This window comes from Microbacterium telephonicum, assembly GCF_003651225.1.
In the GTDB taxonomy this organism is placed as follows: Bacteria; Actinomycetota; Actinomycetes; order Actinomycetales; family Microbacteriaceae; genus Microbacterium; species Microbacterium telephonicum.
Map to the genome: position 1 here is coordinate 397,729 of NZ_RCDB01000001.1, position 112,728 is coordinate 510,456.

109 protein-coding genes, 3 tRNA genes and 2 pseudogenes (1 of these 114 only partly in view) are annotated in these 112,728 nt (G+C 68.3%); 56 read left to right on the plus strand and 58 right to left on the minus strand.

Annotated features, from left to right (window positions below; translation table 11 throughout):
• On the plus strand, nt 1–346 hold the end of the coding sequence (locus tag C7474_RS01935; protein WP_121057855.1) for a LacI family DNA-binding transcriptional regulator. 605 nt of this gene lie to the left of the window's left edge; 346 of the gene's 951 nt are visible here — the last part of the coding sequence; the start codon falls outside the window, past its left edge; it ends in the stop codon at nt 344–346.
• A 94-nt stretch (nt 347–440) separates the two neighbouring features.
• Here the strand turns inward: C7474_RS01935 and galE are convergent, their stop codons facing one another.
• Both galE and C7474_RS01945 read right to left on the minus strand, forming a co-directional pair.
• Nucleotides 441–1,418, minus strand: coding sequence for a UDP-glucose 4-epimerase GalE (galE, locus tag C7474_RS01940; protein ID WP_121057856.1), 978 nt, complete (start codon nt 1,416–1,418; stop codon nt 441–443).
• Between the two features lie 110 nt (nt 1,419–1,528).
• The gene (locus C7474_RS01945; protein ID WP_121057144.1) at nt 1,529–2,173 is read right to left on the minus strand and encodes an amino acid deaminase; all 645 of its coding nucleotides are present in this window, start codon (nt 2,171–2,173) and stop codon (nt 1,529–1,531) included.
• 189 nt (nt 2,174–2,362) lie between these two features.
• On the opposite strand from C7474_RS01945, the gene C7474_RS01950 reads away from it, so the two are divergent.
• Genes C7474_RS01950 through C7474_RS01975 form a run of 6 tightly spaced genes read left to right on the plus strand, consistent with a single transcriptional unit; the run spans nt 2,363 to nt 7,515 of the window.
• Complete coding sequence (locus tag C7474_RS01950; protein ID WP_121057146.1) at nt 2,363–3,043, plus strand: HAD family hydrolase; 681 nt, start codon at nt 2,363–2,365, stop codon at nt 3,041–3,043.
• A gap of 53 nt (nt 3,044–3,096) precedes the next feature.
• On the plus strand, nt 3,097–4,113 hold the full coding sequence (phnD, locus tag C7474_RS01955) for a phosphate/phosphite/phosphonate ABC transporter substrate-binding protein (protein ID WP_121057148.1): 1,017 nt from the start codon (nt 3,097–3,099) through the stop codon (nt 4,111–4,113).
• Between the two features lie 18 nt (nt 4,114–4,131).
• Complete coding sequence (phnC, locus tag C7474_RS01960) at nt 4,132–4,953, plus strand: phosphonate ABC transporter ATP-binding protein (RefSeq protein ID WP_121057150.1); 822 nt, start codon at nt 4,132–4,134, stop codon at nt 4,951–4,953.
• 3 nt (nt 4,954–4,956) lie between these two features.
• On the plus strand, nt 4,957–5,772 hold the full coding sequence (gene phnE / locus C7474_RS01965; RefSeq protein ID WP_121057152.1) for a phosphonate ABC transporter, permease protein PhnE: 816 nt from the start codon (nt 4,957–4,959) through the stop codon (nt 5,770–5,772).
• Nucleotides 5,769–6,671: a phosphonate ABC transporter, permease protein PhnE gene (gene phnE / locus C7474_RS01970; protein ID WP_121057154.1), complete on the plus strand. Its 903-nt coding sequence runs from the start codon at nt 5,769–5,771 to the stop codon at nt 6,669–6,671. Before phnE (C7474_RS01965) ends, phnE (C7474_RS01970) begins: the two co-directional genes overlap by 4 nt.
• Complete coding sequence (locus C7474_RS01975) at nt 6,652–7,515, plus strand: MurR/RpiR family transcriptional regulator (protein WP_121057156.1); 864 nt, start codon at nt 6,652–6,654, stop codon at nt 7,513–7,515. Before phnE (C7474_RS01970) ends, C7474_RS01975 begins: the two co-directional genes overlap by 20 nt.
• A gap of 175 nt (nt 7,516–7,690) precedes the next feature.
• Here the strand turns inward: C7474_RS01975 and C7474_RS01980 are convergent, their stop codons facing one another.
• The 6 genes from C7474_RS01980 to C7474_RS02005 all read right to left on the minus strand — a co-directional run bounded on the left by C7474_RS01980 (nt 7,691) and on the right by C7474_RS02005 (nt 14,809).
• Nucleotides 7,691–9,127: an aldehyde dehydrogenase (NADP(+)) gene (locus C7474_RS01980; RefSeq protein WP_121057159.1), complete on the minus strand. Its 1,437-nt coding sequence runs from the start codon at nt 9,125–9,127 to the stop codon at nt 7,691–7,693.
• Complete coding sequence (locus C7474_RS01985; protein WP_121057161.1) at nt 9,124–10,272, minus strand: mandelate racemase/muconate lactonizing enzyme family protein; 1,149 nt, start codon at nt 10,270–10,272, stop codon at nt 9,124–9,126. The genes C7474_RS01980 and C7474_RS01985 overlap by 4 nt, the downstream gene beginning before the upstream one ends.
• Entirely contained in the window at nt 10,269–11,168 is a 900-nt protein-coding gene (locus tag C7474_RS01990; RefSeq protein WP_121057163.1) for a 5-dehydro-4-deoxyglucarate dehydratase, read from the minus strand. Before C7474_RS01990 ends, C7474_RS01985 begins: the two co-directional genes overlap by 4 nt.
• Nucleotides 11,165–12,124, minus strand: a complete 960-nt coding sequence (locus C7474_RS01995) for an NAD-dependent epimerase/dehydratase family protein (RefSeq protein ID WP_121057164.1) — start codon at nt 12,122–12,124, stop codon at nt 11,165–11,167. Before C7474_RS01995 ends, C7474_RS01990 begins: the two co-directional genes overlap by 4 nt.
• Nucleotides 12,121–13,467, minus strand: a complete 1,347-nt coding sequence (locus C7474_RS02000; RefSeq protein WP_121057166.1) for a Gfo/Idh/MocA family protein — start codon at nt 13,465–13,467, stop codon at nt 12,121–12,123. The genes C7474_RS01995 and C7474_RS02000 overlap by 4 nt, the downstream gene beginning before the upstream one ends.
• Before the next feature lie 340 nt (nt 13,468–13,807).
• Nucleotides 13,808–14,809, minus strand: a complete 1,002-nt coding sequence (locus C7474_RS02005) for a LacI family DNA-binding transcriptional regulator (protein WP_121057168.1) — start codon at nt 14,807–14,809, stop codon at nt 13,808–13,810.
• A gap of 180 nt (nt 14,810–14,989) precedes the next feature.
• On the opposite strand from C7474_RS02005, the gene C7474_RS02010 reads away from it, so the two are divergent.
• The 6 genes from C7474_RS02010 to C7474_RS02040 all read left to right on the plus strand — a co-directional run bounded on the left by C7474_RS02010 (nt 14,990) and on the right by C7474_RS02040 (nt 21,878).
• Nucleotides 14,990–15,955: a M24 family metallopeptidase gene (locus tag C7474_RS02010; RefSeq protein WP_121057857.1), complete on the plus strand. Its 966-nt coding sequence runs from the start codon at nt 14,990–14,992 to the stop codon at nt 15,953–15,955.
• A 267-nt stretch (nt 15,956–16,222) separates the two neighbouring features.
• Nucleotides 16,223–17,359, plus strand: a complete 1,137-nt coding sequence (locus C7474_RS02020; protein ID WP_121057858.1) for a Gfo/Idh/MocA family protein — start codon at nt 16,223–16,225, stop codon at nt 17,357–17,359.
• 11 nt (nt 17,360–17,370) lie between these two features.
• Nucleotides 17,371–18,573: a dihydrodipicolinate synthase family protein gene (locus C7474_RS02025; protein WP_121057170.1), complete on the plus strand. Its 1,203-nt coding sequence runs from the start codon at nt 17,371–17,373 to the stop codon at nt 18,571–18,573.
• On the plus strand, nt 18,570–19,466 hold the full coding sequence (locus tag C7474_RS02030; protein ID WP_121057172.1) for a sugar phosphate isomerase/epimerase family protein: 897 nt from the start codon (nt 18,570–18,572) through the stop codon (nt 19,464–19,466). The genes C7474_RS02025 and C7474_RS02030 overlap by 4 nt, the downstream gene beginning before the upstream one ends.
• A 47-nt stretch (nt 19,467–19,513) precedes the next feature.
• The gene (locus tag C7474_RS02035) at nt 19,514–20,542 is read left to right on the plus strand and encodes a LacI family DNA-binding transcriptional regulator (protein ID WP_121057174.1); all 1,029 of its coding nucleotides are present in this window, start codon (nt 19,514–19,516) and stop codon (nt 20,540–20,542) included.
• Nucleotides 20,543–20,687: 145 nt separating this feature from the next.
• Nucleotides 20,688–21,878, plus strand: coding sequence for a glycerate kinase (locus C7474_RS02040; RefSeq protein ID WP_121057176.1), 1,191 nt, complete (start codon nt 20,688–20,690; stop codon nt 21,876–21,878).
• Nucleotides 21,879–21,990: 112 nt separating this feature from the next.
• Here the strand turns inward: C7474_RS02040 and C7474_RS02045 are convergent, their stop codons facing one another.
• Together C7474_RS02045 and pgm are read right to left on the minus strand one after the other, a co-directional pair.
• Complete coding sequence (locus C7474_RS02045; RefSeq protein ID WP_121057178.1) at nt 21,991–22,677, minus strand: ThuA domain-containing protein; 687 nt, start codon at nt 22,675–22,677, stop codon at nt 21,991–21,993.
• 167 nt (nt 22,678–22,844) lie between these two features.
• The gene (pgm, locus tag C7474_RS02050; protein WP_121057180.1) at nt 22,845–24,485 is read right to left on the minus strand and encodes a phosphoglucomutase (alpha-D-glucose-1,6-bisphosphate-dependent); all 1,641 of its coding nucleotides are present in this window, start codon (nt 24,483–24,485) and stop codon (nt 22,845–22,847) included.
• Between the two features lie 169 nt (nt 24,486–24,654).
• Here pgm and C7474_RS02055 point away from each other — a divergent pair, with 169 nt between their 5' ends.
• Complete coding sequence (locus C7474_RS02055; RefSeq protein ID WP_121057182.1) at nt 24,655–25,299, plus strand: hypothetical protein; 645 nt, start codon at nt 24,655–24,657, stop codon at nt 25,297–25,299.
• A 70-nt stretch (nt 25,300–25,369) separates the two neighbouring features.
• Here the strand turns inward: C7474_RS02055 and C7474_RS02060 are convergent, their stop codons facing one another.
• Entirely contained in the window at nt 25,370–26,014 is a 645-nt protein-coding gene (locus tag C7474_RS02060) for a hypothetical protein (RefSeq protein WP_121057184.1), read from the minus strand.
• 99 nt (nt 26,015–26,113) lie between these two features.
• Here C7474_RS02060 and pheA point away from each other — a divergent pair, with 99 nt between their 5' ends.
• A complete protein-coding gene (pheA, locus tag C7474_RS02065; protein ID WP_121057186.1) occupies nt 26,114–27,076 on the plus strand; it encodes a prephenate dehydratase in 963 nt (320 codons plus the stop codon).
• A 231-nt stretch (nt 27,077–27,307) separates the two neighbouring features.
• On the plus strand, nt 27,308–27,490 hold the full coding sequence (locus tag C7474_RS02070; protein WP_121057187.1) for a hypothetical protein: 183 nt from the start codon (nt 27,308–27,310) through the stop codon (nt 27,488–27,490).
• 375 nt (nt 27,491–27,865) lie between these two features.
• Here the strand turns inward: C7474_RS02070 and C7474_RS02075 are convergent, their stop codons facing one another.
• The 3 genes from C7474_RS02075 to C7474_RS02085 form a co-directional block, all read right to left on the minus strand.
• A complete protein-coding gene (locus C7474_RS02075) occupies nt 27,866–28,906 on the minus strand; it encodes an LLM class flavin-dependent oxidoreductase (protein ID WP_199692343.1) in 1,041 nt (346 codons plus the stop codon).
• Between the two features lie 74 nt (nt 28,907–28,980).
• Entirely contained in the window at nt 28,981–30,342 is a 1,362-nt protein-coding gene (locus C7474_RS02080; protein WP_121057191.1) for a cryptochrome/photolyase family protein, read from the minus strand.
• Between the two features lie 75 nt (nt 30,343–30,417).
• Nucleotides 30,418–31,596: a diacylglycerol/lipid kinase family protein gene (locus C7474_RS02085; protein WP_121057193.1), complete on the minus strand. Its 1,179-nt coding sequence runs from the start codon at nt 31,594–31,596 to the stop codon at nt 30,418–30,420.
• A 65-nt stretch (nt 31,597–31,661) separates the two neighbouring features.
• On the opposite strand from C7474_RS02085, the gene serS reads away from it, so the two are divergent.
• The 5 genes from serS (at nt 31,662) to C7474_RS02110 (ending at nt 35,590) form a co-directional block, all read left to right on the plus strand.
• Complete coding sequence (serS, locus tag C7474_RS02090; protein WP_121057195.1) at nt 31,662–32,942, plus strand: serine--tRNA ligase; 1,281 nt, start codon at nt 31,662–31,664, stop codon at nt 32,940–32,942.
• Nucleotides 32,939–33,856 carry an HAD family hydrolase gene (locus tag C7474_RS02095; RefSeq protein WP_121057197.1) on the plus strand — a complete coding sequence of 306 codons (918 nt, stop codon included), beginning with the start codon at nt 32,939–32,941 and terminating at the stop codon, nt 33,854–33,856. The genes serS and C7474_RS02095 overlap by 4 nt, the downstream gene beginning before the upstream one ends.
• Before the next feature lie 120 nt (nt 33,857–33,976).
• Nucleotides 33,977–34,061, plus strand: a tRNA-Ser gene (locus tag C7474_RS02100).
• A 15-nt stretch (nt 34,062–34,076) separates the two neighbouring features.
• Nucleotides 34,077–35,387: an LCP family protein gene (locus C7474_RS02105; RefSeq protein ID WP_241965055.1), complete on the plus strand. Its 1,311-nt coding sequence runs from the start codon at nt 34,077–34,079 to the stop codon at nt 35,385–35,387.
• Nucleotides 35,388–35,498: 111 nt separating this feature from the next.
• Nucleotides 35,499–35,590, plus strand: a tRNA-Ser gene (locus C7474_RS02110).
• Nucleotides 35,591–35,871: 281 nt separating this feature from the next.
• On the opposite strand, the gene C7474_RS02115 is transcribed toward C7474_RS02110, so the two are convergent.
• Nucleotides 35,872–36,987 carry a tyrosine-type recombinase/integrase gene (locus C7474_RS02115; protein ID WP_121057199.1) on the minus strand — a complete coding sequence of 372 codons (1,116 nt, stop codon included), beginning with the start codon at nt 36,985–36,987 and terminating at the stop codon, nt 35,872–35,874.
• Nucleotides 36,980–37,564, minus strand: a complete 585-nt coding sequence (locus tag C7474_RS02120; RefSeq protein WP_121057201.1) for a helix-turn-helix domain-containing protein — start codon at nt 37,562–37,564, stop codon at nt 36,980–36,982. The genes C7474_RS02115 and C7474_RS02120 overlap by 8 nt, the downstream gene beginning before the upstream one ends.
• 114 nt (nt 37,565–37,678) lie before the next feature.
• Between C7474_RS02120 and C7474_RS02125 the strand changes: the two genes are divergently transcribed.
• Genes C7474_RS02125 through C7474_RS02145 form a run of 5 tightly spaced genes read left to right on the plus strand, consistent with a single transcriptional unit; the run spans nt 37,679 to nt 39,936 of the window.
• Complete coding sequence (locus C7474_RS02125; protein ID WP_158597285.1) at nt 37,679–37,924, plus strand: helix-turn-helix transcriptional regulator; 246 nt, start codon at nt 37,679–37,681, stop codon at nt 37,922–37,924.
• Nucleotides 37,921–38,181 carry a glutaredoxin family protein gene (locus C7474_RS02130; protein WP_121057860.1) on the plus strand — a complete coding sequence of 87 codons (261 nt, stop codon included), beginning with the start codon at nt 37,921–37,923 and terminating at the stop codon, nt 38,179–38,181. Before C7474_RS02125 ends, C7474_RS02130 begins: the two co-directional genes overlap by 4 nt.
• The gene (locus C7474_RS02135; protein WP_147436659.1) at nt 38,178–38,654 is read left to right on the plus strand and encodes a hypothetical protein; all 477 of its coding nucleotides are present in this window, start codon (nt 38,178–38,180) and stop codon (nt 38,652–38,654) included. The genes C7474_RS02130 and C7474_RS02135 overlap by 4 nt, the downstream gene beginning before the upstream one ends.
• Nucleotides 38,651–39,670: a hypothetical protein gene (locus C7474_RS02140; protein WP_121057207.1), complete on the plus strand. Its 1,020-nt coding sequence runs from the start codon at nt 38,651–38,653 to the stop codon at nt 39,668–39,670. Before C7474_RS02135 ends, C7474_RS02140 begins: the two co-directional genes overlap by 4 nt.
• Before the next feature lie 26 nt (nt 39,671–39,696).
• Entirely contained in the window at nt 39,697–39,936 is a 240-nt protein-coding gene (locus tag C7474_RS02145) for a hypothetical protein (protein ID WP_121057209.1), read from the plus strand.
• Nucleotides 39,937–40,118: 182 nt separating this feature from the next.
• Here C7474_RS02145 and C7474_RS02150 read toward each other — a convergent pair whose 3' ends face one another.
• Together C7474_RS02150 and C7474_RS15210 are read right to left on the minus strand one after the other, a co-directional pair.
• Nucleotides 40,119–41,111 carry a zeta toxin family protein gene (locus tag C7474_RS02150; protein ID WP_121057211.1) on the minus strand — a complete coding sequence of 331 codons (993 nt, stop codon included), beginning with the start codon at nt 41,109–41,111 and terminating at the stop codon, nt 40,119–40,121.
• Between the two features lie 296 nt (nt 41,112–41,407).
• Complete coding sequence (locus C7474_RS15210) at nt 41,408–41,740, minus strand: YegP family protein (protein ID WP_241965056.1); 333 nt, start codon at nt 41,738–41,740, stop codon at nt 41,408–41,410.
• Between the two features lie 57 nt (nt 41,741–41,797).
• Here C7474_RS15210 and C7474_RS02160 point away from each other — a divergent pair, with 57 nt between their 5' ends.
• Complete coding sequence (locus tag C7474_RS02160) at nt 41,798–42,151, plus strand: HNH endonuclease (protein WP_121057213.1); 354 nt, start codon at nt 41,798–41,800, stop codon at nt 42,149–42,151.
• Between the two features lie 173 nt (nt 42,152–42,324).
• Here the strand turns inward: C7474_RS02160 and C7474_RS02165 are convergent, their stop codons facing one another.
• The 8 genes from C7474_RS02165 to C7474_RS02205 form a co-directional block, all read right to left on the minus strand.
• The gene (locus C7474_RS02165; protein ID WP_121057215.1) at nt 42,325–43,545 is read right to left on the minus strand and encodes a phage integrase N-terminal SAM-like domain-containing protein; all 1,221 of its coding nucleotides are present in this window, start codon (nt 43,543–43,545) and stop codon (nt 42,325–42,327) included.
• A 192-nt stretch (nt 43,546–43,737) separates the two neighbouring features.
• Nucleotides 43,738–44,622 (minus strand): hypothetical protein, encoded by an 885-nt coding sequence (locus C7474_RS02170; protein WP_121057217.1) that lies wholly within the window; start codon nt 44,620–44,622, stop codon nt 43,738–43,740.
• Nucleotides 44,623–44,711: 89 nt separating this feature from the next.
• Nucleotides 44,712–46,184 (minus strand): hypothetical protein, encoded by a 1,473-nt coding sequence (locus C7474_RS02175; RefSeq protein WP_147436660.1) that lies wholly within the window; start codon nt 46,182–46,184, stop codon nt 44,712–44,714.
• Between the two features lie 301 nt (nt 46,185–46,485).
• Nucleotides 46,486–46,767, minus strand: coding sequence for a hypothetical protein (locus tag C7474_RS02180; RefSeq protein WP_121057221.1), 282 nt, complete (start codon nt 46,765–46,767; stop codon nt 46,486–46,488).
• 75 nt (nt 46,768–46,842) lie between these two features.
• Nucleotides 46,843–47,175, minus strand: coding sequence for a hypothetical protein (locus tag C7474_RS02185; protein WP_147436661.1), 333 nt, complete (start codon nt 47,173–47,175; stop codon nt 46,843–46,845).
• Between the two features lie 252 nt (nt 47,176–47,427).
• Nucleotides 47,428–48,585 (minus strand): hypothetical protein, encoded by a 1,158-nt coding sequence (locus C7474_RS02190; RefSeq protein ID WP_121057225.1) that lies wholly within the window; start codon nt 48,583–48,585, stop codon nt 47,428–47,430.
• Between the two features lie 1,135 nt (nt 48,586–49,720).
• The gene (locus C7474_RS02200) at nt 49,721–50,584 is read right to left on the minus strand and encodes a GIY-YIG nuclease family protein (protein WP_241965057.1); all 864 of its coding nucleotides are present in this window, start codon (nt 50,582–50,584) and stop codon (nt 49,721–49,723) included.
• The gene (locus tag C7474_RS02205; RefSeq protein WP_121057229.1) at nt 50,574–51,737 is read right to left on the minus strand and encodes a DNA cytosine methyltransferase; all 1,164 of its coding nucleotides are present in this window, start codon (nt 51,735–51,737) and stop codon (nt 50,574–50,576) included. Before C7474_RS02205 ends, C7474_RS02200 begins: the two co-directional genes overlap by 11 nt.
• Nucleotides 51,738–51,909: 172 nt before the next feature.
• On the opposite strand from C7474_RS02205, the gene C7474_RS02210 reads away from it, so the two are divergent.
• Nucleotides 51,910–52,203 (plus strand): PDDEXK family nuclease, encoded by a 294-nt coding sequence (locus C7474_RS02210; protein ID WP_241965058.1) that lies wholly within the window; start codon nt 51,910–51,912, stop codon nt 52,201–52,203.
• Nucleotides 52,204–52,309: 106 nt separating this feature from the next.
• Here C7474_RS02210 and C7474_RS02215 read toward each other — a convergent pair whose 3' ends face one another.
• From C7474_RS02215 to C7474_RS02235, 5 genes are all read right to left on the minus strand, one after another.
• Nucleotides 52,310–53,344, minus strand: coding sequence for a DNA sulfur modification protein DndB (locus C7474_RS02215; protein ID WP_158597286.1), 1,035 nt, complete (start codon nt 53,342–53,344; stop codon nt 52,310–52,312).
• Between the two features lie 358 nt (nt 53,345–53,702).
• Nucleotides 53,703–53,777 (minus strand) — tRNA-Arg (locus C7474_RS02220).
• A 13-nt stretch (nt 53,778–53,790) separates the two neighbouring features.
• Nucleotides 53,791–54,171, minus strand: a complete 381-nt coding sequence (locus C7474_RS02225; RefSeq protein ID WP_158597287.1) for a helix-turn-helix domain-containing protein — start codon at nt 54,169–54,171, stop codon at nt 53,791–53,793.
• Nucleotides 54,172–54,428: 257 nt separating this feature from the next.
• Nucleotides 54,429–56,036, minus strand: a complete 1,608-nt coding sequence (locus C7474_RS02230; protein ID WP_121057234.1) for a sensor histidine kinase — start codon at nt 56,034–56,036, stop codon at nt 54,429–54,431.
• Entirely contained in the window at nt 56,033–56,677 is a 645-nt protein-coding gene (locus C7474_RS02235) for a response regulator (protein WP_199692344.1), read from the minus strand. The genes C7474_RS02230 and C7474_RS02235 overlap by 4 nt, the downstream gene beginning before the upstream one ends.
• 178 nt (nt 56,678–56,855) lie before the next feature.
• Between C7474_RS02235 and C7474_RS02240 the strand changes: the two genes are divergently transcribed.
• Entirely contained in the window at nt 56,856–57,254 is a 399-nt protein-coding gene (locus C7474_RS02240) for a hypothetical protein (protein ID WP_121057236.1), read from the plus strand.
• A gap of 268 nt (nt 57,255–57,522) precedes the next feature.
• On the opposite strand, the gene C7474_RS02245 is transcribed toward C7474_RS02240, so the two are convergent.
• Nucleotides 57,523–57,972, minus strand: a complete 450-nt coding sequence (locus C7474_RS02245; RefSeq protein ID WP_121057238.1) for a VOC family protein — start codon at nt 57,970–57,972, stop codon at nt 57,523–57,525.
• A 102-nt stretch (nt 57,973–58,074) separates the two neighbouring features.
• Here C7474_RS02245 and C7474_RS02250 point away from each other — a divergent pair, with 102 nt between their 5' ends.
• Complete coding sequence (locus C7474_RS02250) at nt 58,075–59,052, plus strand: helix-turn-helix transcriptional regulator (protein ID WP_121057240.1); 978 nt, start codon at nt 58,075–58,077, stop codon at nt 59,050–59,052.
• 88 nt (nt 59,053–59,140) lie between these two features.
• Here the strand turns inward: C7474_RS02250 and C7474_RS02255 are convergent, their stop codons facing one another.
• Entirely contained in the window at nt 59,141–59,491 is a 351-nt protein-coding gene (locus C7474_RS02255) for a hypothetical protein (RefSeq protein ID WP_121057242.1), read from the minus strand.
• Nucleotides 59,492–59,530: 39 nt separating this feature from the next.
• Between C7474_RS02255 and C7474_RS02260 the strand changes: the two genes are divergently transcribed.
• Complete coding sequence (locus C7474_RS02260) at nt 59,531–59,959, plus strand: hypothetical protein (RefSeq protein WP_147436663.1); 429 nt, start codon at nt 59,531–59,533, stop codon at nt 59,957–59,959.
• A 182-nt stretch (nt 59,960–60,141) separates the two neighbouring features.
• Here C7474_RS02260 and C7474_RS02265 read toward each other — a convergent pair whose 3' ends face one another.
• Both C7474_RS02265 and C7474_RS14870 read right to left on the minus strand, forming a co-directional pair.
• Nucleotides 60,142–60,711 (minus strand): CueP family metal-binding protein, encoded by a 570-nt coding sequence (locus tag C7474_RS02265; RefSeq protein ID WP_121057246.1) that lies wholly within the window; start codon nt 60,709–60,711, stop codon nt 60,142–60,144.
• 85 nt (nt 60,712–60,796) lie between these two features.
• The gene (locus tag C7474_RS14870; RefSeq protein WP_147436664.1) at nt 60,797–61,201 is read right to left on the minus strand and encodes a hypothetical protein; all 405 of its coding nucleotides are present in this window, start codon (nt 61,199–61,201) and stop codon (nt 60,797–60,799) included.
• Between the two features lie 121 nt (nt 61,202–61,322).
• Here C7474_RS14870 and C7474_RS02270 point away from each other — a divergent pair, with 121 nt between their 5' ends.
• The 4 genes from C7474_RS02270 to C7474_RS02285 all read left to right on the plus strand — a co-directional run bounded on the left by C7474_RS02270 (nt 61,323) and on the right by C7474_RS02285 (nt 66,527).
• Nucleotides 61,323–61,754: a DUF6153 family protein gene (locus tag C7474_RS02270; RefSeq protein ID WP_147436665.1), complete on the plus strand. Its 432-nt coding sequence runs from the start codon at nt 61,323–61,325 to the stop codon at nt 61,752–61,754.
• A gap of 81 nt (nt 61,755–61,835) precedes the next feature.
• Nucleotides 61,836–62,441 carry a DUF305 domain-containing protein gene (locus C7474_RS02275; RefSeq protein WP_121057250.1) on the plus strand — a complete coding sequence of 202 codons (606 nt, stop codon included), beginning with the start codon at nt 61,836–61,838 and terminating at the stop codon, nt 62,439–62,441.
• A gap of 156 nt (nt 62,442–62,597) precedes the next feature.
• Nucleotides 62,598–64,748 (plus strand): heavy metal translocating P-type ATPase, encoded by a 2,151-nt coding sequence (locus tag C7474_RS02280; protein WP_121057252.1) that lies wholly within the window; start codon nt 62,598–62,600, stop codon nt 64,746–64,748.
• A 213-nt stretch (nt 64,749–64,961) separates the two neighbouring features.
• Nucleotides 64,962–66,527: a hypothetical protein gene (locus tag C7474_RS02285; protein ID WP_121057254.1), complete on the plus strand. Its 1,566-nt coding sequence runs from the start codon at nt 64,962–64,964 to the stop codon at nt 66,525–66,527.
• Nucleotides 66,528–66,642: 115 nt separating this feature from the next.
• Here the strand turns inward: C7474_RS02285 and C7474_RS02290 are convergent, their stop codons facing one another.
• Together C7474_RS02290 and C7474_RS02295 are read right to left on the minus strand one after the other, a co-directional pair.
• Nucleotides 66,643–67,251, minus strand: a complete 609-nt coding sequence (locus tag C7474_RS02290; protein ID WP_121057256.1) for a recombinase family protein — start codon at nt 67,249–67,251, stop codon at nt 66,643–66,645.
• A gap of 340 nt (nt 67,252–67,591) precedes the next feature.
• On the minus strand, nt 67,592–69,352 hold the full coding sequence (locus tag C7474_RS02295; RefSeq protein ID WP_121057258.1) for an AIPR family protein: 1,761 nt from the start codon (nt 69,350–69,352) through the stop codon (nt 67,592–67,594).
• Between the two features lie 208 nt (nt 69,353–69,560).
• Between C7474_RS02295 and C7474_RS02300 the strand changes: the two genes are divergently transcribed.
• Both C7474_RS02300 and C7474_RS02305 read left to right on the plus strand, forming a co-directional pair.
• A complete protein-coding gene (locus C7474_RS02300) occupies nt 69,561–70,304 on the plus strand; it encodes a TIGR02391 family protein (RefSeq protein WP_158597288.1) in 744 nt (247 codons plus the stop codon).
• A gap of 330 nt (nt 70,305–70,634) precedes the next feature.
• Complete coding sequence (locus tag C7474_RS02305; RefSeq protein ID WP_241965059.1) at nt 70,635–73,604, plus strand: AAA family ATPase; 2,970 nt, start codon at nt 70,635–70,637, stop codon at nt 73,602–73,604.
• Here the strand turns inward: C7474_RS02305 and C7474_RS02310 are convergent.
• Nucleotides 73,594–73,866 carry a hypothetical protein gene (locus C7474_RS02310; RefSeq protein WP_241965060.1) on the minus strand — a complete coding sequence of 91 codons (273 nt, stop codon included), beginning with the start codon at nt 73,864–73,866 and terminating at the stop codon, nt 73,594–73,596. The genes C7474_RS02305 and C7474_RS02310 overlap by 11 nt on opposite strands.
• 162 nt (nt 73,867–74,028) lie before the next feature.
• Between C7474_RS02310 and C7474_RS02315 the strand changes: the two genes are divergently transcribed.
• Nucleotides 74,029–74,250 (plus strand): hypothetical protein, encoded by a 222-nt coding sequence (locus C7474_RS02315; protein WP_241965061.1) that lies wholly within the window; start codon nt 74,029–74,031, stop codon nt 74,248–74,250.
• 219 nt (nt 74,251–74,469) lie between these two features.
• Nucleotides 74,470–74,784 (plus strand): hypothetical protein, encoded by a 315-nt coding sequence (locus tag C7474_RS02320; RefSeq protein ID WP_147436666.1) that lies wholly within the window; start codon nt 74,470–74,472, stop codon nt 74,782–74,784.
• 24 nt (nt 74,785–74,808) lie between these two features.
• On the opposite strand, the gene C7474_RS02325 is transcribed toward C7474_RS02320, so the two are convergent.
• From C7474_RS02325 to C7474_RS02380, 12 genes and pseudogenes are all read right to left on the minus strand, one after another.
• Nucleotides 74,809–75,024 (minus strand): hypothetical protein, encoded by a 216-nt coding sequence (locus tag C7474_RS02325; protein ID WP_121057268.1) that lies wholly within the window; start codon nt 75,022–75,024, stop codon nt 74,809–74,811.
• Nucleotides 75,025–75,140: 116 nt separating this feature from the next.
• Entirely contained in the window at nt 75,141–75,578 is a 438-nt protein-coding gene (locus C7474_RS02330; RefSeq protein ID WP_121057270.1) for a single-stranded DNA-binding protein, read from the minus strand.
• Between the two features lie 3 nt (nt 75,579–75,581).
• On the minus strand, nt 75,582–76,100 hold the full coding sequence (locus C7474_RS02335; RefSeq protein ID WP_121057272.1) for a hypothetical protein: 519 nt from the start codon (nt 76,098–76,100) through the stop codon (nt 75,582–75,584).
• Nucleotides 76,097–76,603 carry a TraM recognition domain-containing protein gene (locus C7474_RS15425; protein WP_121057274.1) on the minus strand — a complete coding sequence of 169 codons (507 nt, stop codon included), beginning with the start codon at nt 76,601–76,603 and terminating at the stop codon, nt 76,097–76,099. The genes C7474_RS02335 and C7474_RS15425 overlap by 4 nt, the downstream gene beginning before the upstream one ends.
• A gap of 668 nt (nt 76,604–77,271) precedes the next feature.
• A pseudogene (locus tag C7474_RS15430) lies at nt 77,272–77,895 on the minus strand (type IV secretory system conjugative DNA transfer family protein); the annotation flags it as partial.
• Nucleotides 77,896–77,910: 15 nt separating this feature from the next.
• Nucleotides 77,911–79,284 carry a ParA family protein gene (locus C7474_RS02350; RefSeq protein WP_121057278.1) on the minus strand — a complete coding sequence of 458 codons (1,374 nt, stop codon included), beginning with the start codon at nt 79,282–79,284 and terminating at the stop codon, nt 77,911–77,913.
• Nucleotides 79,281–80,885, minus strand: a complete 1,605-nt coding sequence (locus C7474_RS02355; protein ID WP_121057280.1) for a hypothetical protein — start codon at nt 80,883–80,885, stop codon at nt 79,281–79,283. Before C7474_RS02355 ends, C7474_RS02350 begins: the two co-directional genes overlap by 4 nt.
• On the minus strand, nt 80,885–82,387 hold the full coding sequence (locus C7474_RS02360; protein WP_121057282.1) for an SCO6880 family protein: 1,503 nt from the start codon (nt 82,385–82,387) through the stop codon (nt 80,885–80,887). Before C7474_RS02360 ends, C7474_RS02355 begins: the two co-directional genes overlap by 1 nt.
• Nucleotides 82,384–83,883, minus strand: a complete 1,500-nt coding sequence (locus tag C7474_RS02365; protein ID WP_121057284.1) for a hypothetical protein — start codon at nt 83,881–83,883, stop codon at nt 82,384–82,386. The genes C7474_RS02360 and C7474_RS02365 overlap by 4 nt, the downstream gene beginning before the upstream one ends.
• Nucleotides 83,883–84,179, minus strand: a complete 297-nt coding sequence (locus C7474_RS02370; RefSeq protein ID WP_121057286.1) for a hypothetical protein — start codon at nt 84,177–84,179, stop codon at nt 83,883–83,885. Before C7474_RS02370 ends, C7474_RS02365 begins: the two co-directional genes overlap by 1 nt.
• 8 nt (nt 84,180–84,187) lie before the next feature.
• Nucleotides 84,188–84,745, minus strand: a complete 558-nt coding sequence (locus tag C7474_RS02375; RefSeq protein WP_158597290.1) for a M23 family metallopeptidase — start codon at nt 84,743–84,745, stop codon at nt 84,188–84,190.
• 67 nt (nt 84,746–84,812) lie between these two features.
• The gene (locus C7474_RS02380) at nt 84,813–85,559 is read right to left on the minus strand and encodes a hypothetical protein (protein WP_147436667.1); all 747 of its coding nucleotides are present in this window, start codon (nt 85,557–85,559) and stop codon (nt 84,813–84,815) included.
• A gap of 358 nt (nt 85,560–85,917) precedes the next feature.
• Here C7474_RS02380 and C7474_RS02385 point away from each other — a divergent pair, with 358 nt between their 5' ends.
• From C7474_RS02385 to C7474_RS02415, 7 genes and pseudogenes are all read left to right on the plus strand, one after another.
• Complete coding sequence (locus C7474_RS02385; protein WP_121057292.1) at nt 85,918–86,214, plus strand: helix-turn-helix domain-containing protein; 297 nt, start codon at nt 85,918–85,920, stop codon at nt 86,212–86,214.
• Nucleotides 86,215–86,488: 274 nt separating this feature from the next.
• Nucleotides 86,489–86,881 (plus strand): annotated as a pseudogene (locus tag C7474_RS02390) (SDR family NAD(P)-dependent oxidoreductase); the annotation flags it as partial.
• A gap of 183 nt (nt 86,882–87,064) precedes the next feature.
• Nucleotides 87,065–87,883, plus strand: coding sequence for a class II aldolase/adducin family protein (locus tag C7474_RS02395; RefSeq protein ID WP_121057296.1), 819 nt, complete (start codon nt 87,065–87,067; stop codon nt 87,881–87,883).
• Nucleotide 87,884: 1 nt separating this feature from the next.
• Nucleotides 87,885–89,339 (plus strand): rhamnulokinase, encoded by a 1,455-nt coding sequence (locus C7474_RS02400; RefSeq protein ID WP_121057298.1) that lies wholly within the window; start codon nt 87,885–87,887, stop codon nt 89,337–89,339.
• Between the two features lie 58 nt (nt 89,340–89,397).
• A complete protein-coding gene (gene fucO, locus C7474_RS02405; protein ID WP_241965062.1) occupies nt 89,398–90,537 on the plus strand; it encodes a lactaldehyde reductase in 1,140 nt (379 codons plus the stop codon).
• Between the two features lie 719 nt (nt 90,538–91,256).
• Nucleotides 91,257–91,835, plus strand: coding sequence for a hypothetical protein (locus tag C7474_RS02410; RefSeq protein ID WP_121057302.1), 579 nt, complete (start codon nt 91,257–91,259; stop codon nt 91,833–91,835).
• Nucleotides 91,832–93,223 (plus strand): hypothetical protein, encoded by a 1,392-nt coding sequence (locus tag C7474_RS02415; RefSeq protein ID WP_147436668.1) that lies wholly within the window; start codon nt 91,832–91,834, stop codon nt 93,221–93,223. Before C7474_RS02410 ends, C7474_RS02415 begins: the two co-directional genes overlap by 4 nt.
• Nucleotides 93,224–93,336: 113 nt before the next feature.
• On the opposite strand, the gene C7474_RS02420 is transcribed toward C7474_RS02415, so the two are convergent.
• The gene (locus C7474_RS02420) at nt 93,337–94,608 is read right to left on the minus strand and encodes an AlbA family DNA-binding domain-containing protein (RefSeq protein WP_121057306.1); all 1,272 of its coding nucleotides are present in this window, start codon (nt 94,606–94,608) and stop codon (nt 93,337–93,339) included.
• Between the two features lie 510 nt (nt 94,609–95,118).
• Between C7474_RS02420 and C7474_RS02425 the strand changes: the two genes are divergently transcribed.
• Both C7474_RS02425 and C7474_RS14965 read left to right on the plus strand, forming a co-directional pair.
• Nucleotides 95,119–97,533, plus strand: coding sequence for a hypothetical protein (locus tag C7474_RS02425; RefSeq protein ID WP_147436669.1), 2,415 nt, complete (start codon nt 95,119–95,121; stop codon nt 97,531–97,533).
• Between the two features lie 443 nt (nt 97,534–97,976).
• Nucleotides 97,977–98,435: an MmyB family transcriptional regulator gene (locus C7474_RS14965; RefSeq protein WP_241965108.1), complete on the plus strand. Its 459-nt coding sequence runs from the start codon at nt 97,977–97,979 to the stop codon at nt 98,433–98,435.
• Nucleotides 98,436–98,575: 140 nt separating this feature from the next.
• On the opposite strand, the gene C7474_RS02435 is transcribed toward C7474_RS14965, so the two are convergent.
• A complete protein-coding gene (locus tag C7474_RS02435; RefSeq protein ID WP_241965109.1) occupies nt 98,576–99,601 on the minus strand; it encodes a DUF3500 domain-containing protein in 1,026 nt (341 codons plus the stop codon).
• On the opposite strand from C7474_RS02435, the gene C7474_RS15225 reads away from it, so the two are divergent.
• On the plus strand, nt 99,591–99,878 hold the full coding sequence (locus tag C7474_RS15225) for a hypothetical protein (RefSeq protein ID WP_241965120.1): 288 nt from the start codon (nt 99,591–99,593) through the stop codon (nt 99,876–99,878). The genes C7474_RS02435 and C7474_RS15225 overlap by 11 nt on opposite strands.
• A gap of 271 nt (nt 99,879–100,149) precedes the next feature.
• Here the strand turns inward: C7474_RS15225 and C7474_RS02440 are convergent, their stop codons facing one another.
• Genes C7474_RS02440 through C7474_RS02460 form a run of 5 tightly spaced genes read right to left on the minus strand, consistent with a single transcriptional unit; the run spans nt 100,150 to nt 105,563 of the window.
• Nucleotides 100,150–101,892: a carbohydrate-binding domain-containing protein gene (locus C7474_RS02440; RefSeq protein ID WP_121057313.1), complete on the minus strand. Its 1,743-nt coding sequence runs from the start codon at nt 101,890–101,892 to the stop codon at nt 100,150–100,152.
• Nucleotides 101,874–102,755 (minus strand): polyphosphate polymerase domain-containing protein, encoded by an 882-nt coding sequence (locus C7474_RS02445; protein ID WP_121057315.1) that lies wholly within the window; start codon nt 102,753–102,755, stop codon nt 101,874–101,876. Before C7474_RS02445 ends, C7474_RS02440 begins: the two co-directional genes overlap by 19 nt.
• Nucleotides 102,752–103,441, minus strand: coding sequence for a DUF4956 domain-containing protein (locus C7474_RS02450; protein WP_121057317.1), 690 nt, complete (start codon nt 103,439–103,441; stop codon nt 102,752–102,754). The genes C7474_RS02445 and C7474_RS02450 overlap by 4 nt, the downstream gene beginning before the upstream one ends.
• Nucleotides 103,438–104,595 carry a bifunctional glycosyltransferase family 2/GtrA family protein gene (locus C7474_RS02455; RefSeq protein ID WP_121057318.1) on the minus strand — a complete coding sequence of 386 codons (1,158 nt, stop codon included), beginning with the start codon at nt 104,593–104,595 and terminating at the stop codon, nt 103,438–103,440. The genes C7474_RS02450 and C7474_RS02455 overlap by 4 nt, the downstream gene beginning before the upstream one ends.
• A complete protein-coding gene (locus tag C7474_RS02460) occupies nt 104,595–105,563 on the minus strand; it encodes a phosphodiester glycosidase family protein (protein WP_121057320.1) in 969 nt (322 codons plus the stop codon). The genes C7474_RS02455 and C7474_RS02460 overlap by 1 nt, the downstream gene beginning before the upstream one ends.
• Before the next feature lie 319 nt (nt 105,564–105,882).
• On the opposite strand from C7474_RS02460, the gene C7474_RS02465 reads away from it, so the two are divergent.
• The 7 genes from C7474_RS02465 (at nt 105,883) to C7474_RS02495 (ending at nt 111,468) form a co-directional block, all read left to right on the plus strand.
• Entirely contained in the window at nt 105,883–106,617 is a 735-nt protein-coding gene (locus tag C7474_RS02465; protein WP_121057328.1) for a response regulator transcription factor, read from the plus strand.
• Nucleotides 106,614–108,071, plus strand: coding sequence for a sensor histidine kinase (locus tag C7474_RS02470; RefSeq protein ID WP_121057330.1), 1,458 nt, complete (start codon nt 106,614–106,616; stop codon nt 108,069–108,071). The genes C7474_RS02465 and C7474_RS02470 overlap by 4 nt, the downstream gene beginning before the upstream one ends.
• Before the next feature lie 117 nt (nt 108,072–108,188).
• Nucleotides 108,189–108,536: a hypothetical protein gene (locus tag C7474_RS14880; RefSeq protein ID WP_147436671.1), complete on the plus strand. Its 348-nt coding sequence runs from the start codon at nt 108,189–108,191 to the stop codon at nt 108,534–108,536.
• Nucleotides 108,533–109,471, plus strand: a complete 939-nt coding sequence (locus tag C7474_RS02480) for an FAD:protein FMN transferase (protein ID WP_121057334.1) — start codon at nt 108,533–108,535, stop codon at nt 109,469–109,471. The genes C7474_RS14880 and C7474_RS02480 overlap by 4 nt, the downstream gene beginning before the upstream one ends.
• On the plus strand, nt 109,464–110,063 hold the full coding sequence (locus C7474_RS02485) for a ferric reductase-like transmembrane domain-containing protein (protein WP_121057336.1): 600 nt from the start codon (nt 109,464–109,466) through the stop codon (nt 110,061–110,063). Before C7474_RS02480 ends, C7474_RS02485 begins: the two co-directional genes overlap by 8 nt.
• Nucleotides 110,060–111,256 (plus strand): NADH-ubiquinone oxidoreductase-F iron-sulfur binding region domain-containing protein, encoded by a 1,197-nt coding sequence (locus C7474_RS02490; RefSeq protein WP_121057337.1) that lies wholly within the window; start codon nt 110,060–110,062, stop codon nt 111,254–111,256. Before C7474_RS02485 ends, C7474_RS02490 begins: the two co-directional genes overlap by 4 nt.
• On the plus strand, nt 111,253–111,468 hold the full coding sequence (locus tag C7474_RS02495) for a ferredoxin (protein ID WP_121057339.1): 216 nt from the start codon (nt 111,253–111,255) through the stop codon (nt 111,466–111,468). The genes C7474_RS02490 and C7474_RS02495 overlap by 4 nt, the downstream gene beginning before the upstream one ends.
• A 379-nt stretch (nt 111,469–111,847) precedes the next feature.
• On the opposite strand, the gene C7474_RS02500 is transcribed toward C7474_RS02495, so the two are convergent.
• Nucleotides 111,848–112,723 carry an NAD(P)-dependent oxidoreductase gene (locus C7474_RS02500; RefSeq protein ID WP_121057341.1) on the minus strand — a complete coding sequence of 292 codons (876 nt, stop codon included), beginning with the start codon at nt 112,721–112,723 and terminating at the stop codon, nt 111,848–111,850.
• Nucleotides 112,724–112,728: the final 5 nt, after the last annotated feature.

The window sequence follows — 112,728 nt, forward strand, 5'->3', positions numbered from 1 at the left end:
CGTCCCCGAGTCGCTCCGCGGTGACTGGACCGCCGCATCCGGCCACACGGCGGGCCTCGACCTGCCCGCCGAGGCGCGCGCGGTGTTCGCCGCGAACGACCAGATGGCGCTCGGTCTGCTGCGCGCTCTCGCCGAGACGGGGCGCGCCGTGCCCGACGACGTCGCGGTCGTCGGCTTCGACGACGTGACCGACGCGGCCGACTATCGCCCGCCGTTGACGACGGTGCGCCAGGACTTCGACGCGCTCGGGGCCGCCGCCGTCGCGGCACTGGCCGACGCGATCGCCGGCGCGCCGTCGGCCGGGGTGGTGCTCACACCCGAACTCGTCGCGCGGGCGTCGGCCTGACGCGCGGCGTCGGCCGCGTCCACTGCCCCGCGCTCCACGCTCATCGCCGCCGTGTCGTGGGGAGGGTCGCGACGAGGGTGAGCCGCGCCGACGGTCAGTGCGCCGTGCGGCGGGCTTCCCAGCCGGAGCGCACCATCTCGTCGACGGTGTACCGGTTGCGCCAGTCGAGGTCGCGCGCGGCGAGCTCGCCGGTGGCGACGATGCGGTCGGGGTCGCCCGGGCGGCGCGGCCCGATCTTCGGTGTGAAATCGATGCCCGTCACGCGCGCCATGGCGTCCATGATCTGCTTGACCGACAGGCCGTTCTGCGACCCGAGGTTGTAGGCGGGCTCGATCGGCTCGCCGCCGGCGAGGCGCTGCGCGGCGACGACGTGGGCTGCCGCGATGTCGGCGACGTGCACGTAGTCGCGCACGTTGGTGCCGTCTTCGGTGTCGTAGTCGTCGCCGTTGGTCTGGGGGGTCTCGCCGGCGAGCAGCCGTTCGAAGACGATGGGGAACAGATTGTGGGGGCTCGTGTCGTACACCGACGGGTCGCCCGAGCCGACGACGTTGAAGTAGCGCAGCGAGGTGTGCCGCAGCGGGCTGTCGGATGCCGCGGTCGCGACGCCCTGGTCACGCAGCAGCCATTCGCCGATGAGCTTGGACTCGCCGTAGGGCGAGGTGGGCCGCTTGGGGAGGTCCTCGACGACGAGCGGCACGTCGGGGGTGCCGAACACGGCCGCGCTGGAGGAGAACACGATGTTGTGCACACCGGCATCCGCCATCGCCGCGAGCACGATTCGGGTGCCGTCGACGTTCTGCTCGTAGGTGTGCAGGGGGCGCTGCACCGAGACGCCGGCGTACTTGAATCCGGCGACGTGGATGACGCCTTCGACGCCGTGCTCGCGCATCGTGCTGACGAGCAGGTCTTTGTCGAGGATCGTGCCCTGCACGAACGGCACGCCCTCCGGAACGAAGCCGGCGTGACCGCTGGAGAGGTCGTCGACGACGACGGGGTCGATGCCCGCCGCGGCGAGGGCCCGCACGACGTGCGCTCCGATGTATCCCGCTCCGCCCGTGACCAGCCAGCTCATTCCGTCTCCCGTCGTCGGCATGTTGACGTCAACACGCTGTCGTCCTCGATGCTACCAGTCTCGCCCACGACGTCGGAGGCCCGTGCGGGGCCGGTCGGATGCGGCCGGCCTCAGCGCGCGGCGTTCCATCGCAGGCGGGGCGCACCGGTCGTCAGCTCGTGCACGACGGCGGACGGGTCGGCCACGGGGAACATCGTCACGAACCGACGCTGCGGATTCTGCTGCGCGGTGCCCTCGAGCGCGTAGCCCAGGGGTGCCGGGCCGGGGGAGGGTGCCGTGCCGAGGGCCGTCACGCCGGTGACACCGTCGATGCGCTCGCGGATGAGCGGCGCGCGGTCGAAGAGGATCTCGAGCGCCGCCGACACGCGCTCGAGCGGTGTGCGCTCGGACGCCCACGGGACGAAGGAGTCGTCCGGGAGTCCGCACGCGCGGGCGAGGTCGCCGTCGAGCCAGCGCTCGCGCTTGAGGCCGTAGGGGGTGGGCGTCGTCGACAGCAGATAGCCGTAGACGTGCAGCAGGCCGGCGTTGCCGATCGGCCACCGCGCGGCGATCCCGGCCCGTGCGTGCAGCGCCGCGAACACTGCGGGCGGCAGCACCGGTGCGCCGGTGTTCTCGTCGACGACGCTCGAACGCGCCCAATGGCCGAAGCGCCCGGCGGCGGCATCCGCATCGATCGCCGGTCCCAGCCAGGGAGTCGATGCCAGGGTGGCGGCGGCGCCGTCCCGCTGCAGGGCGGCGTCCACCTGTTCGATCACCGCGACAGCGTACCCGGCGGGCCTGACGGCCGACGGCGGCGATGGCCGGCGGAATTCACGCGCCGTTCACACAAGGTGGCCTTTCCGTCCACAATCGGATGCCACTGTGGACGCAACGTCCGGCCGGCGAGAGACCGTCGAACAGGCGACGAGCCGCCGGACACCCCAGCCCCCTCGAAAGCAGGCGCAGTGACCCCCACGATCATCCTCGATTTCGACGGCACCGTGGCGCTCGGCCTCGGACCCATCGAGGCCTTCGCCCGCGCCGTCGGCGCGGCGGCGGCCGACGCCGGGTTCGCGCCGCGTGCGATGACGGCGATCGCGGAGTTCGAGGACGGCCGGGGGGCGGGGCGCGACGGCTACGACGTCGTGAGCACGCTCGCCGCAGCCCAGGGCGTGTCGCCCGAAGCGCTCGAGGCCGCCTACCAGTCCTCCCGAGCCCTGCTCGGCAGCGCGGACGCGCCCGTCTCGCCGCCAGACCGGCTCGCCGCGTTCCTCACCCGCGTCGGCGCGCACGCCGACGTCGTGCTCGCCACCAACGCACCGGGCGCCGGCATCCGCTCGCTCCTCGACGCGTGGGGCGTCGCCGATGCGTTCACCGCGATGCACTTCACGGTCGGCAAACCCGCCGGCCTCACCGCCATCGTGCGCGACGCGCTGCAGCGCGGCCCGGTGCTGTCGGTCGGCGACATCGAGGAGTTCGACCTGCGCCCCGCCGCCGCCCTCGGCGCCGACACCGCGCTCGTCGGCGCGACGGCGGCCCGGTCGACCGCCGAGGTGACGCTGCGCGGCCGCACCCTCGCCGACCTCTACGACCGCATCGAGGCCTGGGCCGCCGCCGCCCACGCCGCCGCGTCCCCCGCATCCTGACCCCGTCCGATCTCCCGACACCACCGCACCACCCGAACCGAAAGGCATCCCCGATGCGCAAACCCCTCCTCACCACCGGCCTCGCGGCCCTGGCCGTCGTCGCGCTCGCCGGCTGCGGCGCGAGCTCGACGCCCGCCGCAGACAGCACCGACGCGGCGACCGAATGGCCCGAGTCGATCACGATCTCCCTCGTGCCGTCCGTCGAGGGCGAAGACCTCGCCGAGGCGCTGGACCCGCTGACCACCTACCTGTCGGAGAACCTCGGCATCGAGGTGAACGGCGTGGTCGCCTCCGACTACGCCGCCACCGTCGAGGCCCTCGGCACCGATCAGGCGCAGGTCATCATCACCGACGCCGGCTCGCTCTACAATGCGACCGAGCGTTACGACGCCCAGCTGATCCTGCGCGACGTGCGCTTCGGTGCCACCTCGTACGCGTCCGTCGCGTTCACCAACAACCCCGACAAGTACTGCGACGAGGCCCCCGCGATGTCGACGTATGCCGCCAGCGGCATCCAGCTGTCGTACTGCAACGGCATCGAAGAGGCGGGTGCGGATGCCGTCGGCTCCGGCCCGGCCGCGCTCGACGCCCTCGAGAAGATCACCGACGGCACGAAGGTCGCCCTCCAGGCGGCCACCTCGCCCGCCGGCTACCAGTACCCCGTCGTCGCGATGCGCGAAGCGGGCATCGACACCGACGCCGGCATCACGCAGGTGCCCGTCGAGGGCAACAACAACGCCGTGCTCGCCGTGGCCAACGGCGACGCCGAGGTGAGCTTCGGCTACTGGGACGCGCGCACCACCGTCACCGAAGAGGCGCCCGACGTGGCCGAGAAGGTCGTCGCGTTCGCCTACACCGACCTGATCCCCAACGGCGGCGTCGCAGTGTCCAAGAGCCTCCCCGCCGACCTGGTCGAGAAGCTCACGACCCTCATGGACGAGTACGCGGACTCGTCCGAGGAGGCCGCCACCGTCATGTTCGACCTCGTCGGGCTGTCGGACTGGACCAGCGAGACTGCCGACGAGGAGATCACCCGCTACGGCGAGATCCTCGCGCAGTTCTCGAACTGACCCCACAGGAATCGGTGCATGCACACGCAACCGCAACTCGCGGAGGCCGGGATCACCCCGGCCTCCGCGTCGTGGGCGATCACCCTCGACGACGTCTCCGTCACCTACGCCAACGGAACCCGCGCCCTCTCCGGCGTCTCGCTGTCGATCGCCGCGGGGGAGATGGTCGCGATCGTCGGGCTGTCCGGCTCGGGCAAGTCGACGCTCATCCGCACGATCAACGGACTCGTCCCCGCGACGTCGGGCACCGTCACGGTGGGTCCCCACGTCGTCACGGGGCTGCGGGGCCGCCACCTGCGCCGCCTCCGCGGACACATCGGCATGATCTTCCAGGGGTTCAACCTCGCCGATCGCGCGAACGTGTACCGCAACGTGCTCGTCGGGCGCTTCGCGCACACGCCGACGCTGAAGACGCTCCTCGGTCTCACGACCGCGCGTGATCGCGACCTCGCCCTGCACGCGCTCGACAAGGTCGGGATGCTCGAGAAGGTGTGGATCCGCGCGGGGCAGCTCTCCGGCGGGCAGAAGCAGCGCGTCGCGATCGCCCGCGCGCTCACCCAGCAGCCGAGCGTCATGCTCGCCGACGAGCCGGTCGCGAGCCTCGACCCGCCCACCGCCCACGCGGTGATGGACGACCTGCGCCGCGTCAACCGCGACGAGGGACTCACGGTGCTCGTCAACATCCACCTGATGGACCTCGCACGCCAGTACGCCGACCGGATGATCGGGCTGCGCGGCGGAGAGGTGGTCTACGACGGTCCGGCGGCGGATGCCACCGACGCCGACTTCGAGCAGATCTACGGCCGCGCCATCCGGCCGGCCGACCGGCTGGGCGAGTAGAACGTGTCCGCACCGGCATCCGCACCCCCGCTCGTCGTCCCGCCCAAGCCCACGCACCGCGCGCGGACCGCGCTCATCGCCCTCGCGGTGACGGCGTTCACCGTCCTGACCTGCCTGCCGGCGATCGGCGGGATCGACCTCGACCTCGGTGCGCTCGTGCGCAACTGGGACAACGGTGCGGGACTGCTCGCGCAGTTCCTACAGCCCGACTTCTCGTTCTTCCCGCGCACGGTCGGACCCATGCTCGAGACGCTGCAGATGGCCGTCGTCGGCGCCGCCGCGGCGGCGGTCGTCTCGGTGCCGCTCACGCTGTGGGCCGCGTCGCCGACCAACCCGAACGCCCCGAGCCGCGTCGCGCTGCGCGCCGTCGTCAACGTCGTGCGCTCGGTGCCCGACCTCGTCTACGCGACACTTCTGGTCGCGATGCTGGGCGTCGGGGCGCTCCCCGGTGTGCTCACCCTGTTCCTGTTCGACCTCGGCATCATCGTCAAGCTCGTCTCGGAGGCGATCGACTCCGCCGACCACGCGTACATGGAGGCCGGCCGCGCCGCCGGCGGCACCCAGACGCAGATCAACCGGACGACCGCGCTGCCGCAGACCTGGCCGCTGTTCGCGAACCAGTGGCTGTACACGCTCGAACTCAACGTGCGCATCTCGGCGATCCTCGGCATCGTCGGCGCCGGCGGCATCGGCCGACTGCTCGACGAGCGTCGCGCCTTCTACGCCTACGACGACGTCGCGATGATCGTGCTCGAGATCCTCGTGGTCGTCATCCTCATCGAAGTCTTCTCGCACTTTCTCCGGAGGCGACTGGTATGACCGTCCTGGCTCCTTCCCGCCCCGTCGACCTGATGCTCCCGCCGCGACCCTCGCGCCTGGTCCCCACCCTCACGGCGATCGCCGTCGGCGCTGTCGTGCTGGCCGCCGCGGCGGGCCTGCCGATCCGCTGGACCGACCTCGCCTCGCTCCCCGCGCAACTGCTGCACTACGGCGCGCTGATGTTCGAGAGCCCGAACTGGGAGAAGCTGCCGCGCGCGCTGTTCGAGACGTGGCGGTCGATCTCGATGGCGTGGATCGGCGCCATCCTGTGCGTGCTCGTCTCCATCCCGCTCGGGATGCTGGCCGCCGGCAACGTCGGACCGGTCTGGCTGCGGCTGCCGCTGCGCGGGCTGTTCGCCGTCATCCGCGCCGTCCCCGAGGTGATCATCGCGCTGCTGCTGCTGACGATCACCGGCCTCACGCCGTTCACGGGTGCACTCGCCCTCGGCATCGCCGGCATCGGCACGCAGGGCAAGTGGGTGTACGAGACGATCGAGTCGCAGCAGGAGGGCGCGTCCGAGGCGGTGCGCGCCGCCGGCGGCGGCACCGCCGAGGTGACGCGCTGGGCGCTGTGGCCGGCGGCGGCGCCCGCGCTGCTGTCGTTCGCGCTCTACCGGTTCGAGATCAACATCCGCACCTCCGCCGTGCTCGGCCTCGTCGGGGCTGGAGGCATCGGCAGCATGCTGGCGAACTACACCAACTTCCGCGAGTGGGATACGGTCGGGATGCTCCTGATCGTCGTCGTCGCCGCGACCATGCTGATGGATGCCGTGTCCGGCGCGATCCGTCGACGGATCATGCGTGGTCCCGGCGTCCGCCGCCCGGACCGCGGGCTCGGTGCAGGCGCCGCGGGTGAGAAGGGCGCGAAGGGGGGACGCGATGTGGCAGGGATCCGCTGACGCACCGCCGACCGCGCGCATCGCGATGCTCGCGCCGTCGCTGCAGCCCAGCGAGCGCCGCGTCGCCGACGCGATCGCCGCCGACGTCGAGGGCACCATCGAGCGCACGGCGCAGGAGGTGGCCGAGGTGGTCGGCGTCGGTCGGGCGAGCGTCATCCGCACCGCCCAGACCCTCGGCTACGACGGCTACCCCCAGCTGCGCGTCGCCCTGGCACGCGAGGTGGCGTCGATCGCGGTCACTCCCTCCGACGCGGATGCCGACCGCACCGAGCTCGGCGCGCTGCGCGCCGCGGTCGACCGCTTCGCCGCGCGCGTGGGGCGGACGGTGTCGGCGGTGACGGCCGACAGCCTCGAACGGCTCGTGGCCGAACTCGACGGCGCGACGCGGCTGCTGGTCGCCGCCAACGGTCTGTCGATGCCCGTCGGCGTCGACCTCGCGATGCGGCTGACCTCGGCCGGTCGCCCCGCCGAGTACGTCGTCGACACCCTCGGCCAGCAGATCACCGCGAAGCAGCTCGGTCCCGGATCGGCGTGCCTCGTCGTCTCGGGCTCGGGCGTCAACCGCGCGTCGATCGATGTCATGGTCGCGGCGCGCGAGAGCGGTGCGGCGGTGCTCGCGATCACGTCGTTCCCGCGGTCGGCGGTGGCGGACCTCGCCGACGTGACCCTCGTCGTCGCACCCGTCGACGACTCGTTCCGCGACGAGCTGCTGCACACCTCGCGCGCCGGTCTCATGCTCGTGACGGAGTCGCTCGTCGGCCTCCTCGTCGCCCGCCGCGGCGCGTCGGCCGCCGCCGCCCAGGCCGCGACCCTCTCGGTGCTCAGCCACTCACTGTCGGAGTAACCGCGCACCGTCGGTCGGCCTCGCGCCGGCGGCGTTCACAATTCCGGATGATCGGGGACCTGCCGCCGCCGCGCCCGCGGAAACGCGCGGCCGTCGGCCGGTGCAGGGGCCGGATCTCCGGAGTTGTGAACACCGAAGCCGCGACCCGACCGCCTCGGAGCCCGGCGCGCCGGGGTCAGGGGATGACGAGGGCGCCGTTGCGTCGGTGGGGGAGGCGGGCGAGGGCTTCGTCGCGCAGCGGCGCGGGCAGCAGGGCGGCGGGGGCGTCCTGGTAGGCGACCGGCCGCAGGAAGCGGCGGACGGCGCTCGCCCCGACCGACGTGTGCAGCGACGTCGTCGCCGGCCACGGTCCGCCGTGCTGCTGCGACCAGGTGACGGCGACGCCGGTCGGCCAGCCCGCGAACAGCACGCGTCCCGCCCGCTGCTGCAGCAGCTCGAGGGTCTCGGCCACCTCCTCGCCGGGTTCGGCGTGCAGCGTCGCCGTGAGCGATCCCGGGACGGCCTCCATCGCCGCGCGCAGGTCGTCGGCGCCCGTGTACCGCACGAGCAGCGTGACCGGGCCGAACACCTCCTCGAGCAGCACGTCGGCGCGCGCGGCGACCGCCGCCGCATCCGTCGTGAGCACGACCGGGCGCGCTCCGTCGGGGGTCTCCGCGCCGTGTCCGGCGACGGCCACAGACGGGTCGGCGAGCAGATGCGCGATGCCGTCGGGGAACGCCGCCGTGATGCGGTCGGTCAGCAGCGCCCCGCCGGCGGCCCCCGCGGCATGGGTGACGACGGCGTCGTCGAACCCGGCACCGGCGGGCACGAACACCACGCCCGGCTTGGTGCAGAACTGCCCCGCCCCCAGCGTGAACGAGCCGACGAGTCCCTGCGCGAGGGCGTCGCCGCGGGCCGCGGCTGCGCCCGGGGTCACCACGACGGGATTGACGGAGCCGAGCTCGCCGTAGAACGGGATCGGGTCGGGCCTGCCGCTCGCGAGGTCGAAGAGCGCGCGTCCGCCCGACAGCGAACCCGTGAACCCGGCGGCGGCGATCGACGGATGCTGCACGAGCGCGTTGCCCGCCTCCCGGCCCTCGACGAGGGCGAGCGAGCCTTCCGGGGCACCGGCCTCCTGGAGCGCCGCGACGGCGACCTCGGCGGTGCGCCGCGAGAGCTCCGGGTGACCGGAGTGCGCCTTGACGATGACGGGGTTGCCGGCCGCCCACGCCGAGGCGGTGTCGCCCCCGCACACCGAGAAGGCGAACGGGAAGTTCGAGGCCGAGAACACCGCGACCGGGCCGACGCCGACCAGCAGGCGCCGCAGCTCGGGGCGGGGCGGGGTGGCGCCGGCATCCGCGTCGTCGACGGTGAGCTCGAGGTACGAGCCCTCCCGCACGACGGCGGCGAACAGGCGCAGCTGCCCACTGGTGCGGGCGACCTCTCCGCGCAGTCGTGCCGCGCCCAGACGGGTCTCGCGGTCGGCGATCTCGACGAGCTCGTCGACGTGCGCGTCGAGGGCGCTCGCGACGGCGTCGAGCCAGCGGGCGCGGGTGTCGGCGTCGGACGTGCGCCAGACGGATGCCGCCGCGGCGGCGCGTGCGGCGAGTTCGTCGATGAGGTCGGTGCTCATGCGGGGGTCCTCTCGGAGGTCGACGGGGTGGGGGAGCCCGGGAGCAGGCGGGAGCCCGGGAGCAGGCCCGAGCCGGCGAAGCGCAGCCCGAGCCCGGCGTGGGGCAGTTCGGTCACCGTGCCGGCGGCGATCCGCACCGGCGACGGGTCGGCGAGTGCGCCGAGGTCGCCGAAGCCGGCATCCTCCACATCCTCGACCATCACCTCCTGGTCGAGGGTGAGCGCGAGCTGTCCCGACAGCTCGGGCAGCAGGTGCGGGTGCAGCGCCGCACCCTCGTCGGCCGCGAGGGCGGCGATGCGCCGGAACGGGGTGATGCCGCCGACGCGCACGATGTTCGGCTGCACGATCTGCGCGGCGCCGGCGCGCAGGAAGTCCGCGAGCCGGTGGATCGTGTGCACGTTCTCGCCGAGCGCGATCGGCACTCGCGAGGATGCGGCGAGCCGCCGTGCGAGCTCGGTGTGACCGGCGAGGTCGTCGGCGCGCAGCGGCTCTTCGATCCACGCGAGGTCGAAGTCGGCGAGGGCCTCGAGGGAGCGGGTCGCGCGGTCGAGGTCCCAGCGTTGGTTGGCGTCGATCATGAGGGCGCGGTCGGGACCGAGCGCCTCGCGCACGGCGGCCAGACGGTCGGCGTCTTCGGCGACGTCGGGCTTGCCGACCTTGACCTTGACGGCGTCGAAGCCGGCATCCACCCACCGGCGCACCTGCGCGGCGAGCTCGTCGGTCGGGTAGTGCAGGTTCACGCCGCTGCCGTAGGCGCGCACGCGGTCGCGGCGTCGCCCGAGCAGCCCCGACACCGCCTGCCCCGCGGCGCGCGCCTCGGCATCCCAGAGGGCGAGGTCGAGTCCGGCGAGGGCGATCGTCGTGAGGCCCCCGCCGCCCGCCTCGTGCAGGTGCTCCCACGCGGGCTGCCACAGGGCCGCGGGGTCGGCATCCCGCCCCACGGCGTATCGGGCGATGTCGTGCTGCAGCAGGGCGAGCACGGCCTCGGCGCCGATCTGCGGGGTCCACGAGAAGCCCCACCCTTCGACGCCGTCGCCACGCACGACGCGGGTCGCGACGACGCCGACGCTCGTCACGTCGGCGGCCCAGGGCCGGGTGAGCGGCACTCGCACGAGGCGGGCGTCGAAGGCGGTGATCGTCGTCACAGCAGCGCCCGACCGGCGTCGAGGATCTCGCCGAGGCGACGCTCCTGGTCGGGTGTCGGGTCGACGAGCGGGGCGCGCACCGAGCCGACCGCGAGGCCCTGCAGCCGCAGCCCCGCCTTGATGAGCGAGACGCCGAACCCGGGCGTCTCGTCGCGCAGGGCCACCAGTGGCGCGTAGAAGCCGTCGAGCAGGGCGAGGCGACGGGTCTCGTCGCCGTCGATGTAGGCGCGGTAGTAGGCATTCGCGACCTCGGGGATCATCGCGAACGCGGCCGACGAGTACAGCGGCACCCCGATGCCCCGGTAGGCGGCCTGGGTGAGTTCGGCGGTGAGCAGCCCGTTGAAGAAGGCGAAGTCATCGCGCCCCGTCTTCGCGACCTCGCGCACGATCAGCTGCGTCACGCCGATGTCGCCCGCGCCGTCCTTGAACCCGACGACGCGCGGATTCTCCGCGAGGCGCCGCACGGATGCCGGCGTGAACTGGCCGTTCGCACGGTGGTAGACGATCACGGGCAGATCGGATGCCGCGGCCACCGCCTCGACGTAGGCGACGAGCCCCTGCTGCGTGCCGCCGACGAGGTACGGCGGCAGTACGAGCAGCGCGTCGGCGCCGGCATCCGCCGCCGCACGGCCCACCTCGATCGCGTGGCCGAGCGGACCGCCGGCGCCGGCGACGACGGGCACCGCGCCGGCGACGGCGGCGACCGCGACGCGCACGACTTCGGCGGCCTCGGCCGTCGAGAGGGCGTGGAACTCGCCCGTGCCGCACGCCGGGAACACGCCGCCGGCCGCGTGGCCGACGCCGGCGGAGACGTGCCGGGCGAGCAGGTCGACGTCGACGCGTCCGGACGCGTCGAAGGGCGTGACGGGGAAGAAGAGGATGCCGTCGAAGTTCATGCGAGCTGGGGCTTTCCGGTCGGGAGCGGGTCGGGGGAGGCGGGGGCGGGACCGGCCGGGGTGTCGCGCAGTGCATCCCGCCACGAGTGCGCGGGCGCCCAGCCGAGCAGACGCTTGGCCTTCGCGTTCGAGAAGGCGGGCGCCGAGCCGGTGAGCACGGCGGCGGCCTGCGCCGTCCCCGGATGGAACCGGGGGATGAGGTCGGCCAGCGGCTCGCGGGCCAGGGCGTCGTCGGCGCCGACGAAGAACGTCTCGGCGTTGGGGATGTCGGGAAGCGCGTCGAGCAGACGCTCGCAGAACGCCGCGACGTCGCGGGCGTCGACGTAGTTGAACACCGCGGGCGCCGACAGTGCCGGGTCGTCGAGACGTTCGCGCACCGTGTGGCCCTGCTGGGTCGGGGCGCCGGCCCATTCCTCGGGCGCGATCACGTAGCAGGGGCGGAACGACGCCAGACGCACGGCGTCGCCGGTCTGGCGGGCCAGCATCCGCACGGTCTGCTCGATGAGGTGCTTCGAGAGGGCGTAGGCGTTCCACGGGCGCGGCTCGGTACGCTCGTCGAGCGGGAAACGGTCGGGTACCCACCCCGTCGGGCAGTTGTAGCCGAGCGCGGTGGGGCTCGACGCGGCGACGATCTTCGGCACGCCGGCGGTCACCGCACCGCCCAGCACGGATGCCGCGAGGGCGGCGTTCGTGCGCAGGATGACGTCTTCGGGGGCGCTGAAGGGCACCGCGATCGCGGCGAGGTGGATGACGGCATCCGGGCGCTCGCGGGCGAGCAGGCGCGTGGTCGCGTCGGCGTCGGTGAGATCGAGCGCGACCTGCCGGATGCCGGCGAGTTCGGCGGCGTCGGACTCGCCGCGGTCGACGGAGATCAGCTCGTGCCCGGCGCCGGCGAGCCCCGCGACGAGGGTGCGTCCGAGGCGTCCGGCGCCGCCGGTGACGAGGATGCGGCTCATGCGTGCTCCCGGGTCTTGCCGGACAGCAGCGGGATGCCGAGGTCGGCGATGTCGACGGGGAGGCCGGTGACGAGGGAGCGGTTGCCGGCGATGCCGACGGCGATGGAGCGGATGCCGTCGGTCCAATCGGCGGCGCGGGCGAGGGGGTCGTGTCCTCCGCCGACGAAGATGTCGGCGAGGAGGAGGGCGTCGCCGCCGCCGTGTCCGCCGGCGCCGTTCACGATGGGGATCTCGAGCGCCTCCTCCCAGTGGCGCTGCACGAGGAGGCGCTCGCCGTGGGGGCGGAGGGTGCCGGTGCCGCCGGCATCCTTCGCGCTCGGGTCGAGCACGGGATGCAGGCCTTCGCCGTGGAGGACGGCGCCGCGTTCGACGACGTCGAGTTCGGCGCGTCCTTCGGTGCCGTTGATCGCGACGCGGTAGCCCTCCCAGGGGGCGTGGGCGTTGAGGGAGTAGGAGAGGGTGGCACCGGAGGCGTAGTCGACGACGAGGGCGAGGTTGTCTTCGATCGTGATGCCGGGGCCGAACACGTCGCGGTCGCGGAGGTAGCCGTCGTGGGCTTCGGCGTCGAGGTAGAGGCTCGTGAGGCGGGGGTCGGTTCGCAGGTCGAGTTCGAACGGGTCGTGGTCGCCGTCGTGGGTGCCGCGGTCGGGGCGGTCGGTGAGCCCGCGGACGGCGGCGTTCTCGGCGCCGTAGAAGCGGAGGCCGCCGGAGGCGTAGACGCGGCGGGGGGTGGAACGGATCCACCAGTTGACGAGGTCGAAGTGGTGGCTGGATTTGTGGACGAGCAGCCCGCCGGAATGGTCTTTCTGGCGGTGCCAGCGTCGGAAGTAGTCGGCACCATGGTTGGTGTCCAGCATCCAGGAGAAGTCGATGCTCGTGACTTCGCCGATCATGCCGTCCTGCAGGATGCGGCGCAGCGCGCTGTTGCGGGGCGAATAGCGGTAGTTGAACGTGAGCACCACCTGGCCGCCGGTGCGGTGGGCGGCGTCTTCGATCGCGGCGGCGCTGTCCGCGTCGATCGTGAGGGGCTTTTCGACGACGACGTCGGCGCCGGCTTCGAGGGAGCGGACGATGAGCTCTGCGTGCAGGTCGTCGCGCGCGCACACGACGACCCGGTCGACCCGTTCGGCGGCGACCATGTCTTCGAGCCGGTCGGGCGTCCAGGTAGTGGGGGTCGGGAGGCCGCGGCCGGCGACGAGGTCGGCGTAGTAGGCGGCCCGGCCCGGGTTCGGCTCGCAGATCGCGACGAGCTCCGCCCGATCGGGGTAGGTCTGCGTGATCGCGTCCACGTACATCTGCGCGCGATGGCCCGCGCCGATCAGCGCGTAGCGGGTGGTCGTCATGACTCGTCCTCGGGTCGACCCGGCATCCGCCAGGAAACGTTTTCTCAGGCTAGCACAGGTGGGGGTAAGCGTGTTCCGGGACGTGAGTCTCTGCTCGCCAGTCACTTCTGGCGGCCTCCGGCCGTCGGGAGTCGCCGTTTGTGGCTGCTGAGCGCGGGTGCGGTGCAGCGATGGACGCTCACCAGCCAGGTGTGGCGACCTGGATGCTGTGGGGCCCACCGTTTGTGACCGGCGAGCGACGGCCGCGGGCGCGCGGCAGCCTCGGCTCACCAGTCGCGTGTGGCGGCCTCCGGCCCCCGGCACCCACCATTTGTGGCTGCGGAGGCGCGCGGCGGCGGGGTCAGTGCGGGGCGGGACCGGTGCTCGTGCGGATGACGAGCGCAGGGGTGCGGGTCGTCGCGGCGACGGGGGTGCCGCCGCTGAGCTGCGCGTGCAGGGCGGCCCACGCGTCGGCGCCGAGTTCGGCGGCGGGCACGGCGGCGGTCGTCAGCGGCGGTGTCGTGTAGCGCGCGAACGGGATGTCGTCGAAGCCCGCGACCGAGAGCTGCTCCGGTACGCGGATGCCGCGATCGCCGACCGCCGAGAGCAGCCCCATCGCGACGAGGTCGTTGAAGGCGAGCACGCCGGAGGCTCCGGAGTCGAGCACGGCGTCGGCGACGGACGCTCCGCTGTCGAAGTCGACGCCGCACGCGAGTTCGTCGATCGTGAGGTCGGGGTGCGCGGCGCGCGCCACCGCGAGCGCCTCGAGCCGCGACGCGTTCGAGGCGCTGCCGACGACGCCGGCGAGGAACACCAGCCGCCGGTGGCCGAGCGCGTACAGGTGCTCGACGAGCTCGGTGAGCGCTGTGCGGTAGTCGGCGGCGGCGACGGGCGCCGCATCCTGGGGTGCGCGGTTGACGACGACGACCGGCGCGAGATCGGGCAACAGCGATGCCAGCTCGGCCGCATCCATGCGCGGCGCGCACAGCACGAGGCCGTCGGTCCGGCGGCGCGTGTCGACGGCGAGCACCCGTTCCTCGGCGACCTGCTCCGCGGTGTCGGCGATGAGCACGTGATAGCCGTCGGCGGCCGCCGCGCGGCTGAGGCCGCGCAGGATGTCCTGGAACGTCGGGTTCGCGAGGTCGGGGACGACGACGGCGACGGTCTGGGTGCGCCCGAGCACGAGACTGCGGGCGAGGGGGCTCGCCGCGTATCCCAGTTCCGCGGCCGTGCGGCGCACCCGTTCTGCGAGCGCGGGATCGACGGTCGCGTTGCCGTTCATCACCCGCGACACGGTCGACAGCGACACCTCGGCGTGGCGGGCGACATCGGTGATCGTGGCCCGCCCCGGGGTCTTGGCCATGACGCGCTCCGTTTCCGCCGGGCGACCCGGACCCTCCATACTAGGGCGAGAAAGCGTTTCCCGCCCCAATCGGGCACCGACCCTGCGACGAAGCGAGGACCCATGCCGTCGGCATCCGATCGACTCGAGAAGCAGCGGCGCCTCGCGGCCGTCCGCGCGGATGCCGGGGGAGCGCCGCTCGTGCTCACCACCCACGAGGCGGTGTCGTGGTACCTCGACGGCGTCCGCACCCACGTCTCCCTCGCCGGGCCGCCGGTCGCGGCCGTGCGTGTCGATGACGAGGGCGACACCCTGTACGTCGCCGCCAACGAGGCCGAGCGCCTCGTCGCCGAGGAGCTCCTCCCGGCGGATTCCGACCGCCTCGTGCGCGTGCCGTGGCAGACCCCGCCCGCCCTCGCCGCGACGGCCGCCGGCGACGCCCTCGCCGAACCGGCGGTCGCCGCCGCCCTGCGTGCCGCCCGGGCAAGCCTGCTGCCCGCCGAAGCCGAGCGCTACCGGATGCTGGGGCGCGACACCGCCGCCGTGCTCACGGATGCCGCAGCCACCCTGACCCCCGCGACGACGGAGCGCGCCGCCGCATCGGCGCTCGCCTCGGGACTCGTCGCCCGCGGCATCGACCCGCTGGTCGTGCTGGTCGCCGGGCGCGAACGGCTGGCCCACCGGCATCCGCTGCCCACGGCGGGCCCGCTCGGCCCGCGCGCGATGCTCGTCGTCTGCGGACGGCGCCACGGGCTCATCGCGAACGCGACGCGCTGGGTGGGAGAGCCCGGAGCGGACGACGCGCGGATCATCGACGTCGAGGCGGCCTTCTTCGACGCGACGCACCCCGGCGCAGGGCTCGACGAGGCGTTCGACGCGGGCTGCGCCGCCTATGGCGCGGCGGGGTTCGATCCCGCCGAGTGGATGCGGCACCACCAGGGCGGGCCGACCGGTTATGCCGGCCGCGACCCCCGTGCGACGGGCGCCGAGAGCGACCGCATCGCCGACCGCCACGCATTCGCGTGGAACCCGAGCGCGCCGGGCGCGAAGGTCGAAGACACCGTGCTCGTCACGGCGGGGGGTGTCGAGGTGCTCACGGTCGACCCGCGCTGGCCGACCGTGACGCATGCGGGACGCGTCCGTCCGGCCGCCCTTTCCTTCGCCTGATCCTCGGGCGGCCGGGGACGCCGCGCGCGCCGAGCGGGTAAGCGCTTGCCAGATCGACTTCCACCTGCTTAGCTAGCGGAAAGCGTTTACCGACCGAATCGCACCCCACCGGGCCCGTCGCCGCAGACGCGCCACACCCGCACACGAAAGCAGACTCCCGTGACCGACACGACCCTCGCCGCATCCACCGAGCCGGCCACCGCCGACGCCACCGCCGCCCCCGCCGCAGCCGCCTCCCGCCCCGCCGTCCGCGAGATCGGCATCATCATGAACGGCGTCTCCGGTCGCATGGGCTACCGCCAGCACCTGGTGCGCTCGATCCTCGCGATCCGCGACCAGGGCGGTATCGAGTTGCCCGACGGCACGAAGGTGACCGTCAAGCCGCTCCTCGTCGGACGCAGCGAAGCCAAGCTCGCCGACCTCGCCGCGAAGCACGGCATCGACGACTACACGACCGACCTGGATGCCGCCCTCGCCGACCCGCGCTGGGAGATCTACGCCGACTTCCTCGTGACGAAGGCCCGTGCGACGGCGCTGCGCAAGGCGATCGCGGCCGGCAAGACGATCTACACCGAGAAGCCCACCGCCGAATCGGTCGACGAGGCGCTCGAGCTCGCGAAGCTCGCCGCCGCCGCCGGCGTGAAGACCGGCGTCGTGCACGACAAGCTCTACCTGCCGGGCCTGCAGAAGCTCAAGCGCCTCATCGACTCCGGCTTCTTCGGCCGCATCCTCTCGGTGCGCGGCGAGTTCGGTTACTGGGTGTTCGAGGGCGACTGGCAGCCGGCGCAGCGACCGAGCTGGAACTACCGCGCCGAAGACGGCGGCGGCATCATCGTCGACATGTTCCCGCACTGGAACTACGTTCTCGAGAACCTCTTCGGCGACGTGCAAACGGTGTACGCGCAGGCCGCCGTGCACATCGCCGACCGCTGGGACGAGCGCGGCGAGCACTACACCGCGACGGCCGAGGATGCCGCGTACGGCATCTTCGAACTGTCCGGCTCACAGGGGCCCATCACGGCGCAGATCAACTCCTCGTGGACGGTACGCGTGAACCGCGACGAACTCGTCGAGTTCCACGTCGACGGCACGCACGGCTCCGCCGTCGTCGGGCTGTTCGGCGCGAAGATCCAGCCACGGAACGCCACCCCGAAGCCGGTGTGGAACCCCGACCTGGAAGACACCCACGACTACGACGCCGACTGGCAGCAGGTGCCGACGAACGACGTGTTCTTGAACGGATTCCGACAGCAGTGGGAGGAGTTCCTCACCTCGTACGTGCTCGACACCCCGTACGAATTCGACCTGCTCGCGGGTGCGCGCGGTGTGCAGCTGGCAGAGGCGGGCCTGCGCTCGAGCCGCGAGGGTCGCAAGGTCGAGCTGCCCGCGCTGAGCCTGGACTGAGCGTTTCCGCCATGACCGATCTCACCCTGCTCTCCCCGGACGGCGCGCTCCGGCGCACACCGCTCACCGGCGCCTCCGAATACACCCGTCCCACGGGGCCCCTGCGTTCCCGCGTCGCGTACGCCGCCGCGCACGTCGTCCCGAAGACGCACGCTGACAACACCCCCGGCCGGCCCGCCGAGATCGACTGGGACGCCACCCTCGCGTTCCGCCGCGGCGTGTATTCCTGGGGGCTCGGCGTGGCCGATGCGATGGACACCGCGCAGCGGAACATGGGGCTCGACGCCGCCGCGACCCGCGAACTGATCTCCCGTTCGGCCGCGGTCGCCCGCGAGGAGGGCGGTTCGGTCGTCGTCGGCGTCAACACCGACCACATCGAGGCCGAGCGGATCACGCTGGCCGAGGTGATCGACGCCTACAAGAGCCAGCTGCATTTCACCGAGGAGCAGGGCGCGGGGCCAGTCCTCATGGCGTCGCGGCACCTCGCCCGCGCCGCAGGGGGCGCCGAGGACTACCGCCGGGTCTACCGTGAGGTGCTCGCCGCGGCGACCACGCCCGTCGTGCTGCACTGGCTCGGCACCGCGTTCGACCCGCAGTTGCAGGGCTACTTCGGAGCGGACGACTGGCCCACCGCATCCGGCGTGCTGCTGGAGATCATCCGCGAGAACCCGGACAAGGTCGCCGGGGTCAAGATGAGCCTGCTCGACGCCGACTCCGAGGTGGCCGTGCGCGAACGCCTCCCGGAGGGGGTGCGCATGTTCACGGGCGACGACTTCAACTACGTCGGGCTCATCGGCGGCGCCGACGTGCCCGCCGCGCGGCAGCCGCAGCGCGACCTGCGCGCCACACGGCAGCACTCCGACGCGCTGCTGGGCGCCTTCGCGGCGATCACCCCGGTCGCCTCCGCCGCCATCCAGGCGCTGGATGCCGGCGACCCGGCGCGCTACCTCGAGATCCTGGAGCCCACCGAAGAGCTCTCCCGCCAGGTGTTCGCCGCGCCGACCTTCTATTACAAGGCCGGCGTCGCCTTCCTCGCCTGGCTGAACGGATACCAGCCCGCCTTCCAGATGGTCGGCGGCCTGCACTCGGCGCGCAGCCTGCCGCACCTGTCGCGCATCGTCGACCTCGCCAACACCGCGAAGGCGCTCGAGCGACCCGACCTGGCGGCCGAACGCTGGCACGGGATGCTGCGCCTGAACGGAGTGGACGCATGAACGCCCCCGATCCCCGCCTGTCGATCAACCAGGCCACGATCAAGCACGCCGATCTCGCCACCGCGCTGCGGGTGACGGCGGATGCCGGGGTGCAGGCGATCGGGCTGTGGCGCGAGCCGGTGCAGGAGGTCGGTCTCGCCACGGCGGCGCGGATGCTGACCGACTCGGGCCTGCGGTTCACGACGCACTGCCGTTCCGGGTTCTTCACGATGCCGGAGGGCCCGGCGCGGCGCGCGTCGATCGACGACAACCGGGTCGCGATCGAGGAGGCCGCGACCCTCGCCGCCGCCGGTGCTCCGGGATCGACCGCGATCCTCGTGCTCGTCGTCGGGGGGCTGCCGCCGCTCGGCGAGCCCGGGGCCCGCGATCTCGTCGGCGCCCGCGAGCGCGTGCGCGACGCGATCGGCGAGCTGGCCCCGGATGCCGTCGCCGCCGGGGTGACCCTCGCGATCGAGCCGCTGCATCCGATGTACGCGTCCGACCGGTGCGTCGTGTCGACCCTCGGCCAGGCCCTCGACATCGCCGCCGACTTCCCGGCCGACGTCGTGGCCGCGACCGTCGACACGTTCCACATCTGGTGGGATCCCGACGTGCTCGCCTCGATCGCGCGCGCCGGGGCCGAAGGCCGGATCGCGACCTACCAGGTGTGCGACTGGAAGACCCCGCTGCCCGCCGACGTGCTGCTGTCGCGGCACTACCCGGGCGACGGCGTCATCGACTTCGCCTCGCTCACCGACGCGGTCGTCGCGACCGGGTACGACCGTGACATCGAGGTCGAGATCTTCAACGAGCAGATCTGGGCCACCGACCCCGCCGTCGCCGTCGCCGTCGCCGTCGCCGGGTTCGCGGCATCCGTCTCGCCCCACCTGCCGGCGGGCGCGCGGCGGGCGTGACCCGTGGCTCGGTCGTGAACGCCGTCCGGCGACCTAGACTCGCGGTCGTGACCCCCGCTCCCGCTGCCCGCCCCGCGTCCGTGACCCTCAACGACGTCGCCGCCGCCGCCGGCGTCTCGCTCGCGACGGCGTCGCGGGTGCTGAACGGATCGACCCGCGTCGTCGCCGAGACCTACCGCGTGCGTGTCGAGAAGGCGGCGGCCGAACTCGGCTACTCCGCCAACCTGTCGGCGCAGGCGACCGCGCGGGGGACGTCGGCGGTCGTCGCGCTGCTGGTCGCCGACATCGCCGACCCCTATTTCGGCGAGCTCGCCGCCGGCGTCGCGCGCGGCGCCGACGAGGCAGGTCTGGTCGTCACGATCGCCACGACCGACCGCGACCCCGACCGCGAGCTGCGACTCGTGCGCGCGCTGCGCGGTCAGCGTCCGCGCGGTGTCATCCTCGCCGCCTCTCGCACATCCGCCGAGTTCCCCGCCGACCTCGCGCGCGAACTCGACCTGATCGCATCGGCCGGCGGGCGCGTCGTCGCCCTCGGCGCCGGGGCCGGGGCGGTGCGCGGCATCGCCCTCGACAACCGCGGCGGCGCCGAGGCGCTCGGCCGTGCGCTCGCGGATGCCGGATACCGCAAGGCCGTCGTGCTCGCGGCGGCCGAGGGCGTCGTCACGAGCGACGACCGCGTCGCCGGGTTCACCGCCGGGTTCGTCGCCGCCGGCGGAGCCGACCCGCGCGTCGTGCGCGGCGGATTCACCCGCGAGGCGGGTGCCGCGGCGATGGCCGAGGCACTCGCGGACGGGGTCGCCCCCGGAACCGTCGTCTTCGGCATCAGTGACGTCGTCGCGATCGGGGCGATGGGCGCCGTCCGCGCCGCGGGGCGCGACATCGGCGCCGACATCGCCCTGTGCGGGTTCGACGACATCCCCACGAGCCGCGACGTCACGCCCGCCCTCACGACGGTGCGCGTCCCGCTGGAGGCGATCGGGTACGCCGCGCTACGCGCCGCCGTCGACGCCGACGACGCTCCCGTTCCGCCCGCGCTCGAAGTCGTGCTGCGCGCCAGCACGCCGCCGCGGCCGTGAGCCGCGCGTCGGCGCTCGCCGCGGCCGCGGCCGTTCACAACTCCGGACCGACGGGCGCAGGTGCCTCCCGCATCCGCGGAATTCCGGGGGTGTCGCGGCGTTCGAGCGCGGATCTTCCGGAGTTGTGCGCACGGTGGGGCGCCGCATGACCCGCATCGTCGTCGCCCTCGACAGCTTCAAGGGTTCGATCACGGCGGCCGAAGCCGCCCGCGCGCTCGCCGCCGGACTGACGGCGGATGCCGCCGCTTCCGCCGCTGACGTCGAGGTCGTGCTGCGGCCCATGGCCGACGGCGGCGAGGGCACGCTCGACGCGTTCGAGGCCGCCGTGCCCGGCGCGCGGCGCATGCCGGTGCGGGTCACGGGCCCCGCCGGCGATCCCGTCGCCGCGTCGTGGCTGCTCCTCCCCGACGGTACCGGGGTCGTCGAACTCGCCTCGACGAGCGGGATCGAACTGCTCGGCGGCGGGGCGGATGCCGCGGCCCTCCGCGGCGAGGACGCCGACACGACGGGCTTCGGTCAGGCCATCGCCGCCGCGCTCGGCCACGGCATCGCCCGGATCGTGCTCGGCATCGGCTCGAGCGCCTCGACCGACGGTGGCGTCGGCATGCTGCGCGCCCTCGGCGCCCGGTTCACGGATGCCGCCGGCGCCGACATCGCGCGCGGTGCCAAGGGTCTGCGCACTCTCGCCGCGGTCGACCTGTCCGGGCTGCTCCCGCTCCCTGCGGGCGGCGCGGTCGTGCTGACCGACGTCACGAACCCGCTCCTCGGACCGGCGGGAGCCGCCGCCGTGTTCGGGCCTCAGAAGGGACTCGACGCCGCCGGCGTCGCCCGCGCCGACGCCGCGCTCGCGCGCCTGGCCGACCTCGTCACCGCCGCGTCGGCGGGGTCTCCGGGCGACGAGCGGCAACCTGCCGCTGATCGACGCCGCCCTCTCTCGTGGGCAGACACCGCGGGTGCCGGCGCCGCCGGCGGCACCGGCTTCGGGTTGCTCGCCTGGGGCGCGCGACTCGTGCCCGGCGCCGCCGAAGTCGCGTCGCTCGTCGACCTCGCCCGCGCGATCGACGGAGCGTCCCTCGTGGTCACCGGGGAGGGCTCGTTCGACGGGCAGTCCGCCGCCGGCAAGGTCCCCGCGTTCGTGCAGCGCGCCGCGGCGGCGGCGGACGTGCCGGTCGCGCTCGTGGCCGGACGGATCGCGCCGGATGCCGACACGTCGGCGTTCGCGGCATCCGTCTCGCTCACCGCGCTCGCCGGCAGTCCCACCGCCTCGTTCGGCGCCCCCGCCCATTGGCTGCACGCCGCCGGCGTCGCCCTGCGCCGCTCCGTCCCCACCGACTGAGGCTCGACCCTTCCGCCGAACCCTCGGTCCCGGGCCGAACCCTTCGTTTCAGGCTGCCCCGGAGGCGAGGGTTCGGCCGGAGACCGAGGGTTCGGCGTGACCCGCCCGCGCCTCAGGCCCGCGCGGCCCAGAGGGCGAGAGTCCGCAGCAGCGCGCGATGACCGGGGGATTCATACGCCCGCGCGTCGTGCCCCAGCACCGACACCGCGACGCGCGCGGCGCCGACCTCGCGGACCCACGCGGTCGGCTCGACGTCGCCCGGAGCCGCGCCGACGTGGGTCGCGACGATCGTGCTGTCGCCGATCCGCTGCAGTCGGCAGTACCGTTCGTCGAACACCTCGAAGTCCTCGACTGCGAACGGCGCACCACAGCCGGAACCCACCGACCCGGCGGAAGCACCACCGGTGATGCGGGCGCGCCCGATCTCCGGATGCATCGACACCCCCGGCAGCCAGACCGCGCCGATCGCCGCAGCCCACAGCGGATGGTCGCGCAGCGACGACACCGCGCTGTGCACGGCGAGCACCCCCATGCCCCGACCCAACGCCGCCGTCAACCCGGCGACGGCGGCCACCGGCGCCCCGAAGGCCGCCCCGTCGCGCCACGGATCCCCGGCGTTCACGACGAGCAGGTCGACGCCCTCGAGGCGGGTCAGCGCGCCATCGACGTCGGAGTCGACGACGACGGCGAATCCGGCATCCGTCAGCACCTCCGCCAGCAGCGCGCTCGTCTCGGCGAACGGATGCCACGGGTCGCCGTATCGGCCTGCGCCCGAGGCGATCAGCGCTCGCCGGGTCATGTCGCCGCCCAGCCTGCGCACTTCTCAGGACGGATGGTCGACGGATGCCGCAGCCGCCCCGTCACCGCGCCGCGAACCGCACGGCCCCCTCCGGATCGTCCTGAGAAGCGAACCGGGGACGCCGCCCGCACACCCGACACGGTCACCGGCGCCCGTCCGCCCGGCCGTCAGGCCCCGAGGGCGGCCGCGACCACGGCACGGGCCTCGGCCTGCACCTCGGCGAGGTGCTCCGCGCCGCGCAGCGACTCGGCGTAGAGCTTGTACACGTCTTCGGTGCCCGACGGACGGGCGGCGAACCACGCGTGCTCGGTCTGCACCTTGAGGCCGCCGATCGCCGCCCCGTTGCCGGGTGCGTGCGAGAGCTTCGCGGTGATCGGCTCGCCGGCGAGCTCGGTCGCCGCCACCGAGTCGGGCGACAGCTTCGCCAGCGTCGCCTTCTGCTCCGGCGTCGCCGGCGCGTCCACCCGCTGATACGCCGACGACCCGTACTCCTTCTCGAGCTCCGCGTACCGCACCGAGGGCGTCTTGCCGGTCACGGCCAGGATCTCGGAGGCCAGCAGGCACAGCAGGATGCCGTCCTTGTCGGTGGTCCACACCGTGCCGTCCAGTCGGAGGAACGACGCGCCCGCCGACTCCTCGCCGCCGAAGGCGACCGACCCGTCGATGAGGCCCGGGACGAACCACTTGAACCCGACCGGCACCTCCACGAGCCGCCGGCCGAGGGCCTCGACGACACGGTCGATGATCATCGACGAGACCAGCGTCTTGCCGACGGCCGCATCCGCCCGCCAATTCGGCCGGTGCGCGTACAGGTAGTCGATCGCGACGGCGAGGTAGTGGTTCGGGTTCATGAGCCCCGCGTCGGGGGTCACGATGCCGTGACGGTCGGCATCCGCGTCGTTGCCGGTGAGGATGTCGTACTCGTGGCGGCGGGCGACGAGGGCGGCCATCGCCGACGGCGAGCTCGGATCCATGCGGATCTTCTCGTCCCAGTCGAGCGTCATGAACCGCCAGGTCGGGTCGACCTCGGGGTTCACGACCGTGAGGTCGAGCCCGTACTTCTCGGCGATGAGCGCCCAGTATTCGACGGATGCCCCACCCAGCGGGTCTGCGCCGATCCGCACGCCGGCCTTGCGGATCGCGGCGACGTCGATGATGTTCTCGAGGTCGGCGACGTAGTGCTCGCGGAAGTCGTAGCCGCCGACGCGGCCCTCGCCGATGTCGGCGAAACGAGTGCGCTGCACACCCGCCAGGCCCGCCTCGATCAGCGCGTTCGCGCGATCGGCGATCCACCCGGTCGCGTCGGTGTCGGCGGGGCCGCCGTGCGGCGGGTTGTACTTGAAGCCGCCGTCGCGCGGCGGGTTGTGCGACGGGGTGACGACGATGCCGTCGGCCCGGCCCGGGTCGTCGAGCGCGCGCCCGCGGTTGTAGGTGAGGATCGCGTGGCTGAGTGCCGGCGTCGGCACCCACGAGTCACGGGAGTCGGCGCGTACATCGATCCCGTTCGCGACGAGCACCTCGATGGCGCTGCGCTCGGCGGGGCGCGAGAGCCCGTGGGTGTCGCGCCCGAGGAACAGCGGCCCGGCGATGCCCTGCGCGGCGCGGTAGTCGACGATCGCCTGCGTCGTGGCGAGGATGTGGTCTTCGTTGAAGCTCGACGACAGCGACGAGCCGCGGTGGCCGCTCGTGCCGAACGCGACCCGCTGGGCGGCGACGGCCGGATCGGGTCTGCGGTCGTAGTACGCGGCGATCAGCTCGTCGATGTCGATGAGGTCGGATGCTTCGGCGGGCTGTCCTGCGCGGCTCATGTGCCCAGTCTGGCACTCGCAGCCGATCCGAGCACGTGCGGGGACGGCATCCGCGGACCATCCGCCGCCCGTACGGATTTGTCACGGCCCCCCGCCCCGAATTCCCGGCGACGCCACAGGTCGTCGCAGCCACGCCCTGTCACAATATGGTCAGACCACAGGAGGGGTGATGGCACAGAGTCTTCGCGCACTCACCGCCGCGGCGCTGCCCGCGGCGGTGCTCAGCGGCGCGATGCTCGATTCGCCCGCACTCGCTGCCGACGCCGACGATCGCGCCGCCGCGCATCGGGCTGTCGCGACGTGGGACCACATCGCGATGCCGACGCTCCTGTCGGTCGAGCCCCGACCCGGTGCCGTGCTGCGCGGGGAGGTGGCTGTGCGCGCGATCGTCGATGCGCCCACCGAGACCCGCACCGCTATCGAGCTGCGCCGCGACGGGCGGTGGTGCACGGACGCGACGATGGAGGTCGGCGCGCAGATCCACGGGCGCACGCCGCACATGAGCGTCGACACGACGCGCTTCGCCGACGGGGTCTACGAGGTGCACGTGGCCGTGGTCGCCGCCGGCGGGGGCACCGCGACCCGTACCCACGAGGTGCGCATCGACAATTCGGGTGCGGTCCGCGCGGCGGCCTCACGCGCGGTGGTCGAACCGACGCGGCAATGCCGCGCATTGCTGTCCCGCGCCGACGGCACGCTCGTCGCCGACCACCTCGTCGAGGCGAGCGCAGCATCCCTCCGGCACCTGGACGGCGTGCGGTGGCGTCTGCCCGACGGGGAGTACACGATGCGGATCGACCTCGTCGAGACCTGACGCGCGGGCGGATGCCGGCCTACGGGGCGGGCGGGTGTCGGGGAGCTGGACGGATGCCGGAAATTCCGGCTCAGCCCCGGTGCAGCACCGCGGTGGCCGTGCCGCCGGCGACCGTGCTCGTGAGCGTCAGGGTGTCGGCCGTGCAGGCGTAACCGGCGTCGGCGACCGGAGCGGTCGAGATCTGCTCGGCGACGGCGCTCGCATCGGTCGGGGAGCCGTCGAGCGTCGCGCTGATCTGCAGGGCGTCGGTCGAGGTGGTCGCGGCGGTGACGCGATCGTCGGTCGCGGTGTAGGTGCCGTCGACGCTGCCGCCGAGGGTGACGACGATCGCCGTGCCTCCCGCCTGCGCGGTGATCTCGGCCGAGGGCGCCCAGGCGTAGGTGCCGTCCGAGCCCATCATGAGGGTGGCCGTCCCCTTCGGGGTGAGGCCGATGCCCGAGCCGGCTGTGGCCGCGTTGATACCCACGTAGAACTGGTCGAGGCCCGCCTGGTCCATCGTCCAGTCCCCGACGAGGCAGTCCGGTCCGAGCAGTTCCGCGTCACTGGTCGGCGTGGGCGTCGGCGTCGGACTCGGTGTCGACCCCGGGAGGGGCGAGCGGGTCGGGCTCGCCGACGCGTCGGGCGCGGCGACTTCCGGTGCGCACGCGGCCAGGCCCAGAGCGAGCAGCGCGGAGGCCGCGAGGGCGAGGACGGGCGTGACGGAACGGCGGGTCATGCCTCCACAGTACGGGCGCCCGCAGCGCCCGCCCGACCGTGTGCGCGCGGGTCGCCCATCCCGGCTGCCGCAACCGGAGGTGGCCTAGGCTGGGTCCCCGTGAGCACAGACGCGACCGGCATCCCGACCCGACGCACCTACTCCTATCTCGGCCCCGCCGGCACCTTCACCGAGGCCGCGCTCGGGCAGGTCCCCGAAGCGCGCGACCAGATCTGGCGTCCCGTCCGCAACGTCGCCGAGGCGCTCACCGACGTGGTCGAAGGTCGCTCGGATGCCGCGATGATCGCGATCGAGAACTCGATCGACGGCGGGGTGTCCACGGCGCAGGACGCGCTCGCCACGATGCCGGGACTGCGGATCGTCGGCGAGTACCTCGTGCCGGTGAACTTCGTGCTGGTCGCCCGCCCGGGTGTGCGTCTCGAGGACGTCTCGCTCATCGCCGCGCACCCCGTCGCGTACGCGCAGTGCCTGCAGTGGCTGTCGGCCCACCTGCCCGAGCACGCCCACCTTCCGGCGGCGTCGAACGTGGCATCCGCGGTGGGGATCGTCGACGGCGTGAGCGATGCCGACGCCGCCATCTCGCCACCCGGCATCTTGGAGCACTACGACCTCGAGCTGCTGGCCTCGGGGATCGGCGACAACGCCAACGCCGTCACGCGGTTCGTGCTCGTGGCGCGCACCGTCGCCCCGCCCGCACCCACCGGCGCCGACAAGACCTCGCTCATCGCCGAGTTGCCCGACGACCACCCCGGCGCGCTGCTCGAGCTGCTCGAGCAGTTCTCGACCCGCGGCATCAACCTGTCGCTCATCGAGTCCCGTCCGATCGGCGACGCCCTCGGCCGGTACCGGTTCGTCATCGACGCCGACGGGCACATCCAGGACGAGCGGATGGCCGACGCGCTGCTGGGCCTGCGCCGCTTCAGCCCGAAGGTGATCTTCCTGGGGTCGTACCCCCGCGCCGACCGCGCGATCGTGCACTATCCGGAGCGCTACTCCGACGACGTGTTCGTCGAGGCCCGCGACTGGCTGCGCGGTCTCATCTCCGGAGAGCCCGAGGCCTGATCCGCGGGTCCGGCCCGAGTCGGCGCCCTCCGGGATGCGGGGCGCCCGGAAGCCGCGGTGCGCCGGACCGGCTCAGGAAGCGGCGCGCGCCCGACGCCGGGACGTGAACAACAGGCCGCGGCGACAGCGGCGACCAGTGCCGCTGCTGTCGCCGCGGGCGCCAACGACTGCGTGTTCAGCCGGCAGTCGGCCGGAGCGGCGCCCTGCGCCGACTGGGCCGGGGACTGCGCGATGTCGGGGCGGGCGATCGGCTCCCGCGCGGGGAACTCCACGATCCGCCGTGCCGACGACGTGGCCGGGGAGGTGTTCGGCGGCGGCGTCTGGGGTGTCGCGGGCGCGAGCGTCGCGCTCACGTGTCGGGCCTCGGTGCGGGCGATCTCGAACGGCACCGAACGCTTCCGCGCGCCGTCGTAGGTGGGCCGGCGGCGCCTCTGCGGTGTCGCTGCCGGCGGTCGTGCCGACGAGGAGGGCGAGCGGGATGAGTGCGGATGCGAGAAGGATGACGGACGCCGTTCGGTGGGCGGGTCGACGGCGTCCGCGACCCGCGTGTGTGGTCGGACCAAATCACTCTCGTAAGGCCGTGCGCGTCCCGACAGGGACCAAAGTCCCCGATCGCGGCGCCCAGCCCCTCGGGTCGCTCTGCTGTTCAGAACCTCTGCTGTTCGCAACTCCGGAGTATCGCGCAACGCGTCAGCCGGCGCCCGCGAGAATCCGCGGATGCCGCAGCCCGACGCCGCCGGATCTCCGGAGTTGTGAACGCCGAACGCCCCTGACCGGACCGGACGCGGGTCAGCCCGCGAGCAGCTCCAGCGTCTGCAGGCGGCCGGATGCGGTGTCCTGCGGCTCCGCGTCGTACGGCGCGGCGACCGGCGAGATCATGACCTCGTCGACGCCGTGGCGCTGCGCGAACGCGCCCAGTCGTTCGCGCACGTCGGCGGGCTCGCCGACGAACCAGCGGTTGCGCATCGCGCCCAGCAGCGGCGTCGCGAGCGCGTCGGAGGCCTCGGCGGCGGCGGCCTCCTCGACCGTCTCGAGCGCCACCAACGGTCGCCCGCCGCGTAGCCGCGCCATCATGCGCGCCTGCGGCAGCATCCGCGCCTCCGCTTCTGCGAGGGTGGGGGCGACGACCGCGTTCGCGGTGAGGAACGTGCGCGGCGCGGCGAGCCGCTCCGAGGGCTGGAAGCCCTGCCGGTACAGGTCGAGGGCCCGCTCCAGGCCTTCGCCCGAGAAATGGTTGGCGAACACGTACGGCAGCCCCATCGCGGCGGCGAGCTGGGCCGAGTAGTCGCTCGAGCCGAGGAGCCACACCTCGGGCACGGTGGTCGCCGACGGGGTCGCGTGCACGTCGTAGGTGCCGCCCGAGGTGAAACGCACGGTCGCGCCGTCGGGGTGCACGAGCGAGGCGATGTCGCGCACGTGGTCGGGGAACCGCTCGACGTCGCTCGTGGTCCCCGACTGGCGCAGCAGCTGTGTGATCACCGGGTCGCTGCCCGGCGCGCGCCCGAGCCCGAGGTCGATGCGTCCGGGCGCGATCGCCTCGAGCGCCGCGAACTGCTCGGCGATGACGAGCGGCGAGTGGTTGGGCAGCATCACTCCGCCGGAGCCGAGTCGGATGCGGGTGGTGCGCCCGGCTGCGGCGGCGACGAGCACCGGCGGCGTCGTGGAGGCGACGGCTGGCATGTTGTGGTGCTCGGCGAACCAGTAGCGGCGGTAGCCGAGTTCGTCGGCGCGGGCGGCGAGGCCGAGCGAGGCGGTCACCGCGTCGGCGCTGGACTGGCCGGTGCGCACGGGCACGAGATCGAGGACGGAGAGGGCGGGGGAGGAGCTCATCACCGGGCCCAACGTCCCCGCCGCATCGCGCATTCCGTCCGGCTGGGTGATGCGGCGGCGCAGGGGACCCGGTGTCAGCGCGCCCGCTTCATCGCGTCGTAGGCGTCGAGCGCGGCGCGCCGACTGTCGGCGAGGTCGACGATCGGCTCCCGTTCGGCCGAGTCGGGGGCCCACCGGCCGACGTACTCGCCGTGCGGATCGAAGCGCTCGGCCTGCCGCTGCGGGTTGAAGATGCGGAAGTACGGTGCCGCATCCGCCCCCGATCCGGCCGCCCACTGCCAGTTGAACGGGTTGTTGGCGGCATCCGCGTCGACGAGGGTGTCCCAGAACCACTGCTCGCCGCGCCGCCAGTCGATGAGCAGGTTCTTCGTGAGGAAGGATGCCGTCACCATCCGCACCCGGTTGTGCATGTACCCCGTGCGCCACAGCTCGCGCATGCCGGCATCCACCATGGGCACGCCGGTGCGCCCCTGCTGCCACGCCCGCAGGTGCGACGGCTGCAGCCGCGGCCACGGGAACGCGTCGAACGCGGCGCGCCAGTTGCGCGTCGCGAGCTCGGGGAAGTGGAACAGCGTGTGCCACGCGAACTCGCGCCAGCCCAGCTCCGACAGGAACCGGTGGGCGGATGCCGCGTGCCGGCCCGTACCGGCCGCCTCGAGGGTCTCGCTCCACACGGTGTGCGGGCTGAGCTCCCCCCAGCGCAGGCGGGGCGACAGCAGCGAGGTGGCGCCGGCGGCGGGTTCGTCGCGGGCGCGGTCGTAGTCGCCGAGGTCGTCGTCCAGGAACTCCCGCAACCGCGCCCGCGCGGCGGGCTCACCGGGCTCCCACCGCTCGCGCAGCCCGCCGGCCCAGTCCGGATCGGTCGGCAGCAGCCCCCAGTCCTCGAGCGCGTCGGATGCCGGATGCGTGCTCGGCCCGGCGAGCGCGCGCGGCTCGGGCAGCGGCGCGCGCGGCGCAGGCACGTCGAGGCACGCCTTCCAGAACGGCGTGAACACCGAGTACGGCGTGCCGGCGCCCGTGCGCACCGTCCACGGCTCGAACAGCAGGCTGGCGCCGAACGAGCGCACCTCGATGCCGTCCTCGCGCAGCGCGGCCTTCAGGGCGGCGTCGATCTTGCGCTCCGCCCCGCCGTAGCGACGGTTCCAGAACACCGCCCCCGCGCCGGTCTCCGCCACGAGTGCCGGCAGCACGTCGGATGCGGCACCCCGGCGCAGCACGAGCGTCGAGCCCCTGTCGGTGAGGCGGTCGCGGAGCGAGGCCAGGGAGTGGTGCAGCCACCATCGGGCGGCGCCGCCGAGCGCCCGCACCCCCGGGGAGACCTCGTCGAGAAGGTACACCCCGATCACGGGCTCATCCCGGTCGGCGGCGGCGCGCAGGGCGGGGTGGTCGGCCAGTCGCAGATCGTCGCGGAACCAGACGAGCGAGGGGGACGGCATCTCCCCATCCTGACCCCCCGCCCGTGACCGGGCATGCCCCTTGACATCCACGGGGCGGCGACCGGGCGGTGCGGGTCAGTCGGCCGGTGCGGGCGGCACGATGCTGTGGCCGTGCGGAATGGTGAGCACCAGCGCGCCGGGCTCGACGCGAGCCAGCACGCCGGTCGCCTCGCCGAACTCATCGCCGTCGAGCTGCACGTGCTGTGCGTCGCTCACCGCGATCGCGAGTTTCGTGCCGCGCGTGTAGCGCACCGCGTTGTCCTTGGTGCGCAGACGCAGAGCCCGTCGGCCGGCACGGAACTTGCGCAGCACGCTGTTGTCCCAGGCCACGCGGCGCCACACCAGCATCCAGCCGAACGGGCCCTTCGGCTGCACGACCACGACGTCGAACTCGCCGTCGGTGACGGACGCCTCGGGGATGAGCTCGAGCCCGGCCGGCAGCGACCCGCAGTTGGCGAACAGCACGCTCTGCGCGTGCGTGCGGTGCGTCTTGTGTCCGGACACCTCGTACATCACCGAGAACGGCTTCGCGCCGACGAGGGAGCGGGCGGCGCCGTCGACGTAGGCGACCCAGCCGACCTTCTTCTTCAGGTCTCCGCTCGTGTTCGCGATCATCGCGGCATCCAGCCCCATGCCGCCCATGACGACGAACGCGTGCTCGTCGCGCTCTCCGTCGGCGCGGGAGATCTCGGCGAACCCGACGTCGATGCGCAGACGGTCGCCGTCGAAGGCGGTGGCGACCATCGCGTCGGCATCGGTGAGGGGGAGGCGCAGATTGCGCGCGAGGAGGTTACCGGTGCCGCTCGGCACGATCGTCAGCGGCACGTCGCTACCGGCCATCGCCTCACTCACCGCGCGCACCGTGCCGTCGCCGCCGGCGACGAGCACGACGTCGACGCCTTCTGCGAGCGCCTGCCGGGTGACGTCGTCACCGAGGTCGTCGACCGTCGTCTCGTAGAAGAGGGGGTCGCCCCAGCCGTGCTCCTTCGCCTGAGCCTCGACTGCGGCGCGCAGCTCGTCGGCATCGACTTTGATGGGGTTGTAGACGAGGGCGGCGACGGGACTGCGGGGTCCATCGGAATGAGGGAAGCTCTCGGTGCGACCCGCCGCGTCGACGCGACGGGCCTCGCCGGTCTCGCCGTCGGCGGTGTCGGGAGCCACATCCTCGGGTTCACGGATCGTGTCGTCGGGTGCGGCGGCCTCGACGGGATCGGGCGCGTCGGAGTCACGGGAAGCATCAGCGGAGGGCGCCATGGACACAGAGTAGGCCCCGTCCGCCCGCTGCCGCCGCGTTGTGGTGCCCCAAGTAGGCTGTGGGGGTGATCGACATCGCTCTGCTCCGTGATGACCCGGACCTCGTCAAGCGCTCGCAGGAGGCCCGCGGGGAGTCGCCCGAGACGGTGGATGCCGCGATCGAGGCCGACCGTGCCCGCCGCGCCGCGATCACGCGGTTCGAGGAGCTCCGCGCCGCGCAGAACGCGCACGGCAAGACCGTCGCGAAGGCGCCCAAGGAGGAGAAGGCGGCGCTCGTCGCGCAGGCCAAGCAGCTCAGCGACGACGTCAAGGCGGCGCAGCTGGCCGTCACCGCCGCCGAGGAGGACGCCGCTGCCGCGCTGGCCCGCATCGAGAACATCGTGCTCGACGGCGTGCCCGCCGGCGGTGAGGACGCCTTCGTCACGCTGCGCACCCACGGCGACGTGCCCGCGTTCGACTTCGCGCCGCTGGATCACCTCGCCCTCGGCGAGAAGCTCGGCGCGATCGACATGGAGCGCGGCACGAAGGTGTCGGGTTCGCGCTTCTACTTCCTCACCGGCATCGGCGCGCGCCTGGAGTACGCGATCATGTCGCTCGCCCTCCAGCGCGCACTCGACGCCGGGTTCATCCCGATGATCCCGCCGACGCTCGTGCGTCCCGAGGTGATGCGCGGCACCGGCTTCCTCGGCCAGCACGCCGACGAGGTGTACCACCTGCCCGCCGACGACCTGTATCTGGTGGGCACGAGCGAAGTGCCCCTGGCCGGCTACCACATGGACGAGATCCTCGACCTCACCGCGGGCGCCAAGCGTTACGCAGGATGGTCGACGTGCTACCGGCGCGAGGCCGGCTCGTACGGCAAGGACACGCGCGGCATCATCCGCGTGCACCAGTTCAACAAGCTCGAGATGTTCGTCTACACGACCCCCGAGGATGCCGAGGCCGAGCACCTGCGCCTCGTCGAGATGCAGGAGCGGATGCTGCAGGATCTCGGTCTCAGCTACCGCGTGATCGACGTCGCCGCCGGCGACCTCGGCTCCAGTGCCGCCCGCAAGTACGACGTCGAGGCGTGGGTGCCCACCCAGGACGCGTACCGCGAGCTCACCAGCACCTCCAACTGCACGACCTACCAGGCGCGACGGCTCGACATCCGTCACCGTCCGCCGGTCGACGGCGGTGGCGCGGGTCGCACGGCGCCGGTGGCGACCCTCAACGGCACGCTCGCCACGACCCGGTGGATCGTCGCGCTGCTCGAGACCCACCAGCGCGCCGACGGCTCCGTGCTCGTGCCCGAGGTGCTGCGGCCCTACCTCGGCGGGCTCGAGGTGATGGAGCCGATCGCGTGAGCGACGCCCACCTGCCGGCCACCGGCTCCGTCGAGATCGTGCGTCCCACGAAGGCCGCCGAGATCGTCGAGGAGATCGCCGACGACACCGAGAACCCGGCGGTCGCGACCTCGCGCCTGCTGATCGCGCTCGACGTCGACGGCACCGTGCTGCTCGAAGACGAGACGCTGAGCCCCGGCATCCTCGAGGCCGTCGCCCACGCCCACCGCGCCGGTCACGAGGTGATGCTCGCCACCGGGCGTTCGTGGGAAGGGACCCGCGGCATCCTGCACGTGCTGACCCTGGCCCCCGAGTACGTGGTGTGCTCCAACGGTGCCGTCGTCATGAAGCGCATCGGCGGCGACCTCGCCGACGAGACCCAGTACGAGCGGTTCCACGTCGAGACGTTCGACCCGACCGAGGTGCTGCACCTGCTGCGCGAGCATCTGCCGCACGCGAAGTACATGGTCGAACTCGCCGACGGCCGGCGCCTGTACACCGAGCACATGGACGACTGGAACCTCAATCGGGCTGCCCGCGTCTCGTTCGCGGAGCTGTCGGCCCAGCCGGTGTGCCGCGTCGTCGTGGTCTCGCCCGACGAGACCGACGACGACTTCGTCGACCTGGTCGGCCGCATCGGACTGAACAAGGTCTCGTACGCCGTCGGCTGGTCGGCGTGGCTCGACATCGCCCCGCACGGCGTCGACAAGTCCACCGCACTCGAGCTCGTGCGCGGCTGGCTCGACGTCGATCCGGACCACGTGCTCGTCATGGGGGACGGACGCAACGACGTCGGCATGTTCCGGTGGGCACAGGCTCACGGCGGACGCGCGATCGCGATGGGTCAGGGTCCCGACGAGGTGCTGCGCGAGGCCGGCGAGGTGACGGCATCCGTGCATCTGGGTGGCGTGGCCGACGTGCTGCGCCGCCTCTGACGCCCCGCAGCGAGCCGACCGCGGCGCGCCATACAGGGGCTGCACAGGCGGTCGCCGACAGAATGTGAGGGGTCGCTCCACTAGGCTCGACCCTGTTCGACGGATGCTGCGCGTCTGTCGGGAGGGTTGTCCGAGCGGCCGAAGGACCCGGTCTTGAAAACCGGTGGGCAGCAATGTCCCGTGGGTTCGAATCCCACACCCTCCGCACGAAAGGATCCCCGTGAGCGAACGCACCTCGGCCAAGAGCCGTCGCCTGCCCGTCGCCCGTCACGGCATCCTGCGTTCGCCGAACCCGATCACGCAGATCCTCACGGTGCTCGGCGCGATCGTCGCCGTCGTCGTCGTGAGCGTCGGCGCCGTCGGGGCGTTCTACGTGTGGGACGCCGCGAACGCGCTCGAGACCACGAGTGTGTCGATCGGCGAGGAGGAGGGGCAGCTGCCCCCGACGCTCGGCGAGATCGAGGGCGGCGCGAACATCCTCGTCGTCGGAAGCGACTCGTGCGAGGGCCAGGACCTGGCACTGTTCCCCCGGTGCGCTGCGGACGATGCGCCGGGCGAGCGCAACGACGTTACGATGCTCGTCCACATCAGCGACAGCCCGCGCCGAGTGACCGTCGTCTCGTTCCCGCGCGACATGATCGTGCCGATCCCGTCGTGCCCCCGCGAAGACGGCAGCGGCAGCTACTCCGCGATGAGCGCGCAGATGCTCAACGCGTCGTACATGTACGGCGGGCTGCCCTGCACCGTCGCGACGATCGAAAGCCTCACCGGCGTCGACATCCAGTACGCGGCATCCATTCGTTGGACCGGTGTCATCAACATCTCCGATGCCATCGGCGGCGTCGATGTCTGCCTCGCCGAAGACGTGCACGACGGGCACACGGGCCTGAATCTCACGGCGGGTCAGCATTCGCTGGTGGGCGCCGAGGCGCTGCAGTTCCTGCGGATGCGTCACGGCATCGGCGACGGCTCCGACCTCGGCCGCATCTCGAACCAGCAGCAGTTCATGAGCTCGCTCGTGCGCACGCTGCAGTCCGACGGCGTGCTGTCCAACCCGGGCACGCTGCTGAACCTCGCCAACACCGCCGTCTCGCAGGTCAAGAGCGGGCAGCTGCTGCTGAGCAACACGCTCGCCAACCCGCAGCGGATGGTGCAGATCGCGATGGCCGTGCGCAGCGTCCCGTACTCCGACATCGTGTTCGTGCAGTACCCCACCACGTACGCCGAGGGCGGGTCGCGCGTGCAGCCCGTCACGAGCGCCGCGAAGGTGCTGTTCGACGCCCTGGCGGCCAACGAGCCGCTGCAGCTGACCGGCTCGACCAGCGGTGGCTACGGCACCGAGGTCGTCGGCGAGGCGACCGCGCCGACACCGGAGCCCACGGCCGGGGCGACCCCGACGCCCGGTGCGACCGAAACGGCTGCCCCGACGGATGCCGCCACTCCCGCGCCGACGCAGACCGCCGTCGAACTGCCCTCGCAGATCACGGGGCAGACGGCCGCGCAGGTCACCTGCACCCTCGCTCAGCACTGACGGGCGCTCTCTGCGAGTCTCGCCGGCCGTGGGTCGCCGCCGGTTCGGATCGAGACGGCGGAGCGGGTATGCTTGCGGGGTGCATCCGCGCCGTATCGCGTCGGGTGCCGTGGAGACGTCGCATAGTCAGGCCTAGTGCACCACCCTGCTAAGGTGGAGTCCTCGCAAGGGGACCGAGGGTTCAAATCCCTCCGTCTCCGCCAATCGAAATGGTCCGCGATCCCTTGAAAACACTGGGATCTCGGGCCATCGGTCTTTCCGGGATCCGAGCATTTGCGTCCCATTTGCGTCCGGTCGGGGGAACCAGGTGTTCGACGGCGCAGGAGGTGGCGCGAACGGCACCTGCGGCCCAGTTGCGTCGGACGGCGCGACGCGTGCCATCGCCGTGGTTCGCGCCGTGCGTGACCGGTCTTGAATCAGGACATCGGGGACCGATCGCGTGCCAGAAACCGTGGTCTGCCCGGAGCCCCCTCAGACGATCGCGTCAGTCGACCTCGAAGAGCGTGTCGGCGCCGGCCGCGAGGGCGGCGGCGTTCATCGCGTCTGAGACACCGTCCAAGTCGCTGTCGAAGAGGTCGGCATAGACGTCGAGAGTCATCGCTGCCGAGGTGTGCCCGAGCATACGCTGGACGGTCTTCACATTCGCGCCTGATTGCACCGCGAGCGATGCTGCCGTGTGGCGGAGATCATGGATCGTCATTCTCGGGAGACCGGCGTCCGCCAGGGCCGTGACGAACCACGACTTCGATCCATCGCTCGAGCGCGTTCGTTTCATGTGTCGCCCATCCGGGGCGGGGAAGATCAGTGCTTCGGGGCGCCGACCGTGGCAGCGCTTCGCGAGCGCCTCCACCAAGAATGAAGGGACCGGTACGAGCCTCGGCTTGTGGGACTTGGGTGTACCGATGTGAATCTCTCCGTTCACCTCCACGGCATTCTGAGACACTCGCAACCGGCCGCGGGCGAGGTCCACATCCTTCACGCGTAGCCCGGCCGCCTCGCCCCACCGGATCCCGCAGTAGCAGAGGATGAGAACGAGAAGCTTCCTATCGCCCGACGCGTTCGCGAGCGCCAACGCTTCTTTGTGCGTCAGGTAGAGGTGCTCACCGCGCTGCTTGCGCGGGAGCCCCATCTTTCCTACTCGCGCCGGGTTCACGGCTATGCGCTTGTCGTAGACGGCGTCGTCCATGATGCTGGCCAGCACCCCGAAGGTCCGGATCGTCACTGTCGCGCCGAGAGTCCTGTTCATCTCGGCGACCCACGCCCGCACGTCGGTATGCATGACCTCGTCGATGCGCCAGCGGCCCCAGCGCGGTTGGACTCGCAGACGCCACGCGGTGTCGAGGGGGGCATAGGCAGAGGGCTTCATGCTCGCCCTTTTGGAATCGAGCCAGGCGGGTCCGAGTTCGTTCACCGTGATCTGCGCGGAAACGGGATCGATGTATACCCCGTGAGCACGCGCCGAGTCGAGATCGGCAAGCCACATCTCTGCCTCGCGCTTGCGAATGAACCCGCGCTTGCCGCCCTTGCTCCCGTCAGGCTTGACGTAGCGGACCTCGTATCGCTTGCCAGCTGCGCTTTGGTACGGCCGGATGCTACCCATCTGCCTGTCGGCCGACGATGTAGCTCATGCCTTCGAGGCGTCCTTCAGAGCGGGCCTTCTTTACCCAGTCAGCGGCGGTGCGCTGGGGGATGCCGAGTTCGTCGGCGATTGCACGGACAGGTGGGTTTCCGCTGAGCGCAGCGATGCCGTAGAGCAGTTCGGTGGCTTCCATCCGCTCGGGGCGGTTGCCGCGCTTGGCGACGGCTTCGGCGAGCCATTCGGGGAGGATGCGTCCCCCGGTGGTGGTGAGATCGTGGGCGGTCATGTTCGGCGGTCCGTCGTCGAGGCTGAGCGCGATGCAGTGCGGGGTGGCTGCGCGCATGATCGTCTCGATCGAGATCTGCCGCAGGCTGCGGTGCACGATCTCGGTCCCCTCGGCGCTGATGTCGCATCGGTTGATGAGGTACCGGCCCTCGTCTGGGCTGTAGTGCGCCTCGATGCGCACCCTGAGCCCGGGCGCGACATCGGTGGCGTGGGCGGCGAAGCCGGGGGCGATCCGCAGCGCTGACCCGACTGGTTGGGTGGCAGCACGCCACGTCATCTTCTGCCCGGTCAGGGTGTACACGTCGACCTTCACCTCCTCAGTGTGTCTGATCGCGCCGCGGATATGCGAATCGTTATTGACAGAGTGTAGCGCTTAAGTATCTACTTGTGTCAAACGTGGTCACGATTACATGAACGGGGGTTGATGATGGCCACTCACACTGAAACCCGGGAAGAGATCGAATGGCTCTCCCCGCAGGACGTCGCCGACATGCTTCCCGGCGGCATCACGGTCGGGAAACTCGAGCGGTGGCGGCGCGAGGGCGGGGGCCCGGTCTTCCACAAGCTCGGCAAGACCGTCGCCTACATCCGCAGCGAGGTCGACCAGTGGATCCGCGACACCGCGTGCCGGTCGACGTCGGACACCTGGTCGCGCAGCCGGAGCCGGCGATGATCACCGTCACCGTCTACTCCCTCGGCGAGGGCTGCCCGCACTGCGTGCGCACGTGCAAGTGCCTCACCGTCGCCGGCATCCGCTCGACCGTGATTGACATCACGGTGGATGAGGATGCGCGCCGGTTCGTGACCGAGCGGCTCGGGTATGCGCAGGCGCCGGTCGTGGTGATCGACCAGGATCCGGCGGTGCACTGGTGCGGGTTCCGACCCGATCTGATCCAACAGGTCGCCGCGCGGACGGGGGCGAGCTCATGACCATCCCGGAGCCGGATTGGACGGCTTCGCTTGCCGAGATGGCGGCGTGGATCCGACAGATGCGACCGATCATCGGCACCACGGCGACCGAGGAGGACTGCAAGGTGCGGCGGGCGCTCATCGAGCACGTGGTTCGCACGCGTACCGTCTGGCACGGCGACTACCAGTGGTACACCGCGCAACTGGACGACGGCACGATCGTCGGCGTCTCGGCGAACTCGTGCGAAGAAGCAGAACTGTCGATCAGCGTGTGGCGGGGCGTGGACTGCATCTGGGTGGTCCGCGATGCACACCTGGACGTGTTCCACGAGTACTTCCCCCGCGGCAAACGCAGCACCGCCGAAACGAACACCGCGTTTCCGCTCGGGCCGCCGCGCCGACCTCGCGACCAGTTCGCGCCGACCGAGTCGCTGCTGACCGCACTGACCCCGGTCCCCGCCACCACCCCAGGAAGTGAACGGGGGCTGCGGTGACCGACCCCGAACCCGTCGACGAGGAAGCCCGACGGGAAGCACAGCGGGCCTACCGCCGCCGGTGGCAGGCCGAGAACCCCGAGAAGGTTCAGGCGTACAAGCTGCGCTACCGCGAGACGCACCGGCAGGAGTTGTCCGCGAGAGAACAAGGACGGGCGGCGCGGGCGAAGGAAGCGGAAGCGCGGAAGGAGGCGAAGCGGGTATACGCCCGCGAGTACTACGCCGCCCACCGTGACACGCAGCTCGAAGTACAGCGCGCCTACCGGGAAAGCCAGAAGAGGGACAACCCGGGGGAGTACCGGGCGCGCCGACGCGCGGCGAACCAGAAGTGGCGAGACACCCACCGCGAGCAGGTGCGGCAGCATCAGCGCGACAAGGACCGCGACGACCCGATCGCCAAGAGCAGGGGCGCGGCACGCTACCGGGCCGCGCACGCGGACGAGATGAAAGCCCGGCGGCTGGAGAAATACTGGGTCGACCCGGATGCTGCCCGGGAGCGGGCGCGCGTGTACCGTGCCAGCGAGCGTCGCCGCCGCAAGATCGGGTTGCCCCCACGCAGGCTTCACCGCATCACGGGCGCCGAACGCATAGCGAACCTCGCGGCCGCCGAGGCGTTCTTCGCCCGCACCCGCACGCCGGAAGAGATCGCGGCGCTCATCTACGGACCCCCCACCCCGCAGCACCTCATCGATGAGCTCGTGCACGCGAACGAACTTCTCCGGGCAGAGTTCGCGTACAGAACAGGCATCCGGACCAGCGCCGACCGGCTCGGGCGGGGGCGGCGCAGAGAACTCGAACAGGAACTGATCGCGACCGGAAGAGTCCAGCCGCCTGAGGAGCGGTGCGCGCCCACGCCAGACGAGGTCGCGCGCGCCGCGGAAGCGGCTCGCATGGACGCGATCGCCGCCGCGATCAACGACCGGCTGCGCACCCAACCCAAACACCCCGCTCCGCAACTCGACCCGCCCCCGGCGGTGCCGACTCCAACCGATCACCGGCGTGGCCGCGGTCGGTGAACCCCGCAACCCGACAGGATCACCCCATGGCCGACCGTGCTGACGTCGAAGAAGTCATCTACCGCGCCGCTTTCGTCACCATTCGATTCGGTGAGGCGGCATCCATACCGCAATCCGAGAACGACATCTCCTGGTGCCTCGACCCGCTCGCACCGCTCGAACCCGACGAACGCACGCGCCTGGGGGACGCGATCATCGCGCTCATCGAAGACCCGACCGCCCACCGCGCCGACTTCATCGCGACACTGACCGCCCTCGTCGACTGAACAGGGCAGGCGCCTCCCGGATCACGAGAGGATAGCGGAGCGGGCGCCGCTGCGTTCCGGGCTTTCGCGGCATATGCTCGCCCCTCCGCTCGCGCTCCGGACCTGCGCTATTCCACGACCCGGCACTCCGCGGCGCCCGCACCGCTGAAACCCGCAAGTATCCGGACGATGCTCAGAAGCGGTCAGCGATCGAGGCCCCGTGACGTGGACGGAGCAGGCGCAACGACGACCGGCGGTTCCGTGACGGACGGCTCGGCCTGCAAGGCGAGCTGACGCTCCAACCGCGACAGCGATTGCTCGAGTTGCGTGCGCTGGCGCACGGCAGGCTCCGACTCGGGGCGCAGCGGCATCGTGGGAAGCACATCCGTGAGAGCAAGTCGGTGCAGCTCGGCAAGCGACTCCAGCAGTGCCGGGGCTTCCTCGTGTGCCTCGCGCGTGTACTCCGAGATCCGACGAAGTTCGCTGAGCCACCGCACACCCTCGATCGAGCTGAACCCCCGCGACGCCTCGCCCGAGAACGCGTCCACCAGGCCAGCCGTGGATGCAGGATCCTCTACGGGGGATGCCGCGTGTAGTACCGCCCCGGTTCCAGCCACGACCTCCACCCGCTCCACCGACGACGACACCTCGACCGCGCGGAGCAACTCGGGCGTGGACGAGAATGCGCCCTGGGTCGCCTCGACCGACGAGAACTGCGCGGCCACGCGCTCGCGGCGCTGAGCCAGGAACGCTGAGGTCGTCGTCAACAACGCATCCGCCGGCCGCGCCGATACGACGATGAGTCGTGAAGTGAAGCCGGCCGACCGGAAGGCAACGACTGCTGCCTCCACGGCATCCGCGCTCAACGCGTCAGCCTCAAGAACAAGCGACCGCCGCTCCTCCAGCGCCTGACCGATCGCCCGTGACGTCCACTCCTCCACGACGGGACGCATGATCGACTCCACCGTCGTGGGGAACTGGCGGTACAGCTCGGCCGCGTCCGGATGGAACGCGCGCATGAGGGCGGCGCTGATCGGAGCAGTCACGCCGGCGGTGGCGGCCGATGCCCAGGCGACGCGCATCCTCCCCGAACCGGGGGCGCCGACAACCAGCGTGAGTGACGGGTCAACGGTGACGGGTGCTCCCGAAAACAAGGAGGGCGCGATCAGCTGCGTGTAGACATCGGGCGCATTCACTATGACTCCGATGCGGTGGAGTCCGGGTGGCGAGCGGCCATTCGCCCCGCCGTGCTTAACGTCGCGCGAATGCGAGTTGCCCGAGCATCAGCCGGCTCGCTCGCATCACTTGCGGTCCTAGACACAGCCTCCAGCGTGCGGGAGATCATTGACTCGAACTCACCGAGCTCGCTCGCCAGCCATCCACCGCCCGCCATACCGTTACCTCCGCAACCGATCCTATTGCGGCGCGGCTTCTCGCCCCCGTCGAGGACTGCGTGACAGCGACGAGTGGTCGAGTTGTAGGTCGCAGGGGTTCAGGTGAGGTCGACGGTGTCAGAGCTCGCGTTGGCTTGTACCGACGCGATGCCCTTTTGGGCTGCTGCCTTCGTCGTATATGCCTCTGATGTGGCGATGACTTCGCCGTTGCCCGCCTTCAACCGGAATCGGTACTGTGACCCGGCGTCCTTGTACAACTCGTACTTGCCCACGTGCGCCTCCTTGCGTGCGGTGTCATGCACATGGTCGCGCACCCGCCCGCTCGGCGCTAGATGCCCCTCGCAGACAATCACCCGGCCTGATTCTGGGGATATGAAGACCGCGCCTCGTTGCAGGTCGATCAAGAAACGCGCGTCGCTCGTCTCGGCCACTGGTGGTCACCCGCGAGGTGTCGGGTCGCCGTCGGCCAGAGCGATAGGTTACGGAGCATGGCCCTCACAAACACCCGCAAGGCGCGCGCGGCGCGCCGTCGGACCAAGCGGGTGGCGGCCTCCGGCAGTGACCTCACGACCGCCCAATGGCAACGCATTCTCGATGCCTGGGCCTGCTGCGCATACTGCGGCAACGAGGAGTCCGCGCTGCAGAAAGACTGCGTGCAGCCGATCTCCCGCGGCGGACGGTACACGCTCGACAACGTCGTGCCCGCCTGCCGGTCGTGCAACGCGAGCAAATGCAACGACGAGGTCACGGGCTGGATGCGGCGACGCCGCCTTGACGAGCCCAAATTCCTCCTGCGCTGGGTCGAAATCACCCGCGAGCTAGTCGCGGAGGCGCCGGCCTGAATCACAGTTCCCCCGTGCCGGCAAAAGAGGCATCCGTATCCGGGTGGGTGCTGGCTCGATGATCGCGGTTACTACCGCGAGTCTCCTCGGGGTCGCACCGCTTATCCATCCGCTACCGGGCGCTTCTCGCGAGCGCGAAACGGCGCTCAGGATAAAAGCTGCGGGAGTCGTGGCTACGGCGCGCTCACGAAGTCACGAGCTAGCTTCCGCGCTTCGTGCACAGTCCAAACAGCGTCCTCTCGGGAAACCTTGTCGAACCAGCCATGCGCCGCATCATTGCGGTAGGTCAATATCCGTTCCATAGTGCGAAGTTGCCCAACCGTAATGAGATTGTGTCCGCGCAACAGGGACCCATACGTCGCCAGGGTCGGGTCCTTCTTGGTGACATGGATATCACGCGCGGCGGTGTGTTCTCGAAGCACGCGTTCCAAGGTCGCGCTAGCAACCATCACGGCAGCAGCAGGATGTTGCGCCCGATCGCTTAGCAGCGTTTCCGCCTGAAGAATCGCCCTTTCGACCTCGGAATCTCGAGCTTCGAGCATCCGACCGAGCCGCATCGACGCGTGCTCATCTGGCGTCAGTTCGAGGTTCTTGACGAGTGCGGTCCGCCGTTGTGGACTCCCGTGGCTGGTAGTGCGGAGCACGCTCGCGTAGGAGAACCGGTGAACGATGGCGAGCGATCGCAGCGTCTCCGTAAGCGTGATCGACGTGAACGAGAAGCCGAGATCCGCCTTCTTCGCTACCCGGCGCACGACTCCGTTGATGTACGTGAGTGATGTGATCCCGCTGTCACCCGTGCCCTGGAGGATGAAGCCAGTACGGCGGCCTGCGAGAAACGAGGTCAATTCACCGGCCAACACGGCAGGGATCACGACCCAACCGAGGTCATTGGCGCCACGTCTGCCCCGAACGTTGATCGTCAGGACACCGTGTCGCTGGTGTAGGTCTTCGGCCCGCGCAGAACGTACTTCATCGCGTCCCATTGCGCATAACGCCAGAAGCCCGATGACGATTCGGTCGCGTCCCTCCGCGACGTCCCACACGCGTCCAAGTTGCTCGACAGTGAGCATGTCGCGCGCGTTCAATCCGATATGAGCGGGCTGGATGAGGTCCGTGGGGTTTTGCTGAACGCGTCCCACACGTAGCAAGTACTCGTAGAAGCTCCGAACGTTCTTGAAGCGCGAGTTCGCGGTGTTCTCGGCGAGAGTTCGCCGAAGTCCCTCCCGGTAGAGAAGCAATTGACCAGTAGTGGCGTTCTCGGGCTCTATGCCCTGCCCTTCGCACCAGTCGAAGTAGCGCTTCAAGCTCCCGGTGTAGTGCTCAACGGTCCCCGCTGCGTAGTTCTTGTGGTTCAGAAACTGCTGGGCGATACCGTCCCACTCCGCACGTTGCATACTGCAATCCTGGCGTCTCGCTCGGACACGCCCGGTCAGGGCGCGTCAGCGGTCAAGTTCTCGGAAAGCAGGTGAAGCCGCCCAACAACCTCCCTCCGGTCCAAGAGGGTCACATGACGGTCGGCGCTCGTGGCGTCATCTGGGCGGAGCACTGTTCGCGTGTCGCGCGGCTCGTCGACGAATACCGAGGCGTCAGCGCGAGACGGCCTCTGGTACTGGTACGGGGTGCTCGGAGTTCAGTAGTCCTTTCGCCGCCCGCCACCGGGTCAACGCCTTCCGCACACTCAGGTGCGTGATTGCGAGCACGCCCACAACGTTCGTCGTGTTGACCGACAAAGTTCCCCGCAGAGTGTTCCCCGCCACACTCATCTGATTGAACTTGAGGAGACTCAGGCCTCGGCTGAGGGACGGATGAGACATCCCGCTACACATGCGCCAGATTGACGGGAGGAGGTTCTCGTCTTCGAACTCACTGCCCGCAGCCTCGACAATCGCTAGCCACCCAGGAAACTTGTTCTCATACTCGATGTACGCAATTCCGTTCGCGTCCGCAATTGCTCGCAGGTCGGCATTCCTGGCGTCCCGGCTCTTCCTATCAGTACGAATCGCGGCTTGCTCCTCAGACTTGTCGAAGGACACCGCCATGTTCTTAACCAGCTCGGTTTCGTAGGTTAGTTCTGAATGAGCGAACTGCAGCCGCCTGAGGGCGCGGCTGCGGCGATCGCTGGGTTGAAGCACCCAAAGGGCTGTAGCCGCGCACTCGACGACCGACCTGGCAAGGGTGAACACGCTCATGATCGGAAGCGTGACCTTCCCGTTCTCGTCGCGAACCACGCGCGTGATCGATCGGCACGTATCCACCGACTGGAGCATGCAATAGCCGACGAAGTGCCCTATCTGGAACGGGTAAGTCGCTGTGTTGTCGGCGCCGAGGACGGAATCATCGCTGGGCGAATCTCGATGCAGAACGTCATACTCCTGCGCAACCGCCGCGAGGTCAGCCAGCAACTGATCTAGGAGCGCGATGACCTCGGAATCGCTTTCGTCAACAATGAACTGGGGGTACTCGTTGGGCACAGCGCGAGCCTAATCAAGCGCCTACGCCAAGCACTAAGAGGCCCACTACATAATGGGGAGCTCGCGCACAGTGCGCGGAACACGGTGGCCTACCGCACCTTCTGGTCACCGATGAGTGAATTGATCCGGTTCAGTGTTGCTTGCCGCTGGTTCTCGGCCTGGGTAGCGCGCTCTGCCTCGAACTTGATCGATGCAGCAACATCGTGATCCAGGTCCTGAAGAATGCTGATCAGGCTGCCCGCAGGCATCACGGGCTCGATTCCGATCTCGCTCGAGCTTCCGATGCCGTAACACTGCTCGATCCGAGCATGGCCTCGAATGAGGTCTGCGACGCTCACTGTCTTTTTCGCAGAAGGCGCGTCAGCGCGGTCGATCCGCACCCGACTAGCCTCAGGAGTCAACGTCACAATCCAGCGTTCTTCGGAGCCACTAGTTCGCGCGTTTGACCAAGATATTCTCGCTACCCAATCGGGCCAGTCGTCCCTCAGTGCGCCTACCTCCGCGTCGAGTTCAGCCTTCCGAGTAGCAGTGACGATTCGTCGCTCCCGCTCATGAACGGCTTCCTCGAGCATGCGCTTCTCGGCCAGCGCCAGCGCGTCCGTTAGCGTCACGAAGTCCCCTTCGAGGTCCTCCAGCTGCTCGCGTGGCCGATTCACGGTGACGGTCCCGTCATTCTTCACCCACCAACTGCCGCTAGCTGTCTCTCGCAACACTGACTGCAACTGGATAGACCAGACGGGGTAGTCCGACTCCGATGGCACGTTTGCGATGCGAAACGTGGCCTCCGCACTGCGCTCCGAGACGGAGATGTCTGTGCAAGCATCGATGCTGGCCTCGGTGTTGCGATTGTCTCGGACCATGCGCGCCGCCAGCGCCGCCCGCAATTGGCGATCGGATACCCACGTCGACGCCGCGGCCTCAAAACCGAGGATCCACACGAAGACGAACGCGATCACCCGGTCCGCATCGTCGTGATCCAGCACGTCGCCGCGTTCGGATAGAGCTTGAACAAACCACTCCGCCTCCGCGGTGTCCGAGGTGAAAGCGGCCGCCTGCAAAGCTTGGGTCATTGCAGCAATCTCTGTGTGGACGCCATCTTCTCGGTCGCTGCGCCCAAGAATGCTCGAGCGAATGGACCCTGGAAGCCGTTGCTGGGGTCGGAGACGTTTCCACGCCGCGGTCGCATGACGGTAGGCCTTCGATGCGTCGTCAACGGCGTCTCGTATTTCGCCCAGCTCCAACGACGCTTCAGCCGCTCGCATTAGATCGGCCAATGCACCATCAACGATTGCGTCAGCCAATCGCACGCGGAAGATGTCGACGCCAAATTGTGCATGAATCAGCTGCTCGACATACGACTCCACCGCGGCAGCCCATAGTGGCACTTGGTCTCGGTCGGGCTCGAGGCCCTCGTGCTGCGCGGCGTTTCGAGCGCGGCGCAATTGCTTGATGTCTGGTAGCACGGAGGTTCTCCAGCCAGGCCCCAGTGCCTCCTTAAGACGGCTAATCAGGTCCTCGAGCTTGCCGTTGGACGGGATCGGAATCCCGCGAGTGATCGCCACGAGGGATGATGCGCGCTCGACGACCGAGTCGAGTGCGACTATTGCGGCGCCGCGCCATACCGTCCTGATTGCCGTGATCCGCGCCGTGCTGACTCAAGCGCCAATCGGAGTGCCAAGAGCTGTTGGACTTCGTGGCTTGCGAGTTGAGCCAAGGTTTCTCCAATCGTCGAAGAAGTGCGCGGTCACCGCGATCGCATGGGTGAAGGGTACCGAGCCGATTGCTTCTTGACGCTCGCCGGAATCCCGCCGTCGACAACCCCTACTCAAGAGCCCACAAGATGGAGAACGTTGACCGGTCGGCCTACGCGCCGTTCGCCTCCCCAAGCCATCGATCGACGGCTGCGAGCTCGCTGCGGATCTTGTGTCGCTCTTCCGGGGTGAAGCGTCTGACTTGCATTGCCAGGACCGCATCAGCTGCGATCGGACTCAGTCCGAATGCTCCCTGTACGGCATTTCGCAGCTCGCCGGCGTCGCCCTCGATAGTGGAGCAGATCGCAACGAGTTCTCCGAGGCGATCCAGGACCTCGAGGTACGCCGCGAGGATCTCGCGGCGACCCAGCGCATTTCGTCGGTCGTCATCCACGTCGCCACCATACCGACGGGAGTGCGATTTCTACTTGCCGAACATCCCGTCGTGGACGGTGCGGAAGCCGGTCGATCAGCGACTCGAATCCTTTCCCTTCTTTTCCTTGCGTTCCTCCTGCACCTCGGCCGATGCCATGTGCAGTCCGGTCAGGCTGAAGAGGCCGGCGATCGTGATGCCGAACAATGCCCAGGCGGCAATGCCCCAGCCGCTAGGCAGCCCACCAGTTTGAACGCCAACGACTGCGACGATTAGGCCCAGGACTGAGGCGCTCGCCGAGTAGGAAGCGACTCGGCGAAAGAGGGTCGAGCGTCGCGCTTTCATCGTCAGGTTGCGGCGCTCTGCCATGAACGCGAGCAACACGAGCGGGAACACTGCGGTCAAGACGGCGGCGGTGTCAGCGGTCATAATCACGCCCACACGTTACAGCCGGCTCACTTGGCCGCGAGCGCCAATCGGGCGGCCCGCTCGCAAACCGGTCCGCGCGAGGGCAGTGTGCGGTTGGGGCGAGTGGCGTGCAGCCCTGGGTTCGTGCGATTGACGATCCCTATACGAGCGGTGCGCGCTAGCCGCGTGGCGAGCGCGCATTGGGTCGACCTGGACGCTCAGAAGCACGGTCTCGTTCCGATCTCGTTCTCAGAACGGCGGTGATACGCACCTCTACGGCTGCACTGGAATTGGGAGAGCGCCCTGCCGATGTTCCGCGACGTTGGCTGCGGTGACTTGAAGTACTACCTTGTCTGCTTCGCAGAATCCGATGTAGTCCCCACCGACTCGGAAGCGAGTGCGATGGCTTTCCCCACAGTCCGGACACTTGACGAGATAGCCCTTGCCCGCCGGTTGGGTGATTTTAACCGTGGCTCGGCGATAGGTCGTCACGGCGGTGACAACACCCTCGGGGTCGAACATGATGGCTGAGTCGCAGCCCACGCAGAGAACCATGGACTGTTCGTCTTTGCCGACAACCCATGGTCGGTGGCGTTGGCCGCACGTCGGGCACGTGAAGTTCGCGCGCTTGGGCTGAGAAGGTTCAGCAGCGACCGGCTCCGTGTCTGCAGGGGGCGCGATGGTCACGACCGGCTCGTGGAGTTCCAACGGATTGGCAGGCGTGGATGGAGCTCCGGCGACGACTCGGACGAATAGATTCCCGTCGCCGTCGCGATGAACATTGAAGGAGGTGCCGCAGCTCATGCACTTGGTGTGCGCGGTTGCGCCCACCCCAGTCCCAATCGACAGAGTCCTTTGCGTTGCGCATCCGGGGCACCGAATCGATGCGTCCTCAACCTCGTTGGGTGACTTACCGAGTCGCCTAACCGCTTTCTCGATATTGCGCGCAACCTGAAGCGCCGCACCGCGGTCGTCACCCTCGACCGCTTTCGACAGGTCACCGGTCAGCGCGACAAGTTGCTCCTTGGTGTCGAGAAGAGACTGGGCCGAAAAGGGAGTGCCAATGAGCTTTTGGAGCTGCCCAATCTGGACCTCGATGTTGCTCACAACGTTGGTGACGATACTCAAAGTCACGTGCGGCTCTTCGAGCTTTGCCGCGTTGCGTCGGAGCGCTTGATCGAGTGCGGCAACTGACTGGCCGAGGCTCATGCTTACGGAATCGAGATGACCGTGCAGTTCGGCGAGCGCTTCACGCCGTCCGAGCTGCTTGGAGATGGCGTGCGAGAGAACGACAGGGCCGAAGGCCGTGAGGATCCCGCCGAGGATGAGGTAGGTCGCGGCATTGTCGTCAGTGCTCTTCGCGTTCATTGCGGTGAGAATGATGCCGATGACAGTCGAAGCGGCGCCCATCGCGATGGCGAGCCACGGCACCCTAGATGCGTCCTTCGCCCTGGCTCTCCCATACCCGCGTGATACAGTTATATCTGTAAAGGGATGCTCACTACTTGATGTGGTGAGTTCCCTCTTTGTCTTGAACGCCCCGTCTCTGACGGGGCGTTCCCATTATCTCGATTCGCCGACAGTACGCGAATCAACCGGCTCTCTTGATCGAGGGGGCGCTTCGGGCTCACCGGCGGCCAGGCTCAAGCGGTGAGTTCGAGGGAGTCCTACCACGGCGGGAGCCGGGATGCCCCAGATTGCTCAGCAAGGGGGACTCCGTTCCCAAGCCAAGCTGCCGATGAATCGCTCGCGGTGTCGTCTCGTAGTGTGCCGACACGCGTTGCGCGGCCAGCAACTTCGATTTGCTCCCAGATCCCGATACTGGCATCGGGCGGTCGGGGGTCATTCAACGTGCGGACCGGAGTCCCCTGGCACGGAGTGCGAAGACCAGCATCGCTGAGGTGGAGGTGTGACGAAGGCTGCAATGGTCATGACTGTCGCGTCCGTTGGAGGCCTCGCGCAACCGACTGCGGTGTCTTCGTACTCACAACTGCCCCAGGGCTGAAAGAGGTAGACGGCCATGACGATCGCACCGACAAGCGCGACGAGCGCGCTGCCCGTGTGGGCTTCCTAACGTCGTCGGGTGAACGTGCGATCGGTTCTCGTCCAGATTCTTGGCTTTGCCGATGACCCCTGCGAGCTCTCCGGCGATTTCGCCGATGGTGTGCGTCCCAGTCGACCGCGCGTCACGTGAGTGCCTAACGCCCAGTGCGGCACGCGCGCGATTCGACCGGGGCTTTCAGCAGGGACGCCCGTCCCTGCTGAAAGCCGCCGGGTAGCCTGAGGAGGTGACCAGGAACGGCGACCCCCTTGCAGAGGACGACCCGCGTCACGGTACACCCAACGGCTACGGCAACCTCGGCTGTCGATGCGATGCCTGCCGTGCGGCGCACGCCGCGGCCCACGCCGCGTACATCAAGCGCCAGCGACGGGCTGGGCGGGTGATGGGCACTCACGGATCGAGCCTCGCGTACGACACCGGGTGTCGGTGTGACGAGTGTCGACTGGCGCACAATGCCCGCTCTGTCGAGAAGAAGCGCCGCCAACGCGCTCGGCGCGCGAGCAGCTAGTCCGCCGCGTCGGGGTCTGGTTCTTCGGCTTCGCCGTCCACCGACGCGTCGTTCGCGTCGACTTCCTCACCGCCCGGGTCGGAATACTCATAGAGCAGAGGGCCAGTCAGCGCCTCCACGTTGATCGCCTCGGGGCTCGGTTCCCCTCTCCCCTCTGCATATGCGAGGCGCACGGCGGCGATATAAGCCAGCCGCACCGCCTGGATGACGAGCACGCGGCGCAGTCCCTCGGAGACCTCGCCGCGCTCTCGGGCCACAGCGGCCAAACGTGAGATTGTCTCTGCACGCCGCGCGATGCGGATGTCAGGGTGGCTACGGTCAGCCCGAATCTCGGGAGTTATGAGGTCGCGACGGAGGGACGCGGGAAGGTCGATCCTGTCGCCCTTCGGTGGGATCTTCTCGTTGAGGATCGCTTTGAATCGAGAGTTCTCGATGGCGTTCAGGTACGCGGTGTACTCAGCCTGGTCGAGGTGCCTCTTCGCGTCGAGGAACGCCTGGGCCTTCTTGTCGCGCAGGTTGATCGACTCGTACTCCCACAGCGGCCAGATCTCGACCGCCGCGACTTCGAATAGGTCGAGGATTCGCATCGCGGCGGCATCCGTACGTTGGTTCGTGAGGTGCCGCCCGAGGCGGACTCGTAGCTGCTCGTTGGTCTGTCCGACGTAGATCGGCTCGCCATCGTAGTCGTAGAAGGCGTATACGCCCCACTTAGCATCCGCCCACTTCCGGCCCTGGTCGTCGGTAACGCTCAGGAACTCTTTGAGCAGCCGCCGGAACTCCTGCACGTCCGTCGCGGGCAGCTTGCTCTTCTGCGGCCTCTTCGGCTTCGGGGCCGGGTTCGCCGTGCTCTTACTTGACACTGGCGACCTGCTCCGTCCGACCAGCACGTGCCATCGAGCCCTTGATTATCGGCATCAGGTAGTGCTCTGCGAGCCAGCCGACAGCCGGAACCGCCACGGCGTCACCAAACCCGAACAGAGCCTGGTTCGTCCGCGCGGTGCTCAGGTCGTAGTCTCCCGCACCCATCAGGCGGGCATACTCTCGGGGCGTCATCCAGCGAACCTGGAGGCGCTTGTTCCCGAGGCGCACGACAGCCTGCTTCGACGAGCCACCCCGCGCCGTGCGAAGGCAACCTGAGATATCGTCCGCGCGGACCTCCCAGACTGCAACGCCGTTACGGGTGCGGCGGTACGCCGTCCGATACTTCACCCCCGTCTCACGGCGGAGTGTAGCCACGCGTTCACGCTGTGCCAGTGAGAGTGACCCCACGAATGCCTCTGTGCGGTCGCGGTCCCACCAACGCTCGTCGTCCAGTCCCATTTCCTCGACCTCATCACCGAGGCCGGTGAGCTTCGGCGCGGGCGGGGCCGGGAGCGCTGCGCGATGTGTCCGGAGGCTCTTGTCGCCGTAGACCCACTGGAGCCAGTCGGGGCGAAGCTCGGAATTCGGCTCCGCGATATCCTCGGGCGGGTTCTGCGCACCAACAAGAAATAGTCGGGGACGCGACTGCGGGACGAACCGGCGAGCATCAACGGCGAGCACGTCGACCGAATAGCCGAGCTCATTGAAGGCACGGATCGCGGCAGTCAGATCGTCGCCTCCGTGAGACGTTGCCAGACCCACTACGTTCTCCAGGACCACAACCTCGGGACGGTCGTCCTCAAGTTCCTTGAGCAGGCGGATGAAGTGCCAGAAGGTGCCTGACTGAGCGCCAGCAAGGCCCGCGCGTCCGCCCGCGAGCGACAGATCGGTGCAGGGTGACGAAGCCCACGCGAGCGAGGCGTCGCGGGGCAGGTCGGCGACCTTCACCTTGCCGATGTCACCGAGCGCGAAAGAGTGATCGTCGGAGTGCCGGAACTGGGCGTCGTACATGGCCTTCTTGTCGGGCTCGTAGTCGTTGGCCCAGGCCACGCGGAACCCCGCAGACTCAAGCCCCATCCGGGCAAGACCGATTCCCGCGAAGAACTCCAGAACCTTCGGACGGGCAGCGTTGATCGGCGTGAGTTCTCCCATGTCTGTCAGCGTAGCGACCCCTTCCCACGCTCCCGCGCATAAGCTCAGGGCGTGGCGGGCTCCTGGGCTTCGAGCGAGCAGACCCGGCGGGCGATGGTCGCAAACCGCTCGAAGAACACCGCGCCGGAGCTCGCCGTTAGGTCCGCCACACGCCTGAGGTCTGCGCTACCGAGTGCACGCGCGACCGATCCCCGACCTCCGGCGCACGGCCGATATCGTCTTCACCCGCCGCAAGGTCGCAGTGTTCATCGATGGGTGCTTCCGGCATGCCTGCCCTGAGCACTTCGTCATGCCCCGGGCCAACCCCGACTACTGGGTGCCGAAGATCGAGCGGAACCAGCAGCGCGACCGAGAAGTGGACCAGGCACTCCGTACAGCCGGGTACACCGCGCTTCGGTTCTGGGAACACGAGTCATCCTTGGTTGTGGCGCACTCGATCGAAGCAGCTGTGCTGGCGGCTGGCTAACCGCAGCCGGGGCGTGCATCCCGGATGCAAGCCACCGCGCTGCACTCATCCGGCGACGCCGCGAGGGCCCAACCAATCTGGTCGGGCCCTCGTGAGCTTGGGAGTCTTACGCGGAGACCGCTGCGGGCTCTTCCAGGCCTACACGCCGCATGAGCTCGGCCGCCACCGCGCGGCGCGTCTGGAAGCTCATGCGCAGCTGCTGCTTACCGGAGGTGTCCACGAGCGCGCCGATCTTCGTCCAGATCGGGTTCTCATACGAGAAGTAGTCGACCTTCTGGCCTTCGCTGTAGACCGGCTCACCCAGCGGAGCGAGCACCTCCGCCGGATCCAGATTGCGCTTGTAGATCTCGTACGCCACCGCGACCGCCCCGTGGATCGACAGCGCCGTGCCGGCCATCGAGGTGCCGCGGAGCGCCATCCGGTCCGTCTTACCGAGGCGACCGAACTCCGGCCGCACCTCGACCAGCGCGTTCCAGAAGTCTGCGAGGTATTTGGCCTGTGCCTCTTCCTCGACCTTGTTCACGGGGTCTCCGTGCCAGAAGGACTCCATCGCCTGGGTGAGGGTGTTGAACGCGAACAGCTTGGAGCTGGACGCCGAAACTGCGTTCTTCAGAACCTCGACGTTGTCGACGCCAAGATGCGGGCTGTTCTGCAGGAGCTCGCGTGCGAGGCGCTTGTCGGCGTTGTCCTGGTACGCGAACTTCGCCGCGGTGTCGTTCACCTTGTCCCCGCGGGTGTTGTAGTCGGAACCGACGCGCGCCGCCAGCTGATCGTCAGCCACCCAGATGCGCGTCGCGAACGGCGTCGCGACTTCGAACGATCCGACGGGGTTGTTGACCGCCCTGATGATGGCCGTAATCCGCGACTGCGAGTCCACCGCCGTGTCGAGGTGGCCAGACCAGAGGGTGAGGGTGAGGTCACCGTCCTCGTCCTGCTCGACCTCGAAGTCGCTCTTCGCGGGGTTCAGGCGGACGCTGAGGTTTCCGATCAATGCGTCGTTCTGCAGCAGCTCCTCGACCCAGCGCTCCACCTTGCGGCGCGTCTTGGCGCCCATCTTGTCCGTCTGCCAGTCGGGGCGGATGTTGCCTCCGAACTCCAGCACCCCGTTGTCGAGACTCTCGGCGAACCAGGCACCGGTCATGATTCCTTCGTAGTGAGTGGTTCCTGCATCCGTGACCTTGCGAAGGTGGCGGATTACGGCGACCGGCTCTCCCTGATAGCTTCCCATTTCGTTACCTGCTTCCTATAGAGCGACCTCCTATCTCGGTCGGTACGTGCAAAGCTACAGGGGTACGTGCACTTCTTCAAGACGTACGTGTGAAGTTTTTTCGGTACGTGCGTTCGGGGACCCTTGTCACTGATCTAGGGACTGTCCGAACGCCACCAGGGCCCGCGGAGAATGGCTCGGCGCGCGTGCCACTCGACGGCCAGTGCGTCGCCCGCAGGGCGTCGGAGCGATCCGCCCTGAATAAGGCGTCCCATGCACGCCGATGCGCGATTGGTGCCTCCGGAGGGATTCGAACCCCCGACCCTCTCCTTAGGACGGAGTGGCTCTTCCACTGAGCTACGGAGGCCAACCCTTTTATCCTACCGTTGGGTGTTCGCCTCTATGAAGGCGGCGAGCGACGCCCGCGAGATGTACTTGCTTGCGCCCACCTTCGTGTACTCGATCCCGCCCTCCTTCATCAACGCGTGCAACGTGCCATAGGAGATGCCTAGTTCGGCAGCAGCGTCCTTGAGCTTGAGCAACATGGGGCCGGAGGGTTCCAGCGTCTGCGGCGTTCGACCCAAGGGTTCAGGATCGGACTCGATGACTTCGATCTCGGTGGCTTTCCGCTCCCAGTGACCGGTGTACGCCCATGAGGTCTTGAGTTCTTCCTGGACTTTCTTTGCGGCAGCTTCCTCGCTGGCGGCGCGGACCCACACTTCGGCCACCTCGACTTTGGTCACTATCACCTTGAACCGCATCGGCACCTCCATTAACGGAGGGGGCCCCGAGGTCACCCCCGAGGCCCGAGCAGCTCCGTCCTACGAGCATCGTACGCCGGGAGCGTCAGCGCGGGGCTCCGTCGGTTCTTCCTCGACCTCGCTGGGGTCCGTTGGTATCGGAGGGGGTCCAGCGTCCTGCAATTTGAGGGAGCGGAAGCCATCCGCTTGCGTGCGCACCGAGCGCGGTTCGAAGCATGATGCTGACGTTGGTGGGTGGTGCGGAAGGTGCTGGTGAGTCAGGTCTGATTTGGTCTTGCGCCCTTCATCCCGCCTCGGTCGCGCGAGGAGGGCGACGGCTCGGTGTCGATGATCGATGGTGGCAAGTGGACGGATACTCGCCAGAGCCCTTGCCCGTCGGGGCCGATCGTGGCTGAGCCGCCGAGTTCCTCGGCGCGGGCGTGGATCGATGCCGCGCCGATCCCCGGTCGGGCCGGCGCCGATCGGCCGTCATCTGGCGCGCTGGCCTTGTCGCCGCCGTGGGTGTCCTCGGTGATCGGGTTCTGGACGACGATGTGGAGGGCGCCGTCGGGGGTGAGGGTGGCGCCGGCCTGGACGGGCGAGCCGGGTCCGTGGTGGTCGGCGTTGGTCAGCGCCTCGCTCACAATGCGATAGACCGCGACTTGTCCGGCAGCGGTGAGAACAGGGGGCGGGTCGGGCACGTCGAGGTCGGCTCCGACGCGGTCGGCGCGCCGTGCCAATGCGCCCCAGAGGCCGCGCTCCTGAAGTTCGATCGGCCGCAGCCCGTCGACCACCCGCCGAACTTCCTCGAGCGCGGTCCGCAGGTCAGCCTGCACGACCTCGAGTTGGGCATCGACCTCGTCGGGGTGCGAGCGCAGCAGGTTACGCGCGGCATCCGCACGGAATGCCGCTCCGGTCAGCAGAGGCCCGAGTCCGTCGTGGAGATCGCGGTGGAGGGCCACGCGCTCCCGCTCGCGTGATTCCACAGTGGCGGCGCGGGCGTCACGGAGCTGCTCCGAAAGGTCTGCCTGACGCGACAGCAACGCGAGCGGTAGCGCGACGAGCTCGAGCGCGGCACGATCGTCGGCGTGCAGCGCCTTCTCGCCGGGGCGGAGGGCCACGCGCAGGGCGAGCGAACCGTCGGGGGTGACGGGCACCTCAACCTCCCGGCCGCCGGCCTGTCCGCGCCGCACGGTGGCGACCGGCTTGTTGTCGACGATCAGCGTCAGCCCGGGGAGGCGCAGCAGTGCAGCGGTCTCGGCGACGGCTGCGGCAACGCCTGCTTCGGATCCGTCGTGCCGTTGCCGGACGCGGCGTGCGGTGCCGGCCGGATCGTCACGCCCTCCGTACAGGGTGCGACCGACGGTGCGGCGAAGCAGTCCGACGACCGGTTGGAAGAGCAGTGCGATCCCGATCGCCGCGACAGTCTGCACGGTCCGTTCCACGCTCGGCGGCACCAGCAGGGAGACGACGGCAACGGCCCCCGCGTAGATGGCGACGACGATGATGATCGCTGCCGAGTAGACGAGAGCGGTCGACTGATCGACGAGGATGAGCGCGAATGCCGTCACGTTCAGCAGCGACCCGAGAGCAGCGAAGACGACGGCGCCGGCGGGGACGACCTCGGCGGGGGCGAAGAACGCGGGGATGGCGGTCAGGATGCCGACCAGCTGGAGCACGGCGATCGTCAGGCACGCGCGTGAACGTCCGCGCCAAGCCGGGATGAGGAGAACGAGCGTCGTTACGGCGATCCCGATCGACAGAATCGCCGCCGCGATCGGTAGAACGATCGAGCCTGAGGAGTCCGGTGCGATGTCGAGGGCAGGTGCGGTGCCCAGCACGCTCAGGATCGTGGCGAGCACAAGGCCCACGCGGCGGGCGATCATCGGCCGAGCCCACCCTCGCGGGCCATCACGATCGCTTCAGCCCGTGTCGCGATGCCGAGCTTGAGGAAGATCGCAGAAATGTGATTGCCGACGGTCTTCGCCGCGATCCCGAGCCGCTCGCCGATCGCATGATTGGGTGCACCACGTGCGATGAGGTCGAGCACCTCCCGTTCCCGTGCCGTGAGCTGAGGGAACGGATCGGCCGCGGACCGGCGGAGCGACCCGCCCAGCACGCGCGCGGCGACCTCGGGTGAAAGCACGGCGCCGCCGGCAGCCACGGTGCGCACGGCACGATCGATCTCGTCGGGTTGAGCGCCTTTCAGCAAGTACCCCCGCGCTCCGGCCGCGAGAGCATCCGCGATCTCCTCGTCCTCGTCGAACATCGTGAGGATGATCACGGCAACGCCAGGGAGATCAGCCGTCAGGCGTCGCGTGGTCTCCACCCCATCCAGCACCGGCATCCGCAGGTCCACGATCGCGACATCCGGGCGCGTCACCAGCGCCTCCCGGCACGCGGCAGCGCCATCGCCAGCCTCCGCCACCACCTCGACACCCTCGAGCGTGCTCAGCAGCGCAGTCAGCCCACCACGGACGACGGGATGGTCGTCCGCGACCAGGACACGAATCGCGGCGTCTGACATGGACACATTCTGCCGCTGACCGCGCCCCGCATCTGGGGTTCAGCCCCCAGACGTGCCGGGCACGATTTCCCGGACCTTGCCCACGTCCCGGGGGACCGACCCCGCGCCCAAGGCGACGCGGGGACGAGATCGTGAGTCATAGCCGGACATGCCGGCACCCCATCGAGAGGAGTTCGTCTTGACCGCAATCACCGCATCCCCTCCGCTGCGCCGAGCCGTGCCGCTTCGCATCGGCCTCGTGCTCGCCACACTGCTCGCCGCAGCCGGAGCCGTTCCCGCACTGATGATCGGACTCGACGGAAGCGCCTGGGACCCGATCGTCATCATCATCGCCGTGCTCTCAGGTGGCGTCGCCCTCGGAACCCTCGCGCTCGTCGCGTTCGCCTGGAACGGCCGGCGCGGGCCCTGTATCGCGATCATCGCCCTGCAAATCGTGTCCATTCTGCCCGCGCTTCCCGCGTTCCTGCTCCCTGCCGAGGAGACCGGCCCTGGCGCGGTCATCGGTGCGGTGATCGGCATCGCCCTCGCCCTCGCTGCGTGCGCACTCATCATCGTGGGGATGCGCCGCGCCGAATAGCCGACCGGTGGCCGGGTCGCGCGCATAGTTGACCCGGCCACCGCGCGCTCGCGGCGACGACGACGCACCAGTCCAGACACTCGGCGCGTCACAACTGATCCCTCCGCGGGCAATGCGCGTAAGCGGGGTGTCCCGGCGGAGATCCTGCTTTTCAAGGGTCTTGATGGGGCGTTCGGTACCGGTGCGTCGGGCTTCCGCGGGCGAGCGCGCCGATCTCGGACGAGGCGGTGCCGGCGACACGGTGGGATCGTGCCGCCGGCGGTAGCGCTCAGGAGACCGAGATGCTCCAGGTGACACCGAAGCGGTCGGTGAGCATGCCAAAGCCGGCGCTCCAGGCGGATGCGGCGAGCGGCTCGACGATCTCGGCGTCAACCACAAGGCCATTCCAGTAGCCCTGCAGTTCTTCGAGGCCGTCGGAGCTGATCGAGACGAACAGCGCCTGCTCCGTCACCGTGGTGTGGTTCTCGCGCCGGGTGGCACCACCGCCCATAAGGCCTCCTTCGCTGGAACCCGGGACGTCGTAACCCATGATGCGGAAGCCGTTCGCGGCCGCGACGAGGCCGAAGACGACATTGTCGGCACCGGGCAGTTCGGCCGGCATGCCGAATTCGGCGTACGTGTTGACGACGAGGTGGCCGCCGAAGATCGACTGATAGAACTCAAGAGCCGCCCGGGCGTCCCCGCGGAAGTTCAGGTGAGTGGTGGTCTGGATGGTCATGAATGCTCCTGTCGTCGGTGCGTGCCCGTCTGGTGCCCGCAACATCGACGATGCATCATGAGTAGGTCTGTTTCAGTCCTAGACTTTGGCTAGTCTTCGAGCATGTCCACGACCACTCGCCTGCTGAATCTGCTGTCGCTGCTGCAGACCCAGCGTGACTGGCCGGGCTCGTTGCTTGCCGAGCGGTTGGAGATCAGCGACCGCACCGTGCGGCGCGACATCGAGCGCCTCCGCGAGATGGGCTACCGGATCGAGGCCACCATGGGCCCTGATGGTGGGTACCGGCTCGCCGCGGGCGCCGAACTGCCCCCTCTGCTGTTCGATGACGCTCAGGTCATCGCGGTCGCCATCGCGTTGCAGACCGCGAGCGTTGTCGGCGCCGACCTCGACGAACCAGCGGCTCGGGCACTGTCGACTATCCGGCAGGTCATGCCGTCGCGACTGCGGCGTCGGCTCGATGCGCTCGCGATCGTCGCCGTCGCGCAACGGCCGGGCGGCCCCGCGCCGACCGCGGTGCCCCTCGAGCTGCTCGTCGAGCTCGCAAGAGCGATCCGCGACCGAGTCCTGCTGCGCTTCGACTATGCGCCACGCCAACAACCTGCCCCCGACGGTTTCGGTCCGCCGCGTCGCGTCGAGCCGCATCACCTCGTCAACGCGCAGGGACACTGGTACCTCCTCGCCTGGGACATCGAGCGAGAAGACTGGCGACTGTTCAGCGTCGAACGAATCACCCCACGCACACCCACCGGGCCACACTTCCCGCAACGAGACGTTCCTGGCGGTGATGTCGAAGAGTTCGTCTCGGCCCGATTCAAAGGCTCCCAAACAAACAAATGGGCGTGCCAGGGTTCCGTGATCCTTGATCTCCCCATCGAGGCTGCCCTGCCATTCATTGGCGATGGGACCGCGCGCGAGGCTGGGCCGAGCCGAACAATCCTGGAATCCGGGTCCTGGTCCTGGGGTTCCCTCGCCGCCTCCTTCGGCCGGTTCGAAGTGCCGATGGAAGTCATCGGCCCACCCGAACTACGAGACGCTTTCGCCACGCTTGCTCACCGCTACCGAGCGACCGCCACGACGTGACATCGGGATCCTCTTGCGGACATTGCCCATCGCCGGGGCGATGCGGGCATAAATCGGGTGTTACCTACTCGTTTAGCAGTCCCGTTCGTCAGCCTGCGCTGCCGTCGTCGGCGCGAGCCGTTTCCCAGAACGAGATGGCGTCGTCGATCCAGCCTTCGGCGGGTGTGCCGGTGCCGGTGCCGAAGCCGTGGCCGCCGGTTTCGACACGGTTGTACTCCACCGAAATGCCGAGATGCTCGAGGCCCTCGACGAGGAGGTCGGCCCGGTCGATGGGGGCAAGCGTGTCGTCGGCGGCGGCCTCGACATACAGAGCAGGGAATGTCGCGGGTGGCTCCCAGAAGTAGGCGGGAGGGTAGGCAGCAACGACCGCTGCCGGTGCGGGCAGGGCCGCGTACTCGGCGAGGTCGAGGCGGGTGGCGGGCGGCGTGTTCCATTGCACCTCGTCATGAAGCCGCTAACGCGGAAGCCCCGTGGCACGATGCACGCCATCCGGGGTGACGCGCACGAGGAGATCCGCGCGCACTTCGGGTCGCTGGAGGCCTGGCAGGCGATCGGCGACTGGTCGACCTTCGACGTGCCGCAGCCATCGCGCGTGCCCTCGCTGCTCGACCACGGGTACGACGAAGACCTCCCGGCAACGGCCTGGGATGCCGACCTCTACCGCGATGCGGCCGACTTCCGCGGCGGAGGTCTCATCACCGGCGACGTGACCCGCGGCGACATTGCAACGCCGCTGGCGTGGACCTGCGCGCACGGGCACATCTTCGCCGCCAGCCTCCGCCTCGGCCTCACCGCCGGGCACTGGTGCCCCGAATGCGTGCGCGACAGCGCGAACTACGAGGCCCAAGCCGAAGGCAACGCCCTCCTTGCGCAGCTATTCAGTAGCGGGGCACCAGCCATGCTGTGACTGTTCCCCTGCCCATCCGTATCCGGGCGATGCGCAGTCAGGGGGTGTCGCGGGCGTGGCGTGATCGTGCGGGCAAGGGGAGGCGCCGTTCATTCGCGCAGCGACGACGATCGGCGTGACGTCTCCCGCGCCGCCACCACGTAGCGGGCGACCCGGGAGGCGCGGTCGCTTCCTCGGGCCCTCTACCTGAGAGGCAGATCGGTGAGGCAGGTGGGGTCATCCGCGCCAGTGGAGATGGGGGTGGTGACCGAGCCGTTCTCGTGCGTGATGGTGAGTGTGGCGTCGATGTCGCGGGGAAGCCACAGTCCGACGAAGCCGTTGCTGTTCGTCGTGCGTTCTTCGTCGAGCAGCACCTCGCCATCGTCGCCGACGACCGTGAGGTGGAGGGGCTCGTCGCCGAGCTCTCCGACGCAGGTGGTCAGACTGTGGAAGTAGCAGTCGTGCGTGGTGTTCCGGTACGGCGCGACGGAGAGGTAGAACTCGTCCTCGAGTGGGACGGAGGTCTCGGGCCCACCGTCGACGGTGAACAGCACGGCGTTCGGGCGCACGGATGCGATCAGGTCGTCGCGTCGGTCATCGACCGGTGTCGCTTCGAGCTCGTCGATGACCTGGTGGATGGTCTGGTCGGGGAAACCGGCGGCGGCGAGTGGATCGGTGGTCGTACTGTCGGGGGTGGCGGCTGCGCAGCCGGTGACGAGGAGCAGGGTGGTCGCGAGGATCACGCCGAGGTTGGTTTTCGATGCGCGAGGCATGGCAGGGTTCACTTTCGTCGAAGGTTGTGTGGGCGCCCGGGGACGGGCGATGCGGTTGCCGGCGAACAGTCCCGGCGGGCCGCACTCACGTTCGACTGACTGAAAGCTCCCAGAGCGTGAGGGAGCGCGGCGCAGCTGCTCCTTCGCCGGGCGACGGCTGTCGTGCGCCGGGAGACAGCGCGCGGAACCAGGCTCGCGTCGGCGCCACGCCCGCATGCACGGTGGGTGGCTGCAACGTCATCCCGCAGTGCACGCCCATCGCGGCGTGCGGGCTGCCGTTTCCATCCGGGCACACCGCGCACCCCGCGCAGTCCGAGAGATCCGGGGAGTGGGTGCTCTCGCTCTGCGTCGACATCGCGGGCGCGGCATCCGCGGCCGTCGCGGGAGAAACATGCAGGGCGAGGAGAGCAACGAGGACCAGCCCGATGACCGCGCACATGCCGCGCCACCGCGCGTAGCGGCGAGAGCTGGTGATCGCGGACGAGGTCATGGCTCCCTCAGGATGTCACGACGATCGCGTGCCCCCACCCAGCCTTCTGACAGGAAAAACCAGCTGGCGGCGGGGTGGGGGTGAATACCCCGGTGGGGTACTCTGCGAACCAAGGAGATCTGTGGCCCTGGACACGACGCGAACTCGTCTGCATCCGCCGATGCTGTGGCGGTGGATGCTGTCGGTGTTGCTCGCGGCGCTGGTGATGGTGGGGCTGCTGGGCATGCACACGCTCATGACCGGGCACCCCGAAGCGCCGATGACGGCCGTTTCGAGCATCGGCGCCGAACACGGCCACGGCCCCTCGTCGGACACCGGTGTCGTCGCCGAGACCACCTGTACGGACTGCGCGCCCGGTGCGTCGCATGACGCGTTGATGGCGGCGTGCGTGCTCGGTCTGCTGGCGGTGGTGCTGTGGGCGGCGCGCTCCGGCCCCGGGGTCATCCGCGGCCGAAGCCGCGGGCCGAGCCCGCCGGCGCGTGTGGTCGGGGTGCTGTTGTCGGTACTGCCCCGTCCGCCGTCGCTGCTGGACCTGTCCATCAGTCGAACGTGAACCGACCGTCCCGGCCCTCGTGGCCGGGGCTGAGTCATGCCCGCACGCGGGCGAAGTTCACCGATCGATGGAGAAGGACCAATGGTTGTGAAGAAGTTCCGATGGACGGTATTGACTGTCGTGCCGCTCGCGGTGGCGGTGTCGCTGGCAGGGTGCGCCTATGTCGGCGGCGGATCGATGCCGGGGATGGGCCAGGGCGGGATGATGTCGCCCACGTCGCCGTCTGCCCAGGTCAACGCGGCGGACGAGATGTTCGTGATCATGATGATCCCCCACCACGAGCAGGCGGTGGAGATGAGCGACACGATCCTCGGCAAGGACGGCATCGACGATCAGGTGCAGGCCCTGGCGCAGCAGATCAAGGACGCGCAGGCCCCCGAGATCGAGCTCATGCAGTCCTGGCTCACCAATTGGGGAATGAGCTCCAGCGGCGACATGAGCGGGATGGGGCACGGTGACGGAATGATGTCCGATGGCGACATGGCGGCACTGGAAGCCGCCGACGGCACGGAGGCGGCGCGGTTGTTCCTGGAGCAGATGATCGTGCACCACGAGGGCGCGATCGAGATGGCGCAGACCGAACTCGACCAGGGAGCAAACGAGGAGGTGATCGCGCTCGCGCAAGCGATCCTGGACACGCAGACTACCGAGATCGCCACGATGGAGAACCTGCTCACCCAGAACTGAGGAATCATTCCGAGGGTCTCGCCCTGTCGAACGCGAGACCCCTCGGAATACCCGAGGGGGGTATCCCGGTTGATGGATGACATGTCGGCAATCCGAGGAAGGGCACCCCGCCTGACGCCGGAATCATCCGACCACAGACCAGCGAGGAGGCTCGTCATGACCGATCCGCACGCACACCACCACGACACATCACGGGGAACACGCGAGGCGCCGGTCGGCTCTCACGCCGCTGAGCACGGTGGCCACCACGTGAACGGCATGGACCACCCGGCCGGGCACGACCCTCACGGCGAGCATGATCACCCCGGTGGGCATGCCGGGCACGGGGCCGATCATGTGGCACGGTTCCGGCAGTTGTTCTGGATCAACCTGATCCTCGCGGTGCCGGTGGTGGCGTTCTCGAGCATGTTCGCCATGCTCTTCGGGTACTCGCTGCCCGACGCCCCCGGCATCAACCTGATCGCTCCGCTGGTCGGTACGGTCATGTACTTCTGGGGCGGCTGGCCGTTCCTGTCCGGCGCGGTAAGCGAACTGCGCGCACGCACACCCGGGATGATGCTGCTCGTCGGCGCGGCGATCACCGTCGCGTTTCTCGCATCCTGGGGCGCCAGTCTGGGCCTGCTGCACCATGAACTCGAGTTCTGGTGGGAGCTCGCGCTGCTGATCGTGATCATGCTCCTCGGCCACTGGATCGAGATGCGCTCCCTCGCCCAGACCACATCAGCCCTGGATTCACTCGCCGCGCTTCTGCCTGACGAGGCCGAGCGCGTCGACGGCGACCAGATCGTGACGGTTTCCCCCGCAGACCTCCGTGTCGGCGATGTGGTCGTGGTCCGTCCCGGCGGCAGCGTCCCCGCCGACGGCCGGATCGTTGACGGGCGGGCGGACATGGACGAGTCCATGGTCACCGGCGAATCACGCCCCGTCTCCCGCAGCACCGGCGACACCGTCACCGCGGGGACCGTCGCGACCGACTCCGGCCTGCGCGTCCAGGTCACCGCGACCGGAGACCAGACCACCCTCGCCGGCATCCAACGACTCGTCACCGACGCGCAGAACTCCACCTCCCGCGCCCAGCGCATCGCCGACCGCGCCGCCGGCTGGCTGTTCTGGTTCGCCCTCGGCGCCGCCGCGGTCACCGCCGTCGTCTGGACCCTCGTGGGCAGCCCGGACGACGCCGTCATCCGCACCATCACCGTCCTCGTCATCGCCTGCCCGCACGCGCTCGGACTGGCGATCCCGCTCGTGGTGTCCATCGCGACCGAACGCGCCGCCCGCGGCGGGGTGCTGATCAAAGACCGTCTCGCGCTCGAACAGATGCGCACCATCGACGCCGTCTTGTTCGACAAGACCGGAACCCTCACCAAGGGTGAACCCGTCGTCACCGCCATCGCCCCCACCGGCGGTCGCGACGCCGACACGGTGCTCGCGATCGCCGCCGCGGCAGAAGCCGACAGCGAGCACCCACTCGCCAAAGCCATCGTCCGTGCCGCGCAACACCGTGGCCTCCAGATCGAGAACGTCACCGGATTCACCTCCTCCCCGGCGGTCGGCGTGACCGCCACCCTGGACGGTCACGAGATCCGTGTCGGCGGTCCCCGCCTGCTCGAAGAGCTCGGCGCATCGGAAGTCGATGAAGCGGCAAACTGGCGCGCAGACGGCGCAATCATCCTGCACGTCGTCCAAGACGGCGCCATGATCGGCGGACTCGAACTCGCCGACGAAATCCGTCCGGAATCCCGCGAGGCCGTCGACGCGCTCCACAAGCTCGGCGTCGAGGTCGTAATGATCACGGGCGACGCCGAGGCCGTTGCCCACGCGGTCAGCACCGAACTGGGCATCGACCGCGTCTTCGCCGGGGTGCGCCCGGAAGACAGGGCCGCCAAGATCGGTGCGCTCCAGGCCGAGGGGAAGAAAGTCGCTATGATCGGCGACGGCGTCAACGACGCCCCCGCCCTCGCAACCGCCGACGTCGGCATCGCGATCGGTGCCGGCACGGACGTCGCGATCGCCTCAGCCGGCGTGATCCTCGCGAGCTCCGACCCGCGCTCCGTGCTGTCCGTGATCGAACTGTCCCGCGCCAGCTACCGCAAGATGAAGCAGAACCTCTGGTGGGCCGCAGGCTACAACCTGATCTCTGTACCGCTCGCCGCCGGCATCCTCGCCCCCGTCGGATTCGTGCTGCCGATGGCAGTCGGCGCGATCCTTATGTCCCTGTCCACCCTCGTCGTCGCCCTCAACGCCCAACTCCTGCGCCGGCTGGACCTCGACCCCGGGGTAAGCACGCGCGCGATCCTAACGAGATAGCTCAGAAGCGCACCCGGTACGCGGGATCCCTAATCGTGCACTGCCCGGTCGGGGTTCGGGGGACATCGCCCGGTGGTTCAGTGGCCCGAGCGGCGATTCTTCAGTGTCGTGCGTATGCCTCAGAATCGAGTCGTGATCACCAACGGCGTTGCGCGTGCGCGATCTGCTTCCGCGCCTACTCCGTCTCCCGTTGCGAAACCGACACGCCGATGGTTGATCTCTGCTGTCGCTACGGGAGTCGCCGTTGTCGTCGTCGCGGCCGGGTTCGTATACGCGAACTCCGACTCAGATGGCGATGGTTTGAGCAACGCCGCCGAGCACTTCGGTTGGACCGTCGCTGACGGCGCTATCTACGTCACTGATCCGTGGTCAGCGGATACGGATGGTGACGGGCTCACAGATGGCGACGAAGCCGGCACAGCTGCGAGAACCGCAGACGGAGAGACGGCTTACGCGGGGCGGTCGGATCCCACGCGGGAAGACTCGGACGTCGACGGGTTGGATGACAGGTTGGAGACGAAGGGCTGGCGGAGTACCGATGGCATCGTCTACCTGACTGATCCGATGGAGCCCGACAGCGATGGTGACGGGCTTAGCGACGGGCAGGAAGCCGGGGCGCCCATTGATGGTGCCGCATACGTGGTGTTCTCTGACCCGCAGAAGACCGACACGGACGCGGACGGGCTGACCGACGCCGAGGAGGCGGACCTCTCGCTTGATGCCTTCAACGCAGACAGCGACGGTGACGGGCTCAGCGACGCGGACGAGGTCGATCAGTTTGGCACGGCACCTGATGAGATCGACACCGACGGTGACGGATTTGACGACGCCTACGAACTCGCGAATCGTGAAGGCCGCGGTCTCGATCCGCTGTGGCCTGACGAGCAGATCTCTGCGTCGACATATGCGTGGGACTTCGCGCAGGGAGCCGTGTTGGGCGAACTCGCTCCCGGAGACTCGCTGCCATGGTTGGCCGGGAATCTGGCATCGGGGGCGTCGGGCTTCATCCCGGGCGCCGGGTGGGTCGTCGGCAGTGCCGCCGACGTTCGCGATGCCGTCGGCGCCGCGATTCACGCTGACTGGGTGGGTGCTGGCTTCAGCGTGCTTGGGCTTGTTCCCTTTGGTGGCGATGCAACCGCCATCCCCGCAAAGGTTGCGAAGTTCGTCGCACGCCACCCTGAACTCGCTCCGGCGGTCGGCGCGGCTATCGTCGGACTCGCATGGGTCCCGAGCCACATCAAGGCGTCGGCACTCAAAGCGATTGCACCGGCGGACTGGGACTACCTCCGTGCGCACGGCGTGAGTGAGGCGTCGCTCCTTCGCCTGCAGCAGGGCAGATCAAGCATCAGCACGGTCGCCATCTCAGCCCAACGCAGTGGGCACGTCGAACGCGTCAACACACCATTCTTCGACAGTGGACCGGCTGGCGAGGCTTGGCTGGAAGCCCGCTACCCGCCCACCGATGGTGTCAAACACTCGCAAGTAGTCCTGCGCACCGATGGTTGCATCGTCGTGTGCAATGCCGTCGCTCGCCGATTCGATGTGTTCGTAGACGGGGTCGCACACGAGTCCAAAGTCGGGCGCGTGACGCTCACCGACTCCATCGAGCGACAGATCAGATCGGACGCGTACCTCGTTGAGAGCGGCGTCGGTGGTGTGGAGTCCGCCCACTGGCACTTTTTCGCGAGCGGTCAGTCGAACTCGATCGGCGCGACCCAACCGGTGCTTGATCTCCTCGACGAGCTGGGTATCGAGTACACGATTCACCTCCCGAAGTAGCCGCAGAATAGCGGTCGGAGACAGGATCTCCCTCCATCCCCATAAGGGCGCTGTCAGTACGCGCCCCCGCCGGCGGCGACCCAAGGCCATCGCCGGTAGGGGCTGCGGCCTGGGCTCAGAAGATGTGCGCGTCGCTCGCGGCACGGAACGCTGCCCGGCGACGCTGTAGTTCGCGGTAGACGGTGGCTCGAGAGACACTGAACAGCTCGGCGATCTCGGTTTGGGTGTACTCGCCGCGGTCCTGGACGTCGAACATAAGCTTGCGCTGCGTTGTCGACATCTTCGGCTGCTTACCCTTTAAGTGACCTTTCGCGCGGGCGACCGCCATCCCCTCCTTCGTGCGCATGCTGATTAGGTCGCGTTCGAACTCGGCAACCATCGCGAGCACATTGAACAGCAACCGCCCCACTGGGTCGGTGGGGTCGTACCTGCTGCCGCCAAACCTGAGCGCGACGCCTTTCGTCGTCAGCTCGTCGGCGATGTCGCGCGCATCCTTCACGGACCTGGCGAGCCGGTCGAGCTTTGTGACTACGAGGGTGTCGCCTTCTCGGACTGCGGCGAGCGCTTCGCGGAGCCCTGGCCTGGCGCGGTTGGTGCCGGTCAGCCCGTGATCGACATAGATGTTCGAATCGAGAACCCCGAGCCGCAATAGCCCGTCCCGCTGCGAAGTGAGGTCCTGATCAGCGGTCGAGACTCTGGCATAGCCAATCTGTGTTCCATTCATACCACCGAGCTTGATACCGGCGGCCGGCGGGGGACCCCGGTCGGATCCCCATCGGAGCACTGCACGGAAGCGGCGTGCGCGTCACATGCGAAGCCACAGCAAGGTCTCGACAATTCGAAGCGTGCCGTGAACGTGTGAAGGTCGGCCGGCCACTGCGGGATCCTCGGCGACGGCCGCGGCCAGTCAGTGGGGGCGGCAAGTGCGCATCCCGCTGCGTACACCGCTCGCAAGCGGGACCCTGTTCGCCCAGATGGCCTCGCCGAGCACGGCTTCGGCAACACAACTATCACAACCGCATGGTTTTGTCAGAGTCGCGCCGAGTGCGTAATCGACCGGTCGGTTACGACTTGTAGACCTCAGCCAAGAACCTCGGGGTGAGGGCCGACCCCTTGAAAACCTGATCGCGAGTCTGGTTCGGGTTCGCCTTGACTTCCTCGTTGTACGCATCCACGAGCGCCTGAAGCACCTTGTACATCACGGGATCTGTGCTCGACGGTTTGATGCGTGCGTGGTTGTTGAAGTACTTGATCGACTCGATCTTCTTCAGTCGCAGCTTCTTCATCACGTATCCGGTCGCGACATAAAAGCGAGCGTTGGTGGAGTCGTCCAGAATCTTCTGCGCGGGCTTCGACTTGACGAACGCGTCGACTGCTTCGAGCAGGTCTAGCGCTGCCGCGTAGGCGGGCCTTTGAGCGTCGTCCGGGAAGATCTGGGCGTAGATTTCCGGTCTGTTGATGAGAGTCGAGGGCCGCGCACGTGCGTCTGCAGGACGGCCGAGCGAGATGGCGATCATTGCCTGCGCAAGCTCGTTAATGGAAATGATTCGATCAGCGGGTTTGCCCGCGTTTCGGTACTGGTTCTTCCTTCTCTCGTAGAACCAACCACGAGTCGCCAAGTACTCCTCGATCTCGACGTGAATCAGCTCCGTTGCCTTCAGTTGGATGCTGGTGATGTTCGTCTGCCTGTTGGTTCCGGCGATCACCATGTCTCGGGTGGCAGAGTCGGCGGCTGTGATCACGCGTACCAGAATTGACTGTTCGAGCCTGGCGGCAGGGATCGCCTTATCCGCGCTCGCTAGATGAATGACATTCGTGGTCTGAAGTCCATTCACGATCAGCGGTCGGGTCAGGTTAATCGCGTGTGGCGGCACGTCTTCGGCCTCGTCGGCGAGGATCGTGACGCCGTTGTTCAACCACCAGAAGGAAGTGGCGGCGTCAGACGTCACTGTCTCCTTGATAGCGCCGTTGACGGTGCCCGTCTCGCCTGCGAAGTCGCGCACGTTGGAATCGAATAGGCCGGCCCGCAGTTCGACTGAGTTCTCACGGTGGATGAACTTGAGGTAGTCGCTGATTTTCACCAGGCCGACGAACGAGCTAGCCGCTCTGACGAGATCGTGGCTGAACTGTAGCGGGACCTTGGTCGCCGGGGTGTACCGGAGGAGTTCGCACATCGCTGTGGCGCCGAGCAGCTCGACGTCCACGGTGCCGCCTGTGGGTAGCAGCGGCTCGACCGCGCCCTTTAGCAGTCCGGCTTTGTTCGCTTGGTCATGAGAGCTCTTGAGGATGTCTTCAGCACCCTTGGTGGCGTACAGGAAATGAACGTGCACCACCGGGGACTTCGCGAGCAGATGGGTGTAGACCGATCGATAGATTCGCGTTCGCTCGAGCAGTGTGGTCTCATACACAGCCTCGAGCGACTTTTCGTCCGCGGTCCGCGGCAGAAGCTGCGTAAGGGAATCCCGAGCGCGAGTGATGGGATCGCTCTTCCAACTGGGACTCCACTTCGACTGGATCACAAAGACGTCGAGTCGAGGCCCCTGCGCGATTGCATTGACGGCGCTCGCCTGGCCAGAAACGACCGGGCTGTCTATATCGAGAATCTCGTTCTCGTTGAGAACTACGTAGAAGCTATCGATACCACCGTCCTTCGCTTTCTTTACGACCCCCTTCGCCACGTCACTAGTCGAGGGCGAGTATTCTTTGAGGATCTGAGTGGAGGCGAAGTACTCGTAGGCATCCCCATCCGCCATTCCTGGGTAGTTCGCTGCGCGCCACTCCATGAACGCGGCTTCGAGCACATCCTGATCTGGCGTATTGGGCATACCACCGAGTGAATCACAGTGGCGAACGGGCGAGCAGCCTGCTGACGATTCCTACACTTATCCGCAGCACGACGCGTTCATCGATCTCACCGACCGCGACAGTCAGAATCACCGACCGGGCGCGGCGCGATTGACGGTCGCTCATCGTGCCCAACGTCACGCGTGCCAAACGGACGTGAGGTCGGCATAGTTCGGCAGAATGTGCTCCGTGAACTTGAATGGTGTGGACGTCGACTGGGTACGGGAACAACTGCAGCGCTTCGTCGAGCAGACTCGCCCAGTCAACCAATCCACCAATATGGTGATCACCGCGAGAACTGCTCCCGCATGCGGTCGTCCGACGGCGATCGAGCTGGTCGAGACTGCTCGCCCAATCCTCACTCGGCTCTACCCTGAGTGGCGATCAGAGAATCCCACTAGTTCCAACGACGAGTTCAAGTCGGAGCGCGACGCAGCACGGCGTCTCCTGGCCCGCCTTGCAACTCATGCAGACGTCGCTAGCCGTCTAGGCAGTCTCGACAACTCGCCTCGCGTGCTCGCTTCTAACATGCACTCCCTGATCTGGACCGCAGCCCAAGCGCAATGGGCAACGGGTCATCGCCACGAGGCCGTGCTGGCCGCCGCGAAAGCCGTCAATTCCAGCCTGCAGTCGAAACTTGGTCGACGGGATGCATCAGAGCAAGACCTCATTCGGCAGGCCTTCAGCTCTGATGCGCCGAGTCCAGGTCGTCCGCGTCTACGCTTCTCGTCGATCGCGGACGCGCAGACGCGCGAATCGATGAGGCAAGGCGTGATGAATTTTGGAGCGGGATGCTTCGGGGCGATACGAAATCCTCTAGGCCATCTCCCGAACGACGAGGTGGACCTCCCGGAGCAGATTGCTGTGGAGCAACTCGCGGCCTTGAGTCTTCTCGCCCGGTGGATCGACGATGCTGACGTCGTGACGAGCTGACGCCTGCGGTTGAAGGCGTCGACGGTCCCTACCCAGCGTTCGCAAGCCGGTCCTCTTGCGTCCGCGCAGTAGTTGTCTGATGAGTAGATCGGACGAGCTGGCGGCGGTGTCTCAGATGACCCGTTCGGTCGAAGTCGCAAAAGCGGTGCGCCAAACGCGCGCCAGTTGGCGCGTCAGGCACCTCCCTGGTCTACGTCGCTGTCGCGGTCACTCCTCTTCGGAACCCGCGTCGAGCTCGCTGACATCGACCAGCAAAGGAACCAGCAATGCACGCAGGCACTTTCTGTGTATCCGTGGCGCGGATATGCGGATTGAGCGTATGGTGGGCGCATGCGCGGCGGGCTGGAGCGCTGGAAGCGCGGGGTTGATTCGCACGGGGTGCGGTCGGCGATGGCGTACGCGCTGGAGGGCTCGTGTGATGCGTCGATGCGGTTGTCGAGCGGGGTGGAGGCGCTTGCCGCTTACAGCGACTCCACGGAACGGACGGTCACACGGTTCGCGGTCACGGAGGGGTTGATCGTCTCGGACGAGCTCACCCGCGAGCAGCTGACTCAGTGGGTGGATGGGTTCGATCCGGAGTCGGGGACGCGGCGTGGGCGTGACCTGTCGTCGCCGCAGGCGGACCTGCTTCTGGACGGGACGATCAATGCGCCGAAGTCGTTCAGCCTGGTGGCGCTGCTGCATGAGGATTTGGCGGCGGAGTTCGAGGCGTTGCAAGACCGCCTTCGCGATCGCGTGATTCGGATCTGGCAGCGCGAGCTGAACGCGCGCCGCGGCGCCGGTGGGCGGTTCCGTGAGGGCATCCACCGGCTAGAGGTGGTCGAGCTGCAGCACCGGCGATCGCGTGCCCTGGACCCTCACATTCATCGGCATCTGTGGCTGAGCGTGAAGGTGCAGGGACGAGACGGCGCGTGGTCGAATGTCGACTCCAGGGTCGCGATGAAGCTGCACACGTTGATCAACGCGGAGGGTGAGCTCGCGGCGCGCACCGATCCTGAGTGGGTGAGTGCGTTGGCGCGGCACGGTTACACGCTCGATGCGGCGGGTGAGGTTGCGGAGGTCGCGCATGCGGTGCGGCCGTTGTCGCGGCGGGCGAATCAGATCGAGGCGAACCGTGCGGTGAAGCTCGCCGGGTGGCGTGCGGCGCATCCTGGTCAGGAGCCGGACTGGGAGGTGCTGCGGCAGATCGACCGGTTCGCTTGGTCGAAGGACCGGCCGGCGAAACCGCAGTACGTTGACGAGGATGACTGGGCCCAGCTCATCCGCGATGAAATCGCGGCGATCGATCCGATGCTGCTCGAGGACGCTCGGCGTGCCGCGGGGGAGAGCGTCCTGGCGCGACTGGATCGTGAGTTGCTGATGATGATGGCGCTGGTGGATGCGGACCAGCGTTCGTCTGCGTCGGGAGGCCGCTTCAGCATGGTCGATGTCCGCGCCGGTGCCACGCGCGCCGTTGCCGCCTCCGGGATCGTTGCGACTCGAGACGCACTGCAACCGCTGATCGATGACGTCGTTGCGGGCGCACTTGCGGAGGTCGTCGACCTGCTGGGCGCGGATCCGGATCGCCCGCAGCATGTGAAGGCGTTCATGGCTCGCCACACCGCCGAGCTGAAGATCGAGTTGGCGGCGCGGTTCGACCGGCTGAACGAGGCCGGCACCGACCTCACCCCCGACGTGGTCGGGATGGTCTCGGACACGGTCGTGACGGATGCCCTCGATCAGGGGCAGGTCGACGCGGCGCGGGTGATCGCCGGCACCAACCGGCTGGTGACCGTGACCGGTCCTGCTGGGGCGGGGAAGACAACGATGCTCCGCGTTGCCAGTGAAGCGCTGCGGCTGCAACGGCGCCGTATGGTGGTCGTCGCTCCTACGAAGAAGGCCGCCTCGGTCGCCGCCCGCGAGATCGGCGCGACCGCCTCCAGCCTCCACGCGTTGCTCGCCGACTACGGCTGGCGGTGGGGATATGACGACGCCGGCATGGAGCAGTGGACCCGGGCATCCGTCGGCGACGTCGAAGAGCTGGGTGTCTACGCGGGGCCGCGCCGTTACCCATTGCGACCAGGGGATCGGATCGTGATCGACGAGGCGGGCATGGTCGACCTGCACACGGCGCGCGCGCTGGCGATCGTCGCCGAGGAGACCGGCGCGCAACTGGCGATGGTGGGCGACCACCTGCAAGCCCTACCGGTCGGGCACTCGGGAGCGATGGGATGCATGGCCCGTCGCAGCGGCGCGGTAGTGGAACTGAAGGCCGTCCACCGATTCCGAGATCCCGAGTATGCGGCGCTGACTCTCCGGCTTCGGGAGCCGGCGTCGCGCGAGGAAGCCGTCCTGGTTGCGCAGCAGCTCGAGGCGCGCGGCGAAGTATCCGTGGTGACCCACGCCGGTGCGGCACGCCAGATGATGGTGGACCGGTACTTCCAAGCGACGGACACGCATCAGCGCATCGCGCTCGTGACGGCCACCAACGACGAAGCTGACGCCATCAACGACGCCATCCAACAGCGGCGCCTCGACCGCGGCGAACTCACCCTGGATTCGATCGCGGTCGGCATGGACGAACAGCGCATCCTCGTCGGCGACACCGTACAGACCCGCCGCAACGACACCGCCTTCGACGTCGAGAACCGCGCCATCTGGACCGTAGCCGCCATCGACGCGACGACTCTGACGCTCCAGAACCCGGCGGATCCTCTCGATGTCCGCATCGTCACACCGGACTACGCCGCCGATCACCTCCACCTCGCCTACGCGTCAACCGTGCACGGCGTCCAAGGCGAGACCACCGATCTCGGCGTCGTTGGGCCCGGCGTCGGAGCTGCGGGGCTCTATGTCGGGATGACCCGTGGACGCCACCGCAACGAGGCGATCGTTCTGGTCTCACCCCACCAGGTACCGGTAGACGTCCTCGCCGACATGATGATGCGAGGCGCTCCCGAGATCACCCTCGACGACTCCCAACGTGCCGCCCGCGCCGAACTGGGGCGCGCGGCCCACGATCCCGTCGAGAGCGAACTCGCCCATCTGGGCGCCTGGATCAGCGACGCCACGGCTGCCCTCGCCGCTGCCGACGCCCACGCCGCCTCCGCCGATGCGCTCAGCCACGCCCGCACTGCCTACGCGGTGGCACCGGACGTGGCGGACAGGGAGGCGCTGCGTGTGCTGCTGTCCTCCCGGCGCGAAGCGGCGGAGAACCTGTGTGCGCGCTTGCTCAACCCGGCGCCCATCGCGTCGGAGCCACCGCCACCCGCAGTGAGCGTGGCGCCGACGCCCAGCCGCAGCGGAGGGCTCAGCCGGTAGCGAAGTCCCTCACGGCACCGCGCCACACCCAGCAACGCTGCTCCTGATCCTCGACGAGGAACCGGATCGCGACGGCGCGGTCAGTCCACCTGCAGGCCTCAGCATCGACCTCCGCCGATGCCGGCCCAAACCGCACCCAGGCCCGTACCTTGGACGGTTGCGGATCGATGGTCACCGGCGTCCGATCCAACTGCAGCTCCTCGGCCGTCAGTGTCTGCAGGGGCCCGGAATGAGCGATGCGTCCGAGGATGCGCTTGTCCATGTCGCGGTCGACCGAGGCGGCATAGCGGCGACTCGTCCCCATCTCCCACGCTCCGATCTCGCCCCGCCCAGAGTCGCTCCGAGCACTATCGAGTGTAGAAGTAATGTTCTACACTCGATAGCCATGGTTCAAGTGCATGTAGAACACGATCTCACCTTATGGATGGACGACGACATCCCGACTCGGATGTTCTATGCCGGCCGACGTTGGCAAGTCACCGACATGCCGACCCGGATCCGCGACAGCGTGTGGGCTACTGAACCGGGCACCGGCCGCGGGTTCTACGGGTGGCGATTCCAGGCGACGGACGAGACGGGGGAGAGCTTCGTGTTCGACGTTTACCCGGGCGCGGAGGGCTGGCACGTTCACCACTGCTACGCGTGAGAGAGCCGCGACGGAGCCCTGCGATTGAGCGATGCGGACTCGCGGGTGCGGGAGCGCAGAGGTGCCTGTGAGTTCGGCCGGGGTCGTCGCCGGCCCCGATAGGTTGGCCGCGTGAAGAACCCACGTCCTCTGTTGGCCTTGAGCATCGCGGTTGCGTCCCTCGTCGCTCTGACCGGATGTTCGATCAACGCGCTGGTGTGGGGGTCCGATGGTGCACGCGTGATCGACACCACCGAGCAGCTGATCGCCGCGGCTGACGCTAGCTGTCAAGACGCTCTCGCCTGCGAAGATACGGCGGCCGTGTTCGGTGATGCGGGAGTGTGGGAAGGGCTCAGCGCGGGTGAGCCGGAGCAGTCCGATCCGGAGACGGTCATTGATGCGCCGGGGGTGGACGCGACATGGAGAATCAACCTCGAGGGGCTATCGGCGAGTGCGCTTTCCGGTGAGGAGGTCCCGACGGATGTCCTCTATCGAGAGACCGAGGCCGGCTTGTGCGTGGCCGACGTCATCTGGCAGACGATCGAGGTGCGCTGAAGCCCGTCGCTGATCGCCGACGGTTCAGGCCGGAAAGTAGTCGGTGGGGGCGGTGGTGGCGCCGAGGATGACGGCGATGACGGTGCCGATGGCCAGGAGAGCGCCGCTCGTGAGGGTGTGGCGCAGTGCCGCGCGGGGGTGGAATGTGATGACTGCGGCGAGGGCCGCGATGAGCTGGACGGCAAGTGCGAGGCAGATGAACGCGAGGATGCCGACTGCGGCGCTCACGGGGATGTTCATGGGGTCCTTCTTCGGTGTTCGTCACGGTGGCCGGTGGTCGCCGGCGTGGGGTGGGATCGACGGGGTGGGCGGGCGAGAGTAGCCTGTGACTCTCGCCCGCCCTGGTGTGTTCCGGATCAGCGGGTGAGCGAGGAGTCGGCGTATCGCGTCGGTTCTGCTACCGGCCCCGTTGCAGCGGGGCCGTTAGCTTTTGGGGCGCGGTCGATTCCGACGTTGGTGAACTTCAGCGAGGCGCCGACGTTGTCGGCGACGATGTCGCGGGTTTCGCGGCTGTTGCCGGTCTCCTTGTCGACGTAGGTGCCGAACCGAAGTTCGCCGGCGACGACGACCGAGTCTCCCTTGCGGAGGGACGCGGCGACGTGGCTGGCTTGCTGGTTGAACACGACCACACGGTGGAAGACGGTGCCGGCGTCTTCCCACAGGCGGGTGATCTCGTTGAGGCGGCGGTCGTTGACGGCGACGGTGAACCGCGTCCACCGGCCGGCGTCGGCTTGGCCGTGCTCGGGGTCGCCGGTGAGGTTTCCCTCGATCGTGACCGGGATCTTGGTCGACATTGCTCATTTCCTTTCATCAGGGGCGACCGGTGCGGCGCCCGGGTGAGCGTGGGACTGGGTGACCCACGCGGTCCATTTGTCCATGTCGGTGCCGTCCCGCAAGTAGCGGGGTGTGGGGGCGTGGTGCTCGCGAGTGCATCCGCCGCCGACTCGAGTGATGCGGGGCATCGCATTGGCGACCAGTTGCAGGAAGGTCGAGGGCCCTTCGCCGTGGTTGCTGGGATCGAGATAGAGGAGCCTGGCCGCCCGGAGCGCAGAGAGCTCCTCAACGAGGGGACGGTGTTGCCACCAACAATTGGGGACGACGCTGGTGGGGATGTCGAAGGAGAAGACGAACCACTCGGTGAACGCGAACAGAGCGGCCCATTCGATGGGTGCGCGGTCATCGGTGAGGGTCTGCCAATCCACGACGCGTGAGGCGTACTGGGTGGGATCGAGGCCCGGGTTAGGGCCGCGGCGTGGGCCGCTGGCGACCTCTCGGGCGATGCCGCCGACGACTGCGGCGTTCGGATCGTTGGTCATGATTCCGCCTCCTCGGCAATGGGGATCGGGGTCGGCCTCCCGAAGGTCGCCAGTTGCTCTTGCTCGGTGGTGGCCTTGCCGGACTTGATCTCCCTGGCGTCGCGGCGACGGTCCCAGCCGGTGAGGTCCAGGAGCACGCTGCGTCGGTTCCGGTAGGCGAGGAGCCCGACCTCCGGCGGCATCCGGCGGATCTCGTCGACCGACATCAGCGGGAGCCGTTCGTTGAGGAGGGTGGTGTTGTGTCCGGCGCGGTCGGTGGACCATGACTTCTGCTGCCGGCGGGTGTCGCGGGAGCCGAGGAGTGCTTCGATGTCGCGAAGATGGGTGACGTGGGACGCGCCGCCGAGGATGACTTTCGCGGTCGCGGCCGCCCAGATGGTGTCCGCTTCGGCACGCGACCACGCGGTCTCAGCCTGGGAGAGGGCTTGGAGGACGACGAAGGTGCAGATGCCGCGGCCGCCGCCATCGGCCATGGTGCGGGGGAGGTTCGCCCATCTGAACATGTTCGCGATCTCATCGAGGTCAGCCCGAGCGGATGCGGCAGTCGGGATCCGGGGGAGGCGAGCGCGCGGGTGCGGGCGACTTCGACGATGTTGTCCAGGAGGGCGCTGATCCAGCCGCCCATCGCCGTCGATCCGGCGGCGGACCCGATCAGGTAGAGCGTGTTGGGGCCGCTGAGGAAGTCGACAGGGTCGAACACCCGGTCCCCGGGTCGCGGGCTGAGGCTGTCCCGTACCTGCGGCACCGCCAGCGGCGCTACCGCGCCTTGTACACCGAACCAAATAGAGGAGAGCAGCTTCTCGTCACCGTTGATGGTCGCTTGTAGACTCTCGGCCCAACCCGGTGCTCCGCTGTCACGGAGATAGTCGACGGCGGTCGTGCCGGCGGCGTGCGGGCTGGATCCCCACTCGTAGAGATCGTCCACGCTCCCGCCTCCGACTGCGGCGGCGTGCAGTAGCCGGCTGAGGATGATTCCGGCCGCTTGCGCCCATTCTTCGTTCTGGCTGCTGCGTCCCAGGGCGGTACCGGTCACGATCGCCATGCCACGCTGGGTGGCGATCAGCGGGTCCTCGCAGCCGGCGATCAGGTCGATGCGGAGGGTATCGCGGATGCCGGAGAGCCCCTGTGGGTCGAAGACGTACACGTCGCCACGCTGCTGCCTCATCCGCATCGTCGCGGTCAGGTTGTCGTTCGTGGTGGAGGTGGTGACGAGGGGCCCGGACCAGTCGAGGATCGCTGAGATCAGCACCCGGTACCCCTTGCCCGACCGTGGCGGTCCCTCGAGGGCGACCGAGTCTTCTATGGACACGTACACGTCCATTCCGCGGGAGGCGCCTACCCGCCAGCCGACGTCGGTGGCGTTCGGTGCGGTCATGTCTCGGCGCAGCTGCGGGGCGCGACGCAGCGCCGCCTTCGCCGACAGGTGCCGGCGGATCTCCGCCGACGTCGCGAACCCGGGCCGGACGCGAAGGTCCGCGATGAACGCCTGATCCGACTCCTGATACCGGGCGTACCAAACCCACGCCGCGATCACGCCCGCGACGATCAGTACGATCGCCACAAGATCCGCTATCCGGATCGCCGCAACCGGGAGCGGGCATGCGTCGTTCGGGACGTAGGTATCGGGGTCGCCCGTGAAGGCGAGCCAGAGGGGGGAGAACAGCATGTCGGGTTCGGCGGGCGACCCGCAGGCGATGAGGGTGACCAGGGCGGTGACGGCGGCGAGCCCGAGGCTGAGGACGACGGCGATCGCGATGCCGATGGCGATGGCTTTGCCGATGGCTGCTTCGTTCATCACGGCCTCCCGGGGTTAGAGGGTGTCGGTTGCGGTGGCGGCGACGCGGAGCCAGGCGTCGCGGGTGGTGGAGCGGAGGTTCTCGAAGCGGAGGGGCCCGGATTTGAGGGCGGGGTCGAAGGGGATGGTTTCGACGGCGCGGACGTGGGGGGTGAAGCCGGCGGCGATGTCGCGGACGTGGGCGGCGTCGTGGGGTTCTGCTTGGGTGACGACGACGATCGCGTCATCGGCGAGGTCGCGGGAGGCGTTGCTGCGGTCGCGGAGGGCTTCGAGGAGCAGTAGGGCGGATTCGGCGGATTCGGGTGAGGCGAGGGTGGGGATGACGAGCTGCCTCGTGGAGTCGATCATGCGGATCCACCGGTCGGAGGATTCGTCGTTGCCGGAGTCGAAGACGACGAGCCGGTAGAAGCGGGCGGCGACTTTCATGAGGAGGTCGAACTGGTCGGTGCCGAGGCGTTGGTCGGCGGCGAGGAGTTCGGGGTTGGAGCGGAGCACGTCGTACCGGTCCGCGCCCTGGTGATGCACGTATCGGGTGATGTCGGAGACGCCGGTGTGCGGGTCGAGGAGGGTGTGGGCGGCGGGGAGTAGGTCGCGGATGGTGGTGTCATAGAGGCCGGGTTCGGTGCGCCAGCCGAGGGTGCCGCGGGTGTCGTTGTTGTCCCAGGCGAGGACGTTGCCGCCGCCGTGGCGGGCGTAGACGGCGGCGAGCATCGCGGTCGTCATCGTCTTCCCGACGCCGCCTTTGCCGTTGACGACGGCGATGGTGCGGCATCCCGCCCACTGCCGCGACACCATCCGCTCCCACTCGCTCCGGGCGAGCTCGTACGGGGACGGGCCGACGCGGAGCCCGATGCGGGCGAAGAACCCGCGCCACCCGGTCGCGGCGGGTGGAGTTTCGGTGGTTGGGGTGATGAAGGAGACACGTTCGGCCGGAGCTCGGGAGCTGCGGCGGCTCAACTGCCCGCCGACCGTTGCCGTCAGCCCGGCTGCGGCGTCTGGAACTTCAGGGGTCCGGCCCTCCGGGAGCACCGGAGTCGGGGACTCCCGGAGCTCGGTAGTGCGTGACTCCGGCACGTCGGTGGTCGGGGCCTCGAGGTCGGGGTCGTCGAACTCGGCGAGCCTGACCTCGGTCACGGACGCGGGGTCGGTGAGGGGGGTGAGGGTGCCGTCGGTTTGGACGAGGAGGTGGTGGCGGCCGTGGTCGCCGCTGGTGACGAGTTCGACGGGGTTGCCGGTGCGGCGGGCGTCGTCGGTGGCGTGTTTGAGGATCGCGATACGGATGTCGGTGACGTCGTGGACGGTGTGGCGGGTGCCGTCGGCGCCGGTGTAGAGGGCGGTGGGGCCGGTGACGGTCGCGAACGCCCGCGCGTGTGACGAGCTGGTGGTCATGACAGTTCCTTCCAGGAGGTGAGCCACCCGTCCAGCTCCGCGTCGACTCGGTCGGTGGTTTCGCTGGTGGGTGTGGGCCAGAGGGTGTCGAGGTCGGCGGGTGGGGTGGTGTCGGTGTCGCGGACGGGGGTGGTGAGGGCGTCGTCGGTTTGGAACAGGTCGTACTCCCACGGTGTGGAGGTCGCGAAGCAGTCGACGAGGTACGCGTACTGCCCGACATATGCGAGGAACTCGCCCTTCCGCAGCTGCCTGGCCATGTCGACGTGGGGTGCGGGCATGTTCAGCCGGGTGCGGAGTGCGTGTTGTTCTTGGGTGTTGGAGCGGAAGATGAACTTGTTCTCGATGTCGGCGGCGATCGAGTAGGCGAGGTTGCGTTCTTGGGAGTCGGCGTCGCCGACGGCGTCGAGGTCGCCCATCTTGTGGAGGATGACGATGTTGCTGATCCCGTAATGGCGGGACAGTTTCAGCCACTGCTGGTACATCTGCAGCGACGCGAGCGAGGTCATGTCCCGCCACCCTTCTTCGCGGATGACGTACCGGGTGCGGTGCGCGGACCGGTCCGACACGACCGCCTGGATCCACGCCGTCGTGCACACCTGCGTGAGCTGCGCGACCAGATCCCCGCGGGCGAACAGTTCGGAGGTGTCGACGACGACGATGGGGGCTTGGTCGTCGAACGACACCGTGGACTCGTCTTCGAACAGCCCGGACAGGTCCCCGTCGACGAACCGGCGCAGCACGAACCGCGGCTGGACGGCCGCCTCGGCGAGCCGGAAGTCACCGGTCGCGTCCGCGGCGATCACCCCGAGCTGTTCATACACGCCGCGGAGGGTGGGGCGGTCGCCGGTGGCGGTGATGCACCGGTGGAGGGCTTCGTGGATGACGGCGTGTTCGACGGCGGTGAGCCTCGTGCCGCCGAGGGTCATCTGCACGAGGGAGATGAGGGTGGCGATGCGACGCTGTTTCACCATCTGCTCGTGCTGCTCGTCGGTGGTGCCGGTGCGGCGGGGTCCGCGGTCGAGGGGGTTGAGACGTGCAGTTGTGCCGCCGCCGAGACGGATGACGGTGCCGCCGGGGATCGCGTCGGCGACGACCACCCATTCCCCTTTCGCATCCGAGGGGACGACGGCCTGGTGTCCGAACGCGAGCGACCGGGTCACGAGCGTCTTCACCGTCGCGCTCTTTCCGGACCGGTATGCGCCGAGGACGAGGATGTTGGTGGAGAACGTGCCCCGGTCGGTGGTGTCGGCGTACGACTCCCAGGGCGAGAAGTGCCAGAGGGCGTCGGCGTTGAGGTCGACGCCGATGATGGGGCCGCGGTGGCCGAGGCCGCCGTCGGCGACGAACGGGTAGATCCCCGCCAGATGCTGCGACGTCGCCTGATGCACCGGCACCCCCACCTTCGCCAGATTCCAGTACCCACCCGCGCTGATCCCGGGACCGAACGGGCCCGCAACGGCGGGCTCGGGAAGAGATCGTTCTTTGCGGGTGCGGTGGGGTGTGGTGTCGGTGCGTTCACCGGTGCGGGTCTGCTGGTGCAGGGCGCGGCGGTCCTTCCGGGAAAGTCCACCGGGTTCGAAGGAGAACGAGGAGCGGCCCATCACCGCATCCCCAACCCGACGGGCAGCGCGTTGACCATGAGCGCTTCGGCTTGCTGGCAGTACAGGATCTGCCCCTCCATCCCGGCGCGCGACAGCGCGTTGCGGGCACCGGCGATCGCCGCATCCAGCTGTTCCTCGGTGGGGGCGGTGATGGTGAGGTAGCCGCCGTACCGGAACTCGCCGTGACCTTCGACGATCTCCTGCTCCTGCTTCTCCAACGCGTCCCAGTCCGCCGCGTCCGCCGCCGACCCGTCCGCACCCCGCTTCGCGCGGAGGTGCTCGTTACCGCGCCACACCTTCTTCTCATCCCGGATCCGCTTCAGCGCCCGATTCACCGGCACCGGGGTCAGAACGATCGAGAAGATATGGGAGACCGCTTCGCCCGTGCCGGGGTGGCGGGCGAACACCAACGGCGACACGAACCCGACCGGAGCGTCCGAACGCGGCCATTCGTGGATCCACATCGTCGAATGCGCACCCGAATCGGTGAGCACGACACCATTGCGGCCTTTCGGTTCCTCCAGATACATGGGGCCGATCCCGGCCGGGTCGACGCCCTCCTGAAGCGCGCCGGTGCGGTTCTGCACGGTCGCGGCGAAGTCCGGGTCGAACGCCACCCGAGCGAGGGCGGCGACCTGACGCGGGTTCAGCCAGGACCGCACCCGGATGCGGGCGGCGTGGAGCGCGTCGGCGAGGTTGCCGGCTTCGATGGTCGCGAGGGTGATGATCGCGTCGCGCCCGCCACCGAGGGACTTCAGCTGTGCGCCGAGGGCGACGAGATCGAGGGTGAAGGTGAGGTAGTTGCGGTGCGCGACCGCGAACCGCTCCGACCGGTCCATCACCGCCGCATAGTTCGCCGCGACGGGGGAGTCTCCGTCGAGGTGCTGGCGGGTGCGGACCGTGTCGTAGTGGTCGCGGGCGGGGCGGATCGTGGTGGGCAGGGTCCGCTCCTGCAACGTCACCCGCTTTACCCCCGGCCGCTGCGTGAACGACGCCAGCACCCGCGACCACTGCTGGGCGAGGTCGTACCGTTCGGGGGAGTCGTGCATCAAGAACCCCTGCACCTCGAGCTCCGCCGTCACCGACACAGTCCGGTCGTGCGGGTTGTACACGCACGCCATCCCGCCCGACTCCCACAACTGGATCGACGCCCGCACCCCCGGCAGGTTCAACGTCCCCTCCAGCCGAGGTGCCTCAGGCCGGAACTTCTGCTCCGTCGCACCCGCGACATGTCGCAGCTGCTTCATCACCCACAGGCCCGCCATCTTCGGCGCCGACACCCCATGCCAGGTCGCGACCGACGCGCCACCCAGCAGCAGGTAGAGAGGGGCGGTGTAAACGAGGCCGAGGGGTCCGAACCGGTTCACCCCGATCAGCACCGTCGCCGCCGCGGCGGCAAGGAACGCCAACTGCCACGGGTCCATCCCGAGCACGATGCCCTGCCGGGACCGGCGGGGAAGACGCACCGGACGGTGCGGGTCAGAGGCGGTCGTGCTGCTCATGGGGTTCTCCTTCCACCAGGCCGAACCGGCGGAGACGACGACGAAGGCGCGGATGCGGGCCGCGGCGCGGGCGGCGCCGCACTACGGATCGGGGTCGGCGACGGAGCTGAACCCTGAGGGGTAGGTCCACCTGTCGGCCCGCCGGTCGCGGCCGGCCCAGTCGGACGTCCAATTGCCGGCGCGCCAGCTCCGGCCACGCCCGACGATTGGGCCCCGGCCATAGGCGCACTAGGTCGGGGTGCCGATGCGCTGCCGCTGCGGGAGGCGATGCCGGCGGGCGTCGCGCCCAGCCGGGTCGGGATCGCGATCGCAGTGTGGCCGCCGCTGCGCGCCATCCGACCGGCGTGGGAGAGGGCGCCAGATCCGACGCCGTCGGCGGCGACGGCGCCGACGAAGCTGAACAGCCCGAAGATCGCGAACGGCGCGAACGCGACCAGCACCAGCCCCACCAGCAGCGGCCAGGACTGCGGATCCCATATCGTCGACACCCCCGCCAGTCCATTCACGATCAACGTCACGAACCCGATCGTCAGCGGGCCGGTCAGGAGGAGGACCACGACGGCGGACACGTATCGGACCACCCACTGCGGGCCGATGCCGCGGACGGGGAAGATCATCCACGCGACGGGGCCCACCATGATCAGCGCGGCAAGGACGATGTTCCGGAACGCGAACACCAGCATCAGCAGCAGCATCGAGACCATCAGCAGCCCGTGGATCAGGAATCCGAAGAAGTAGTTCGCCGACCCACCTGCCCACATCACCTTCTGCAGTGTCGCGAACAACTCCCACGGGCCCTCGCGATTCATCACGTACCAGGTCAGCTCGTCGACACTGTTGAGCACGTGCCCCGTAACCCAGAGGGTGAGTGGGACGGCGGGGATCGCGATGAAGCAGCGCACGACCGCGCCAACCAGCTCGGACCGGTCACCGGACACGACGGCTGCCGTGACTGCCCAGACCATCGCGATGAACAGCACGATCAGCACGGCCCAATTCCAGAACGACCACTCACCGACGGCCGCGGACCACAACGTCGTCGACGTGTCGAACCTCATCGCGTCCGCGACGGTGAACATCATCCCCATCGCCGCTAGCGCGATGCCGCGACCGGCGTTCTCGAAGGTCACGCACACGACGTCACCGATCGAGCATCCATAAGCCACCGTCGCGGGTTTACCTCCGGCCGATTGGATTGCCTGAGCATGACCCTCGTAGGTGGTGCACACCGTGGTCTTGGCGCCGCCCACGATCACGCCGAGATAGCAGGAGAGAGCCTTGACGTCCGACGGCTTCTCAGGCGTGCAGGTGATCTGATTGCTGGTTTCGCGGCAGGTGACGGGGTAGGCGGGTGCGGACCAGGTCTGTCCGGTGACGTCGACTGCGGCCGGGCGGGGCGACGTCGCCTCGGCGGCGTGGGCGGTGGTGGGCGCGCCGATGCCGGCCAGCAGGCCGAGCAGGATCCCGAGGATCAGGGTGGCGCGCCGGGTGTTCATCAGAATCCGAAGTCGAAGTTGATGAACCACTGGAACAGGCCGGATGCGGCGCCGACGACCGCGCAGGCGATGAAGATCCACATGATGTTCTCGCCCGCCCAGGTCCGCATCCGATCGGACGCGAGTCCGCGGAAGGCGAGTGAGCAGCCGGCGAGGATCAGCATGATCAGCAGCACGATCAGCGCTGTCGCGAGAACGTACGAGGCGATCACTTGCACGCCTTGTAGCCATGGTGCGCTGAAGTCGGGATCGATGTCGGGGACGTCGACATCCAGTGGATGGATCGAGTGGAACATGGGATCTCCTATCTCAGGGGGAGGCCGAGGGTGGCCATGAACGGTTCGGGGTCGATCGCGACCCCACGCACTTGCACCTCGTAATGCAGGTGACAGCCCGACGACTTGCCGGTCGACCCCTCCAACCCGAGGACGGTCCCGGCGGTCACCTGTTGACCGACTCCGACCAGCAGCGAATCCCACTGCATATGGCCGTAGAGGGTGACGACCCCGCCGCCGTGGTCGATGCGGACGGTGTTGCCCCACCCCGGCATCGGGCCGGCGTTGATCACCCGGCCGGGACCGGCCGCGTAGATGGGGGCACCGCAGGGCTGGTCCATGTCGTATCCGAAGTGGTTCGCGGGGCAGATCGCGCAGTTCTTCACCGGGTGGTACCCGAACCCGCGACCCGTCGAATACGACCCGGCCAGCGGATATCCCCAGTCGCCGACCACCGTCGGCATCGCCGCATCCGTCCCCGCGGCTTTGACCGTGAGGTCGGTGGTCGCCGAACCCGCGAGGGCGAGCGGGACCATCACGAGCGGCGCGAGGATCAGCCCGCACAGCAGCGCGAGACACAGCAGCACCGCGGTGACTGCTTTCCGGCCGGTCCTCGTGTTCGCGAGGGCAGTGACTGCGGCCGGGGCTCCCATCTCAGCCCTCCACAGGCTCCGTGAAGTACCGCACCACCTTGCAGTCCCCAGCCCGCTGGGGAGAATCCGGAGTCGGCACCGACTCCGGACCACACAGCACCTGCACGCTCACGCGCACCTGCTCCGTGTACGACGACTCGGCCCCAGAACCGTCCGTCTGCGTGAACACCATCTCCACATCCGCAGTCCCGATGCGCATGTCCCCCGACGCGTCCTCCGGCGCCGCCGACAACACCACATCCCCCGGAACAGACCCCGCCACACGCCCCGTCTGCGACGCCATCTGATCCCACATCTCCTGCGGAAACACCACCGCATGCCGCAACTCCAGCTGCGCAGCAGCGAGCTCATCCTGGCGGTCGGTCTGGCTCGCGTATCGAGTGTCAGGGGTGAACCAGGTATCGAGATAACCGACCCACTCATCGCGGGACGACAGCGTTGTGTCCAGTGTCGTAACCGCCGACAACGCGGCACGCACGTACTCCTCCGCGTCTGTCGTCACCGGCTCCGGAACCCACCCCGACTCTGAGGCGGACGAATCCACAACGGCACCGCCCGGCTCGACCGGACTCGAGGACGGCGTCCCGGACGGGGGAGTCGCCGTGCCGCTGTCGGGAGCGGTCGGGGAGGGTGAAGGGCTACCGATCGCCACGTTCACGATCAGCGCCACAATGCCGGCCAGGAGCACGACGCCGCCGACGATCGCCCACACCAGACCCGCGCGGCGAGGACCCTGACGAGACATCATCTCGAGTCCTCCCTACCGTCGCGCCGCCACTGAACCCGGCCGCTTCCGTCGTGATGGGGCCCGATGCTAGCCACGGCACCAACGATGGTGCAGGACAGATCGGCACGTCTGTGGATAACTCTCGAGATCCCAGACGCGGTAGGAGAGAAACCATACGACCGGGAAGAAACCCAGTCTGTAGGCCATTCGGGGGACAGCGTGACGCCGCCGCGAGGTGCGGTGCGAGGAACGCTGGCCGTTGACATGAGTGGATACTACAGCGCTACACTTCCGATGTGTACCCCTAAATTATCCACTTTGCTGGACGAGCGCACCCGGCACGGGAGACAATGATCCCGTGCCTCGATACACCCGCCCCGTGAACAGCGAACACGCGGAGGACCCCATCGACGCTCTCGGCAACCGGGTCAGAGCCATGATCATCGGCTACCTGCGCGAACACCCCGACGCCACCCGCGCGGAGATCGCCGCTGCGCTCGACATCATCCCGCCGACGGTGTCCAAGGCCCTCGTTAAGCTAATCGAGCACGAGCTCGTGGTCGCCGATCCTCCACGCGAGGTCGCAACGCGCGGGCAGTGGGTGCGGTATCGGGTCAACGCTCCCGCCGTCAGTGAGCTCTATCTGCAGCTGGGTCAGGTCATCGGCGAGGTGTAGCGCCGCCCAGACTCTGAAGTCTGATTGGTGCGCGTCGCTCAACGGGCGCCCATTGCCCAACGCCTAAACGCGAGGCCCATTCCCAATCCGTTGTGGCCCGTTCAGAAGCGTTCGTCACCGCGCAAGCGTTCAGGGACGGCAAAGGTGCTTGCCACGGACTGGGTGCGCCCGGTGGCGCTTGATTCGACAATCCCCTCGAGCACGTCGATGACGTGGCACGCCATATCGGCCGATTCCACGCGTAGTCAGGGACCTTGCGAGGGTTGAACACGTACTTCGAGAGGACCGTCGTGACGGTGCGGCGATCGTCAACACTGCGTCGGTAGCCGCCACGAACGGTCTCCCGAACCGCGCTCTATACAGCGCGACGAAGGGGGCGGTCATCGCGCTCACCCATGCGATGGCCGCTGATCACCTATCCGATGGCATCCGCGTCAACGCCGTCGCACCAGGTAGGGCCGACACGCCCTGGGTGCTGCGCCTCCTCTCCGCCTCGGATGACCTTGTCGCCACCACGGCGAACCTGCGTGGACGGCAGCCGATGGGGCGGCTCGTCACCGCAGAGGAGGTCGCCTTCGCCATTTCGAATCTCGCCTCGCCTCTCGCCGGATCGACGACGAGAACCGTGTTCACCGTCGACGGGGGACTGACAACGCTGCGCAAGTGAGGGTGCACGTTGGTCGTCGCGCGATGACGCCTTCCTGGAAACGATGAGTGCACGGTCGAGTGTGATTTGATCCGGCCCGCGGCGTCCTCACAGTCGGTGCGCTGCGCCAGCATGGTTGAAACGATTCAGCATTCGGGCTGCACGCAACCACTGGCGCAAGCCCCCGTGAAAGGACAACCGGCGATGACGACGCGACCGACGATCGAGGAGTATCTCGCGAACATGGGTGCCGGTGGCGCCCGGATCTGCGAGATCGACGCGAGCGAGGCCGGTGCCGGCAACATCTCGATCTGCGTCGACGAGCTACCGCGGGTGCGGGAGGTGTTTCCGATCTCGGAGCGCATCCAGCTGCCCCTGCCCGCCCACAATCTCGCCGGCCGCACTCTGCTGGTGACCGGGTCGGGACGCCGGCTGCGGCAGATCTCCGAGGACCCGGTGGCCGCGATCGGCGCGGTGATCGTGGACGCGGACGGTGTCCACGCGGAGATGCTCACGAGCCCGCGGCGCGCGTTCGAGAAGCTGACGAGCGAGTTCAACTCCCACCTGGGCGTGCACGACGACCAGGTGGGACGGCGGAACCTGCCGTTCCACGCGGTGGTGCATGCGCAGCCGCCGCACCTGACGCACCTGAGCCACATTCCGGCGTACCGGTCGGACCGGGCGATGAACACGGCGATCCTGCGGTGGGAGCCGGAGTCGATCGTCGCGCTGTCGCAGGGCATCGGGGTGCTGGAGTTCATGGTCCCCGGCTCGCCGCAGTTGATGGAGGCGAACGTGGCCCGGCTGCGGGAGTTCGAGATCGTGCTGTGGTCCAAGCACGGCACCATGTCCCGCTCCGACGTGTCGGTCACCCGCGCGGTCGACCGGGTCGAGTATGCCGAGACCGGCGCGAAGTACGAGTACATGAACGTGCTCGCCGGTGGGAAGGGCGAGGGACTGCTGCCGGAGGAGATCCGCGCCGTCGCCGACGCGTTCGGCATCCAGTCGCCCTGGCTGTCCTGACATGATCGCCGCCAGCGTCGTCGCCGTCGACCTCGGAGCCACCAGCGGACGCGTCGTCCTCGGACACGTGGACACGAACCGGCTGGGCCTCGACCTCGTGCACCGTTTCGCGAACACGCCCGTCCCGGTGTGGGACGGGCTGCGGTGGAACATCCTCGGCCTGTATGGGGAGGTGCTCACCGGCATCCGCGACGCCCTGTCGCGCGAACCGGGGGCGCGGTCGATCGGCGTCGACAGCTGGGCGGTCGACTATGCCCTGATCCGGGGCGACCGGGTGCTGGGAAACCCGTTCCACTACCGTGACACACGCACCGCGCGCGGCGTGGACCGGGTGCACGCCCGCATCCCCCACAGCGAGCTGTACCGGCGCAACGGTCTGCAGTACTTGCCGTTCACCACCGCCTACCAACTGGCGACCGAACCGCAGGAGATGCTCGGCCTCGCCGACCGGATGCTGCTGATCCCCGACCTGATCGGATACTGGCTCACCGGACGCCAGCGCGCCGAGATCACCAACGCCTCCACCACCGGGCTGCTGCCCCTCGGCGCCGACGAGTGGGACCGGGACCTGCTGGAGCGGCTCGGCATCCCCACCCACCTCACCCCGCCTCTGATCGCACCCGGGGAGACACTCGGTGCCCTTGCGGGGGACACCGCCGCCCACGTGGGAGCGACGGGGGAGCTGCCGGTGGTCGCAGTCGGCTCCCACGACACCGCATCCGCCGTCGTCGCGATCCCGATGACCGACCCGGCCACCGCCGCCTACATCTCCTGCGGCACGTGGGGACTGGTCGGGCTCGAACTCGAGCGTCCGGTCGTCACCGACACGGCTAGGGAGGCCGGGTTCACGAACGAACGCGGCGTGGACGGACGCACCCGGTTCCTCCACAACGTGATGGGGCTCTGGCTGCTCAGCGAAAGTGTGCGGCAGTGGGAGCGCGAGTCCGGACGGCAGGTGCAGCTGTCCGAACTGCTCGCCTGCGCCGCACTCGTCCCGGCAGACCGGACTGCGGTGTTCGACGTCGACGACCCCGCCTTCGCCGCGCCCGGCGACATCCCCGCCCGCATCGCCGCCTGGTACGCCGACCGGGACCTGCCCGCCCCGGCCAGCCGGCCCGAGTTCGTGCGGGCCATCATAGAAAGCCTCGCCGACGCATTCGCCCGCGGCATCGCCGCCGCCGCCGACCTCACCGGCCGCACCGTGGCCACCATCCACCTCGTCGGCGGCGGCTCCCTCAACACCCTGCTGTGTCAGCGCACCGCCGGCCGTGCCGGCATCCCCGTGATCGCCGGACCCGTCGAGGCCACCGCGCTCGGCAACGTGCTCATCCAGGCCCGCGCCATCGGCGCTGTCCCCGCGGATGCCGACCTCGAAAGCCTGCGCGGCCTGGTCGCCGCGACCCAACCGCAACGGCAGTACCTCCCACAGCCGCAGCACGCGCGGCTCACCTCCTGAACCACCGCCGACGCCGACCCGGCGCCACCCGACGAAAGGAAACACAATGGTCAATCGCATGGTCTGGAACCAGATGGCGTACTTCGGAGGAGGCTCGATCACCGTCATCCCCGACGAGATCGCCCGCCGCGGCTACACCAAAGCGCTCGTCGTCACCGACCCCGGCCTGCTCACCGCCGGCACCGTCGACAACGTCACCGCGCTGCTGGACGCCGCACAGTTCCCGTACGAGGTGTACGCGGAGGTGGTCCCCAACCCGACCATCGAGAACGTGCAGCGCGGGGTCGAGGTGCTCGCCGCATCCGGCGCCGACGTGCTCATCGCCGTCGGTGGGGGCTCCCCGCAGGACACCTGCAAAGCGATCGGGATCATCACCCGCAACCCCGAGTTCGCCGACGTCCGCTCCCTGGAAGGCGTCGCACCCACCAAGAACCCGTCGGTGCCGATCATCGCCATCCCCACCACCGCCGGCACCGCCTCCGAGACCACGATCAACTACGTCATCACCGACGTGCAGAGCCAGCGCAAGTTCGTCTGCGTCGACCCGCACGACATCCCCCTGCTCGCCATCGTCGACCCCGAGATGATGTCCGGCGCACCCCGCGGCCTCAAGGCGGCGACCGGCCTGGACGCCCTCACCCACGCGATCGAGGGATACACCACCGCCGCCGCGTGGGAACTGTCCGACATGTTCCACCTGAAGGCGATCCAGCTCATCGCCGGCAACCTCCGCGCCGCCGTCGACGGCGACCCGCACGCCATGGAGCAGATGGCCCTCGCCCAGTACATCGCCGGCATGGGCTACTCCAACGTCGGCCTCGGCCTCGTCCACGCCATGGCCCACCCCCTCGGCGCGTTCTACTCCGCCCCCCACGGCGTCGCCAACGGCATCCTCCTCGCCCCGATCATGGCCTTCAACGCCGACGCGACCGGCGAAAAGTTCCGCGACATCGCCGCCGCGTTCGGCGTCAAAGACGCCGCCACCATGCCCCTCCACGCCGCCCGCGAAGCCGCCGTCACCGCCGTCGCCACACTCGTCGACGACCTCGGCAGCCCCACCACCCTCCGCGACGTCGGCGCGAACGAGGACGACCTCGCCGCCCTCGCCCAAGCCGCATACGACGACGTCTGCCGCGGCGGCAACCCCCGCGATGTCGACACCGCCCAGATCCAGGAGCTCTATACGGCCGTGTACTGACCCCCGCCTCTCGATCTTGGGGGCGTAGCGTTGCAGGTGCGGCGCCCCCACGATCGACTGAATCGCTCTATCGGGGCATCGGCGCGCATCACTCGGAGGTTGCGTCCCATTTGCGTCCGGGCGAGCAACGGTAAGGCGAACTCAACGTCAGTGCGGAACCAAGGAATCCGCGGAAACACGCGGCTGACGCAGGTAAACGTAGGCGAGTCTCGTCTCGGAGACCGGGTTCAAATCCCTCCGTCTCCGCCATTATTTGTCCTGATCAGAGGCTAATTCATCGCCGCTCTGGGCGGGGATGCGTCCGATTTGCGTCTCGTAGTTGACGCAGAGTAGACGCATGCGACTTGGGGTGCGGCTATCGCCGAAGTGAAAAGGCCGATCAGAAGCGCATTCCGATCGAAGAGACGGAGGGATTCAGCCCCTCCGTCTCCCACGCGAGGCGCCAGCGGTGGGAGCCTCAGAGCTGGGCGCAAGAGCGACGGCCATCGGGCAATCATCCGAGCGGGATATACGTGCAGTTACCCACTTAGCCCGGCAGCGTCGCGGAGCATGCCGGCTTCGCGAACGCTGATCCACCCTTTTCTCAGTAGCCGTGTCGCGATCCGCGAGGACCGGTGTCGATGGTTCGCGAGAGAGTGAGGATGTTCCGAGGTCGGCAGCAGCTGTCCAATAGAGTTAGCGAACCTCGTCATAGGAGGCGATTCCCCGTTGGAGGTTCCGTGGCGCTGCGCGCTGAATCCGCTCACGAAGAGGGACGTAAAGGCGTCTTCCGTACTAAGCGGTGGCTCGAAAGTACAACGCACATCGAGCTGAACTTCGACGCCTACGACTGGGCGTCCGAGTGCACCCTTAGCTGCCTGGATGGAGGACTACAGACGTTTGATCTTAAAGGTCACATCTACCAGTCGAAGTCCATGCTCTATGTAGAGAACAAGTCCTACACCTCCGTCGGCAGCCAGGCGAAGGACTACCAAGACTTCCTTGCGATCGCATACAGCGCGACGGCGGCGGAGATCTCCCGCACTCAGGACCCCCGGTGGCAGTTTATGTGGGTTACGACTTACCCATTTGCACAGAAGAAGTGGCTGAAGCTGACCAAGCGATCCCAGATCAAGGCGGCACTTGAGGCGGATACGACGGGACTGCTCAACGGCAAACCGATCGACGAAGAGGTATTGGATCTGATGGCTAACAGGGTGTGGCTGCTGGTCTACAACAAGCGACAGGAAGAGTTCACGTTGACTCCGAAGGAACTCAACATGATCGAGGCGAAGTTGAACCGGAAGGGCAAAGCATGACCATCGATGTTCAGGACGAAGCGCCCGTTGTGTCAGCCGTACGTCAGGCCAGAGCATATTCACGGTCGGCCGATGTGATCGATGGCGTGAAGACGGCTGTGATCGATGAGCTCAAGCGCCTCGACCCGACCCTCAAGATCAAGAAGACCGACTACTTCAATCACAGTTATGCGCCGGACCTCGTTGCTGTTTGGCGGGAGGCAGGTCGAGAGCAGGAGCGCCGGATTTTCATCCGCGGATCGCTGTCCAGTGTTGTTGCTGCTGAGGACGTGCAGTCGCTGGCCGACCAGGAGCCGCTGCTGATTGGGCTGGGCGACGAGAAGAAGAAGGTGCTCGCTGATCTGCGCAAGCAGCTACCGGCCTCGACGCGGACACTGGCAACCGAGGTGTCCGCTACTTCCCGCATCCCCACGCTGACGCGGGACGAACAGCGGGATACGCAACTGTCGGGGCTGGTACGAGCAAACATCGTTCGCGGCGGCAGAGGTCTCCTCAATGATAAGGCCGCGGATCGAATCATCGCCGTCGAGGAAGATGAACCGCGCGAAGCTCTGAAGGCGTTTCAAACCACCGTTCGCCAGTTGTTCACCGGGGCGACCGCCGAGCGCTTGAATCGGACTGCTGGTCTCCTGAAGGAGTTTTTTGAGGAGCATCCTAGTCAGCAGACGTTGGGGCTGTTGCGTGCGGAACCTCTTCTCGATAGTGAGCTACGAGTCGTGCTGCCATATGTCTTGCGTCGCGCAAGCGAGGTGAAGTCCTCGGAGGTCTGGGAGGCGCTCGCGTCGATGCTGACCCTCGAGCGCCTCGAATCGATGTCTCCTTCTCTGGCTGACCTTGATCTGACACCGATTGTCGCGCGCGCCACGAAGTCAATGACGGCTGGCCGTTCGGCACTATTCCCGAACACGGAAGTGGCGAACGACGAAGACGCCGAGCTGCCACCGTCGTGGAAGGTTCGAAGCGGCCGTCTTGTGGCCGATGTGCATCGTTGGGCGCTTTGGATGGGAACCGACGCCCGCAAAATCCGGGCGCGCGACGACGGTACGGACGCCCGCTGGGATGAACTTGCGGCGCCCCTGCGTGCTTTCGATCTCACGGCCATTGAGCTTCATGGACTCACCCGTCAGCTGTCGGTCGGCAACGAGAATCCTGACACGCTCCGCGAAGATGTTGAGCGGATCCGCGGAACTATCGAGGACGACTTCCATGTCGCGGCAGTCACCGTTCGAGAGAAGGGCAATGCGGACGCCGGTGAGGTGAAGGTTGAGTTCGAGGGTGCGGTCGGGACTGGGAAGGCGACGGTGGACTTCCATATCCGCGCTGCTTCGCTTCTGGCCGTTCGACGTCCTCTTACAGACGAGGACATCGTGACACTCACAGGCGATTAGCACGGTCCGATCCAATGGCGCAGAGATGCCCTCGCGGCAGGGCCGTTTTCACGCAGGTTGCCTGCTAGATCTGCCCGTACCTGATGGCGAGCCAGCGGCGGATAGCTTTATGGTCAGGCTGGCCCGAAGGCGCTCTCCTGCACGGCCTTGACGACCTCCTCGCTGGCCCCCGCCCAGCCGAACCGCCGGAGCAGGTGAAGGCTGGGAGCGATGGCCAGCTCTCGGCCGGAGCGCGGACCGCCACCTGCGGGAAGCTGAACCGTGCGCTCCCAAGCCGACGTCTGCAGTTGGTGCGTGTCGTAGAAGGGTCGCCAGCGGCGGTCTCCGGGGACCAGTTCCCAGCCTTTCGCGCCGATGAGCTCGAGCGTTACTTGGTACGGCTCCGCCTGGGCTACTGCAGCTTGCAGTCGCTGTGCGAACATCAGGACTTCGGTGAAGTCGGTCACGGGCTGCCAAAAGGGGAAGTACCCGTGGCCGGGCGTCGCGTCCGCTCTTCCGTCGTGTGCATGGCGTCCGTCAATGGGCAGTGCGTGCCACGACTGGAACTGTCCACTCTCGAATGCGACCCAGGCCTCCCGGTGCATGACCGTTTCTTGCTCGGTCACCCACGACGCGCCCAGCGATGGGCGGGACACGAACGGGTATGGCCAACCGCGCAGATGCAGCGCTTCGCGTCGTATGAGCGAGGCAATCGCGGTGTAGTCGACACGCTCCGCACGGAACTCCTGGGGGCGGATTGTGAACTTGAAGTGAGCGGCCGTCGTGATGTCCGATATGTCAGCATCGGCCAGGTATTCCGCGGACTCGTCTTCGTAGCGCGATTGTGCGGTCTCCGACCCGGCCGCAGTGAGGTTCGCGGCCGCGGCGAGCGACATGAACTTCGTCACCTGCTTTTGTGTCGCGAGTTGCAAAACGGCGCGCAGTTCATTCTGCGTGTGCATGGCCGAACTCTCCGGCTTGCGGAACGACCGGGTGTAGAGCTGTCCACGCTGGATAATCCGCGGGAAGTCTCTCGCTGCGAGCACAGGGATGTCGTCGAACTCCGCGACTAGGAGGACCACCACGTCCTTCCCATCCGAGAGTTGGCGGCCAGCACGGTCGAGTCGCAGCGGTGGGTCGGCGAACTTATTCAGCTTGTCGGAGACATTGTCGTAGTCGAGCCACCCGACAAGCTGCTCCGCAGTGAGTCCGGAGCGGGCATCATCCGCCTCATCGACCCCGATGATGATGGACCCGCCATCTCGCTGATTCGCGAGCGCGAGTGCGGCTCGCGCGACCTTTGCGACGAACTCCGGATCATTGATGGAGCCTGGTCCCTTGAACTCGACGGACCGGATCTCGTATCCGCTTTCAAGGAGCGCGGCGATCTCATTGTTGGATAGCACCTGTTCAACGTAGGTGATGCTCGAGCATCACTACCAGCGCCCGTCGTTGGTGCAGTAAAGGTAGGGGCTGGCTCCCCGCCGCCCCTACCGCAACGCGCGTTTTCGGGGATGATGCTCGTGCGTCACGATCGGTCGGCGTAGCGTCGCGTCCATGGATCCGTTCGACGAAGCGCAACAGCCTCGGTGTCCTGAATATGGCACGGTTCTCGATACCGCGAGGCGTATCTGCCGTGCATGCAATCTCGCGTTGTCGACTCGATCGTGATCGCAAATCGCACCGACCCGATGCGCTGACAACGTCGCGCGCCTGAGCTGGAACGGCTCAGCTCTAGCCGGACGCATCGCCCAGGTACCTGCGGGGCCGCAGCACACAAAGACGCCCCTTCAGCGGTAGGTGCCTGTATGTGGAGCGCCGGAGATCTGAAGCTCGACCTCGACGAGCGCCAGCCGCCGTCGCTCCGGCAGGTACCGCGGTGCACGGCACGCCATTCGTCGAGCTAGCCAAGATAGATGCCGTTGGATACGTTTGCCCCACGTGAAGCACCCGACGCGATTAGGCTCCACGAAGAGTACTGGGGAGGGCTTGTGGTCGGAGCTACTGCGGAGCAGCTATTGGAGCGCCACGCGGACATCAATTGGCGCACGCGGTTCGTGGACATCAATGATCTGATCGAGATCCTGCGAGACTGCATCATTGCCGATGGTTACACAATCCCCGACGACCTGAACGAAGCAATCGCCCTCACCGCTCGTGGTAACGCTCTGAAGAGCCGACTCATCCGCAAAGAGGAAGTGCCCGCTAAAGAGGCTCACCTCATGTGCGCCTTGACAGTCGGGCACGATGATCTCTTCATCGACGTCTTGAACACCGACATCGCCGCCCTGAGAGACTCCATCGGTCGACAAATACGTGAAGGTGCTGTCCGGTTTCCTTTCGTCTACGGGCGCGCGCTCTATGACGCTTTCGCCGACGAGTTCGAGGACGAGAAGGACTACCTCTCCTCCGAGGAGACCGTCAAACTCCTTGGAAAGATCCCGTTCGGTGTATTCCAGTACGGCCGATACGTTGTCGGTCCGAGCGGGATTTCGGAGTCAAAACACTCTCGCGCGCTCCGTTTCTCAAAGAGGGTCCCAGCGTTCCACTGCAGTGATCCAGTTTGTCGCGACCTGCATTCGGTCATCCTCAGCACCGGCCATAACGCTGACATCAACGCACAGCGCCATAAGCTCACGCGCGTACTCGAGGGCGAAAGCAAGCCAGCAGCAGACTGGGCGGGGCTGGCGATGGAGATCAGTCGGCTGAGTGACAGCCATTTCGGCAATCACTGGATCGCCCCAATGGTCACACTGCTTGGCGATGCCCTCAGCGACGACGAACTCCGAGCGGTGCTCGCGTTGCTGTCAGGCGTTGAAGTGACCGCCGAACGACCCAATCTGCTCGAGCGCGCATTGCAGTGGAGCGACAAGAAGCTTGCCGGAACAGTCGACCGCATGGTGCTTGGCGGCGACATCTGCGTCCCGCTCGGCGAGGTACGTACCCCGGTGTCCACTGACCACATGCGATCGGGTGCATTTCGTCTCCAGCCGCAGCTGGGCTCAAGAGGCGTGCGCTTCGTATCAGGCGACCCCGGCTTGGCGACGTTGCGAGAGCGTGAGCTCGTTCGGACGCTGTACCTGACCGGCAACGATGATGAGCGCCACGAACTTGATTGGCAGCTGAGATCCGTCGACGGGGTATCACTCGACGTGCGCCTGGATGACTACCTCCGGACCACCACGCCTACAGAAGCGCTGACTCGCCTCGTATTGTCGCGAAGCAGCAGTGCTATAGCTGCGAGCGAAGTCGCGGGTCTTGGCGAGGTCGACGGAGTAGGAGATGGTGACCTCATCGCACGCCTTGCTTGGAAGCTGGGCTTCGAGGGCGGAAGCGCAGACGACTCGCATGCTGATTTCTGGACTCAGCAGGAGAAGTTGTCGGCGATCGTCCAGAGCTGGCTCGGTTCGGGACCCGGAGACACGAATGAGTTCAGGGGGCAAGCAGCTACTTATTTCAGCGCACTTGAAGGCATTCTTGAGGAATCACTTGCCTTTGCGTCGTGGGCGCTGCTGAGGGACCACATCACCGCCGGTCGGCCGTTCAGCTACGACAACGAGGCTGACCGCAAACATGGTCTCGACCTCCTGCAGGCGGCGTATACCGAGTACGTCACGAAGCGCCCGGGGGAGAAGCTCAAGTTCGACGGTCGTTTGACGATTTACCCACTAGTTCGAGGCTTCGGCGTTCTCGCTGACGGTCTGAATTCTCTTATCGCGAAGGCATCTAGCCTGGCGCGCCCACTAAGCGACCATCCGGAGTACGCGACGCGGAGCGCGCTTCAACGGTTCCCGTTCGCATCGACCGCACCTTTCCTCGACCTCGCCGCACACAGCAGAACTCGAATCGTGGAGGGGCTCCGGGACATTGAGCTAACGCTCAACGCCGAGACGCTGTCGAGCGTGCGAAATGACTACTCGCACTACCGACGGACCTCGCCAGAGCTCGCCGCTATGGAGCGAACTCTTGAGTCTGTGGGACGCGCCGTAAGAGCGATCGAGAATCTCGGCTTCGGCCTGAATCTCTGCCATCCCTCAACAGAGACCAGCGACCAATGGGGACGTCGCACGATTGGCTTCGTCGGTCCGCGCAGCCTGAATCACGTTTTTGCTCGACCCTCCAGCCTCGAATGGGTCGGCTTTCCATCGCTGCGTCGGCCCCAATACCTCGTGCGTTCCGCGGCCTTCGACGACGCAAACGAGGTGCTTCGATTCGAGCGCCAGTACGACAGTGAGTATGCGCGAATGTGGGACGACTACCCGCGCCCACGAAAGAAGGCTCAACCCACGATCGACAGCTTGGCCGAGGACGCACCCGCCGGTGCGAGCTAACGCGCCTCGATGACGCCGATCTGCACGCGAGGCCCCGCCAGAGGGCAACGCCCGGATAGGGATCTAATGCGAGCGGCTGAAGCGTCGTTGGAGCTGGGCGAAATACGAGACGCCGTTGACGACGCATCGAAGGCCTACCGTCATGCGACCGCGGCGTGGAAACGTCTCCGACCCCAGCAACGGCTTCCAGGGTCCATACGCTCGAGCGTTCTTGGGCGCAGCGACCGAGAAGATGGCGTCCACACAGAGATTGCTGCAATGACCCAAGCTTTGCAGGCGGCCGCTTTCACCTCGGACACCGCGGAGGCGGAGTGGTTTGTTCAAGCACTATCCGAACGCGGCGACGTGCTGGATCACGACGATGCGGACCGCGTGATCGCGTTCGTCTTCGTGTGGATCCTCGGTTTTGAGGCCGCGGCGTCGACCTGGGTATCCGATCGCCAATTGCGAGCGGCGCTGGCGGCGCGCATGGACGGGCCAACTTCGCCCGCTTCCACTTTCTTGATCCCGCGTCTCGGGACTTCTTCGTCGACTGGGAAGGAGGAGCCTCTGCGACAGTCGCGCTCCTTCGCGCCGAAGCTGGCCGGGAACCGGGCGACCGGGCCCTTCAAAACCTCATCGGAGAACTCAGCAGCCATAGCCGCGAATTTTCCGGCCTGTGGGCGGCTCACGACGTGCGCTCCCGACACGAGGGCATCAAACGCCTGCAGCACCCCATAGTCGGGTTCATCGAACTGACCTATCAATCAGCCGAACTCGCCGACACCACCCGCGCGGCCCGCAACCTGAACCTCTACACCGCCGAACCCGGCACACCTCACGAAGACCGGATGAAGGTCCTCACCAGTTGGGCCGCGACCGCAGCTTCGACGCCACAAGAAGGCGCCGCCACGCTCGACTGAGATCTCCTACAGCGCGGTCTGGGGCCAACCTTCTGACGCGAAGAATGTCAGCGACGGAGAATGAGCCAAGCGGGCCAGAAGCCTCCGGCCGACCGTCGCGTTTGGGACGGCAGGCCGGAGGCTTCGGCGGATCGGGTGCGCTATCCGTTCGACGGCGGGGTTCCGCCGTCACCCAGGGCGCCGCCCATACCGCCGGTGGCTGCTTGCTGGGTGACACTGCCCGCGTAGTCGTTGGTCGGGTCGCGGTAGATGGTGTGCACGTGCCCCCAGCCGGATGTTGAGACGCCGTCGACGTCGGCCCCCGCGGAGCCCTGCTGGGCCTGGAAGGCGATGTAGACGTTCGGGCCGGAGATGGAGAAGTTGATGCCGTCGCCCGTGCTCATGTCGTACGTCGTCTCACCGGACCACGCGATCACGGTGGTGTCGAGCGTCGCTTCGATCTCGGCGAGGGCGGCGGCGGTGGTCTCGCCGTCGGCCATGCCGACCCAGTTGGCCATCAGCTCGAGGAGAAGCTGCTTCTGCTCGTCGGTGAGGTCCGCGCCCGTAAGCCCTGAGCCGGTGGAGAAGTCGCAGGTGTCGCCAGGGGCGCACATGCTGACGTCGCCGGACGTAAGGGTTGCCTGCTGCTCGGCAGTGAGGCTGTCGAAGAACGCGAACGCGTCGGTGTAGATGCCGTCGAAGGGCTGCACCTCGTTGCCGCTCTCGTCGGTGTAAACGGCCGGCTGCACGCCCAGGTGGGTGGGAGCGAAGGTGATCGCATCGGTGGATCCGTCCAGAGACGCGTTGATACCGAGGTGGTGGCCGCCGACCTGCACTTCCCAGGCGGTGGTGTCGGAGGGGTCGCCGAAGAACGCGATGTAGTACTGGCCGAGAGAGGTCTCGGTGCTGTTGCTGTTCTCGAGGAGGTACTGGTCGCCGTTCATGATGCCGACAACCGTGGCATACGCCTCGTCGCTGAGGAGCGCTTCGAGGACGGCCAGCGCGGCGGTCTTCTGCTCGTCCGTCAGATCTGCGAGATTGAGGCCGGCGCGCTCGACGAAGGTGACGGGGAAGTTCGACCATGACGTGGTCTTCGTCTCGTCGTCGTACGCGTAGAGCACGGCTTCGCGCTGCTCATCGGACAGCGTCGCCAGGAAGGCCTCGGCAGCAGCGGTGGTGTCCGCGATGGTCTCGGCCGAGGTCGTCGCCGACGTGCTGGCCGCCGCGGTTGAGGTCGTCGTCGTTTCCTCCGACGTCGATGACGTGCTGGTTGTGGTGGGAGTGACGGTCGTCGCGCCAGTAGCGCAGCCGGTGAGAGCGATCGACATGAGTACGATCCCGGCACCGATCGTCAGCGCCGGCTTCGCACGGCGAGGCGCCGCGGCGTCGGAGGATGTGCGGCGGAAGCGAGAGAAGGGGTTCGTCGTGTGCATGCCCACAACCTTCGCCGCCCTCACCAAATAGCTGCTTCATCAAACCTTGGACGCTTCTATGAAGCCGACTGTTGGGCCCACTTTGGCGAAACGAGGCAGTCTGAGCTGATTGCGGAGTACGACGACGCCACGAGACGCCGGCGCGGGGATCGCCGACGCCTCGCCGTGCGTCCGCATGGGACGCACGTGGGGTGAGAGCTTTCGGGCGCTACTCGCCCCAGGCGGTATTTACGCTTCCAGGCCGCGTGACGGGCGGTTTCCGTCACAGGCGTCCTGGAACGTGGATGTGTGGACTAAGACGCTCAGGGTCGCCGGCCGCCGCCATTGCCGCCACCGCCTGGGCCGCCCATCCCGGAAGTCACGTTCGTGCCTTCGGTGACGGTGGTGGCCGTGACGCCGTTCACGGTTACGGTGTAGCTGCCGCCGTCCGTGATGCCGGGACCGCTGTAGAAGACGGCGGCGAAGGACTCCTCAGCCTCGAACGAGGCAATGGGCGCCCCCGAGGCATCCGTCACCTCGACGGTGTCGCCCGCCGAGCCGCTGACGGTCGCGGCGACCCATTGCTGCGCGCCGGTCGGTGCGACCAGGACGCTGCCGGCGATGAAGACCTCGCCGCCGTCCATGGCGATGTCGCCGTTGGCGTCGACTGCGCCCTCGCCGCCGGCCGAGCTCGGTCCGGCCACGGTGGTGGTGCCGCCGGTGAACGAGATGGAACCGTTGGAGTCAAGGCCGTCGCCACCGGCGACCACTCGCAGTGTCCCGCCCGAGACGGTGAGGGTCTCGCCGGTGGCCGCCTCGCCGCCACCGCCCATACCGCCCTGACTGGTCGTCGTGGTGCCGCTCGCGGCGTTCACGCCATCGTCGCTCGCGGTGACGTCCACGGTGCCACCCGAGACGGCGATGGCCGCGGCTTCGAGTCCCTCGACGGACTCGGTGACGGTGACGTCGCCGTCACGGATCTCGAGCGTCTGCTCGGCGTGGATGCCGTCGTCGCCGGAGGTCACCGTCACGGTCCCACCGCCGATTCCGATCGAGCCGTCGGAGTGCACGCCGTCGTCGGCCGCGTCGATCGTGACGTCTCCGCTCTCGATTACCGCGACCACGCCCGCGGACACGCCCTTGGGAGAGGCATCGGCGGCGGAGGCGTCCGACCCCGCTACCAGGTCGACGGTGCCGCCCGTAATGACGACATCGGTCGTCGCGGCGAAGCCGTCGTCGCCGCTCGTCGCGGTCACGTCGCCGCCCGAGACGACGATGAAGCCCTGCGTCGCGTCCTCATCCTGATCACTCTTGAGAGCGTCGCCGCCGGCGTCGAGTGCGAGCGTTCCGCCGGCGACGGTGAGCGAGTCCTTGCCGCGCAGCGCGTCATCCACGGCGTCGACGGTGATCTCGCCTGACAGGATGACGAGGTCGTCGGTGCTGGCGATGCCGTCGTTGCCGTTGCCCGATACCTCGAGCGTGCCCGAGCCGGTGATGGTGAGGTCGGCGTCGCTGTAGATGGCTGCGTTCGCTTCCGCGTCGTCGGCGTAGGACGACGTGTCCGAGACGGTGTTGGTTGTCCCGTCGGCGAGGGCGATCACGACGTCGTCGGCAGTCGTCACGGTGATGGCGGGGGAGTCGGATGCGGAGATCTCGGCCTCGTCCAGGATCAGCACGACCTGTGCGTCATCGGGCGCCGCGACAACGATTTGGCCGTCGAGCGATCCGGAGAGGCGGAACACGCCGGCCTGGGTGATCGTGACGGTGGTTCCGTCCACGGTCACGGCGTCGGAGTCGGACGAGGCGGACGACCCGCTGAGGGTGATTTCGACGGCGTCGGATTCGGACCACTCGTCATCGCCCACCACGGTGACGTCGGCGTTTGCGGCGAGCACGGCGTCGGCGGTCAGATCCGAGTCCACGACGGCCGTCGTTTCGACGGTGGTGGTGTCCTCGCTCGTGGTCGAGGTGGACGACGACGCGACGGTCTGCGTGGCGCAACCGGCGAGCACCAGCGCGGCGACGGAGAGGGGAATGGCGGTCAGTGTCAGGCGGCGTCGGAGCATGCTGCGTCCTCGATTCGGGTCGGGATGGGAAGAGTTCGTGCCGCGGCCATCGGGCTGGTCGGTGCAGTGACCGTGGTCCGGCGGGCGTGGACGGGGCGATGTGCGTCTTGGAAGTCGGAGAAGGGCCCGCGCAGCAGGCGCGCCCAGCGGTTGCGGGGCAGTTCGGGGTGCAGTGCGGCGAGGCCGGTCGCGTACTTGCTGACCGTGGCGGGGCGGTGCCCGGAGCGCCACAGTAGCCGGTCAACGGCGGACGCGCTCGACCCGGATTTGGTCTCGACGATCGCCAGGCGCGGGAGCGTGAAGCCGTGGCCGTCGGCCTCGATCCACTCGAGCTCGGTGTCGATGGTCGCACGTCCGGCACCGTCGGGGGCCAGGAGCGTCGCGCGGCGGTACCGGGTCATGAGCGTCGCGTCGAGCTCGTCTGCCCGCTCGGATGCCACTCCGATCGTGGCTAGTGCATCGGCGACGTCGTCGCGGGCGTCGGGTGTGAGTTCGCCGCGTCGCCGCGGATCGTACTCGTCGCGCTCCTTGACGGTCGTGCCCCGGGCCCCGCGCGTCTTGATCTCAAGGTACGAAGAGCCGGTGTCGAGGTAGCTGCGGGTGCGGAGCTTGAATCGGCGTCGCCGCTGCTGCGCGGCCATCCGGAAGCTCAGCAGGTCGGGGGTGTCGAAGTACACCGATTCGTAAGCGAAGTCGCGTGCACCGTCGATCTCGAGCACGCGGGTGCCTTCGTCGAGTCCGGCGAGCACGGCCGCGAGATCCGCACGGGGGACAACGTACTTGCGGTCCACGCGCGTAAGGAGGGATGCCTCCGCCACGATCTCCTCGAGGGACACCGCGTCGAAACGGTCGAGCGCGATCATCGCCGTGCCTCCGCGAGGTTCGAGTCTGAGACCACGGCCGCGCCGGACGCGGCGGTGGCAGGTTGGACGGCACGTGCGCGCGTGGCGGCCGCGTCCGTCGTCGTGGTCACGGTGCGCGACATCCGGCGCGTCCGGGCCAGGTCGATTCGGTAGCGGACGTCTACGAGGGTGGTGTCGTTGACCAGATCGAGTTCTTGCACGGTGACGGAGGTGACGGTGCCGCCGAGACGCTGCCCGAGTTCGGTGCGAAGCACCTGCTCATCGCTGACCGCACGGTCCAGTCGCACGATCTGGTGTCGGCTGCGGGCCAGCAGCGCGGGGTGGTCCGCGGCCCACAGCACGGCGAGCATGAGCGCGATGAGTCCGACCACGGGCCAGGGATCGGTCTGCGGTAGGCCGGACAGGAGTCCGATCGCGAGCGCTGCGAAGTAGTACGCGACTTCGCGCTGCGAGATCTCGGATGAGCGCAGTCGGATGATCGATAGCACCCCGAAAAGTCCCAGTCCGAGTCCCATCGCCACCTCCGCGGTGCCGAGCACGGCGGCGACGGCCATGACGCCCACGTTCACGCCCATGAACGCGACAACGAGATCGCGGCGGCGGTGCCGGCGGTAGTAGAGCCCGAGGCTGAGGATGATTGCGGCGGCCAGGTCGACAGCGAACAGGATCAGTGCGCTGGTGGTCATGGGTTCCTCCTGATGGTGAAGCGTTCGGATTCCATCCCAGTTGCGGCACCTTGGTGGTTGCTTGGACGGGTATCTGGGGCGGGTCTGAATTGACGGCCGCCTGCATGCTCGCGGAACACGAAGCTGCGTTGTACGCCGTAGCTGGTGACGAACAGCACCGCTTCCGTCGCGATCTTTGCGACGATCAGGGGGATGCCGAATCCGGTCAACGCCTCCAGCCAGACGACGTTGGACGCCAGCAGCGCGACCGCCAATAACGCGTACCGCAGCGCCTGACCTGGCATCCGACCCCGCCCGGCTGGTGAAGTCATCGAGCCGCGGAAGACCATGTGCCGGTTGACGGCGAAATTGACCGACGCGCTCAACACGCGGGCAGCGACGATCGACGGGACGAGGAGGCCGGTGAGCGCGTTGAGGATGAGCAGAGCCACCGTGTCGACCGCGAACGCTAGCAGCGACGAGCCGGCGAACAGCACGAGCGGCAGTGCGACGCGCGCGGAATCGACGAGGGGGCGGAAGTGACTGGACGCGTTGCCTTCGAGATACACCGTCTCGATCGGGATCTCCCGGGTCGTCACGCCGTCGCGGCGGCAGCGCAGCAGCACGTTCTGCTCGAACTCTAACCGTTCGCCCGGCTGACCACGCACCCACCCCAGAAGATCGGACGGGATGCCGCGCAACCCGGTCTGCGAGTCAGTCAGGCTCCACCCGGCCGCAAGCCGGAACACGGCGCGCGCGAGCGCGTTCCCCGCTCGACTGCGCACCGGGACGCGGCCAGTGAACGAGCGACAACCCAGCACCAGCGTCGGAGTGCCGACGGCGGCGTCCTCGCGCAGCGCGTCGGCGACGCGCAGGATGTCGTGCACGGTGTGCTGACCATCGGCGTCCGCCGTCACGACATCATTCCCGGGATGCGTCGCCATCACGTAGTCGAGGCCGGTCTTCAACGCGGCCCCCTTGCCCCGGTTTGCGTCGTGGCGCAGCACCCTCGCTCCGAGTGCCTCGACTCGGGTGAACGTCTCTGCGAAACCGGGTCCGCTGCCGTCATCGACCACGACTACCTCGAGATCTGAATCCGCGTCGAGAAGTCCCGCGACGACCGGCTCGAGTCGCGCGCCGGGCTCGTAGGCGGGGATCAGCACAATCATGGTCATCACCCCGCGACGTAGAGGATGTCGCTGGTGCCGCGTTCGCCACCGTTGGAGGGCTGGTTCACGACCTCGCCGTTGAAGTACATGGTCGAGGAGCCGCCGCCGTCGAGGTTGTACGCCGTGGTCGCCCCGAGGCCGGTCATGATGTCCGCGAGCTCAGTCAGGGTGACCCCGGCGCTGTACCCTTCTTGGCGGCCATCGACGACAACGAACACGAGGTGGTTTTCGTCAATCACGCCGACCGCGGTCCGCGGCTGGTCCCCCTGGATCGAGTGGTTCCCGAAGTTGGTGTCGACCTCCTGCGTCTCGATGCCGTCCACGACGGCACCGTCCTCGACGATGGCCGGTCCGAAGCTCAGAGTGTTCCACGCACCGGCAGCGAGTAGCTCGTCGGCGCTCGTCGCGGTCTCGTCGTACACCTCGACCGTGCCGTCCGTGTAGAACACGAGCCCCGCGCGCGCCGGTTCGTCGCGGTACACGACGCCGTTGCGGATCACGATGCCGGTGTCGCGGAAGCCGTAGTAGTCGCCGTTGACGGCGAAGATCGCCCCGTTGTCCGCAGCGATCTGACTGGTGAGTTCGGTGATGTTCTCACCGAACTGGTCCTTCGCGAAGGCGCTCCGCAGGGCCGTGGCATCCGACAGCACCACGTCGGCGACGTAGTACGTAACGGTATCGTCGCCCGACCCCTCGGTAACCGTGCTGACCGTGACCGACGTCTCGCCGTCGGTATAGGAGGTGTCGGTGACGGTGGCCTCCGCTGTCTCCTCCGTCGTCTCCGTCGCCTCGGTGGTGGCGCTCGACGTGTCATCCGACGTGGAGTTTTGCGCCTCGTACTCCGACACATCGGCAATCTCGACGTGCTCGACGAGGAAGCGGTCGGCAGCCCACGCGGCCGCGCCACCGCCCGTCAGGGCGACGACGAGACCGGACGCAATCAAGGTGTTCCGGGTTCGTCTCTTCATGTCCATGCGTCATGAATACGGGGCGGACCTAAATCGGCCATTGCCCAGTCCTATGAACCGGCATTGAGCCCGAGGCGACGGGCAGTTACATGAAGCGCAAAGGCGAATGGTCAGGTTAGGCACGTCTACAAGGAGCGCACGCGCACCTGAAGCCTCCTGACCTCGAACGCTGGCTTTAGCTGCTTCATAGGAACCGTGAAGGTTTCGGCCGCACGGTAGCGGGAGCAGGATCCGATCGCCACCGTCCCACACCGTCTTCGACGGACGGGCCAAGTGACCCGAGCGGACATTGGACCATCCGATTCGAAACCGGGAAGCTAGAACTATGACATTCCCAGCCCCCAGGCCAGCGCCGCTTACGAGGCCCGACGGGGCGCCGATTCGCGCGCTCGTCGTAGACGACGAGGCGAACCTCAGCGAACTGCTGCGCATGGCGCTGCGCAACGAGGGCTGGGATGCGCGAACTGCCGCGAACGGGCAGGAGGCGCTCAACGTCATCCGCGAGTTCTCCCCAGATTTGCTCGTGCTCGATGTGATGATGCCCGGGCTCGACGGGTTGGAGCTGCTACGACGCGTCCGCGCGACCGGCAACGACATCCCCGTTCTCTTCCTGACCGCGAAGGACGCTGTCGAGGACCGCATCGCGGGAATCTCCGCCGGCGGCGACGACTACGTGACCAAGCCGTTCAACCTCGAGGAGGTCATCCTCAGACTTCGCGGTATGGCGCGCCGGCACGTTGCTGCAGTCGCCGACGAGGATCCCCGACTTCACGTCGCCGACCTCACGCTCGACGAGGACACGTACGAGGTGGAACGAGGCGGGACTCCGATCAAGCTGACCGCGAAGGAGTTCGACCTCTTGAGGTACCTCATGCAGAACCCCCGCCGAGTGCTCAGCAAGGCGCAGATCCTGGATCAGGTCTGGAGCTACGATTTCGGCGGAAACTCAAGCGTCGTCGAGATCTATATCTCCTACCTGCGGAAGAAGATCGACACGCTCGGCGAGCCTCTGATCCATACCGTGCGAGGCGTCGGCTACACCATCAAGCCCAGCTCATGAGCAGACGGCGGTGGACGCTACGGCGCAAGCTGGTGGTGGGCACCGGTACGCTCGTCGCGATCGGTTTGCTCGTCGCGGGCATCCTGACCACGGTGGCGCTGCGGTCGTTCGTTTACGAGCGACTGGACACGCAGGTGCAGGAGGAACTCCAGAGGGCTCTGGGGCCCGAGGGCCCCGGGGGCGAGGATGCGCCAGATCAGCCCGGGTCTTTCAGCGATGACGGCCCTGCCGAGCGGGTCGGTTCGCTACAGGTATTTCTGGACGAAGACGGTTCCGTTCGCGAGTCGGCATACGTTGCTGACAACGGCGACGAGGTGACTCTCACCGACGAGCAGAAGGAGATTCTGCAGTCGACGACTTTTACCGACGGTGTGCCCGCGACCGTCGACCTCGGGTCGGAGATCGGCGTGTTCCGCGTCGTGTCGGGGACTCAGGCGGGCACCACCGTCATCGCCGGGCGCTCGGTCGAGGACGTCACTGCGACTACCACCGCCTTGGCCGTCATCCTCCTCGGGGTGTCTGGTGTGACGCTGCTCGTCATTCTCGTCGGCCTGGCCGTGGTGGTAACCCGGAGTCTTCGCCCGCTGAGCCGGGTGGCGGCCGTCGCCGACCGCGTGGCCACCCGCGAATTGGCGGACGGCGAGGTCGACATTCCGGACCGAGTAGATGTGAGGGACACGGATTCCGACACCGAAGTGGGACGTGTCGGCCGATCACTGAACACCCTCCTCGGTCACGTCGAAGCGGCCCTCACGTCGCGACAGCACAGCGAAGAGCAACTTCGTCGCTTCATCGCCGACGCCAGCCACGAACTACGCACCCCCCTCGCATCCATCCGCGGCTACGCGCAGCTCTCGCAAGCCGAGGCGGCACCGATGACGCCCACCCAGGAGCGCTCGTTCGACCGGATCTCAGCGGAATCCGCCCGCATGGCGGACCTCGTCGATGACCTACTCCTCCTCGCAAGGCTTGATGCCGGCCAGTCGCTGCGGGAGGACAGCGTCGATCTCCCACTGCTCGTCATCGACGCTGTCAGCGACGCGCACGCCGCCGATCCCTCGCGGGAATGGCGGCTGGGCGAGGTCGCTGAAGAGGCCATCGGCTTAGGGGACGAGAACCGCCTCCGGCAGGTGCTGTCCAATCTCCTCCGCAATGCTCGCACTCACACGCCGCCGGGAACCGTGGTTACCACCTCGCTCTCGGTCGATGACACCCAGGCGATCATCCGTGTGAACGACAACGGGACGGGCATCGATCCCGGCGTGCGCGACCGGCTGTTCGAGCGCTTCGCCCGAGGGGATCACTCTCGAAACCGCGACTCCGGGAGCACCGGGCTGGGCCTGTCCATTGCACACGCCATCGTCGCTGCTCACGGCGGCACCATCAAGGTCGACAGCGAACCGGGCAACACGACCTTCACGGTGCGGGTGCCGCTTCAACAGGCACGGTCGTAACAGCTCCGACGCACGACCCACAGCGATCGCATAGGTTCTGTGAACCCCTAGCTTGCTTTCATCTTGGCCTCCTCTTTGACGTGATCAGCACCCTGGTCTTATCGGAAGGAGATCGGGATGAACGGCATCCGCAAGGCATGGCTCCGCACACGACTGGCGACAGCAATGGTGGTCGCGATGAGTGTCGGTGCGACCGGTGTGGTGGTGTCCAGCATCGCCTCAGGCATGCAGGACACGACCGCATCGACCACGAGCACGGAATCCACAACCACCGACACGAGCACCACCCAGTCGACCACCGAGGCTGAGACGACTGAGTCCACCTCCTCTGACGACTCCACAGCGGAGGACTCGTCCGCGACGACGACCGAATCGGACACTGACGCGTCGAGCGAATCGGCGGAATCGGGCGCCGTCTCCGAGTCCACCTCCTCCGAGTCCGACGCGACATCGAGCGGGTCATGATGCGTGCGACAAGTGAATGGCAGCTGTGGTCCACGACCGCACGCCTCGTCGTCGATCGCGAGGACGCGCTGGAGGATGCGCTGGAGATCGCGCACCGCGAACTTGCTCGCATCGATTACGTCGCTAGCCGTTTCCGCACCGACTCGGAGGTGAACCGGATCGCGGCGCGGCAGCCGTCGGGAGTCACTGTGAGCGGGCTGCTCGCGGTGCTCATCCGTCGGGGTCTGGAAGCGGCGCAGCTGACGGGCGGTTTGGTCGATCCGACGCTCGGGCGCAGCATGAACGGGATCGGCTACGACCGCGACATCCGCCTCATACTCGACGACGACCGCCCGGTACGCGCGGTGGTTTCCTCTCGGCCGGGCTGGCAGAACGTCCAACTGCGGGGAAGGCATCTCACCGTGCCCGGTCACCTGACACTCGACCTCGGCGCCACCGCGAAGGCCGTCGCCGCCGACCTGGTGGCTAACGAGATCGCCCGCCGTTTGGGCTGCGGGGTGCTGCTGTCGCTCGGCGGCGACATCGCCACCGCCGGCGCCGAACCGGCCGACGGGTGGCATGTCACCGTGCAGGACGTCCCGGGTGAGCCCGCAGGTCGGGTGCATGTCCGGGCCGGAGCGGCGGTCGCCACCTCGAGCACCCTCCGCCGCCGGTGGTTGCGCGGGGGAGAGCAGATGCACCACATCCTCGACCCACGAACGGGCCGCCCCGCCGCACCGGTGTGGCGCACCGTATCGGTAGCGGCTTCGAGTTGCTTCCTCGCCAACTCGTTCGCCACCGCCGCCATCGTCCACGGCGCCACCGCACCCGAATGGCTGGCCCGGCGTGCGTCGGCACGGCTCGTAGACCAGCACGGACGCGTCATGACCGTCGGAGGCTGGCCGGCCGAGGCAGCGGCAGACCACGACATGCCGATGGGGGTGCGCCATGGATGAAGCCCTCTGGGCGCTCGGTCGCGGTACCGGCGTCATCGGTCTCGCGCTGTTCAGCCTTGCTCTCGTGCTTGGCATCACCGTGCGGTCGGGCCGATCCGCGGCCGGCCTGCCGAAATTCGGCGTTGCACGTCTGCACCGCGACGTCGCACTCCTTGCCATGGTCTTCATCGGCATCCATATCCTCAGCCTCTTCTTTGACAGCTACGCCCAGCTGCAGCTGGTCGACCTGGCCGTGCCGTTCCTCGCGGCATATCAGCCGTTCTGGCTGGGGCTCGGCACGCTCGCGGCTGACCTCACCTTGGCGGTGGTCGTCACGGCCCTGCTGCGCCACCGCATCGGTGCGCGCGCATTCCGCGCCGTGCACTGGGCGACTTACCTGCTCTGGCCACTGTCCGTGGCGCACGGGATCGGCGCGGGCACGGACGCCGCCGAGCCGTGGTTTCTGATTGTCGTGGGCGTCTGCTGCGCCGCTGTCCTCGGCGCGGTGGCCTGGCGGGTGACCGCCAGATTCCGTCGTCCCCAGCCCGTGACCCCTGCCCGCATCAAGACGGCGGCGACCCGCCGCCTCGCATCTTCGGAGGTTTCGTCATGATCAACACCCAGCCATCGGTGCCGCGCCTACTCGCCGCGCCCTCTCCGTCGCTGCACGACCACTCCCGCACGTTCGGGCCGCGTCCGTCCCCTTCGGCCGCGGAGCTGATCGGCGAATTGGAGCGGGCCGCACTCGACGGACGCGGCGGAGCGGGTTTTCCTGCTCACCGCAAACTCCACGCCGTCGCCGCACAGCCGCGGAAGCGCGGAGCCCCGATCGTCATCGGCAACGGCAGCGAAGGGGAGCCTCTGAGCGCGAAGGACGCCGTCCTCCTCGCCTCCGCGCCCCACCTCGTGATCGACGGGCTCCTGATCTGCGCTGACGCCCTCGGCGCAGCTGAAGGCCGGCTTGTGGTGGGGCCCTCGACCGCAGGCGTCGTTCGCGCTGCACTCGCGGAACGCTCCGACGCTCACGCCATCCGCCTCCACGCCGAAAGCGGCGGATTCGTCGGCGGCGAGGCATCGGCCGTGGTCGCGGGCTTAGCCGGTCGACGTCCGGTTCCCGCCGACCGGCCGGTGCGTCTCGCGGTCAGCGGACTGCATCGTCGGCCGACCCTTGTGCAGAACGTCGAGACACTCGCGCACATCGCCCTCATCGCCCGTTACGGCGCCGCATGGCATCGCTCGGTCGGCACCACGGACGCACCTGGAACGCGGCTCGTCAGCGTGAGCTGGGGAGACACCTCACCGCGTGTCTTTGAGGTATCTGGCGGTTCCCCCCTCCGCTCGCTACTCGACGCGGCCGGCGCACCCGACACATTTCCGGCTTTGGTCGGCGGTTTCCACGGCGCTTGGGTACCGGCGTCCGCCCTCGATTCGCCTCTCTCGGCCTCAGGTCTCGCACCGCATGGAGCCAGCCCCGGCGCCGGCATCCTGCATCCGCTCACCGAAGGCGAATGCGGCATCCAGGTGACTGCACGCACGCTCGCCACCCTCGCCGCGGCATCCGCGGGGCAGTGCGGGCCCTGCGCGAATGGCCTGCCCCGTATCGCGGAACTGATGCGCGAGCTGCTGGCCGGGACGGACACGACCGCAGAGCTCAGACGGATCGCCGGCCTCATCGACGGGCGGGGCGCCTGTCATCACCCCGACGGAACGGTACGGATGCTGCGGAGCGCCCTTGTCGTCTTCGCCGACGACATTGCCGCTCACGCACACGGACGTTGCCTGACCCGATCGGAGGTGAGAGCATGACCATCCTGCATATCGACTGGACCGCCTGCCACGGCCGCGGAGCCTGCATCGAACTGCTGGACGGGGTGCTCCGGCCGGATGACTGGGGCTACCCGACAGGAACCGGCGGCTCCGACGTACCTATCCCCGCAGACCGAGTCCGCGACGCCCGCGACGCCGTGTCACTCTGCCCACGGCTCGCGCTTTCCGTTAGGCCATCGTCACGACCATGAGGGGTCGGCTGTCTCGGAGGGGGATCCGCTTCGCGCGTGCCGCGAGGAGCCGAGGGGTGCTAGCGGGAGGATAGGAGGCTGCCCACGCAACCGCGGCCAGGGGTCGCAAGGCTACTGCGTGCGTCTCGTTTGCGTCCCGGCGAACGAAGGTGTCCTCACGTCAGCGACGAGCACGACGACTGCAAGTACAGGTGAACAGCGGGAACTGAGGGTCTGTGCCGGCATGAGGCGCTCGAAGGGCCGGGTTCAAATCCCTCCGTCTCCGCCAATTTCCCCGACCTTCGACGCTATTCGCCCGCGTCGTCCGAGGCTATGTCGACCTCTGTTCTCGCCCGATGAGCCGTAGGCGTCGAACCTGAAACGATCCTCGGCGCGGGGTCTACCCGGCGTTCCTCTCATCGAGGTAGCGGGCGACGAGCATCTCGCCGTCGATCGGCCCGAACCGCGACAGCGCTTCGCGATGCAGGGTGGCGACCTCCCGTAGAACGCGGGGGTCGATGCCCGCGTCCCGCGTCAATGCCTCGGTGAGGTCGAGTTCTTCGACACACTCGCGCAGACCGAAGTCGGCAAGGAAGTCGCCCTCGACGAGCCGCGGAAGAGAGACGTCGGTGAAAACGGACCGGGCCGCCGAGCTGTTCAGAAGCTCGGCGAAACGGTCCCGGTCGATGCCGTGGGCTTCCGCCGTGATCATCGCCTCCGAGACCGCCGCGACCTGCGTGAACCAGACGGTGTTGACCAGCAGCTTCATCACATAGCCGTGCCGGATGTCGGCACCGGCGACGCGGATGCTGTCCGGTGCGGCCAGGAGCGACAGTACGGCGGTGGCGCGCGCGACGGACTCGGGCGCGCCACCCGCATAGAAGGCGAGAGTTCCGTCACGTGCGTCAGACGGGCCGCCGCCCATCGGGGCGCCGACGAAACCGACGTCGTCGGGCAGGCGCTCCGCCGCAGACGCCGCGACGCGGGGATCGTTGCTGGTCATGTCGATCCACAGCGCGCCGGGTCGCAGGAGGTCGACGAGCGGCTCGGCCACGACGCGGAAGGCCGCCACATCCGGCAAGACCGTCACCACGATGTCACACGGCGTGTCGTCCAGCCTCTCGCCGACGCTGAAGCCGTCCGCGTACGCCACCTCCCGCACCCGCGCATCGACGTCGACCAGGTGCACGTCGTAGCCCGCCCGCAGCAGACGCCGGGCGATCGGGCCGCCCATGCGGCCGCCGCCGATGACGGTGGCGCGTGCGAGAGGAGTCATCGCGT

Coding starts and splice junctions, on each gene's coding strand:
- galE (WP_121057856.1), bottom strand. CDS start 1,418: ATGAGCTGGCTGGTCACGGGCGGAGCGGGATACATCGGAGCGCACGTC.
- phnD (WP_121057148.1), top strand. CDS start 3,097: ATGCGCAAACCCCTCCTCACCACCGGCCTCGCGGCCCTGGCCGTCGTC.
- phnC (WP_121057150.1), top strand. CDS start 4,132: ATGCACACGCAACCGCAACTCGCGGAGGCCGGGATCACCCCGGCCTCC.
- phnE (WP_121057154.1), top strand. CDS start 5,769: ATGACCGTCCTGGCTCCTTCCCGCCCCGTCGACCTGATGCTCCCGCCG.
- C7474_RS01975 (WP_121057156.1), top strand. CDS start 6,652: ATGTGGCAGGGATCCGCTGACGCACCGCCGACCGCGCGCATCGCGATG.
- C7474_RS01980 (WP_121057159.1), bottom strand. CDS start 9,127: ATGAGCACCGACCTCATCGACGAACTCGCCGCACGCGCCGCCGCGGCG.
- C7474_RS01990 (WP_121057163.1), bottom strand. CDS start 11,168: ATGAACTTCGACGGCATCCTCTTCTTCCCCGTCACGCCCTTCGACGCG.
- C7474_RS01995 (WP_121057164.1), bottom strand. CDS start 12,124: ATGAGCCGCATCCTCGTCACCGGCGGCGCCGGACGCCTCGGACGCACC.
- C7474_RS02000 (WP_121057166.1), bottom strand. CDS start 13,467: ATGACGACCACCCGCTACGCGCTGATCGGCGCGGGCCATCGCGCGCAG.
- C7474_RS02005 (WP_121057168.1), bottom strand. CDS start 14,809: ATGGCCAAGACCCCGGGGCGGGCCACGATCACCGATGTCGCCCGCCAC.
- C7474_RS02020 (WP_121057858.1), top strand. CDS start 16,223: ATGAACGGCGTCTCCGGTCGCATGGGCTACCGCCAGCACCTGGTGCGC.
- C7474_RS02025 (WP_121057170.1), top strand. CDS start 17,371: ATGACCGATCTCACCCTGCTCTCCCCGGACGGCGCGCTCCGGCGCACA.
- C7474_RS02030 (WP_121057172.1), top strand. CDS start 18,570: ATGAACGCCCCCGATCCCCGCCTGTCGATCAACCAGGCCACGATCAAG.
- C7474_RS02040 (WP_121057176.1), top strand. CDS start 20,688: ATGACCCGCATCGTCGTCGCCCTCGACAGCTTCAAGGGTTCGATCACG.
- C7474_RS02045 (WP_121057178.1), bottom strand. CDS start 22,677: ATGACCCGGCGAGCGCTGATCGCCTCGGGCGCAGGCCGATACGGCGAC.
- pgm (WP_121057180.1), bottom strand. CDS start 24,485: ATGAGCCGCGCAGGACAGCCCGCCGAAGCATCCGACCTCATCGACATC.
- C7474_RS02055 (WP_121057182.1), top strand. CDS start 24,655: ATGGCACAGAGTCTTCGCGCACTCACCGCCGCGGCGCTGCCCGCGGCG.
- C7474_RS02060 (WP_121057184.1), bottom strand. CDS start 26,014: ATGACCCGCCGTTCCGTCACGCCCGTCCTCGCCCTCGCGGCCTCCGCG.
- C7474_RS02070 (WP_121057187.1), top strand. CDS start 27,308: ATGTCGGGGCGGGCGATCGGCTCCCGCGCGGGGAACTCCACGATCCGC.
- C7474_RS02075 (WP_199692343.1), bottom strand. CDS start 28,906: ATGAGCTCCTCCCCCGCCCTCTCCGTCCTCGATCTCGTGCCCGTGCGC.
- C7474_RS02080 (WP_121057191.1), bottom strand. CDS start 30,342: ATGCCGTCCCCCTCGCTCGTCTGGTTCCGCGACGATCTGCGACTGGCC.
- C7474_RS02085 (WP_121057193.1), bottom strand. CDS start 31,596: ATGGCGCCCTCCGCTGATGCTTCCCGTGACTCCGACGCGCCCGATCCC.
- C7474_RS02115 (WP_121057199.1), bottom strand. CDS start 36,987: ATGGGTAGCATCCGGCCGTACCAAAGCGCAGCTGGCAAGCGATACGAG.
- C7474_RS02125 (WP_158597285.1), top strand. CDS start 37,679: ATGGCCACTCACACTGAAACCCGGGAAGAGATCGAATGGCTCTCCCCG.
- C7474_RS02130 (WP_121057860.1), top strand. CDS start 37,921: ATGATCACCGTCACCGTCTACTCCCTCGGCGAGGGCTGCCCGCACTGC.
- C7474_RS02135 (WP_147436659.1), top strand. CDS start 38,178: ATGACCATCCCGGAGCCGGATTGGACGGCTTCGCTTGCCGAGATGGCG.
- C7474_RS02145 (WP_121057209.1), top strand. CDS start 39,697: ATGGCCGACCGTGCTGACGTCGAAGAAGTCATCTACCGCGCCGCTTTC.
- C7474_RS02160 (WP_121057213.1), top strand. CDS start 41,798: ATGGCCCTCACAAACACCCGCAAGGCGCGCGCGGCGCGCCGTCGGACC.
- C7474_RS02165 (WP_121057215.1), bottom strand. CDS start 43,545: ATGCAACGTGCGGAGTGGGACGGTATCGCCCAGCAGTTTCTGAACCAC.
- C7474_RS02185 (WP_147436661.1), bottom strand. CDS start 47,175: ATGACCGCTGACACCGCCGCCGTCTTGACCGCAGTGTTCCCGCTCGTG.
- C7474_RS02205 (WP_121057229.1), bottom strand. CDS start 51,737: ATGGGAGAACTCACGCCGATCAACGCTGCCCGTCCGAAGGTTCTGGAG.
- C7474_RS02215 (WP_158597286.1), bottom strand. CDS start 53,344: ATGACCGGTGCCTGGTTCGCCGAGAGTCTCGACAACGGGGTGCTGGAG.
- C7474_RS02225 (WP_158597287.1), bottom strand. CDS start 54,171: ATGCGGTTCAAGGTGATAGTGACCAAAGTCGAGGTGGCCGAAGTGTGG.
- C7474_RS02230 (WP_121057234.1), bottom strand. CDS start 56,036: ATGATCGCCCGCCGCGTGGGCCTTGTGCTCGCCACGATCCTGAGCGTG.
- C7474_RS02235 (WP_199692344.1), bottom strand. CDS start 56,677: ATGTCAGACGCCGCGATTCGTGTCCTGGTCGCGGACGACCATCCCGTC.
- C7474_RS02245 (WP_121057238.1), bottom strand. CDS start 57,972: ATGACCATCCAGACCACCACTCACCTGAACTTCCGCGGGGACGCCCGG.
- C7474_RS02250 (WP_121057240.1), top strand. CDS start 58,075: ATGTCCACGACCACTCGCCTGCTGAATCTGCTGTCGCTGCTGCAGACC.
- C7474_RS02260 (WP_147436663.1), top strand. CDS start 59,531: ATGCACGCCATCCGGGGTGACGCGCACGAGGAGATCCGCGCGCACTTC.
- C7474_RS02265 (WP_121057246.1), bottom strand. CDS start 60,711: ATGCCTCGCGCATCGAAAACCAACCTCGGCGTGATCCTCGCGACCACC.
- C7474_RS14870 (WP_147436664.1), bottom strand. CDS start 61,201: ATGACCTCGTCCGCGATCACCAGCTCTCGCCGCTACGCGCGGTGGCGC.
- C7474_RS02275 (WP_121057250.1), top strand. CDS start 61,836: ATGGTTGTGAAGAAGTTCCGATGGACGGTATTGACTGTCGTGCCGCTC.
- C7474_RS02280 (WP_121057252.1), top strand. CDS start 62,598: ATGACCGATCCGCACGCACACCACCACGACACATCACGGGGAACACGC.
- C7474_RS02290 (WP_121057256.1), bottom strand. CDS start 67,251: ATGAATGGAACACAGATTGGCTATGCCAGAGTCTCGACCGCTGATCAG.
- C7474_RS02295 (WP_121057258.1), bottom strand. CDS start 69,352: ATGCCCAATACGCCAGATCAGGATGTGCTCGAAGCCGCGTTCATGGAG.
- C7474_RS02305 (WP_241965059.1), top strand. CDS start 70,635: ATGCGCGGCGGGCTGGAGCGCTGGAAGCGCGGGGTTGATTCGCACGGG.
- C7474_RS02310 (WP_241965060.1), bottom strand. CDS start 73,866: ATGGACAAGCGCATCCTCGGACGCATCGCTCATTCCGGGCCCCTGCAG.
- C7474_RS02315 (WP_241965061.1), top strand. CDS start 74,029: ATGGACGACGACATCCCGACTCGGATGTTCTATGCCGGCCGACGTTGG.
- C7474_RS02325 (WP_121057268.1), bottom strand. CDS start 75,024: ATGAACATCCCCGTGAGCGCCGCAGTCGGCATCCTCGCGTTCATCTGC.
- C7474_RS02330 (WP_121057270.1), bottom strand. CDS start 75,578: ATGTCGACCAAGATCCCGGTCACGATCGAGGGAAACCTCACCGGCGAC.
- C7474_RS02335 (WP_121057272.1), bottom strand. CDS start 76,100: ATGACCAACGATCCGAACGCCGCAGTCGTCGGCGGCATCGCCCGAGAG.
- C7474_RS15425 (WP_121057274.1), bottom strand. CDS start 76,603: ATGTTCAGATGGGCGAACCTCCCCCGCACCATGGCCGATGGCGGCGGC.
- C7474_RS02350 (WP_121057278.1), bottom strand. CDS start 79,284: ATGACCACCAGCTCGTCACACGCGCGGGCGTTCGCGACCGTCACCGGC.
- C7474_RS02355 (WP_121057280.1), bottom strand. CDS start 80,885: ATGGGCCGCTCCTCGTTCTCCTTCGAACCCGGTGGACTTTCCCGGAAG.
- C7474_RS02360 (WP_121057282.1), bottom strand. CDS start 82,387: ATGAGCAGCACGACCGCCTCTGACCCGCACCGTCCGGTGCGTCTTCCC.
- C7474_RS02365 (WP_121057284.1), bottom strand. CDS start 83,883: ATGAACACCCGGCGCGCCACCCTGATCCTCGGGATCCTGCTCGGCCTG.
- C7474_RS02370 (WP_121057286.1), bottom strand. CDS start 84,179: ATGTTCCACTCGATCCATCCACTGGATGTCGACGTCCCCGACATCGAT.
- C7474_RS02380 (WP_147436667.1), bottom strand. CDS start 85,559: ATGATGTCTCGTCAGGGTCCTCGCCGCGCGGGTCTGGTGTGGGCGATC.
- C7474_RS02395 (WP_121057296.1), top strand. CDS start 87,065: ATGACGACGCGACCGACGATCGAGGAGTATCTCGCGAACATGGGTGCC.
- C7474_RS02400 (WP_121057298.1), top strand. CDS start 87,885: ATGATCGCCGCCAGCGTCGTCGCCGTCGACCTCGGAGCCACCAGCGGA.
- fucO (WP_241965062.1), top strand. CDS start 89,398: ATGGTCTGGAACCAGATGGCGTACTTCGGAGGAGGCTCGATCACCGTC.
- C7474_RS02415 (WP_147436668.1), top strand. CDS start 91,832: ATGACCATCGATGTTCAGGACGAAGCGCCCGTTGTGTCAGCCGTACGT.
- C7474_RS02425 (WP_147436669.1), top strand. CDS start 95,119: ATGCCGTTGGATACGTTTGCCCCACGTGAAGCACCCGACGCGATTAGG.
- C7474_RS02440 (WP_121057313.1), bottom strand. CDS start 101,892: ATGCTCCGACGCCGCCTGACACTGACCGCCATTCCCCTCTCCGTCGCC.
- C7474_RS02445 (WP_121057315.1), bottom strand. CDS start 102,755: ATGATCGCGCTCGACCGTTTCGACGCGGTGTCCCTCGAGGAGATCGTG.
- C7474_RS02450 (WP_121057317.1), bottom strand. CDS start 103,441: ATGACCACCAGCGCACTGATCCTGTTCGCTGTCGACCTGGCCGCCGCA.
- C7474_RS02455 (WP_121057318.1), bottom strand. CDS start 104,595: ATGACCATGATTGTGCTGATCCCCGCCTACGAGCCCGGCGCGCGACTC.
- C7474_RS02460 (WP_121057320.1), bottom strand. CDS start 105,563: ATGGACATGAAGAGACGAACCCGGAACACCTTGATTGCGTCCGGTCTC.
- C7474_RS02465 (WP_121057328.1), top strand. CDS start 105,883: ATGACATTCCCAGCCCCCAGGCCAGCGCCGCTTACGAGGCCCGACGGG.
- C7474_RS02470 (WP_121057330.1), top strand. CDS start 106,614: ATGAGCAGACGGCGGTGGACGCTACGGCGCAAGCTGGTGGTGGGCACC.
- C7474_RS14880 (WP_147436671.1), top strand. CDS start 108,189: ATGAACGGCATCCGCAAGGCATGGCTCCGCACACGACTGGCGACAGCA.
- C7474_RS02480 (WP_121057334.1), top strand. CDS start 108,533: ATGATGCGTGCGACAAGTGAATGGCAGCTGTGGTCCACGACCGCACGC.
- C7474_RS02485 (WP_121057336.1), top strand. CDS start 109,464: ATGGATGAAGCCCTCTGGGCGCTCGGTCGCGGTACCGGCGTCATCGGT.
- C7474_RS02490 (WP_121057337.1), top strand. CDS start 110,060: ATGATCAACACCCAGCCATCGGTGCCGCGCCTACTCGCCGCGCCCTCT.
- C7474_RS02495 (WP_121057339.1), top strand. CDS start 111,253: ATGACCATCCTGCATATCGACTGGACCGCCTGCCACGGCCGCGGAGCC.
- C7474_RS02500 (WP_121057341.1), bottom strand. CDS start 112,723: ATGACTCCTCTCGCACGCGCCACCGTCATCGGCGGCGGCCGCATGGGC.